Annotated in this window: 86 protein-coding genes and 1 riboswitch (1 of these 87 only partly in view); of the genes, 35 read left to right on the forward strand and 51 right to left on the reverse strand. The window is 71.7% G+C overall.

The window, feature by feature from the left end:
- From ACYU8V_RS10175 to ACYU8V_RS10195, 5 genes are all read right to left on the reverse strand, one after another.
- Positions 1–274, reverse strand: the 5' portion of a protein-coding gene (locus ACYU8V_RS10175) for a DUF3040 domain-containing protein (RefSeq protein ID WP_460847102.1). Its footprint begins 173 nt before the window's first position; only the first 274 of its 447 coding nucleotides appear in the window; the start codon lies at positions 272–274; its stop codon lies beyond the left edge, outside the window.
- 134 nt (positions 275–408) lie between these two features.
- The gene (gene dinB, locus ACYU8V_RS10180; protein ID WP_460847103.1) at positions 409–1,632 is read right to left on the reverse strand and encodes a DNA polymerase IV; all 1,224 of its coding nucleotides are present in this window, start codon (positions 1,630–1,632) and stop codon (positions 409–411) included.
- A gap of 15 nt (positions 1,633–1,647) precedes the next feature.
- A complete protein-coding gene (locus ACYU8V_RS10185) occupies positions 1,648–2,361 on the reverse strand; it encodes a methyltransferase domain-containing protein (RefSeq protein ID WP_460847105.1) in 714 nt (237 codons plus the stop codon).
- 37 nt (positions 2,362–2,398) lie between these two features.
- The gene (locus tag ACYU8V_RS10190; protein WP_460847106.1) at positions 2,399–2,821 is read right to left on the reverse strand and encodes an SAV_6107 family HEPN domain-containing protein; all 423 of its coding nucleotides are present in this window, start codon (positions 2,819–2,821) and stop codon (positions 2,399–2,401) included.
- A 95-nt stretch (positions 2,822–2,916) separates the two neighbouring features.
- Positions 2,917–3,405 carry a hypothetical protein gene (locus ACYU8V_RS10195; RefSeq protein ID WP_460847108.1) on the reverse strand — a complete coding sequence of 163 codons (489 nt, stop codon included), beginning with the start codon at positions 3,403–3,405 and terminating at the stop codon, positions 2,917–2,919.
- Between the two features lie 100 nt (positions 3,406–3,505).
- On the opposite strand from ACYU8V_RS10195, the gene ACYU8V_RS10200 reads away from it, so the two are divergent.
- Positions 3,506–4,825 carry a phytoene desaturase family protein gene (locus ACYU8V_RS10200; RefSeq protein WP_460847109.1) on the forward strand — a complete coding sequence of 440 codons (1,320 nt, stop codon included), beginning with the start codon at positions 3,506–3,508 and terminating at the stop codon, positions 4,823–4,825.
- 12 nt (positions 4,826–4,837) lie between these two features.
- On the opposite strand, the gene metF is transcribed toward ACYU8V_RS10200, so the two are convergent.
- The gene (gene metF, locus ACYU8V_RS10205; RefSeq protein ID WP_460847110.1) at positions 4,838–5,731 is read right to left on the reverse strand and encodes a methylenetetrahydrofolate reductase [NAD(P)H]; all 894 of its coding nucleotides are present in this window, start codon (positions 5,729–5,731) and stop codon (positions 4,838–4,840) included.
- A 106-nt stretch (positions 5,732–5,837) separates the two neighbouring features.
- Here metF and ACYU8V_RS10210 point away from each other — a divergent pair, with 106 nt between their 5' ends.
- Positions 5,838–6,923, forward strand: coding sequence for a polyprenyl synthetase family protein (locus ACYU8V_RS10210; protein ID WP_460847112.1), 1,086 nt, complete (start codon positions 5,838–5,840; stop codon positions 6,921–6,923).
- A 5-nt stretch (positions 6,924–6,928) separates the two neighbouring features.
- Here the strand turns inward: ACYU8V_RS10210 and ACYU8V_RS10215 are convergent, their stop codons facing one another.
- The 3 genes from ACYU8V_RS10215 to ACYU8V_RS10225 are packed head-to-tail and all read right to left on the reverse strand — an operon-like array spanning position 6,929 to position 8,173.
- The gene (locus ACYU8V_RS10215; protein WP_460847114.1) at positions 6,929–7,342 is read right to left on the reverse strand and encodes a barstar family protein; all 414 of its coding nucleotides are present in this window, start codon (positions 7,340–7,342) and stop codon (positions 6,929–6,931) included.
- Positions 7,339–7,794, reverse strand: coding sequence for a guanyl-specific ribonuclease (locus ACYU8V_RS10220; protein WP_460847115.1), 456 nt, complete (start codon positions 7,792–7,794; stop codon positions 7,339–7,341). The genes ACYU8V_RS10215 and ACYU8V_RS10220 overlap by 4 nt, the downstream gene beginning before the upstream one ends.
- Before the next feature lies 1 nt (position 7,795).
- A complete protein-coding gene (locus ACYU8V_RS10225) occupies positions 7,796–8,173 on the reverse strand; it encodes an Rv2175c family DNA-binding protein (RefSeq protein ID WP_460847116.1) in 378 nt (125 codons plus the stop codon).
- Between the two features lie 110 nt (positions 8,174–8,283).
- On the opposite strand from ACYU8V_RS10225, the gene pknB reads away from it, so the two are divergent.
- From pknB to ACYU8V_RS10240, 3 genes are read left to right on the forward strand one after another with little or no spacing between them, the layout of a single operon-like run.
- Complete coding sequence (gene pknB, locus ACYU8V_RS10230; protein WP_460847117.1) at positions 8,284–10,332, forward strand: Stk1 family PASTA domain-containing Ser/Thr kinase; 2,049 nt, start codon at positions 8,284–8,286, stop codon at positions 10,330–10,332.
- Positions 10,333–10,389: 57 nt separating this feature from the next.
- Positions 10,390–10,872 carry an SRPBCC family protein gene (locus ACYU8V_RS10235; protein ID WP_460847118.1) on the forward strand — a complete coding sequence of 161 codons (483 nt, stop codon included), beginning with the start codon at positions 10,390–10,392 and terminating at the stop codon, positions 10,870–10,872.
- A gap of 52 nt (positions 10,873–10,924) precedes the next feature.
- Entirely contained in the window at positions 10,925–11,803 is an 879-nt protein-coding gene (locus tag ACYU8V_RS10240) for a discoidin domain-containing protein (RefSeq protein WP_460847119.1), read from the forward strand.
- Between the two features lie 10 nt (positions 11,804–11,813).
- On the opposite strand, the gene ACYU8V_RS10245 is transcribed toward ACYU8V_RS10240, so the two are convergent.
- Positions 11,814–13,145: a class II 3-deoxy-7-phosphoheptulonate synthase gene (locus ACYU8V_RS10245; RefSeq protein ID WP_460847120.1), complete on the reverse strand. Its 1,332-nt coding sequence runs from the start codon at positions 13,143–13,145 to the stop codon at positions 11,814–11,816.
- 22 nt (positions 13,146–13,167) lie between these two features.
- Between ACYU8V_RS10245 and ACYU8V_RS10250 the strand changes: the two genes are divergently transcribed.
- On the forward strand, positions 13,168–13,989 hold the full coding sequence (locus ACYU8V_RS10250; protein ID WP_460847121.1) for a DUF1028 domain-containing protein: 822 nt from the start codon (positions 13,168–13,170) through the stop codon (positions 13,987–13,989).
- Between the two features lie 5 nt (positions 13,990–13,994).
- Here ACYU8V_RS10250 and ACYU8V_RS10255 read toward each other — a convergent pair whose 3' ends face one another.
- The 7 genes from ACYU8V_RS10255 to ACYU8V_RS10285 all read right to left on the reverse strand — a co-directional run bounded on the left by ACYU8V_RS10255 (position 13,995) and on the right by ACYU8V_RS10285 (position 19,532).
- Entirely contained in the window at positions 13,995–14,882 is an 888-nt protein-coding gene (locus ACYU8V_RS10255) for a hypothetical protein (protein WP_460847122.1), read from the reverse strand.
- Positions 14,879–15,508: a TetR/AcrR family transcriptional regulator gene (locus ACYU8V_RS10260; RefSeq protein WP_460847123.1), complete on the reverse strand. Its 630-nt coding sequence runs from the start codon at positions 15,506–15,508 to the stop codon at positions 14,879–14,881. The genes ACYU8V_RS10255 and ACYU8V_RS10260 overlap by 4 nt, the downstream gene beginning before the upstream one ends.
- A 3-nt stretch (positions 15,509–15,511) precedes the next feature.
- Positions 15,512–16,162, reverse strand: coding sequence for a response regulator (locus tag ACYU8V_RS10265; protein ID WP_460847124.1), 651 nt, complete (start codon positions 16,160–16,162; stop codon positions 15,512–15,514).
- A 14-nt stretch (positions 16,163–16,176) separates the two neighbouring features.
- Entirely contained in the window at positions 16,177–17,043 is an 867-nt protein-coding gene (locus ACYU8V_RS10270) for a patatin-like phospholipase family protein (protein ID WP_460847125.1), read from the reverse strand.
- Between the two features lie 133 nt (positions 17,044–17,176).
- Positions 17,177–17,677: a flavin reductase family protein gene (locus ACYU8V_RS10275; RefSeq protein WP_460847126.1), complete on the reverse strand. Its 501-nt coding sequence runs from the start codon at positions 17,675–17,677 to the stop codon at positions 17,177–17,179.
- The gene (macS, locus tag ACYU8V_RS10280) at positions 17,674–18,753 is read right to left on the reverse strand and encodes a MacS family sensor histidine kinase (protein WP_460847127.1); all 1,080 of its coding nucleotides are present in this window, start codon (positions 18,751–18,753) and stop codon (positions 17,674–17,676) included. Before macS ends, ACYU8V_RS10275 begins: the two co-directional genes overlap by 4 nt.
- A gap of 56 nt (positions 18,754–18,809) precedes the next feature.
- Positions 18,810–19,532, reverse strand: a complete 723-nt coding sequence (locus tag ACYU8V_RS10285) for a lysophospholipid acyltransferase family protein (RefSeq protein ID WP_460847128.1) — start codon at positions 19,530–19,532, stop codon at positions 18,810–18,812.
- A gap of 56 nt (positions 19,533–19,588) precedes the next feature.
- On the opposite strand from ACYU8V_RS10285, the gene ACYU8V_RS10290 reads away from it, so the two are divergent.
- Positions 19,589–20,371 (forward strand): alpha/beta hydrolase, encoded by a 783-nt coding sequence (locus ACYU8V_RS10290; RefSeq protein WP_460847129.1) that lies wholly within the window; start codon positions 19,589–19,591, stop codon positions 20,369–20,371.
- A 302-nt stretch (positions 20,372–20,673) separates the two neighbouring features.
- Here the strand turns inward: ACYU8V_RS10290 and ACYU8V_RS10295 are convergent, their stop codons facing one another.
- The 6 genes from ACYU8V_RS10295 to ACYU8V_RS10320 are packed head-to-tail and all read right to left on the reverse strand — an operon-like array spanning position 20,674 to position 26,040.
- The gene (locus ACYU8V_RS10295) at positions 20,674–22,059 is read right to left on the reverse strand and encodes a glycosyltransferase 87 family protein (protein ID WP_460847130.1); all 1,386 of its coding nucleotides are present in this window, start codon (positions 22,057–22,059) and stop codon (positions 20,674–20,676) included.
- Complete coding sequence (locus ACYU8V_RS10300; RefSeq protein ID WP_460847131.1) at positions 22,056–22,982, reverse strand: ROK family protein; 927 nt, start codon at positions 22,980–22,982, stop codon at positions 22,056–22,058. Before ACYU8V_RS10300 ends, ACYU8V_RS10295 begins: the two co-directional genes overlap by 4 nt.
- 3 nt (positions 22,983–22,985) lie before the next feature.
- Positions 22,986–23,951: an ROK family glucokinase gene (locus ACYU8V_RS10305; RefSeq protein WP_460847132.1), complete on the reverse strand. Its 966-nt coding sequence runs from the start codon at positions 23,949–23,951 to the stop codon at positions 22,986–22,988.
- On the reverse strand, positions 23,948–24,376 hold the full coding sequence (locus ACYU8V_RS10310; RefSeq protein ID WP_460847133.1) for a hypothetical protein: 429 nt from the start codon (positions 24,374–24,376) through the stop codon (positions 23,948–23,950). Before ACYU8V_RS10310 ends, ACYU8V_RS10305 begins: the two co-directional genes overlap by 4 nt.
- Complete coding sequence (locus tag ACYU8V_RS10315; protein WP_460847135.1) at positions 24,373–25,587, reverse strand: ArsA family ATPase; 1,215 nt, start codon at positions 25,585–25,587, stop codon at positions 24,373–24,375. Before ACYU8V_RS10315 ends, ACYU8V_RS10310 begins: the two co-directional genes overlap by 4 nt.
- A gap of 3 nt (positions 25,588–25,590) precedes the next feature.
- A complete protein-coding gene (locus ACYU8V_RS10320) occupies positions 25,591–26,040 on the reverse strand; it encodes an SRPBCC family protein (RefSeq protein WP_460847136.1) in 450 nt (149 codons plus the stop codon).
- Between the two features lie 54 nt (positions 26,041–26,094).
- On the opposite strand from ACYU8V_RS10320, the gene ACYU8V_RS10325 reads away from it, so the two are divergent.
- The 10 genes from ACYU8V_RS10325 to ACYU8V_RS10370 all read left to right on the forward strand — a co-directional run bounded on the left by ACYU8V_RS10325 (position 26,095) and on the right by ACYU8V_RS10370 (position 37,175).
- Positions 26,095–27,885 (forward strand): AMP-dependent synthetase/ligase, encoded by a 1,791-nt coding sequence (locus tag ACYU8V_RS10325; protein ID WP_460847137.1) that lies wholly within the window; start codon positions 26,095–26,097, stop codon positions 27,883–27,885.
- A gap of 223 nt (positions 27,886–28,108) precedes the next feature.
- A complete protein-coding gene (gene cpaB / locus ACYU8V_RS10330) occupies positions 28,109–28,849 on the forward strand; it encodes a Flp pilus assembly protein CpaB (RefSeq protein ID WP_460847139.1) in 741 nt (246 codons plus the stop codon).
- Between the two features lie 6 nt (positions 28,850–28,855).
- On the forward strand, positions 28,856–30,046 hold the full coding sequence (locus ACYU8V_RS10335) for an AAA family ATPase (protein WP_460847141.1): 1,191 nt from the start codon (positions 28,856–28,858) through the stop codon (positions 30,044–30,046).
- Between the two features lie 2 nt (positions 30,047–30,048).
- The gene (locus ACYU8V_RS10340) at positions 30,049–31,530 is read left to right on the forward strand and encodes a CpaF family protein (RefSeq protein WP_460847142.1); all 1,482 of its coding nucleotides are present in this window, start codon (positions 30,049–30,051) and stop codon (positions 31,528–31,530) included.
- A complete protein-coding gene (locus ACYU8V_RS10345; protein ID WP_460847143.1) occupies positions 31,530–33,449 on the forward strand; it encodes a type II secretion system F family protein in 1,920 nt (639 codons plus the stop codon). Before ACYU8V_RS10340 ends, ACYU8V_RS10345 begins: the two co-directional genes overlap by 1 nt.
- A complete protein-coding gene (locus ACYU8V_RS10350) occupies positions 33,449–34,375 on the forward strand; it encodes a type II secretion system F family protein (protein ID WP_460847144.1) in 927 nt (308 codons plus the stop codon). Before ACYU8V_RS10345 ends, ACYU8V_RS10350 begins: the two co-directional genes overlap by 1 nt.
- A 3-nt stretch (positions 34,376–34,378) precedes the next feature.
- Positions 34,379–35,905 carry a sensor histidine kinase gene (locus tag ACYU8V_RS10355; RefSeq protein ID WP_460847146.1) on the forward strand — a complete coding sequence of 509 codons (1,527 nt, stop codon included), beginning with the start codon at positions 34,379–34,381 and terminating at the stop codon, positions 35,903–35,905.
- Between the two features lie 32 nt (positions 35,906–35,937).
- Positions 35,938–36,591, forward strand: coding sequence for a response regulator (locus ACYU8V_RS10360; protein WP_460847148.1), 654 nt, complete (start codon positions 35,938–35,940; stop codon positions 36,589–36,591).
- Positions 36,592–36,750: 159 nt separating this feature from the next.
- A complete protein-coding gene (locus ACYU8V_RS10365) occupies positions 36,751–36,930 on the forward strand; it encodes a Flp family type IVb pilin (RefSeq protein ID WP_460847149.1) in 180 nt (59 codons plus the stop codon).
- Between the two features lie 41 nt (positions 36,931–36,971).
- Positions 36,972–37,175, forward strand: coding sequence for a Flp family type IVb pilin (locus tag ACYU8V_RS10370; protein ID WP_460847151.1), 204 nt, complete (start codon positions 36,972–36,974; stop codon positions 37,173–37,175).
- On the opposite strand, the gene ACYU8V_RS10375 is transcribed toward ACYU8V_RS10370, so the two are convergent.
- The 5 genes from ACYU8V_RS10375 to ACYU8V_RS10395 form a co-directional block, all read right to left on the reverse strand.
- Positions 37,172–38,422 carry a M48 family metallopeptidase gene (locus ACYU8V_RS10375; RefSeq protein WP_460847152.1) on the reverse strand — a complete coding sequence of 417 codons (1,251 nt, stop codon included), beginning with the start codon at positions 38,420–38,422 and terminating at the stop codon, positions 37,172–37,174. The two genes, ACYU8V_RS10370 and ACYU8V_RS10375, sit on opposite strands and share 4 nt — an antisense overlap.
- Before the next feature lie 6 nt (positions 38,423–38,428).
- Positions 38,429–39,637, reverse strand: a complete 1,209-nt coding sequence (locus ACYU8V_RS10380) for a hypothetical protein (RefSeq protein ID WP_460847153.1) — start codon at positions 39,635–39,637, stop codon at positions 38,429–38,431.
- Positions 39,638–39,653: 16 nt separating this feature from the next.
- Entirely contained in the window at positions 39,654–40,643 is a 990-nt protein-coding gene (locus ACYU8V_RS10385; protein ID WP_460847154.1) for a C40 family peptidase, read from the reverse strand.
- Positions 40,644–40,669: 26 nt separating this feature from the next.
- A riboswitch (cyclic di-AMP (ydaO/yuaA leader) is annotated at positions 40,670–40,824 on the reverse strand.
- A 167-nt stretch (positions 40,825–40,991) separates the two neighbouring features.
- Positions 40,992–41,198, reverse strand: a complete 207-nt coding sequence (locus ACYU8V_RS10390; protein WP_460847156.1) for a hypothetical protein — start codon at positions 41,196–41,198, stop codon at positions 40,992–40,994.
- A 28-nt stretch (positions 41,199–41,226) separates the two neighbouring features.
- Complete coding sequence (locus ACYU8V_RS10395) at positions 41,227–42,105, reverse strand: glycosyltransferase family 87 protein (protein ID WP_460847216.1); 879 nt, start codon at positions 42,103–42,105, stop codon at positions 41,227–41,229.
- A gap of 66 nt (positions 42,106–42,171) precedes the next feature.
- Here ACYU8V_RS10395 and ACYU8V_RS10400 point away from each other — a divergent pair, with 66 nt between their 5' ends.
- From ACYU8V_RS10400 to ACYU8V_RS10415, 4 genes are all read left to right on the forward strand, one after another.
- Positions 42,172–43,911, forward strand: coding sequence for a DEDD exonuclease domain-containing protein (locus tag ACYU8V_RS10400; protein WP_460847157.1), 1,740 nt, complete (start codon positions 42,172–42,174; stop codon positions 43,909–43,911).
- A gap of 9 nt (positions 43,912–43,920) precedes the next feature.
- A complete protein-coding gene (locus tag ACYU8V_RS10405; RefSeq protein WP_460847158.1) occupies positions 43,921–45,150 on the forward strand; it encodes a glycosyltransferase family 87 protein in 1,230 nt (409 codons plus the stop codon).
- Positions 45,147–45,425, forward strand: coding sequence for an Lrp/AsnC family transcriptional regulator (locus ACYU8V_RS10410; protein ID WP_460788660.1), 279 nt, complete (start codon positions 45,147–45,149; stop codon positions 45,423–45,425). The genes ACYU8V_RS10405 and ACYU8V_RS10410 overlap by 4 nt, the downstream gene beginning before the upstream one ends.
- Before the next feature lie 170 nt (positions 45,426–45,595).
- Positions 45,596–49,447 (forward strand): DUF4962 domain-containing protein, encoded by a 3,852-nt coding sequence (locus tag ACYU8V_RS10415; protein ID WP_460847160.1) that lies wholly within the window; start codon positions 45,596–45,598, stop codon positions 49,445–49,447.
- 10 nt (positions 49,448–49,457) lie between these two features.
- On the opposite strand, the gene trpD is transcribed toward ACYU8V_RS10415, so the two are convergent.
- Genes trpD through ACYU8V_RS10430 form a run of 3 tightly spaced genes read right to left on the reverse strand, consistent with a single transcriptional unit; the run spans position 49,458 to position 51,899 of the window.
- On the reverse strand, positions 49,458–50,513 hold the full coding sequence (gene trpD / locus ACYU8V_RS10420; RefSeq protein ID WP_460847162.1) for an anthranilate phosphoribosyltransferase: 1,056 nt from the start codon (positions 50,511–50,513) through the stop codon (positions 49,458–49,460).
- Complete coding sequence (locus tag ACYU8V_RS10425) at positions 50,510–50,920, reverse strand: Rv3143 family two-component system response regulator (protein WP_460847163.1); 411 nt, start codon at positions 50,918–50,920, stop codon at positions 50,510–50,512. Before ACYU8V_RS10425 ends, trpD begins: the two co-directional genes overlap by 4 nt.
- A 10-nt stretch (positions 50,921–50,930) precedes the next feature.
- Positions 50,931–51,899, reverse strand: a complete 969-nt coding sequence (locus tag ACYU8V_RS10430; protein ID WP_460847165.1) for a cytochrome c oxidase assembly protein — start codon at positions 51,897–51,899, stop codon at positions 50,931–50,933.
- A gap of 76 nt (positions 51,900–51,975) precedes the next feature.
- On the opposite strand from ACYU8V_RS10430, the gene ctaE reads away from it, so the two are divergent.
- Genes ctaE through qcrB form a run of 4 tightly spaced genes read left to right on the forward strand, consistent with a single transcriptional unit; the run spans position 51,976 to position 56,350 of the window.
- Positions 51,976–52,629: an aa3-type cytochrome oxidase subunit III gene (gene ctaE, locus ACYU8V_RS10435; protein WP_460847167.1), complete on the forward strand. Its 654-nt coding sequence runs from the start codon at positions 51,976–51,978 to the stop codon at positions 52,627–52,629.
- 40 nt (positions 52,630–52,669) lie between these two features.
- Positions 52,670–53,551: a cytochrome bc1 complex diheme cytochrome c subunit gene (qcrC, locus tag ACYU8V_RS10440; RefSeq protein ID WP_460847168.1), complete on the forward strand. Its 882-nt coding sequence runs from the start codon at positions 52,670–52,672 to the stop codon at positions 53,549–53,551.
- Positions 53,548–54,651, forward strand: coding sequence for a cytochrome bc1 complex Rieske iron-sulfur subunit (gene qcrA, locus ACYU8V_RS10445; protein ID WP_460847169.1), 1,104 nt, complete (start codon positions 53,548–53,550; stop codon positions 54,649–54,651). The genes qcrC and qcrA overlap by 4 nt, the downstream gene beginning before the upstream one ends.
- Before the next feature lie 4 nt (positions 54,652–54,655).
- Positions 54,656–56,350, forward strand: a complete 1,695-nt coding sequence (gene qcrB, locus ACYU8V_RS10450; RefSeq protein ID WP_460847171.1) for a cytochrome bc1 complex cytochrome b subunit — start codon at positions 54,656–54,658, stop codon at positions 56,348–56,350.
- 98 nt (positions 56,351–56,448) lie between these two features.
- Here qcrB and ACYU8V_RS10455 read toward each other — a convergent pair whose 3' ends face one another.
- From ACYU8V_RS10455 to ctaC, 4 genes are all read right to left on the reverse strand, one after another.
- The gene (locus tag ACYU8V_RS10455; protein WP_460847173.1) at positions 56,449–57,651 is read right to left on the reverse strand and encodes a L,D-transpeptidase; all 1,203 of its coding nucleotides are present in this window, start codon (positions 57,649–57,651) and stop codon (positions 56,449–56,451) included.
- 136 nt (positions 57,652–57,787) lie between these two features.
- Positions 57,788–58,240 (reverse strand): cytochrome c oxidase subunit 4, encoded by a 453-nt coding sequence (locus ACYU8V_RS10460; protein WP_460847174.1) that lies wholly within the window; start codon positions 58,238–58,240, stop codon positions 57,788–57,790.
- Positions 58,240–59,949 carry an aa3-type cytochrome oxidase subunit I gene (gene ctaD, locus ACYU8V_RS10465; RefSeq protein WP_460847175.1) on the reverse strand — a complete coding sequence of 570 codons (1,710 nt, stop codon included), beginning with the start codon at positions 59,947–59,949 and terminating at the stop codon, positions 58,240–58,242. Before ctaD ends, ACYU8V_RS10460 begins: the two co-directional genes overlap by 1 nt.
- On the reverse strand, positions 59,946–60,821 hold the full coding sequence (gene ctaC / locus ACYU8V_RS10470; RefSeq protein WP_460847176.1) for an aa3-type cytochrome oxidase subunit II: 876 nt from the start codon (positions 60,819–60,821) through the stop codon (positions 59,946–59,948). Before ctaC ends, ctaD begins: the two co-directional genes overlap by 4 nt.
- 127 nt (positions 60,822–60,948) lie before the next feature.
- Between ctaC and ACYU8V_RS10475 the strand changes: the two genes are divergently transcribed.
- A complete protein-coding gene (locus tag ACYU8V_RS10475; RefSeq protein ID WP_460847177.1) occupies positions 60,949–62,055 on the forward strand; it encodes a cysteine desulfurase family protein in 1,107 nt (368 codons plus the stop codon).
- Positions 62,052–62,282 (forward strand): sulfurtransferase TusA family protein, encoded by a 231-nt coding sequence (locus ACYU8V_RS10480; RefSeq protein WP_460847179.1) that lies wholly within the window; start codon positions 62,052–62,054, stop codon positions 62,280–62,282. Before ACYU8V_RS10475 ends, ACYU8V_RS10480 begins: the two co-directional genes overlap by 4 nt.
- Positions 62,283–62,295: 13 nt before the next feature.
- On the opposite strand, the gene ACYU8V_RS10485 is transcribed toward ACYU8V_RS10480, so the two are convergent.
- Positions 62,296–63,228 carry a carbohydrate kinase family protein gene (locus ACYU8V_RS10485; protein ID WP_460847218.1) on the reverse strand — a complete coding sequence of 311 codons (933 nt, stop codon included), beginning with the start codon at positions 63,226–63,228 and terminating at the stop codon, positions 62,296–62,298.
- Between the two features lie 172 nt (positions 63,229–63,400).
- On the opposite strand from ACYU8V_RS10485, the gene ACYU8V_RS10490 reads away from it, so the two are divergent.
- The gene (locus tag ACYU8V_RS10490) at positions 63,401–63,604 is read left to right on the forward strand and encodes a hypothetical protein (protein ID WP_460847180.1); all 204 of its coding nucleotides are present in this window, start codon (positions 63,401–63,403) and stop codon (positions 63,602–63,604) included.
- An 84-nt stretch (positions 63,605–63,688) separates the two neighbouring features.
- Here ACYU8V_RS10490 and erpA read toward each other — a convergent pair whose 3' ends face one another.
- The 4 genes from erpA to ACYU8V_RS10510 form a co-directional block, all read right to left on the reverse strand.
- The gene (gene erpA, locus ACYU8V_RS10495; RefSeq protein WP_460847181.1) at positions 63,689–64,135 is read right to left on the reverse strand and encodes an iron-sulfur cluster insertion protein ErpA; all 447 of its coding nucleotides are present in this window, start codon (positions 64,133–64,135) and stop codon (positions 63,689–63,691) included.
- A 66-nt stretch (positions 64,136–64,201) separates the two neighbouring features.
- On the reverse strand, positions 64,202–65,311 hold the full coding sequence (locus tag ACYU8V_RS10500; RefSeq protein WP_460847183.1) for an NAD(P)-dependent alcohol dehydrogenase: 1,110 nt from the start codon (positions 65,309–65,311) through the stop codon (positions 64,202–64,204).
- The gene (locus ACYU8V_RS10505; protein WP_460847184.1) at positions 65,308–65,778 is read right to left on the reverse strand and encodes a DUF4334 domain-containing protein; all 471 of its coding nucleotides are present in this window, start codon (positions 65,776–65,778) and stop codon (positions 65,308–65,310) included. Before ACYU8V_RS10505 ends, ACYU8V_RS10500 begins: the two co-directional genes overlap by 4 nt.
- A gap of 32 nt (positions 65,779–65,810) precedes the next feature.
- A complete protein-coding gene (locus ACYU8V_RS10510; protein ID WP_460847186.1) occupies positions 65,811–66,914 on the reverse strand; it encodes a glycerate kinase family protein in 1,104 nt (367 codons plus the stop codon).
- A gap of 24 nt (positions 66,915–66,938) precedes the next feature.
- Here ACYU8V_RS10510 and ACYU8V_RS10515 point away from each other — a divergent pair, with 24 nt between their 5' ends.
- Genes ACYU8V_RS10515 through ACYU8V_RS10530 form a run of 4 tightly spaced genes read left to right on the forward strand, consistent with a single transcriptional unit; the run spans position 66,939 to position 69,958 of the window.
- The gene (locus tag ACYU8V_RS10515; RefSeq protein ID WP_460847187.1) at positions 66,939–67,802 is read left to right on the forward strand and encodes a GNAT family N-acetyltransferase; all 864 of its coding nucleotides are present in this window, start codon (positions 66,939–66,941) and stop codon (positions 67,800–67,802) included.
- A 24-nt stretch (positions 67,803–67,826) separates the two neighbouring features.
- Positions 67,827–69,002, forward strand: coding sequence for a quinolinate synthase NadA (gene nadA / locus ACYU8V_RS10520; protein WP_460847188.1), 1,176 nt, complete (start codon positions 67,827–67,829; stop codon positions 69,000–69,002).
- Positions 68,995–69,363: a zinc ribbon domain-containing protein YjdM gene (locus tag ACYU8V_RS10525; RefSeq protein ID WP_460847189.1), complete on the forward strand. Its 369-nt coding sequence runs from the start codon at positions 68,995–68,997 to the stop codon at positions 69,361–69,363. Before nadA ends, ACYU8V_RS10525 begins: the two co-directional genes overlap by 8 nt.
- 1 nt (position 69,364) lies before the next feature.
- On the forward strand, positions 69,365–69,958 hold the full coding sequence (locus ACYU8V_RS10530) for a DUF3043 domain-containing protein (RefSeq protein ID WP_460847190.1): 594 nt from the start codon (positions 69,365–69,367) through the stop codon (positions 69,956–69,958).
- Positions 69,959–69,962: 4 nt separating this feature from the next.
- On the opposite strand, the gene ACYU8V_RS10535 is transcribed toward ACYU8V_RS10530, so the two are convergent.
- Together ACYU8V_RS10535 and ACYU8V_RS10540 are read right to left on the reverse strand one after the other, a co-directional pair.
- On the reverse strand, positions 69,963–71,291 hold the full coding sequence (locus ACYU8V_RS10535; protein WP_460847192.1) for a GGDEF domain-containing protein: 1,329 nt from the start codon (positions 71,289–71,291) through the stop codon (positions 69,963–69,965).
- A 118-nt stretch (positions 71,292–71,409) separates the two neighbouring features.
- Positions 71,410–72,417 (reverse strand): aldo/keto reductase family protein, encoded by a 1,008-nt coding sequence (locus ACYU8V_RS10540; RefSeq protein WP_460847193.1) that lies wholly within the window; start codon positions 72,415–72,417, stop codon positions 71,410–71,412.
- A 67-nt stretch (positions 72,418–72,484) separates the two neighbouring features.
- On the opposite strand from ACYU8V_RS10540, the gene ACYU8V_RS10545 reads away from it, so the two are divergent.
- Positions 72,485–73,015 carry a GNAT family N-acetyltransferase gene (locus ACYU8V_RS10545; protein ID WP_460847195.1) on the forward strand — a complete coding sequence of 177 codons (531 nt, stop codon included), beginning with the start codon at positions 72,485–72,487 and terminating at the stop codon, positions 73,013–73,015.
- 6 nt (positions 73,016–73,021) lie between these two features.
- Here the strand turns inward: ACYU8V_RS10545 and dapB are convergent, their stop codons facing one another.
- Positions 73,022–73,810: a 4-hydroxy-tetrahydrodipicolinate reductase gene (gene dapB, locus ACYU8V_RS10550; protein WP_460847196.1), complete on the reverse strand. Its 789-nt coding sequence runs from the start codon at positions 73,808–73,810 to the stop codon at positions 73,022–73,024.
- A 65-nt stretch (positions 73,811–73,875) separates the two neighbouring features.
- Between dapB and ACYU8V_RS10555 the strand changes: the two genes are divergently transcribed.
- The gene (locus ACYU8V_RS10555) at positions 73,876–74,394 is read left to right on the forward strand and encodes a class I SAM-dependent methyltransferase (protein ID WP_460847197.1); all 519 of its coding nucleotides are present in this window, start codon (positions 73,876–73,878) and stop codon (positions 74,392–74,394) included.
- A 97-nt stretch (positions 74,395–74,491) separates the two neighbouring features.
- Here the strand turns inward: ACYU8V_RS10555 and ACYU8V_RS10560 are convergent, their stop codons facing one another.
- The 3 genes from ACYU8V_RS10560 to rpsO all read right to left on the reverse strand — a co-directional run bounded on the left by ACYU8V_RS10560 (position 74,492) and on the right by rpsO (position 78,538).
- Positions 74,492–75,862: a M16 family metallopeptidase gene (locus ACYU8V_RS10560; RefSeq protein WP_460847198.1), complete on the reverse strand. Its 1,371-nt coding sequence runs from the start codon at positions 75,860–75,862 to the stop codon at positions 74,492–74,494.
- On the reverse strand, positions 75,859–78,114 hold the full coding sequence (locus ACYU8V_RS10565; RefSeq protein WP_460847199.1) for a polyribonucleotide nucleotidyltransferase: 2,256 nt from the start codon (positions 78,112–78,114) through the stop codon (positions 75,859–75,861). The genes ACYU8V_RS10560 and ACYU8V_RS10565 overlap by 4 nt, the downstream gene beginning before the upstream one ends.
- Before the next feature lie 148 nt (positions 78,115–78,262).
- Positions 78,263–78,538, reverse strand: coding sequence for a 30S ribosomal protein S15 (gene rpsO, locus ACYU8V_RS10570; RefSeq protein ID WP_460847200.1), 276 nt, complete (start codon positions 78,536–78,538; stop codon positions 78,263–78,265).
- A gap of 240 nt (positions 78,539–78,778) precedes the next feature.
- Here rpsO and ACYU8V_RS10575 point away from each other — a divergent pair, with 240 nt between their 5' ends.
- Entirely contained in the window at positions 78,779–79,489 is a 711-nt protein-coding gene (locus ACYU8V_RS10575) for a DUF998 domain-containing protein (protein ID WP_460847202.1), read from the forward strand.
- On the opposite strand, the gene ACYU8V_RS10580 is transcribed toward ACYU8V_RS10575, so the two are convergent.
- The 5 genes from ACYU8V_RS10580 to infB form a co-directional block, all read right to left on the reverse strand.
- Positions 79,486–80,709: a molybdopterin-dependent oxidoreductase gene (locus tag ACYU8V_RS10580; protein WP_460847203.1), complete on the reverse strand. Its 1,224-nt coding sequence runs from the start codon at positions 80,707–80,709 to the stop codon at positions 79,486–79,488. The two genes, ACYU8V_RS10575 and ACYU8V_RS10580, sit on opposite strands and share 4 nt — an antisense overlap.
- Before the next feature lie 50 nt (positions 80,710–80,759).
- Entirely contained in the window at positions 80,760–81,719 is a 960-nt protein-coding gene (locus ACYU8V_RS10585; RefSeq protein ID WP_460847204.1) for a bifunctional riboflavin kinase/FAD synthetase, read from the reverse strand.
- On the reverse strand, positions 81,716–82,582 hold the full coding sequence (gene truB, locus ACYU8V_RS10590; RefSeq protein WP_460847206.1) for a tRNA pseudouridine(55) synthase TruB: 867 nt from the start codon (positions 82,580–82,582) through the stop codon (positions 81,716–81,718). The genes ACYU8V_RS10585 and truB overlap by 4 nt, the downstream gene beginning before the upstream one ends.
- Entirely contained in the window at positions 82,579–83,046 is a 468-nt protein-coding gene (gene rbfA, locus ACYU8V_RS10595) for a 30S ribosome-binding factor RbfA (RefSeq protein ID WP_460847207.1), read from the reverse strand. The genes truB and rbfA overlap by 4 nt, the downstream gene beginning before the upstream one ends.
- A 76-nt stretch (positions 83,047–83,122) precedes the next feature.
- A partial coding sequence (infB, locus tag ACYU8V_RS10600; RefSeq protein ID WP_460847208.1) for a translation initiation factor IF-2 occupies positions 83,123–85,530 on the reverse strand: 2,408 nt, incomplete at its 5' end.

An 85,530-nucleotide genomic window follows, 5' to 3' on the forward strand; every position in this document is an offset into this window, starting at 1 on the left:
CGACGCGCTGGCCACGCAGGGCGGTCAGGCCGAGCGTGGCCGCACCGAGCATGATCACGAACCCGGCGATGCCGATCTGCCAGTAGTGGGTGATCACGCCGGCCATCAGGACCGCGATGCCGACCACCAGACCGAGGGCGGCGATGAACGCGTTGCGACGCGCGGCGTTGCGCAGGGTGGTGCCGCGCAGGGTGGAGGCGAACTTGGGATCCTCCTCGGAGAGGGCGCGCTCCATCTGCTCAAGCAGTCGCAACTCCTCTTCCGAGAGTGGCACTGGATCCTCCGCACTCCGATGAAACCCGCCGCACCACGTGCTGTGCGGTCGGTCTTCGTCCAAGTGTAGGCAGCCGCGCGGGAGACTGGTAGGGAAGCCCTGACATTTTGTGATCGCGCTCGCACGGGGGGCGCTCAGAGCAGGCTCGCGGGACGCACCGCGCCGGACCCGAACCGGCCCGAGGCCCGGTCGACCGCGCGGTCGAGCTCGGGCCAGCCGGGGTCCCGCTCGCCGAAGGCGAGCTGCCGCCCGAGCTCGGGCCGGGCGAGCTGCAGCCGCTCGAGTCGTACGCCGAGCAGGCGGATCGCGCGGCGGCAGGCGGCCGGTCCCTGCTGCTCGAGCAGCACGTCGAGGAGGGCGAGCGCGGCGGCGTACACGTCCTGGGTGACGTCGGTGGGTTCGCGCAGGGTGCGCGAGCGGGAGACGGTGACGAAGTCACTGAACCGCACCGTGATCGCAACGACCCGCCCCACCTTGCCCGCGCCGCGGGCGCGGGCGGTGATGCGAGCGGCCAGCCGGAGCAGCTCGCGGGCCATCAGCGGACGGTCGCGGATGTCGACGGCGAGGGTGTGCTGGGACCCCATGCTTCCCTCGGGCTCGCCCTCGCCGAAGCCGAAGGTGCCCGCGCCGCCGGAGGTGAGGTAGTCGCGGTCGTCGCCCCAGGCCAGGTGGTGCAGGACCCGGCCGAGGTGGTTGCCGACCCTGCGCTGCAGGTCCTCGACGGGCACCCGGGCCAGCTCGCCGACGGTCGTGATCCCGAGCCGGTGCAGGCGCAGCCGGGTGGCGTCGCCGACGCCGTACAGGACGCCCACGTCGAGAGGGTGCACCTCGGCGACGAACCGCTCCGGCGACAGGACGAGGACCCCGTCGGGCTTGGCGCGGCGACTGGCGAGCTTGGCCACCGACACCGCGGCGGCGATGCCGACCGAGCAGGTGATGCCGTGCTCGGCGCGGACGCGGGAGCGGATCCGCTCCGCGATCAGCTCGGGCGGACCGAACAGCCGCACCGCGCCGCGCACGTCGAGGAACGCCTCGTCGAGCGAGACGACCTCGACGACCGGCGTGACGGAGCGGAAGGTCTCCATGATCGAGCGCGACACCGGCCGGAGCAGGTCGAAGTCGGGAGGCATGAAGAGCGCCTGCGGGCACAGCCGGGTGGCCTCGGTGCCGGACATGCCGGAGCGGACGCCGTACGCGCGGGCGGGGTAGTTGGCCGACAGCACCACGCCGCGGTGCCCTCCCCCGATCACCACCGGCCGGTCGTGCAGCTCGGGTCGGTCGCGGATCATCACCGACGCGTAGAACGCGTCCATGTCCACGTGCAGCAGGTGCAGGAACGGCGGATCGGTCGGCGGCATCAGGCCGCCGGCGGGTCAGCGCGCCAGGACGTGCACCTGCGCGGCGAGGGGAAGGTACTCGGGGCGGGCTGCGACGGCGCGCTCGAGCTCGGCGAGGGCGGCGGGGCCGCCGGACTCCTGGTCGATGAGGGCGCCGGGCACCAGGTCGGTGAAGACACGGACCGCGTGCACCGACTCCACCGTGAAGCCGGCATCGGCCAGCAGGGCGTCGACCTCGTCGCGGGTGAAGCGGCGGCGGCCGCGCACCGAGTCACCGGCGCCGAGGTCGTCGAGGATCGCGCGCGCCTGACCGAACTGCCCGGACATGGCGCGCGCGACGACCGCGGCGTGGGTCTGGGCGACCAGCAGGCTGAGCAGGCCCCCGGGCCGCAGGACCGCGCGGATCGAGGCGAGGGCCCGGGCGGGGTCCACGACCTCGAGCACGCCGTGGCACAGGACCACGTCGGCGCTGGCCGTGCCGACGATGCCGGCGAGCTCCTCGACATCACCCTGGTGACCGACGACGTTGACGCCCGCCTCGCGGGCGCGGCGGCCGAGGGCAGCGAGCGCGTCAGGGCTGGGGTCGACCACGGAGACGCGGTGCCCCATGGCCGCGATCCGTACGGCGGAGCCGCCGGTGCCGCCGCCGATGTCGACCACCTCGACCGGGGACGAGCCGAGGGCCTGCTCGAGCCCGTCCCAGACGACGACGGTGCGCGGGGAGACTGCCGCGGGCTGTGGCGATGCCATGTGCCGAACACTACGGGGCCTCCGCGCCGTCGGGCCCTCAGCCCGCCGCACGACCCGCGAGCCGCTCACCGACCGAGGCGTGCGGCGTCAGGCCGAGGGCGTGCTCGACGACCGCGAGGAACCGGTCGGCGTCGCGCACCAGGTCGTCGGCCTCGCGCTCGGTCACCGCTCGCGACGAGCCGGCCTCGGCGGCCGCCCGCTTGGCGGCACCCGCCGCGAAGAAGCGGGCCCACTCCTCCATCTCGGGCGCGATCTCGGCGAGCAGCACCCACGCGTTGCGCTGCTGGCGCCGCTTGGCCGGCTCGGGGCGCGCGCGGGCGGCCAGCAGCGCGGCGGCGGCCCGCAGCGCGGAGACGTGGGCGCAGGCGTAGCGCGTCGCGATGTCGCGCGCCCCGACCGCCTCGCTCAAGGATTCTGCCGACCTCATCAGGTAGGAATGGGTCGTCGCCGGCAGCATCATGGCCGCCCCCTTCCGCGGTGATCGTGCCGCCGCCGTTGATCGTGTTCGAACGTCTGTTCGATACGACCAAGGTACCGCGCCCGACCGACACAACGTCAAGAGTCCGCGTCGACCATCTCCCCGACGCTCGCCTGCGCCGGTCCTCCCGGCTCGGGGCGGCGCAGGAAGCCGCCCACGCTCGGGTGCCACAGCAGCAGCAGCGCCACCGCGCTGAGCACGGCCGCGACGGTGAGGGCGCACTCGACGGCGAGCGGCGGCGCGGTCCGCATCACCGCGAAGGACCCCAGGAAGACGCCCGCGCCGACGATGCTCAGCGCCCACCGGCTCCACTCCTGGGCCTGCCGCAGCAGCGCGACCAGGAGCAGGACCGTCACCGCGATGAAGCCGTAGAGCACCAGCACCACCGGCACGAAGGACACCGGCCGGATCGTGCTGTCCGTGGGGTGCAGCGGGGCCCAGTCGTCGGCGATCTGGTGGCGGCGTACGACGACGAGGACCGACACGACCAGGCCACCGGCGACGAGCGCCCAGAACAGCCGGCTGACCAGCACGACGGCGTGCGGCCGATCCGCCTCGGTCTGCATCGTTCCTCCTCGATCGGCAGCAGGGCACGGCCGATAGGGTCTGGCCCATGCCCGCCGGACCGTCATTGTGCCGCAGCCACGATCCGAGGGAGCTCCGCACATGGACGTGGTGATCGTCGGCGGCGGACTCGGGGGCATCGCCACGGCCGCCCGGCTCGCGAAGCTCGGCCACGCGGTCACCCTGCTGGAGGCGGCCACCGGGATCGGGGGTGCGCTGCGGCCGGTCGAGCAGGAGGGCTTCCGCTGGGACGGAGGCCCGACCTCGACCCTGCTGCCCGCCGCCCTGCGCGACCTCTTCCGCAAGAGCGGACGCCCGCTGGAGGCCGAGCTCGGCGGCGAGCTCGAGCCCCTCGAGACGCTGCGCGAGCACCGCTTCGCCGACCGGACCTCGATCGCCCTGCCGGCCGGATCCCGGTCGGCCCAGGCGGCGGCCTTCGACGCGCTCGCCCCGGGCCTCGGCGATCGCTGGAACCGGCACGTCGACCTCTACGAGCCGGTGTGGGACCTCCTGCGCAAGGAGTACGTCGAGAAGCCGTGGGACCCCTCCGGCAAGGACACCGTGCCGCGGGACCTGGCCAAGCTGTTCGACATCCGCGACACCATGCACCGCCGGCTCCGGGCCGACTTCCGCGACGAGCGGCAGGCGCTGGTCGCCGGGCACCCGCTCGTGGCGGCCGGTCACGAGCTGCGCAACGTGCCGCCGTGGATGGGCGTCGGCGTCTACCTGGAGCAGTCCTTCGGCGGCTGGCGCGTGCCCGGCGGGTTCGCCCGGCTGCTGGAGCTGCTCGAGTCGCGGCTGGTCAAGCGCGAGGTGACGGTGCGCACCAGCACCGAGGCCGCCGACCTGGTGCTGCGCGACGGCCGGGTCGTCGCGGTGGCCCTGACCGACGGCAGCGAGGTGCCGGCCGACGCGGTGGTCGTGGCCGTCGACCCGCGCCGGCTGCCGACCCTGGCGCCCCTGGTGGAGCGCACGATGCCCGCGATCCCGCCGGTGATCGCCCACATCGGCGTCGAGGGCGAGATCGACCTGCCGCACGAGCTGGTGCTGCACGCCGACCCGCTGCTCGTCGTACGCCGTGGCCTGGCCGCCCCCGAGGGCCACTCGGCACTGACGATCCACGCCCGCGGCAAGATCGCCGAGGACGTCGTGACCGCGCTGTCGCGGCACGGCATCGACCTGCGCGAGCGGATCGTCACGCGGGTCGACCTCAGCCCGCGGGACCTCGTCCAGCAGTGGCGCGGCTCGCCGTACGGCGTGCTGTGGCAGGGCCGTCGCACCGTCCGCGATCGGCTCGGCCCGCGCACCCCGATCCCCGGCCTGTACGTCGCCGGCGCCCACACCGCGCCGGGAGCGGGCGTCCCGTTCGTCGCCCAGTCCGCCGCACTCGTGGCCCAGCTGGTCAGCGGGGACGCCGGCTGAACGGGTCCCCGGTCAGGCCGCGGTGATCTGGAGCTTCTCGAAGATCTCCAGCGTCGCCTTCGAGCGGTTCAGCGTGTAGAAGTGCAGGCCCGGGGCTCCCCCGGCAAGCAGGTCGTCGCACAGCTGCGCAGCGAGCTCGATGCCGGCGGCGCGCACCTGGGCCGGGTCGTCGCCGGCGGAGGTGATCGTCTCGATGACGTCGGCCGGCACCGAGGTGCCGATCAGCTCGCCCTGGCGCTGGATGGCGCCCAGGTTGAGGATCGGCATGATGCCGGGGAGGACCGGGATGTCGACGCCGCGGGCGCGGACGCGCTCGACGAGGTCGAAGTAGTCCTGGGCGCGGAAGAACATCTGCGTCACCGCGAACTCGGCGCCCGCCCGGGCCTTCGCGACCAGCACGTCGGCGTCCGCGTCGAGCGACTCCGCGCTCGGGTGCCCCTCGGGGAACGCCGCCACACCGACCCGGAAGTCGCCGCGCGAGCGCGCCAGCTCGACGAGCTCGACCGCGTAGTTCAGGCCGCCCTCGGTGGGCGTCCAGTCGGCGCGGGGGCCCGCCTGCGGGTCGCCGCGCAGCGCCATGACGTGGAAGACGCCTGCGGCGGCGTACGCGTCGAGGATGCCCTGGAGCTCCTCGCGGGTGTGGCCCACGCAGGTCAGGTGCGCCATCGGCGTCAGCGACGTCTCGTGCGCGATCCGGCCGGTGATGGCCACGGTCTTGTCCCGGGTGCTGCCGCCGGCGCCGTACGTCACGGAGACGAAGGTCGGCCGGTAGGGCTCCAGGGCGCGGATCGCGTCCCACAGCTGCGCCTCGCCCGCCTCGTCCTTGGGCGGGAAGAACTCGAACGAGAAGGACCGCTCGCCGCTCCCGATGAGCTCACCCAGTGAGCGTCCACGTCCTTCAGTCATGGGCCGGAGTTTAGGTGGTCGGCGACCGGAGACCGCCGTTCGGGCCGCCAGTACTGAGATCCGGGGCCGCCGACAGGCCCGAGCGGAGCGGGCATAGGGTCGGTGCGTGGCTGATGTGGCGTGGGATCCCGCTGACTTCCGCGCCCGGGTGCAGGCCGAGCTGGACACGTTCCTGGCCGAGCAGGCCGAGCGTCTCGTGCCGCTCGGGCCGGACGCCGACCGGCTGCTGGCCGAGGCCCGCGCGGTCGTGTCCGGCGGCAAGCGCTTCCGGGCCGCCTTCTGCTTCTGGGGGTACGCCGCCGTGGCGGGCCGCCCCAGCGGCGACACCGAGCGGGCCGTGCTGCGCGCGGCCGCGGCCCTCGAGCTGCTGCACGCCAGCGCGCTCGCCCACGACGACCTGATGGACGCCTCCGACACCCGGCGCGGCCGCCCGGCCACGCACCGGGGCTTCGAGGCCGAGCACCGCGGCGTCGGCTGGCGCGGCGACCCGGAGCAGTACGGCGCTGCCGCCGCGATCCTGCTGGGCGACCTGCTGCTGTCCTGGGCCGACGAGCTCGTACGCCGCTGCGGCCTGGGCTGGGACGTCGTCGGACCCGCCCTCGACGTCTTCGACCTGTGCCGCTCCGAGGTGATCGCCGGGCAGTTCCTCGACGTGTCGGTGCAGGCCCGGGGGCACGCCTCGACCGACGAGGCGATGACGGTCCTGCGCTACAAGTCGGCCAAGTACTCCATCGAGCGACCGCTCCACATCGGCGCCGCCCTGGCCGGTGCCGCCCCGGTCACGCTGGACGCCCTCACCCACTTCGGGCTCCCGCTCGGCGAGGCCTTCCAGCTGCGCGACGACCTGCTGGGCGTGTTCGGCGACCCGGCCACCACCGGCAAGCCGGCCGGCGACGACCTGGTCGAGGGCAAGCGCACGCTGCTGGTCGCCCACGCCCTCGCCGCCGCCGCTCCCGCCGAGGCCGCGGCGCTCGACGCGGCGCTGGGCACCGACCTCTCCCCCACCCGGGTCGACGAGCTGCGCCGGGTCATCGACGGCTCGGGCGCGCGGGCGCGGGTGGAGTCCACCATCGCCGAGCTCGCCGACCAGTCCCTTGCCGCGCTCGCGGCCGGCCGTGCCACCGGGTGGGACGCGACCGCCTGTGACGCCCTGGCCCAGCTCGCCTCGGCGGCGACCCAGCGCGCCTTCTGATTCGGCTAGGAGAGCGGCGGGGCGGCGTCGGGCGGGCCGTCGCCGAGCAGCACGACCTCGAACCCCGGCTCCTCGGCCGCGCGGTCGGCGAGGACCAGCAGCAGCCGGCGCAGGTCGGGCGGGTGGGAGCCGGCCAGGGTGCCCCAGCCCTGCCACACCAGGACGGTGGGCCCGGCCAGGTCGAGCAGGCAGTCGTGCAGCCCGTCCAGGCTCCGCCCGGTGAAGTACGCCGGGAACTCCAGCGCCTCGCCGATCGCACGCAGCACCGCGTGGCGGGTGTCGAGGGCCGACCCGTCGACGTACGCGATGCTCCAGCCGGCCTCGGCCGCCTGGATCCGCGTGGTGTCGAGGTCGAGCGCGGCGGTGCGGTGCAGGCCGGCGGGGGCACGGCCGGCCAGGATCTCGCCCAGCCCGCTCATCGCGCGATCACCGCGAAGTGCTCGTAGTGGTCGCCGGTCCAGTAGAGCGTGCCGTCGTGGCCGGCGATGATGCGACGGGCGCCGCGGTCGGACTCCCCGGGTGTCGGCACGGTGTACTCCTGGTAGTAGCCCTTGCCCTGTGCGGGCAGCAGGCCCTCGTAGTTGCCGAACGTCCCGCCGTCGTGGTCGGGATAGGGGAACGGGCCGCACCGCTGGATCAGCGCGACCGTCTGCGCGGCCTCGGGCGGCAGGGTCGAGAGCTCGACGGTGGGCAGGCCGTCGACCTGGCTCCGTCCGTGGGCTATCGAGGGGCAGGTGGACGAGAAGGAACCGGATGGCGCGGACGCCGAGGGGTCGTGGTGGGCCGACCACCACCACGTGCCGAGCGCGATGAGCGCGGCGACTGCCGCCGACAGCGCGCTGTTGCGACCCCCGAGACGCGTGCGCGACACCTCACAGGCCCCCGAGGACCTGGGCCCTGCGCTTGACCTCGGCGCCGCGGTTCTCCCGCAGCGCGTCGATCGGACGGCCGGGCAGGTCGTCGTCGAGGAAGATCCACGCGATGCACTCGCGGTCGTCGAGGCCGTTGTCGTGCATCAGGGTCAGCAGCCCCGGCAGGCCCTTGACCGGCAGGCCCTCGTCGTCGAGGAAGAGGGCGGGGACGCGCGGGCCACGGCCGGGGACGGGCACCGCGGCGGCGAGCTCGTGCGCCTGCACCATGGTGCGCACCTTGGCCGGGGTGACGCCGATCAGTTCCGCGGCCTCGTCCCAGGTCAGCCAGTCGGCGACGAGCTCGGCGAGGTCCAGATCCGCGAGACGGGGTTCACTCATGCGGCCATCCTGCCGCACGGCGCGGCATGTCAGGGCGTCGGGCGGGCCGCCGTACCATGGCGTCTCCGGCCACTTCCCCGGCCAGAACAAGTGAGCACAGGAGGGTCGCTGTGCGCGAACAGCCTGCCCGCGGCGATGCCGCCGGTGTCAGCGACCCCAACTCCGGCCGGATCCTCGACGGCCGCTACCGGATCGGTGGGCGGATCGCGCGCGGCGGCATGGCCAGCGTCTACGAGGCCACCGACCTGCGGCTGGACCGCACCATCGCGGTCAAGATCATGCACGCCGGCCTCGGCGACAGCACCAACGGCGAGCACGACTTCGCGGACCGGTTCGTGCGCGAGGCGCGCGCCGCGGCCAAGCTCTCGCACCCCAACATCGTCGCCGTCTACGACCAGGGCACCGACGACACCGGTGCGGCGCCGACGGTCTACCTCGCGATGGAGTACGTCCCCGGCCACACCCTGCGCGACACGATCGCGAAGGAGGCACCGATGGCGCCGGAGAGGGCGCTCGCCCTCCTCGAGCCGGTCCTCTCCGCCCTCGCCGTCGCCCACCGGGCCGGCATCGTGCACCGCGACGTCAAGCCGGAGAACGTGCTGATCGCGACCGACCCCCACTCCGGAGCCAGCCGGATCAAGGTCGCCGACTTCGGCCTGGCGAAGGCGGTCAGCGCCGACACCCAGCACACCGTCACCCAGGGCGTGCTGATCGGCACCGTCTCCTACCTGGCCCCCGAGCTGGTCGTCGAGGGCATCGCCGACGCGCGCGTCGACGTCTACTCCGCCGGCGTCATCCTGTTCGAGCTGCTGACCGGCACCAAGCCGCACACCGGCGACAGCCCCATCCAGGTCGCCTACGCGCACGCGCACACCGACGTACCCGCCCCGTCGTCGCGGGTCCCCGGCATCCCGGCGTACGTCGATGCGCTGGTCGCCCGGGCCACGACCCGCGACCGCTCGCTGCGGCCCGCGGACGCGGGCGTCCTGCTCCACCATGTGCGCCGGGTGCAGTCCGCGCTGCGGCAGGGACTCGCGGTCGACGACGAGCTGGTCGACGACCTGCTCCCGCACTCCCGCTCCGACCTCGGCTCCGCGAGCGAGCGCGTGGACACCACGCCGGAGCCGCTGGAGCAGCTGCGGGACGCGGCCGACGACCACCGCACGCAGGTGATCGAGGTCCCCCCGCCGCCCGCCCCGCCGGCTCCCCCGCGCCGCCTGCCCCCGCCCGCCCCCGTCGCGCAGCAGCCTGCCGAGCGACGCCGCAGCCGGCGCCGGCCGCTCGTGCTGCTCCTGGTCGCCCTGCTCCTCGCCGGCCTCGGCGGCGGTGGCTACTGGTTCGGCTGGGCCCGCTACACGACCACGCCCGGCGTCCTGTCCGACACCCGTGCACAGGCGACGGCGGCCCTGGACCGGGCCGGGCTGCAGGCGGAGTTCGCCGACGCCGTCTACTCCGACTCCGTCGAGGCCGGGCACGTGGTCAGCACCGACCCCTCACCCGGCAGTCGCATCCTCCCCCACCACACCGTCGTCGTGACGCTGTCGAAGGGGCCCGAGGTCCACGACCTGCCCGCCCTGCGCGGCCAGACCGTCGCCCAGGCGTCGGCCACGCTGGCCGCCGTCAAGATGGTGGTCGGTCGCGAGACCGACGTCTGGTCCGAGACGGTTCCGGCCGGGCAGATCATCCGCACCGACCCGGCGTACGGCTCGAAGGCGGCGAGGAGCCTCCCCGTCGACACCGCGGTGCGGATCTGGGTGAGCAAGGGCCGCAAGCCGATCAAGGTCACCGACCACACCGGCGACCCCGCAGCGCCGGTGATCGCCCGGTGGCGCAAGCAGCACCTCAAGGTCGTGGTGCACCGCGAGTACAGCGACACCGTGGCGTTGGGCGACGTCATCAGCCAGGATCCGCAGACCGCGACCCTCTACAAGGGCGACACCGTGACGGTGACCGTGTCGCAGGGCCGGCCCTTCGTCACCGTGCCGTCGGTGTGGGGCATGTCGACCTCCGCGGCGGTCGCGAAGCTGACGGCGCTGGGACTCCACGTCACCACGGCCCACTCGGCGTTCTACGTCGGCGCCGACCGCGCCGTGAACACCGATCCGCGGTCCGGGCAGTCGGTCCGCAAGGGCACCTCGATCACCGTCTACGTGGTGTAGAAATTCGCCGGAGGCGGGAGCACCATGGAGTCCTGGGGGTCACCCTGAGGAGTCAGCATGGCCGGTCACATCATCTACGCACACAGCACCATCCCCGCTCCGCCCGAGGCGGTCTGGGACGTGATCACCGACGTCGCCCACGCCGACAGCGTGCTGCGCAGCGTCACCGCCACCGAGGGCACCGATGACGGCGTCTACGACGTCGGCACGTCGTGGCGCGAGAAGCGCAACGTCTTCGGCCACCACGAGATGGAGCAGATGCACGTCATCGAGTGCGAGGCGCCCCGCAAGGTCGTGGTCGAGGCCGAGGCCGGCGTCGACACGATCCGGACGGCGTACCGGCTCACGCCCGCGGACGCCTCCAACACCTCGACCCGTCTCGCCATGACCACCACCATCGAGATGCACGACCGCAGCGCCGTCTCGCGGGCCATGTGGAAGATGTTCGGGAACCACTCCTTCGAGCACACCCGCAAGGTCCTGGAGCACGACCTCGAGGACATCGAGGCAGAGGCGGTACGCCGCAGCACCCGCGTCTGACGCCACGCGGATCTCGCGCCCGGACCCGGCGTCGGGCACACTGGCCCGCGTCATGGACTTCTGCGCGAACTGCGGCCACGAGCTGGGGGTGGGCCGCTTCTGCACCAACTGCGGCCGGCCGGTCGCCGGCCGGCACCCCGGCACGCCCGCCGCGCCGACCACGCCCGCGCCGACGGCGCCTCGACCCGTCGTGGGCACCATCCCGCCGCCGCCCCGGTTCCCCTTGTACGCCGAGCCCGCCCCCGCGCCGGCCCCCTCGCGCCGGCGCAGCCTGCTCCCGTGGCTGGTCGCGGCGCTCGCGGTGATCGTGCTCGCCACCGGGGTCGCGGCCGTGGCGCTGCTCCGCTCGGGCGACGACCACGCGGCGGTCGACACCACCCGGCCCGGCAGCGGACCCTCGACGGCGCCGGGCTCGACGGGGTCCTCGGGCTCCCCGGGCTCGCCCACGACCACGCCTGCCGGCACCGACCTGACCTCCGACATCAGCCACCTCGGCGTACCCGGCACGGCGCCGGCCAGCACCGACCTCGCCGGCCGCCCGGTCACGTTCGCGAGCAGCCACCTGATCGACGGCGACACCCAGACCGCCTGGCGGGTGGCCGGGGACGCGTCGGGCGAGGCCATCACCATCACCTTCGACCGGCCGGTCACCCTGACCTCGGTCGGCCTGGTCAACGGCTACGCCAAGGCCTATCCCGGCTACGACGGCTACCGCCTCAACCGCCGCATCACCGAGGTCCGCTGGACCTTCGAGGACGGCACCTCGGTCACCCAGCACCTACGGCAGCGCCGGTCGATGCAGTCGGTCCCGGTCTCCGCCGGGCCGACCTCGAGCCTGCGGCTGGAGATCGTGTCGACGGTCGCCGGCCCGAAGCGCGACTGGCGCGACTTCACCGCGATCAGCGAGCTGTCCCTGCGCGGCTCGCGATAGTCGCTGACGGTCAGCGCAGCAGCTCGGCGACCTGGAAGGCCATCTCCAGGGACTGCACCCGGTTCAGCCGCGGGTCGACGACCGACTCGTAGCGGTGGGCCAGGCTGTGCTCGTCGAGCTCCTCGCCGCCGCCGATGACCTCGGTGACGTCGTCGCCGGTGTTCTCGACCAGGATGCCGCCGGGGACGGTGCCGAGCGCGCGGTGCACCTCGAAGAAGCCCTTGACCTCGTCCAGGACATCCTCGAAGCGACGGGTCTTGTAGCCGGTGGAGGCCTCGAAGGTGTTGCCGTGCATCGGGTCGCAGATCCAGGCGACGTCGACACCCTCGGCGGTCACCTTCTCGACCAGCGCCGGCAGCCCCTCGCGGACCTTGCCCGCACCGAAGCGGGTGATGAAGGTCAGCCGGCCCGGCTCGTTGGTCGGGTTGAGCTTGGCCGCGAGGTCGAGCGCGTCGTCCGCGGAGGCGTTCGGCCCGAGCTTGCAGCCGATCGGGTTGCGGATGGAGCGGAAGTACTCGACGTGTGCACCGTCGAGGTTGCGGGTGCGCTCCCCGATCCAGACGAAGTGCCCGGAGACGTTGTACGGCGTGTCGGTGCGCGAGTCGATCCGCGTCATCGCGTGCTCGTACTCCAGGATCAGCGCCTCGTGGCTGGAGTAGAAGTCGACGCGGTGGAACTCGTCGGGGTCGGCGCCGATGGCCTGCATGAACGTCAGCGCGCGCTCGATCTCGCTCGCCATCGCCTCGTAGCGGGCGCCGGCGGGGCTGTTGCGGACGAACTCGGAGTTCCAGGAGTGGACCTGGCGGAGGTCGGCGTACCCACCGGTGGTGAAGGCCCGGACCAGGTTCAGCGTCGAGGCGCTGTGGTGGTAGACCTCGAGCAGTCGCTGGGGGTCGGGGATCCGCGACTCGGGGGTGAAGTCGTAGCCGTTGACCGCGTCGCCCCGGTACGCCGGCAGGGTGACCCCGCCGCGCGTCTCCATGTCGCTGCTGCGGGGCTTGGCGTACTGCCCGGCGAGCCGGCCGACCTTGACCACCGGCACGGAGGCGGCGTACGTCAGCACGACCGCCATCTGCAGCAGGACCCGCAGCTTGTTGCGGGTGTTGTCGGCCGTCGCGTCGGCGAAGGTCTCGGCGCAGTCGCCGCCCTGGAGCAGGAACGCCTCGCCGCGGCTGACCGCCGCGATCTTGTCCTTGAGCTCGTCGCACTCGCCCGCGAAGACGAGCGGCGGCAGGGTCCGGAGCCGCTCGACGACGGCCGCGAGGGCGGCCGGGTCGCCGTAGGTCGGCTGCTGGAGCGCGCCGATGGCGTGCAGCTGCTCGAGGGAGGGGACGGTGCTCACCCCCCAAGGCTACCGTCGGACCATGACCTTCTCGATCGTTGCCCGGTCCGCAGATGGCAGCACCTGGGGAGTGGCCGTCGCGTCCAAATTCCTCGCCGTCGGATCCGCGGTGCCGGCGGCCGTCGCGGGGGTCGGCGCGATCGCCACCCAGGCGCTCGCCAACGTCGCCTACAAGGGCGTCGCGCTGTCCCTCCTCGACGAGGGCGCCACCGCGTCGGTCGCGCTGCAACGGCTGCTCGAGGAGGACCCGGAGCGCGATCACCGGCAAGTCGGGATCGTCGACGTCGCGGGCGGCGCGGCCAGCCACACCGGCCACGCGTGCCTGGAGTGGGCGGGCAGCGTGACCGGCGACGGCTACGCGATCCAGGGCAACATCCTCGCCGGACCCGAGGTCGTCGACGAGATGGAGGCGGCATTCCTGGGCTCCGACCCCGAGGCGCCGCTGCAGGACCGGCTGCTGGCCGCACTGACGGCCGGCGACGAGGCCGGCGGTGACAGCCGCGGCCGCCAGTCGGCGGCGATGCTGGTGGTGCGCGACGGCGCGGGCTACGGCGGCCACGACGACGTCGCTGTCGACCTGCGCGTCGACGACCATCCCGATCCGCTCGGCGAGCTCGCCCGGCTGCTGGAGCTCCACGAGACCTACCTGGTGGCGTCCACGCCCGAGGAGCAGGTGTCGGTCGACGCCGACCTGCGGGCCGAGCTCGACGCCTTCGCGCGCGAGCAGGGCCGGGCCGACTTCCTGGCCTGGGTCGGCGCGGAGAACTACGAGATGCGCGTCGCCGAGGACCTCTCGTGGATCGACCGGCGAGTGCTGGCGATCGTCCGGTCCGTTCGGCGGTAGCGCCGTCAGAGCCGGTCGAGCGCCGCCTGCGCGGCGTCCCGGTCGGCCGCCGCCGTGCGCAGCGAGGCGGCCGCCTCGTCACGCTCCTCCTCCGCGTCGCCGAGCTCCTCCTCGACGGCGTCGGACTCCTCCTCGAGCTCGGCCAGCCGGCGGCGCAGCTCGTCCAGCTCGCCCTGCAGCTGGAGGGACCGCGCGCTGAGCCGGTCCACCTCGCCGGCGGCGGTCGCGTGCGTCTCCGCCGCCTCCTCGTACGCCGACGTGGCGGCCGCGAGGCGCTCCTCGGCCGCCGCCCGGGCCTTCGCCGCCTTGTCCGGGTCGGGCACCAGGTGCAGCTCGGGCCGCTGCGGCTCGGGGGCCTCGCGCGGCGCCGCCTGGAAGCCGAGCGCCTCGGGCAGCGCCACCGCCGCCGCGACCGTCTCGGGCGGCAGCGGCTCGAGCCCGGTGGTGCGCAGCGCGGTCACCAGCAGCCCGCTGCGGACCGCGCGGCCGCACTCGGCGTCGACCATCGCCGCCGTCAGCGTCTCCTCGACCTGCAGGGCGACGGCCTCGGTGATGCGGTGGCCCTCGGCCAGGGCCAGCTGGCGCAGGTGCTGGACGACCGCGGCGGTCACCTGACGCCGCTGCTTGGTCAGCGTCCGCAGCTCACCGGCCGACATCGCCTGCTGTGCCTCGCGCAGGGCCGCGCCGACGGCGAGCAGCTGGTCGACCTGGGCCGGCTCCCGGCGTACCAGGAGATCGACCAGCCAGGCCGCGGTCGACGGCTTGCGCAACGCCTTGACGCGCGCCGCCTCCGGGGTGCCCTTGAGCTCCTTCGCCCGGGCGTCGCGCTCGGGAGTGAAGGCGGCGAGGGGAACGGCGTACAGCTCGTCGGCGATCTCGAGCAGGTCCGTCATGGGGCGAGTCTGTCAGCCCGGGGCGTGGTGAGACCGGTGGCCACCATGGCGACGGTGAGGTCGATGAGCTGCTCGCGCTCCACCCCGGTCGGGCGCTGCAGGGCGATCCGCAGGCACATCGAGACCAGCACTCCCATCAGCATGAACACCACGCCCTCGAGCTCGTCGGGCGGCAGGTCGCGGCGGTGCCGCCGCGGCAGCAGCGACGCGAGCTGGTGCAGGTTCGCCTCGATCTCCGGCATCAGGTTCGCGTCCGTGCCCGACGGGGCCTGGCTCACCATCGCCGCCATCACGCCGTGGTGGCGCTCGAGACCGTCGACGAGCGTGGTCACGACCTGGCGCAGGGCCGGCTCGAGCTCGGAGTCGAGCACGTCCACGACACTGACCATGAGGTCGTCGTTGATCGCACGCACGGCCTCGTCGCGCAGGACGATGAACAGCTCGTCCTTGTCGTTGAAGTACCGGTAGAAGGTGCCGGGGCTGAGGTGGGCGGCCCGGGTGACGGCGCTGGCGGTCAGCGCCGCGATTCCCTTCTGGTCGAGGATCCGCACCCCGACGTCGAGCAGCAGGCGCCGCGTCTGGACGGCCCGCTCCTGGTGCGGTCGGGCGCGCTGTCGCTGAGCCACGGCTCAGTCGTCCAGGCCCTGCTCGATGGCATAGCGGGTGAGCTCGACCCGGTTGCGCAGCTGGAGCTTGCGCAGCACGTTCTGGGTGTGGTTCTGGACCGTGCGGTGGGACAGGACCAGGAGCTCGGCGATCTGGTGGGAGCCCATCCCCTTCGCCACCATCTTCAGGATCTCGATCTCGCGCGGTGTCAGCTTCTCCCCCGGCGGCGTCTCCGGACCGTCACGGTCCAGCCGGCGGAACTCGCCCAGCACCAGCGCGGCGAGGCCGGGGGTGAAGACGCTGTCGCCCGCGGCCACCCGCCGGACCGCGTCGACGAGCTCGGCGCCCGAGGCCGACTTCACCAGGTAGCCGGTGGCACCGGCCTTCACGGCCTCGAGCACGTCGTCCTGCTCCCCCGACGCCGACAGGATCAGCACCCGCGCCGACGGGTCCTCGCCGAGCACCGTCGCGGTCACCTCGACGCCGGTGGGCGCCGGGATCTGGAGGTCCAGCACGACCACGTGCGGGCGGGCCGCCGGGAAGCGACTGACCGCCTCGCTGCCGGTGGCGGCGGTCGCCACGACCTCGAACCCGGCCGCGGTGAGGTCCCGCTCCACCGCGTCGCGCCACATCGGGTGGTCGTCGACCACCATCACCCGGATCGGATCGGTCATGGACCGACCCTAGATCAGGCCGCGGCGACCCGGCCGTTGCCGGCGAGCTCGTCGAGCCGCTCGTGGGTGACGAGCCGCCCCAGGGCGATGTGCTCCTCGGTCTTGGAGAAGTCGAGCAGCCGTACTCCGAGGTCGGGGCAGGTCAGCCGGTGCACCTCCACACCGGGGCCCAGGGTCTCCTGGCCGTGCGAGCGCGTCGCGGCGCCGAGGCTGGCGACCAGGACCTCGAGCGGGTTGCGCATCCGCCCGACCCGCACCGGCACCGTGGCGTCCAGGACGAACACCCGGGTCGGTCGCAGCGCCGCCGCGGCCGCCAGCGGCACCATGGCGGCGACGCCCCCGTCGACGTGCGGGTGGGTGGCGTCGTCGCCATCGGGCAGCCACACCGGCGGGAAGATCGCCGGCAGGGCGGCGGACGCCAGCAGCAGCGGCTCGAGCGGCCCGCTGCCGTGCTCGACGGTGTCGCCGGTGTCCAGGCGGGTCGTGACGACCCGCAGCGGGATGGGCAGGTCCTCGAGCAGCTCGGCGGGCGCCCAGCGCGCGATCATCGAGCGCAGGCCGTCGGGCGAGTGCAGGAACGCCCGCCGGCGTACCAGGTTGCGCAGGCGGGTCAGGTTGCCGCCGGGGAAGACGTCCTCGGTGCGCAGCGAGCGCCAGTACTCGCCGAGCTCGGCGGTCCGGTCGATGCTGGTCCCCGACGCCATGAACGCCGCGTTGAGGGCACCGACCGAGCAGCCGACGTACCCCACGGGCTGGATGTTGCGCTCGATGAGGACCTGGAGCATCCCCACCTGCACCGCGCCGCGGTTGCCGCCGGCGGAGAGGACCACCACGTCACGGGGGCTGAGCGGCGGGTCCGTGCGGCGTCGCCAGGTTCGCATGGCACACCTCCCGCCTCTCGTCGTCGGTTCGATGATCTCGATGATGAGGGACTCATCGGCACTTCGGGGGCGAAGACAAGAAGTCACCACGACACACCAAGTTCTGCACAAGGTCGTCGCGGTGGTGGCGAGGTCAGAGCCGGTGGAACCGGCCCCGGTGGTGCAGCAGCAGATCGGACTCCTCGCCGATCTCCACCTGCGCCAGGCGAGCCCGCACCTCGACGGACCAGCCGATCTCGCGCTCGTCGACAAGCTCGACGCCGGCCCACGTGTCGGCGGTCGCGAGCCGCGGGCCGAAGGGCGTCTGCTCCCAGGTCGCCTGCCGGAACGGACCGCCCGGTGCGGGCGCGGTGCCGGCGAACGCCTCGGCGAGGCCGCGGTCCTCCCAGCGCAGCGGTACGACGACCGCCCGGCCGGTCTCGCGCAGCAGCTCCAGCAGGTCGGAGTCGGGGTCGAGCAGCGCCAGCAGGCACGACTCCTCGCCGAGCGCGACCATGAGCGAGGTGACGCTCAGGCCCGCCCGGTCCCCCTCGCCGCCGGCGGTCCAGAGCGTGACTCCCCCGCCCAGGCGGCCGCGGAAGCGCCGGGCCGGGTCCGACGGCGTCGGGAACGGGTGTCCGGAGTGGATCGTCACGGCTGCTCCTTCGGTACGACGAGCTCCCACTCGGTCCCGTGCGGGCCGGTGCGCAGCCGGGCCTCGCCGCCGAGATCCTCGATGCGGCCTCGGATCGAGCCGGAGACGCCCATCCGGCCGTCGGCCTCCGCGGACGCCAGGCGGCCCTCGGGGATCCCGTCGCCCTCATCGCGCACCGAGACCTCCACCTCGTCGCCGAGGTCCTGCAGGAACACCCAGGCCGACGCGCCCCGGCCGACGTGGCGCTCGACGTTGTCCAGGCAGGCCGTCACCGCGGCCACCGTGTTCCCCACCCGGGCCGCCGGCATCAGGACGGCGCCCGCCGGCAGCGCGACCTCGACGCCCGGCCGACCGGCCAGCGCGCCGAGCGCGGCCACGAGGTCGGCGTCGCCGACCACGGCCGGGGCCGGGCTCTGCACCCGGATCAGCGCCCGCAGCGACTCCTCCTGCTCACCGGCGAGCCGGCCGAGCTCGGCCGCCTCGCCGCCGAGCTCGGCGCCGCGGCGCTGCACCAGGGCGAGCACCTGCAGCACCCCGTCGTGCACGGCCCGCGCCAGTCGCGCGCGCTCGGAGGCGACGGCCAGCTCGTGCTGGGCCTGCTCCCGCTCGGCCGCCATCTGCTGCAGCGAGGCGCACAGGAAGCCGACGATCGCACCGGTGAGCATCAGCAGGAAGAGGTTGCCCCAGTCGGTGCCGGTGCGGACCTGACGACACAGCAGGTCGGTCACCCCGAGGAGGGTGCCCGCGCCCAGCCCGCCGACCCAGCCGTAGCGCACCGCCCAGGCGATCAGCGCCGCGATAATCCAGTAGCCGGGGACCGTGGCGTGGAACCAGGGGCCCTTCACGATCGGGGTGGCCAGCAGGGCGGCCAGCGCGAACCCCAGGTCGGCGACCAGGAGGACGGCGGTGCGGCGTGCGGGGGCGGCGTACAGCCAGATCGAGGCGAGGGTCCAGGCGACCATCAGCGCGACGCAGACCCAGGCGGCGGCGGGGTGGTCGTAGTGGTTGCGTACGCCGGCGCGCACGACCGCCCAGACCGTGACCGCGACGCGCAGGATCGCGAGGGCGCGGAACATCCGGCTCTCGATCTCGAGAGCCGCCGGCCCGCGCCGGTCGGCGTGGATGCGCTGGATCAGGAGGCGATCCTGGAGGCGTCGCCGTCGCCCTTGTCCTTGCGCTCGGCCCGGGCGGCCGCCTTGGCGTCGGCGGCGTAGGTGTCGACGTACTCCTGGCCGGAGAGGGCCATGATCTCGTACATGATCTCGTCGGTGATGGCCCGCAGGATCTGCCGGTCGTTCTCCATGCCGGCGTAGCGGGAGAAGTCCATCGGCGCGCCGAACCTGATCGTGGGGCGCACGACCTTGCCGAACTTCTTGCCCGGGGGCGCGATCCGGTCGGTACCGATGACGGCCACAGGGACGACCGGGACGCCGGTCTCCAGCGCGAGCCGGGCGACCCCGGTCTTGCCGCGGTAGAGGCGGCCGTCGTGCGAGCGGGTGCCCTCGGGGTAGATGCCGAAGATCCCGCCCCCGTCGAGCACGCCCTTCGCCGAGATCATCGCGCCCTCGGCCGCCGTCGCACCCGAGCGGTCGATCGGGATGTTGCCGGTGCTGGTGAAGAAGAAGCGCTGCGCCCAGCCCTTGGGACCGGTCCCGGTGAAGTACTCGGACTTCGCCACGAAGCGGACCATCCGGGGCAGTGCCAGGGGCACGAACAGCCAGTCCATGTAGGACAGGTGGTTGCCCGCGAGGATCACCGGCCCGCGCCTCGGCACGTTCCGTCGACCGTCCACCTTGGGGCGGAAGACGACCTTGAGCAGGGGGCCGATCGCGACGAACTTCAAGAACCAGTACACGCGGACAAGAGTAGTGCCTCCCCACGTCCGCGACGTGACGCGGCAGAATCGTCGACGTGAACGAACCCGAGGTCCTCGAGAGTGCTGCACCGCTGCGGGTCGAGGCCCGCCCCGAGCTGACCGGCGGGCGTCGCATCGGCGTCCTGCTCAGCCACGGCTTCACCGGATCGCCCGCCTCCATGCGGCCGTGGGGCGAGTACCTCGCCGAGCTGGGATACGGCGTCGTCGTACCCCGCCTGCCGGGGCACGGCACCACCTGGCAGGACATGAACACCCGCACCTGGGCGGACTGGAGCGGGCACCTCACCGCGACCTTCGACGAGTTCCGCGCCGAGCACGACTCCGTCGTCGTCGGCGGGCTGTCGATGGGCGGCGCGCTCGCACTCCGGCTCGCGGCGGATCGCGCCGACCGGGTCGCCGGGGTCATGGTGGTCAACCCCGCCGTCGCCACCAAGCGGCTCGACGTGAAGCTGCTGCCGGTGCTCAAGCACGTCATCCCGTCCTTCCCCGGGATCACGAACGACATCGCCAAGCCCGGCGTGAGCGAGTACGGCTACACCCGTACGCCGCTGCGGGCCGCCCACTCGATGATGCGCGCATGGCCGGGCCTCATCGCCGACCTGCCGCGGGTGACCGCTCCCCTGCTCTACTTCCGCTCCGACGTCGACAACGTCGTCGACGCGACCTCCGAGCCGATCATCTGGAACGCCGTGGGCTCGACCGACAAGACCCGCGTCGCGCTGCCGGACTCGCTGCACGTGGCCACCCTGGACAACGATGCGCCGCTGATCTTCGACGAGTCCGCGAAGTTCGTGGGTCGCGTAGCCTGGGTGGCGTGAGCGAGGCCGACGACGACACCGAGGACGCCACCGAGGCCCTGTGGCGCGAGATCGTCGAGAACTACGGCGACCGCGCGCTGGTCGAGCCCGCCGACGAGCCGGCCACCGAGGTGCCGCACGTGCCGGTCGAGGACGTCTTCGGCCATGACGACGGGGACGACGGGGACGACGCCTTCTTCGGCTACGAGGACCCGGACGAGGACCGCTTCGTCCCGCCGGTGCCCGCGCCACTGCCCCGGGCACGGCCCGACCGGCTGGCGGCGTGGATCGGCGTGCTGGGCTCCCCCGCGGTGGTGCTGGTCCTACTGCTGAGCGGTCTCTCCGTGGACCCCGTGATCGGCTGGCTGCTGGTCGCGGCGTTCATCGGCGGCTTCGGCTACCTGGTCGCCACCATGCCCGCGGAGCCCCGGGATCCCTGGGACGACGGCGCTCAGCTCTGAGTCGACCACGAGGCGCGGCAGCGGCTTCGTCGTACGGAACCCCTCGGCGAACGCCATCCCGGCGAGCACCATCAGCAGCAGGTTCCGGACGCCGAGGACGGCCGTGATGATCGGCGTACCCCAGCTGTAGTGGACCAGCGGGGTGTAGGCATAGGGGTACACCACATGGGTGATCGCACAGGTGACGATCAGCATGATCGCCCAGCGGCGCAGGTGCCGGCGCTCCTCGCCGGCCAGCAGCGCCACCCCGATGATCGCCGCGGGCAGCAGCCACGCGAGGTACTGCGGGCTGAGCACCTTGCCGCTGACGATGAACGCCATCACGCCGCTCAAGGAGAGCCAGACCAGCCGGTTGGTCGCGGGGGTCCCGGCGCGCCAGGCGCGGACCCAGAGCCACACCAGCAGCGCGATCATCGCGACGGTGGCGACCTTGGTGACGAACAGCGAGGTCCCCACGCCGGGGCCGGCGATCTCGACCGAGTGCGACGGCGCCTGGCCGACCGAGTAGCGGCCGTTGTACACCGAGCGGACCAGCATCACCACGGTCGCCCACACGGACTCGATCTGGAGTCCGCGGTCGTTCTGGTAGCGCAAGGGTGACATGACCCGATCGGTGCCGCCCAGGACCCAGGTGAGGCCCATCAGGAGGCCTCCGACGACGGCCACGGTGATCAGCACCTGCTTGCGGCTCCACCGCGCGGCGGCGAGGGCCGGCACGATCAGCACCGGCGAGTACTTCAGCGCGGTGGCGATGGAGGCGTACACGCCGGCTCGCTTCCCGCTCCGCTCCGACGCCATGATGGCCAGGCCCACAAAGAGCCCCGGCAACAGGTCGAAGCGGCAGTACACCAACGGTCCGAGCGCGGGGATGGCGATCAGCCAGAGCACCGGCGCGCTCTCCGACCCGGAGCGCCGCAGGATCCGCATCACCAGGGCGTCGGTGCCCAGCATGATCGCGATCCAGACGTACAGCGTCGCGCCGCCGAGACCGAGAAGGGACAGGACCGCGAACGGCGCGATCAGGATCAGGACCGCCGGGACCGGGTACTCCGAGAGGCTCCCCTGCCAGCCGAGGTCGCCGAAGTGCCGGAACGTCCTGAGGTAGTACTGCAGGTCGCCGAGGACGCCGTGGTCGGTGAGCGGGAGCATCACGGCCACCATGACCAGGCGGGTGAGGCACCACGTCCGCCAGCCCGAGTCGAAGAGCCTGGCCGGGTAGTGGCGATGGTCGAGCAGGCGATCGATCACGGGCGACGTCCAGTCTGCAGAGTGTCACGAGCAAGAAGGGCGGCACCGACGGCGCCGGCCTGGGCGCCGAGTCCGGCCGGGACCAGCGAGGGTACGACGCGGCGGTCGGTGCCCTGCAGGGAGTCGAGGAGCGCGCTGCGGGCCGGGTCGAGCAACAGGTCGCCGACGTCGGCCACACCGCCCCCGATGACGACCAGCTCCGGGTCGAAGGCAGAGACCAGGCCGGCCGCCCCGACGCCGAGCCAGGTGCCGATCGTGGCGATCGCCTGCCGCGCCGTACCGTCGCCGGAGCGGGCCATCCGGGCGACCTCGCGGCCCTCCAGGTGGCGGCCGACGGCGACGCGCACGACGCGCTCGAGCGCGCGACCGCTGCAGTACTGCTCCCAGCAGCCCTTCAGGCCGCACTCACAGCTCAGCCCGTCGGGGACGACCTGCATGTGGCCGAACTCGCCGGCCATCCCCTGGCTGCCGCGGTACAGCCGGCCGCCGAGGATCAGCGCGCCGCCGATGCCGGTGCCGATGGTGATCAGCAGCGCGTCCTGAGCGCCACGGGCGGCGCCGAGGACGAGCTCGGCGTACGCGGCACAGTTGGCGTCGTTGTCCAGCACGGTGGGTACGCCGAGGCGGTCGGCCAGGCTGCGGCGTACGGGAGCGTCCCGCCAGGGCAGGTGGGCGGCGAACCGCACGTGCTCCCCCGTCGCGTCGACCAGGCCCGCGGCGGCGACGCCGACCGCGTCCGGGGTGGCTCCCCCGGCGGCCTCCCGGATCGCCTCGCACAGCGCGCGCTCGACCTCCTCGCCCGGGACGTCCCGGCCGGGCATGGGCCTCGTGGCGGTGGCGACGGGGCCGCCGTCCTCGTCGATCGCGACCGCGAGCACCTTCGTGCCACCCACGTCGACACCGACGTAGGTCGTGCTCCGCATGGCTCAGAACCTTACTAGGTCGGCGGCGCCGATCACGCCGGCGTCGTTGCCGAGTCGGGCCACCCTGATCTCCGCCTCGGGGCGGTATCCGCGGCCGGTCAGCTCGCGTCCGAACGCCTCCCGGATCGGGTCCAGCAGCAGGTCCCCGGCCGCGCTGACGCCTCCACCGACGACGATGGCAGCCGGGTCCAGGACCGCGGTCAGCGACGCGATGCCGTGGCCCAGCCAGCGACCGATCTCGGCGAGCTGCTCGATCGCGAACCGGTCGCCGTCGGCGGCCGTCGCGGTGATCATCGGGCCGGTGATCGCGGCCAGGTCCCCGCCCGCGCGGGCCAGCACCTCGGCGGCGAAGGGCGAGCCGCCACGGGCGGCCTCACGGGTGTTGCGGACCAGGGCGGAGCCGCTGGCGTACTGCTCCAGGCAACCGCGGTTGCCGCAGCCGCACTGCCGCCCGTCCGGTACGACGCACAGGTGGCCGATCTCGGCGGCGACCCCGTAGGCACCGCGCAGCAGCCGCCCGTCGAGGATGACCCCGCCACCGACGCCGGTGCCGACGGTCACCATCAGCTGGTCGTCGATGTCGTGGCCGGCACCGAAGCGGAACTCGCCCCAGGCCGCGGCGTTGGCGTCGTTCTCGACGACGACCGGCAGACCGGTCAGCGCCGACAGCTCCGGCCCGAGCCGCTCGTTGCGCCAGGCGATGTTGGGGGCGAACCGGACCGTCGCGCGGGCCTCGTCGATGTAGCCCGCGGCCCCGACGCCCACCGCCTCGACGGGGTGCTCGGCTGCCAGGGTGCGGACCAGGTCGGCCGCCGCCTGCTCCATCGCGGCAGGGTCGGTGGCCGGCGACTCCACCCGGTGGGTGGCGAGGATGGCGCCGTCGGCCGACACGACGGCCCCGGCGATCTTGGTGCCGCCGATGTCGATGCCGCACGTCAGTGCGTCGGGTGCCAGGTCCAGGGCGCTCATCGCTCCACGTCCCCGTCGTCGGTGTTGGTGTCGAGGTCGAGGTCGAGGTCGATCCGCTCGACCTCGGGCCCCCGGCGGTGCTGGTCGCCAGCCGGCGGCGGGACCGTCTCCATCATCCCCGCGGCGGCCTGCAGCAGCGACGTCGCCGCGGTCATCAGGTGGGCACGCACCTCGGGAGTGGTCTGGCGCGCCAGGTGCACCACTCGGCAGACGGGGCAGTACCGGCACTCGGCGCTGCCGGTGGCGAGGTGCTCGTCGATCTCGTGCGCGAAGCCCGCGGCCTGGCCGGCCATCGCGCCGAGCCCGCCCACGGTGTCGCCGGTGTGCTGGCGGGCGAGGTCGGCGAGCGCGCCGAACAGCTTGATCGCCTCGTCACCGACGCTGCCGACGTCCGGGCGGTCGCCGGCCGGACTGTCCTCGCTCATCGGGTCACCTCGTGCACGGGTCCACTCTCGGGCTCCCGGAACCGGACCCGCAACTCGCCGTCGGTCACACCGGCACCCGTGATCCGCAGTCGCGCGAGCCCTGCAGGCAGGGTGAGCAGGCGCCGTGACGATCCGACTGTGACGACCAACTCATCGCCGTTGCGGGCCAGATCCACCTCGGACCGGGTCACGAACGGCAACGACAGCCGCAGCTCGGCGCCGCCGTCCCCGGACCGGCTCACGCGCAGCGGTCCCGCCTCGGTCGGGGGCGCGACCGGGTCGGTGCCGGCGTACAGCTCGGTGGCGAAGGCCGCCAGCTGCGCCACCCCGACCGGCTCGGCCGGCTGGTAGAGACCGCGTCCCAGGGGCAGCCCCGGGAACGACTCCTCGGCCGCCGCGAGCACCTTCGCCTGGGCCGCGACCCAGCCGGCGCGCCACTCGTCCTCAGCGCCCTCGGGGAAGACGCGGTTGGCGATGACGCCGTCGACGCGGTAGCCGAACAGGCACAGGCTGGTGTAGGCGCGACGCGCCTCGGCGAGCACGACGCTCTCGGGGGTCATCACGATCCGCACCGACGAGTCCGGGCCGGCCAGCAGCTCGTGGACCTCGTCCAGCTCCGCGTGCAGGCGGGTGATCGCGTCGAAGACCGTGTCCCCGGGCATGGGGACGCCGGCGGCCCGGTTCAGCACCGGGCGCAGCGCCTTGACCAGGCGGCGCTGGATGGGCAGCAGGCGCTCGATGTACCAGCCGAGTGCCTCGGGAAGGGCCAGCAGCCGCAGCGTCTCGGCGGTCGGCGCGCAGTCGATGACGATCACGTCCCACGCGCCGGAGCGCGCGTGCTCGCGCAGCTCCAGCAGCGCGAGGACCTCCTCGGCGCCCGGGATCACGGTCATCTCCTCGGCGGCGACGGGCTCCATCCCGGCGGCGTCGAGGACCGAGAGCAGGTAGCGCTGGATGTCGGCCCAGGACTGCTCGAAGCGCTTCTGGGCGTCGACCTGGAGCAGGTGGAGGTACGGCGCCAGCTCGGTCGGCTCGCTCGCGACGACACCGTCGGGCCCGGCGTCGACGCCGTACGCGTCGGCCAGCGAGTGCGCGGCGTCGGTCGAGATGACCAGGGTGCGCAGCCCCCGGGCCGCCGCGAGCGCGGCCGTCCCGGCCGCGACGGTGGACTTGCCGACGCCGCCCTTACCCGTGAACAGCAGGATCCGCACGCCTCAGGCGCCCGTCTCCACGCGCTTCTTCAGGCCCTTGAGGGCGGTGTCGATGAGGATCTTCTCGCCGCGGCGCTTGAGCATGCCGATCAGCGGGATCGCGAGGTCCAGCGCCAGGCGATAGGTCACCTCGGTCGCACCGGAGCCGGTCTCGCGCAGCACGTAGGCGCCGTCGAGCGAGCGCAGCATCTTGCCCTCGACCAGGGTCCAGGTGACCTCGGCGTCGCCGTCCCAGACGTAGGCGAGGGTGTACTCGTCCTTGATCGGCGGGACGTCCAGCGCGAAGAAGACCTCGCGGGCGCGACCGCCCTGCGCCTCGTCGTACGACGAGCGCACCTCGGCACGGATCACGCCCTTGGCCCAGCGGGGGTACGCCGCGAAGTCCGCGATCACCGCCATCACCTGGGCCGCCGGGGCGTCGACGACGATCGACGAGGACGTCTGTTCGGCCATGCCCGCAGGCTACCGGACAGCACGGGCCGGTCCGCCGCGAGTAGCGTGCGGGTCGTGCGCGAGTACTCCACCCCGCAGACCGTGACGCTCCCCACCACGGGCAATCTCACCGACGACGTGGTCCGCAACGCCGCCGAGGCCCCCGCGGCGGTGGCGTTCCGGCGGCTCGCCGGCGACGGGTCCTGGGAGGACGTCACCACGGTCGGGTTCCTCGCCGAGGTCCGCGCGGTGGCCAAGGGTCTGGTGGCGGCCGGGATCGAGCCCGGCGACCGCGTCGGCCTGCTCTCCCGCACCCGCTACGAGTGGACCCTGGTGGACTACGCGATCTGGTTCGCCGGCGCGATCACGGTGCCCATCTACGAGTCGTCCTCGGCCGAGCAGGTCGAGTGGATCCTCGGCGACTCCGGCGCGCGGGCCGTGGTGGTCGAGGACAGCGCGCACATCGCGAAGGTGAGCGCGGTGCGCGAGCGGCTGGAGCAGCTGCACCACCTGTGGGCGTTCGAGGACAACGCGGTCGAGGTCCTCACCAGCCTCGGCGCCGACGTCGAGGACACGGTCGTCGAGCAGCGCCGTACGACGGCGGGACCGGGCGACACCGCCACCCTCATCTACACCTCGGGCACGACCGGGCGGCCGAAGGGCTGCATGGTCAGCCACGGCAACTTCATGACCGAGCTGGGCGTGGCGGTGTCCGAGCTGGAGCAGCTCTTCGACGGCGAGGACGCGCGGACGCTGCTGTTCCTGCCGCTGGCCCACGTCTTCGCACGGATCATCCAGGTCGGCTGCGTGCGGTCGCGTACGACGATGGCGCACACCTCCGACATCAAGAGCCTGCTGCCGCAGCTGTCCAGCTACCGCCCGACCTTCATCCTGGCGGTGCCGCGGATCTTCGAGAAGGTGTTCAACACCGCCTCGCAGCGCGCCGCCGCCGACGGCAAGGGGCGGGTGTTCGACCGGGCCGCGGAGGTCGCGATCACCTACTCGCGCGCCCTGGACGCCGGCCGGGTGCCGCTGCGGATCCGCACCGAGCACGCCCTGTTCTCGCGCCTGGTCTACGGCAAGCTGCAGCAGGCCCTCGGCGGCGCCTGCGAGTTCGCCATCTCCGGCGGCGCGCCGCTCGGGGACCGGCTCGGCCACTTCTACCGGGGCATCGGGGTCACCGTGCTCGAGGGCTACGGCCTGACCGAGACGACGGGTGCGCTCACCGTCAACCTCCCGGACGCGCAGAAGGTCGGCACCGTCGGCCGGCCACTGGCCGGGACCACCGTGCGGGTCAGCGACGACGGCGAGCTGCTGTTCCGCGGCGGCCAGGTGTTCCGCGGCTACTGGAACAACCCGGAGGCCACCGCCGAGGCGCTCGGCGACGGCGGCTGGCTGCACACCGGCGACGTGGGCGAGGTCGACGACGAGGGCTTCGTGCGGATCACCGGGCGCAAGAAGGAGATCCTGGTGACCGCCGGCGGCAAGAACGTCGCCCCGGCCGTGCTCGAGGACCGCGTCCGCGCCCATCCCCTGGTCAGCCAGTGCCTCGTCGTCGGCGACGGCCAGCCCTTCATCGCCGCCCTGATCACCCTCGACGCGGAGGCGCTCCCCGCCTGGGCGGAGGCCCACGGCACCAGCGCCGACCCGGCCGACCTGGTCGACGACCCGCAGCTGCTGGCCGAGATCCAGTCGGCCGTCGACGAGGCCAACCAGGCGGTGTCGAAGGCCGAGTCGATCCGGAAGTTCGCCGTACTCCCCGACGACTGGACCGAGGAGGCCGGGCAGGTCACCCCGAGCCTGAAGCTGAAGCGCAACGTGGTGATGCGGGAGTGCCGCGACGACATCGCCGCGCTGTACTCCTGAGCCTCCGATCGCCCGCTCTGAAGGGCGATAGTCCTTTCGGGCTATCCCGGATCGCGAACGACCACAAAAGCGACCGACGTCACCCATTGGGCCCTTGGTCCCGATAATCTCGCCGATGCGCCCGGTGGCCATCCGGCCGGGGCGTGCACATCGGGAGATTTTGTTCGAGGCCGGCCTCTTTCGGGAGGGTCGTCGGTCCGACAACGGGAGCGGAGGGCTCTTCATGGACCGTCGCAGACTGCTGCTGGTCGTCGCCGCAGTGATCGCAGTACTGGGGGTTTTGCTGGTCTTCGTCTACGCGCACGGCGCGGACGCACGTGCGGCGAAGAAGTACTCCGCCACGCAGGTCCTGGTCGCCAAGTCCGAGATCGAACCGGGCGAGAGCTTCGAGGACGCCTTCAAGGCAGGCAAGTTCGAGCTCGAGTCGGTCGCCGCCAGCCAGGAGCTGCCGGGCGCCACGTCGGACTCGGCCGGCTTCGACGGCAAGGTCGCGCTCACCACGATCTACGCCCACGAGCAGCTCATCCCCGCCAAGTTCGGCAGCGTCGACGACGTCCAGGCCGCGACGACCCTGCCGATCCCGGCCGGCAAGCTCGCCATCTCGGTCCTCATCAAGGACGACGGCCGGGTGGGCGCGTTCCTGCGCGCCGGGGCCCAGGTCTCGGTCATCTTCACCAAGCTCGACCTGACGGGGAAGCCGGTCTTCACCCGCACCCTGATCGGCCGGGTCAGCGTGATCGCGGTCGGTACGACGACCACAGTGCCGGCGGACAACGCCACCGACTCCACCGACTCCACCGACACCTCGATCCAGCAGCTGCTGACCCTCGCGGTCACCCAGAAGCAGGCCGAGAGCGTCCGGTTCGCGGAGAAGGACGGCGAGCTGACGGCCGCTCTGCTCAACACCCAGAGCAAGGTCGATCAGAACTCCAAGCCCGTCACCGAGCCCGACGTCGCGAGGTGATCCGCCGTGCCGATCCTCGTTGAGTCCGACCAGGCCAACCTCGCACTCCTCCAGCCCGGCATGCCGGCCGGCGCGCACGCGGTCTCCGGCCTGGACCGGATGTTCGCGTGGCTCGACCAGCACTCCGACGAGTACGTCGTGGCGCTGGGCCCGTCGCTCCCCCTCGAGCACACCCTCGCGGTCGCCGAGGAGCTGCGGATCAAGCGGCCGACGGTCAGCGTCGTGCTGGTGCGCGACCACCTCGACACCGAGGTGCTCACCAGCGCCATGCAGGCGGGCATCCGCGACGTCGTCACCACCACCGACGACAAGGCCCTGACCAAGGCCGTCGAGCGCGCCCACCAGCTGTACGCCGCCCTGCGCGGCCCCGGTGGGGCACGTCAGATGGGCCGCATCGTCACGGTCTTCTCCCCCAAGGGCGGCGTCGGCAAGACCACGTCCTCGGTGAACCTGGCCCTCGCGCTGTCCGACAAGGGCGCACGCAAGGTGTGCCTGGTCGACCTCGACCTCGCCTTCGGCGACGTCGCGATCACCATGCAGATCTTCCCGACGCACTCGATCGAGCAGGCCGTGGGCTCCGAGGACTCCGTCGACCTGGCGATGCTGGAGGGCCTGCTGACCCGCCACGAGAGCTCGCTCAGCATCCTCGCGGCACCGGCCCACCCCGACGTACGCGAACGGGTGACGCCGCTGCTCATCTCCCGCATCCTGCGTGCGCTGCGCGACGGCTTCGACTACATCGTGGTCGACACCTCGCCCTCCTTCGACGACGCGACCCTGACCGCGCTCGACGAGACCGACGAGTGCGTGATCATCGCGACCCTGGACGTCCCGACGCTGAAGAACGTCAAGGTCGCCCTGGAGACGATGGACATGCTCAACATCGCCCGCGGCCACCGGCACCTGCTGCTGAACCGTGCCGACGACGCCGTCGGCATCAGCGTCGAGAAGGTGGAGGCGATCCTCGGCATGCCGGTGTCGGCCCAGGTCGCCACCGCGGTCGAGATCGCCGCGTCGACCAACGCCGGCAACCCGATCATCTCCGAGAAGCCCGCCCACGCAGCGAGCCTCGCCTACGCCGAGCTCGCGTCGACGGTCACCGGTGAGCCCATCGGCATGACGACGGCGGCGTACGGCGCTCCCGTCGACGTGCACCACGACCGGTCGCGCGGCCTGTTCCGCCGCGGGAGGAGCTGACCATGTCGAGCCTGTCCGAACGCCTGGAGGCAGCCCGCCGCGAAGCCGCGGGCAAGCACGCCGCCGAGCCGCCCGCCGAGGAGCCCGCCCCGTCCACCGTCCTCGAGTCCGCGCCGGCCCCCGCTGCCGCCGGTCCGCTCGCCGCTCGCGCCGCTGCAGCCGGAGCGGACAACCGCTCGGCCCAGCGCCGCGCGATGGCGAGCCACGAGGCCGACCGCATCGAGGACCTCAAGGCCAGCGTGCACTCCGAGCTGATCAAGCAGCTCGGCCCGCACCTGTACGACGCCGAGATGGACCAGTCCGAGCTGGACCAGAAGGTCCGCACCATCCTGTCCGAGGTCCTCGGATCGCAGGACCGGCCCTTGAGCAACGCCGACCGGGCCCGCGTGACCAGCGAGATCAGCGACGACATCCTCGGCTACGGCCCGATCGACCCCTTCCTGCGCGACCCGGAGGTCTCCGAGGTCATGGTCAACGGGCACGACAGCGTCTGGCTGGAGCGCAGCGGCCGACTGGTCAAGGCCGAGGCCCACTTCGCCGACGAGGCGCACCTGCGGCGCACGATCGACAAGATCGTGTCCCGCATCGGGCGCCGTGTCGACGAGGCGAGCCCGATGGTCGACGCCCGTCTTCCCGACGGCAGCCGCGTCAACGCGATCGTGCCGCCGCTCTCCATCGACGGCTCCGCGCTGACGATCCGGAAGTTCTCGGCCGACCCGCTGACGGTGCAGGACCTGATCAACTTCGGGTCGCTGTCCCCGGTGACGTCGGACTTCCTGTCGGCGTGCGTGCGCGGGCGGCTCAACGTCATCGTGTCCGGCGGCACCGGCGCCGGGAAGACCACCACCCTCAACGTGCTGTCGTCGTTCATCCCCGGGGACGAGCGCATCGTCACCATCGAGGACGCGGCGGAGCTGCAGCTCAAGCAGGACCACGTGGTCCGCCTGGAGTCGCGGCCGGCGAACATCGAGGGCAAGGGCGCGGTCACCATCCGCGACCTGGTCAAGAACAGCCTGCGCATGCGGCCCGACCGCATCGTCGTCGGTGAGGTCCGCGACGCCTCCGCCCTCGACATGCTGCAGGCCATGAACACCGGTCACGACGGCTCCATCACGACCGTCCACTCCAACGGCCCGCGCGACACCCTGGCCCGCATCGAGACGATGGTGATGATGGCCGGCATGGAGCTGCCCATCAAGGCGATCCGCGAGCAGGTCGCCTCGGCGATCGACCTCATCGTGCACCAGACGCGGTTCAAGGACGGCTCGCGGCGGATCACGCACATCACCGAGGTGGAGCGGATGGAGGGCGACGTGATCACCCTCCAGGACATCTTCGTCTTCGACCACAGCGCCGGCTTCGACGAGAACGGCCGGGTCCTCGGACGCCTCCGCTCGACGGGGCTGCGCCCGAAGTTCCTCGACAAGATGGGCAACGCGAACGTCGCCGTCGATCCGACGCTGTTCCGGCTGGACCGGTTCTGATGCGCCGCGCCGCTGCCGTTCTCGCCGGCGCGCTGGGTCTGCTCCTCAGCGTGCTGCTCGGCGCGCCGTCGTACGCCGCCGGGGACGCCACCATCGCCCACGTGCAGACCGACGGGGGCAACCTCCAGGTCCTGGTCGACGTGCCGCCCGGCGCCACCGTGACGCTGGGTGGCGTCACCGCGACACTCGACGGCACCGCCCTGCACGCGACCGCGACGTCGGCCGGCAACGGCTCCACCGTCGAGCGGACCGCGATCCTGGCGATGGACACCAGCGACTCGATGGCCGCCCAGGGCCGGTTCACCGCGGCCAAGCAGGCGGCCCTCACCTACCTGCAGACGGTCCCCGCCGACGTCAGGGTCGGGGTCGTGACCTTCGACAGCCAGGTGAGCGTGGCCCTCGCGCCCACGACCAACCGCGACCAGGCCCGCTTCGTGGTCAACGGCCTGCAGCTGAGCAAGGGGACACTGCTGTACGACGGCCTGCAGACCGCCGTCCAGACCGCCGGCACCTCGGGCCAGCGCTCGGTCCTGCTGCTGTCCGACGGCGCCGACACCGGCTCGTCCGCCACGCTGAGCGAGGTCGCCGACGCGATCAGCTCGACGGACACGCTGCTCGACGCGGTCTCGCTCGGGCAGCAGGGCGGCGACCTGACGGCGCTGCGCAACATCGCGAAGGCGGGCAACGGCGACCTGGTCCAGTCCACCGGGTCGGCGCTGTCCGAGGCGTTCCGCCGCGAGGCGGACGTGCTCGCGGGCCAGATCCTGGTGACGGCGGCGCTGCCCCCCGGCTTCACGCGCACCCAGGCGACCGTCGCGGTCACACTGCCGTCCAGCCAGGGTCAGCTCGTGGCGAGCGCGCTCGCACCGATCGACGTGGCGGCGACGTCGCCGACCACCACCAGCGACCTGCCGGCGGCGCCCAGCGCGGAGGGCTCCGGCACACCCGCTTGGCTGCTGTACGCCGGCGTCGGGGTGTTCGGCGTCGGGCTCATCGCCGCGGCCGTCCTCCTGGTTCCCGGGAAGCCGGCGCCGATGAGCATCGCCGACCGGCTGACGGCGTACACCGCGCGGACCGGAGGGACCGCGGTCGTCTCGCAGCGGCCGACCACCGAGCCCGTGCTCGACCAGGCGAAGGCAGCTGCCGCGAGCATCCTGGAGCGCAACCAGAACCTGGACCGGCGCCTCGCGCTGCGGCTGTCGGCCGCCGGCAGCGGCTTCAAGCCCTCCGAGTGGCTGCTGCTGCACATCGGTGTCGTCGTCGGCGCGGCGCTCCTCGGCGCGCTCGTCGGCGTCGGCAACATCTGGATCGCCATCGCGTTCGCGGTCGTCGCGGCCTTCGTGCCGCCGCTCTACCTGCGCTGGCGCGCCAAGCGCCGCCGCCGGGCCTTCGACAACGCCCTGCCCGAGGTGCTCCAGCTGCTCGCCGGCGCCCTCTCGGCGGGCCTGTCGCTGGCCCAGGCCGTCGACACGGTCGTGCGCGAGGGTCCCGACCCGATCGCGGACGAGTTCAAGCGGGTCCTGGTCGAGTCGCGGATCGGCGTACCGATCGAGGACGCGTTCGAGGGTGTCGCCGCCCGGTTCGACAGCAAGGACTTCGCCTGGGCGGTCATGGCCATCCGGATCCAGCGGCAGGTCGGCGGCAACCTGGCCGAGCTGCTCACGACGGTGGCGAGCACCATGCGCGAGCGTGCGTTCCTCCGCCGGCAGGTGAACGCCCTCGCCGCGGAGGGCAAGCTCTCGGCCGTCATCCTCAGCGTCCTCCCCCCGGGCGTGGGCGGGTTCGTGCTGCTCACCAACCCGGGCTACCTGCAGCCGATGTTCACGACGCTCCTCGGGTGGGCGATGCTGATCGGCGCCGTGGTGTGGCTGTGCGTCGGGGTCTTCTGGATGAGTCGTCTGGTGAAGGTGGAGATCTGATGGCACTCTTCCTCGCACTGCTCCTGATCCTCGGATCCATCGCCGTGGTCGGTGTGGCGCTCGTGAAGCACGAGCGCCCGGTCGGCCTCGCCCGCTCGCTGCAGGCGCTCGAGCAGATGGGCAGCTCGGGGGCGGACCAGCTGGCATCCGAGGCCGATCTGCCCTTCGCGGACCGCGTCCTCGCGCCCGTCCAGGAGCGCACCCTCAAGATCGGGCGCCGTCTCACCGGCGCGGACCAGGCCGAGCGGCTGCGCCACAAGCTCGACCTCGCCGGCAACCCGCGCGAGTGGTCGGTCGACCGGGTCATCTCGCTCAAGGTGTTCGCGGCGGTCGTGCTCCCCCTCGCGGGGGTCGCCTGGTGCGCGCTGCTCGGCTTCGGCGTCGGCCTGATCATCCTCGCGGGCGTCGGCGGCGCGGCCCTCGGCTTCTTCGGTCCTGACCTGTACCTCTACCAGCGCGCCTACGACCGGTCCGAGGAGATCCGCCGGACCCTCGCCGACGCCGTCGACCTGCTCACCATCAGCGTCGAGGCCGGTCTCGGCTTCGACGCGGCCCTGCAGCAGGTGGCGCGCAACACGACCGGCGCCCTGGCCGAGGAGTTCTCGCGCGTCCTGCGCGAGATGCAGCTCGGCATGGGCCGGGCGGACGCGCTGAAGGCACTGGGCGACCGGACGAACGTGGACGACCTGAAGTCCTTCATCGGCTCGATGGTGCAGGCCGATGCGTTCGGAATCTCGATCGCGCAGGTGCTGAGGGTGCAGACTCAGGAGATGCGCACGAAGAGGCGGCAGTACGCCGAGGCCAAGGCCCAGCAGGTTCCGGTCAAGATCATGGTCCCTCTGGTGCTGTGCGTGCTCCCCTGCCTCTTCGTCGTGATCATGGGCCCCGCCGCCATCAACATGATGCAACAGTTCTCGCAGCACTGAGCGATGCCCACCAACCAGGCCTACGGAGTCCTAGCCGCGGCGCGGCTCTTCGCACTCCTGGCCATCGCCGGTCCCGCCCTCTGGTTCCGCGACACGCACGCGATGCTCGTCATGTGCGCGATCGGGCTGCTGTGGGCCTACCAGAGCATCACCGCGATCCGGCGCGACCTGGAGCTGTCGCTGTCACCTGCGGTCGAGGCCGGTGCGATCGGGGTGCTCTGCGCTCTCGGCATGCACTACTCCTCGGCGACGCTGGCCGCGCTGGTCGTCCCCCCGCTGTACGCCACGCTGGCCGTGGGCACCCGCACCATGTACCGGGTCACCGCGATCCAGGCCGTCGCCACGGTGAGCATCGGACTGATGTGGTGGCAGAAGATCTCCTCGGATCTCGGCGTGTCCATCTTCACCTGGTCGATGGCGGGCGTCGGGCTCAGCCTCGTCGCCGGCGTCACCTTCGCCGCGGACCGGATGAGCGCCGATGCACTGCGCCCCTACCGCGACGCCCAGCACCTGATCCGGCAGCTGATCGACCTGTCCAGCAACCTCAGCGCCGGCCTCGACGTGACCGCGCTCGGCGGTGAGCTGCTGAGCACGGTCGGGGACCACCACCCCTGCCGTGTGCTGTACGCCTTCGTCCCCCGCGGCGAGAGCCTCACACCCATCGCGTCCACCATCGAGGACCCGGACGCCGCGATGGAGTGCGAGCAGCTCGCGGTCCAGGCGTGGGCCCGCGACTCACCGGTCCTGGACGGCAACGGGTTCGCCTTCCTCGCCGGCGACTACGCGGTGGTCGCGGGACAGAGCAGCGCGGATCCGGGGACCCTCGAGGAGCTCGACCTGGAGGCCCTGTCCAAGGAGCTGACCCCGAGCGCGGTCCGCCTCGACACCGCGCTGCTCTTCGCGCACTTCCGGGACGCGGCGACCGCGGACGAGCGGCAACGGCTCGCCCGAGAGATGCACGACGGCGTCGCCCAGGACATCGCCTCGTTGGGCTACCTCATCGACGCCATCGCCGGGCGGGCGACCGACGAGACCCAGGCCCAGCAGCTGCAGATGCTGCGCGACCGGGTCACCAAGGTCGTGGCGGAGGTACGCCGCTCGGTGATGAACCTGCGCACCAGCATCGGTGAGAGCGAGAGCCTGGGCGCCGCCATCGGCGCGATCGCCCGGCACCTCTCCGAGGCCTCCGGCATCCCCATCCGGATCCGGCTCGACGAGCAGCCCGCGCGGCTCCGCCCCGAGGTCGAGGCCGAGCTGTTCCGGATCGCCCAGGAGGCGATGAACAACGCCGTCAAGCACGCCCGCGCCAACTCGATCGACGTCATGTGCCAGGTCTACCCACCCCAGGCACGCATCACCATCACCGACGACGGCGTCGGCCTGCAGCAGGGCCGCGACGACTCGCATGGAATGAAGATCATGAGGGAACGGGCGAAACTGATCGGCGCCGACCTCACCGTGCGCGACAATGCCAGCAGAGGGCTCACCGTCTCGGTCGCGTTGCGCTCACCGATCTACGCCGACCACTGAGCGTGACCCCACCCCTCGAGAAGGAGCCTCCCATGAGCGACACGAACATCAAGGTCCTCCTGATCGACGACCACGAGCTGATCCGCAACGGGCTCGGAGCGGTCATCGACCTGGAGCCCGACATGGACGTGGTCGGTACCGCGGCCACCGTCGCCGAGGGCCTGGTGGCCTACGACCGACTGCGTCCCGACGTCGTCGTGACCGATCTGCAGCTGCAGGACGGCACCGGCCTGGACATCGTGCGCACGCTGCGGAAGAAGAGCGACCAGCTCGGCCTGATCGTGCTCACCATGCACTCCGGCGACGAGCAGATCTTCGCGGCGATGCAGGCGGGCGCCTCGGGCTTCGTCGGCAAGGACGCTCCCTCGACCGAGGTCATCAAGGCCGCGCGGCATGCGTCGGTCTCCCCCAAGGCGTTCGTGTGCGCCGGCCTCGTGGGCGCGATGATGCGCAGGGCGTCCGGGGAGTCGACCGCTCTGACCGAGCGTGAGCACGACGTGCTGCTCCTGCTCGCCGAGGGACTCAACGCCGCCCAGATCGGCGCGAAGCTGTACCTCTCGGAGTCGACGACCAAGTCGCACATCGCCCGGATCTACCAGAAGCTCGGTGCCGTGAACCGCGCTCAGGCACTGGTGACGGCGATGCGGATCGGGCTGCTCTCGACCGTGGCACCGGCCGCCCGCTAGCCCCGGGAATTCGGCCTCCGAACGGTAGTCCGTTGGGACTACGACAGAGCGGCCGAACTCCCGATACTGGCGGGACGTCTCCTCAGGCAGAGTTCTCGTCATCGGGGAAGCATCTCCCCGGGGACACCCACAGAACCACCTCAATCAAGGAGACCTCCGATGGTCCAGTACCTGCAGATCCTGCTCAACGCCCGCTTCGCCAAGTCCGAGGAGCGCGGCGCGTCGGCCGTGGAGTACGGCCTGCTGGTCGCCCTCATCGCCGCCGTCATCATCACCGCGGTCACCCTGCTCGGCACCAACCTGAGCGGCCTGTTCAACACGATCGCCGGCCAGGTCTGATCGACCGACCACCCGATCGCGACGTAGGCGGCCGCAGCCCGATGGGCGCGGCCGCCTACGTGCATCTGGGAAGGGACTACGCCATGCACGGCATGCTCTCGGGGACCCGCCTCTCCCAGCGAGGGGCATCGGCGGTCGAGTATGCGCTGATCGCGGCGCTGATCGCCGTGGTCATCATCGGCGGGGTCGCCGCGTTCGGCGGTGCCGTCGCCAATCTGTTCAACCTCTCCTGGCCCGCGCCCTAGCCGAGCTGCCGGGCGATCGCGACCCGCTCCAGCACCGTCGGGTGCGAGCCGAACCACCACTGTGACAACCCCGGTGGCGTGGGATCGGACAGGGAGCGCAGTGCCAGCTCCCGCTGCATCGTGATGAAGGGCTGCGGGGCCCGCGTCACCTCCAGCGCCGTCACGTCGGCGCGGGTCTCGATCTTGCGGCTGATGGCGTTCTGGATCGGCAGCGCCAGGAACGTCCCGGCCGCCACCATCGCCAGGATCAGCGGTACGCCGGCGGGCGAGCCCACCGCGGCCCACCCCCGCCGCTCCAGCGCCAGCGCCAGCGCGCCCAGCAGGCCCACCGCGAACAGCGCCCCGGCCGCGCCGAGCGCCGTGCCGGTGCCGACGTCGTCGTGCTTCGCGTGGCCCAGCTCGTGCGCCACGATCGACAGGATCTGATCGCGCGGCAGGGAGTCGACCACGGTGTCGTAGAGGACGACCCGCCGCGTGGACCCGAACCCCGACACGTAGGCGTTCAGCTCGGTCGTGCGGCGCGAGGCGTCCGAGACCAGCACGTCGTCGACGTGCACGCCCTCCTCGTCGGCCAGCCGCAGGATCGAGGTGCGCAGGGCCCCGTCCGGCAGCGGGTGGAACTGGTTGAACATCGGCTCGATGAGCACCGGGTAGACGAACGAGCCGACGACGACCAGAGCCGCGAGCCCTCCCCCGGCGATCGCCGGCCAGGTCCGCGTCCAGCGGCGCGCGCAGCCGAGCACGAAGAGCGCGCCCAGCGAGGTCGTCACGATCGTGACCCCGGCCGACTTCACCAGGTCGGCGGCCCAGGCGCTCCACGCGTCGGTCGCCAGGCCGTGGGCGAGGTAGAGACGCTGCAGCCCGATCGCCGACGGCAGCGCGGCCAGCTGGCCCAGCACCGTGACGGCCGCGACCAGGCCGACGGCCTGCAGCCACCATGGACCCCGCCAGCGCGCGGCCCACTCCCGGGCGCGCGTGCTGAAGCCGAGCCAGAGCGTGACGACCAGCGTGATCGCGAGGCCGGACCAGCTCCAGACCCGCGCCCACAGCGCGAAGCTCTCGGCGCGGTCGATCTGTGCGGACGTGAAGACCGAGCCCGCGGCAACCGGCGGCGGCGTACCTCCGGGGACCGGGTGCCAGGGCACCAGCCACCCCGCGAGCAGCACGAACAGGGCTCCGCCGACCATCGCCGTCGCCACCGCGACCCGGGTCGTCCCTCCGGTCTGCCGGGGCCGCTTCCTCGCCACGAGGCCCTAGCGTGCCACGGCGGCCACAGCGGTCAGCTTGGACCGCCACGCCGCCGTCAGCGACGCCACGGTGAGCCCGGTGTCGCGCGGCAGCGCGGTGGCGAGCGGAGCGCCGACGAGCACGTCGCGATAGAGCCGGACGAGGGCCGCCTGACCGGCGCGCTCGGAGATCGTGACGCACACGAGCCACGCCGCCTCGTAGGTCGGGCCGAGGTTGCTGTCCGCCGTCCCGAAGTCGGCGTCGGTGGGCAGCTGCCGCGGGGCACCCCGGCGGCGTACCTGCTTCGAGATGCCGGCCGCCGTCCTGGACAGCGGGAGGCTCACGTCGCCGAGCGCCACGTAGTCGGCGAAGCCCTCGACGAGCCACAGCGGGGCGCTGCTGGACAACGGGGCGTTCGTCACGGCGTGCACGCTCTCGTGGGTCACCACGACCTGAGCGGCCACGGGGCCCATCCGCCGGTAGACCACCGGGTTGACGAACACGTGGACCGGCGCGCCCGGGAGCCGGTTGCCGTCCACCGGCGCCGTCACGGCGGCGATGTCGTCGTACGTCGGAGGCTGCACCCCCAGCGCCCGCTGCATCCCGGCTACCGTGGCCGGCGCCTCGAGCACCACCGTGTGCCGGCCGCCGAGCACCTGCCGGTCGCGTCGCAGGCCCACCTCGGCCGCGGCGCGCAGCGCGTCGGCCTCCTTCGCGGGGGCGGTGGCGATCACCAGGACGTCGGCGGACCGCCGGACGATGACCGGCCCGCTCAGCCACAGCGGCGTGGCGTCCCGCCCGCCGCCGATCCGGCTGATCGTCCGGCCACCGTCGGCGAAGGAGAACTCGACGTCGCGCTGGGCAACGCCCCTGTCGAAGCCCTTGACCCGCCACGACACCTGCACCGTGGCGCCCCAGGCCCCCTGGAACGACCCGCCCCCGTTCTCGGTGAGGTAGGTGAGGGTGAGGTTGTCGAGACCGATCCGGCGCACGTTGCCCGCGACGGCGGCGAGCAGGCGCTGTGCGGCGGGATCGGAGCCGAGACGCCGCGCGGCGGCGGCGTCACCACGGCGTACGACGGCCTGCAGCTCCTGCAGCGTGGTGGTGGCGGCTCCGGGGTCGATGGTCGCGACCGCGGTCGGCGTCGGGACGACGTAGGTCCCGCTGCCCCCGCAGCCGGCGAGCAGGCCGGAAAGCGCGAGGAGCGCTGCCGTCAGGACGACGGCAGCGCTCACACGTGACGGCTGTGGCTCATCCAGGGCGGACGGCACCGACGTACGGCATGGCGTGCAGGCTGGTCACCTTGACACCCACGCTGGGGTTCTCCGCGTTCACGATCAGGCCGTTGCCGATGTACATGCCGACGTGGCTGATCGGGCTGTAGTAGAAGACGAGGTCGCCGGGCTGCAGGTCGCTCTCGGCGATGTGCGGACCCATGGAGTACTGCGCGGACGAGGAGTGCGGCAGGCTCACGCCGGCCTGGGCCCACGCCATCATGGTGAGGCCCGAGCAGTCGAACGCGCTCGGCCCCGCGGCACCCCAGACGTAGGCCTTGCCGACCTGCGCCATGGCGTAGTGCACGGCGGCGGCGGCACGGCCGCTGACCGAGATGTCGCCGGGACGGACGTCGGCCCCCCGCGACAGGATGGCCTCGCGCTCCTTGGCCTCGAGGCCGTCGAGGATCGACTTGGCCGAGGCGTACTGGCTGTCCGCGGTCTTCTTGTCCTGGGCGAGCTCGACCTTGAGCGCGGCGATCTTGGTGATCCGCTGCTGGGTCTGGGCCCGGCGGATCTCGAAGGCGCTGGCCTGCGCGCCGTAGTCGGCGAGGCGGTTGTCCTGGAGGTCGTTGACCGTCGACAGGGTGGACACGTCGCCGAGGAACTGATCGGGGTTCGACTCCAGCAGACCGCCGGCGCCGCCGAGGGCGTCGCTCTGGTACTGCGAGATCACGGCGTCGCGCACGTCGGAGCGCACGCCCTGCAGCTTCGCCCCCTCGCGGGCCTCGGACACCTTGAGCGACTTCAGCTCGCCCTGGAGGGACTTGAGCTGGATCCGGGCGCTGTTGTAGTCCTCGGCGGCCTGCTCGGCCTGGTGCATCAAGGTGTTGACGCGCTCGCGGACCTTGGTGATCTTCTGGTCGGCGCTGGCCGGGCTCTGCGAGGCGGTCAGCGCGACGCTGACGGTGCCGGTGAGAGCCAGGGCGGCGAGGCTGGCGGTGATGCGGTTGCGGCCGTTCAGCATGTGCTGTCGGGTCCCCTCTGGTGTCGTACGCCTACCGGGTGAGCTGACGGATTCGGGCACGACTCGCCCTACCCGCACTCCTCGCTCCGACCCGCCCGATCGCGTCGTCGCGCCTTGTACGGGATTCACCCCAGAGTTGGTGGTTCCCCGGCTCCGGACCGCACGCGGTCCAGACTCAGCGCGGTGCCCGCGCGGACCTCTTTGGCCCACTTCCACGGACACCTGGGTCATGAGGGTAGTACCGGTTCGCGAGGCCCGCCAAAACTCCGGGAGCGTGTTGGGGAGAACCTGGTGAGGCGCACCTCACACCCGCCCCAGGGGCTCCTCGGGTCACCGCAGTCGCACCGGTCACGCCGACTCCACGGTCGGCGCCGACACCGGGGTCACCAGGCGCAGCGGCGGCACCAGGCCCCCGCCGGCGAGCACGTCGAGGGCGCGCATCTCGTCGTCGTCGAAGGTCAGCTCGGGAGGGGGACCCAGCAGCACGGTCACCACGCAGTCGTGGCAGGCGAGCCCCCGCACCACGCAGGTGTCACAGTCGATCCTGGTCGTCATGGGACGAGAGTGACAGGGGGTGCCGACACTATCGGGCCGCGACGACCTCGGCCCGGGCCTCGGCGCGACGCTGGTCGCGGGCGAGGCGCACCATCGGCGGGATCATCGCCAGGATCTGGCCGGCCGAGTAGCCGAAGACCGGGACCGTGACGATCAGGGCCAGGGGCAGCGGCCACCGGAGGTTCCGCCGGGCCAGGACCGCCGTGGCGATGCACGCGAGGGTCAGCCGGATCCCGACGTCGAGCCGCTGGTCCTTCAGGTGCCAGGCCCCCCGCGGGAGGGTGTCGCCGGAGTGCGAGGTCAGGTAGTGGAGCCAGTCCGACCACAGGCCCGGATCGATCAGGTAGGAGATGCCGACCAGGACCAGGGTCGCCAGTGCCATGCGGACGACGGCGGCCCACTCGCCCCGCACCAGGAACCACACCGCCCCGACGCTCGTCGGGGTGATCTTGGTCAGGGCGGGGAACGCCCACAGCTCGGGTCGCGCGAACCCGAACACGAGGACCAGGCCGAGGAAGGCGTTGATGTTGCCGAGGGCGAGCTCGGGTATGCACGCCAGCAGGACCGGCACCCGCCAGCGCCAGGCGAGGTCGCTGGTCATCCACCAGAAGATCCCCAGCTCGACGACGGACCATCCGACCGCGAAGACGACGAACGGGAGATGCGTGAACGGCCGGACCACCTGGAGGAACACCGGCGAGTACTCGAAGGCGTCGAGGTGACCGGGGGCGGCCAGCTGGTACGGCGTCGCCGATCGGCCCGCCAGCCAGTAGGCGTGCGTGTCGGCGCCCATCCAGTGACGGTCGACGAAGGACTGGACGACCGTCGCCGCGAAGAAGGCCGCGAGCACCCACAGCACCATGAAGCCCGACGTCCGCGCGAGCCTGCGCCAGTCCTCCCCGGTCATCGTCACGCCGCACACGCTAGCCGCGCCTCCGGATCACTGTCGGCGATTCGCCGTACCGTCACAGTCATGACCGCCGCCGCTGACCTCCTGCGTGTGGGCGAGCAGCTCAGCTTCGACCAGATGGGCCGCCCGCTGCACGGCGTGACGTTCTGCGTGGTCGACCTCGAGACCACCGGCGGGTCGTACGCCGACGGCGACCGGATCACCGAGATCGGCGCCGTGCTGGTGCGCGGCGGCGAGGTGCTCGGCGAGTTCCAGACGCTGGTCAACCCGCACACGGCGATCCCGGCGTTCATCGCGGTCCTGACCGGCATCACCAACCGGATGGTCGCCGACGCGCCACCGATCACCTCGGCGCTGCCCGCCTTCCTCGAGTTCGCCCGCGGGGCGGTGCTCGTCGCCCACAACGCCCGCTTCGACGTCGGGTTCCTCAAGCACTTCTCGGCCGAGCAGGGTCTGGCCTGGCCCGACTTCGAGGTCCTCGACACGGTGAAGCTGGCCCGGCACGTCGTGCCCCGCGACGAGACGCCCGACCACAAGCTCTCCTCGCTCGCGCGCGTCTTCCGCGCCGGCACCACCCCCAACCACCGCGCCCTCGCCGACGCCCGGGCGACCGTCGACGTGCTGCACGGCTGCATGGAGCGACTCGGCTCGCTCGGGGTGCACACCCTCGAGGAGCTCCAGGGCTACTCCTCCAAGGTCGTCTCCGCGCAGCGCCGCAAGCGGCACCTGGCCGACCACCTTCCCCATGCCCCGGGGGTCTACCTGTTCCGCGACGAGCGCGGGCGGGTGCTCTACGTCGGCACCTCCAAGGACCTCCGCAAGCGCGTCCGCAGCTACTTCACGGCCTCCGAGACCCGGTCGCGGATGGGCGAGATGGTCGGGCTGGCAGCGACCGTGCAGGGCATCGAGTGCGCCACGCCGCTCGAGGCGGAGGTCCGCGAGCTGCGGCTGATCGCCGAGCACAAGCCGAGCTACAACCGCCGGTCGCGCTTCCCCGAGAAGGTCACCTTCCTCAAGCTCACCCGCGAGGTCTGGCCGCGGCTCTCGATCGTCAAGCAGGTCCTCGACGACGACGCCGACTACCTCGGCCCGTTCTCCTCCCGCGCGTCGGCGGAGAGCTGCCTGGTCGCGCTGCACGAGGTCTTCCCCATCCGCCAGTGCACCGATCGGTTCGGCCGCGAGCCGAAGCGGTCGTCCTGCGTCCTGGCGGAGATGGCCCGTTGCCTCGCGCCGTGCGACGGCAGCGTCGACCTGATGACGTACGCCGCCGTGGTCCGCCAGCTGCGCGACGCCGTCCTCGAGGCGCCCGACGACGTCGTCGAGCTGATCAACGCGAAGATGGCCGCGCTCGCCGACGAGGAGCGCTTCGAGGAGGCCAAGGTGCACCGCGACCGCCTCGCCTCGTTCGTGCGTGCCGCGGCCCGCACCCAGCGACTCACGTCGCTGACCCGCTGCCCCGAGGTCATCGCCACGCGGCGCGACGAGCAGGGCCGCTGGGCGGTGCACGTGGTCCGCTACGGCCGGCTCGCCGCGGCCGGCGTCATCCCGCCGCTGGCCGACGCCCCGGCGTACGTCGACGGGTTGCGGGCCTCGGCCGACACCGTCCTCACCGCCGCCGGACCGATCCCCGCCGCCTCGGCCGAGGAGTCCGAGCGGATCCTCCGCTGGCTGGAGCAGCCCGGGATCCGGCTGATCGAGGTCGACGGCGAGTGGACCTGTCCGCTGGCCGGCGCGGGTCGGCACGTGGAGAGGTTCGGCGACGTGGTCCGGTCGGACGCCCGGAGCCTCCCGACCCGGCACTAGGTTGGGCCCATGTCGAGTCCGCCTGCCGGTGTGTTCACTCGACAGCGACTGATCATCTACCCGTCGGTGGTGCTGGCCCTCTCCCTCGTCGTCTGGCTGGCCTCGATCGCCCTGGGCCACCCTCCGGCGGTCGCGGGCGGTGGCCCGGTGCTTCCCGACTTCCTCGCCTACTGGACCGGCGGTCATGTCGTCGCCACAGGGCAGTCCGGGCACCTCTACGACCCCGCGGTCCAGAGCTCGGTGCAGCAGGCGGCGGTGCCGACCATGCACACGTTCGCGTGGTTCGTCGCACCGCCGTTCGTCGCCTATGCGTACGCCGTGCTGGGCACCCTCCCCTACGGCGTCGCGTGCGTGATCGTCGTGGCGCTCAGCATCGGCGCGCTGGTCCTGTCCGCTCGCCTCATGCTGCCCCTGCTCAGGGCGAACCCGACCCTGCCCCGGCGCCTGCTCCTGCTCGGCGCGGCGGCGGCACCGCCGGTCTTCGAGTCGATCGGATCCGGTCAGAACAGCCCGTTCGTCCTCCTCCTGTGGGTGGTGGCCCTCCGATCGCTCCTGGTGGGAAGGGATGCGACCGCCGGCGGGCTCCTCGCGCTCGCCGCGTTCAAGCCGCACCTCCTCCTCTTCGTCCCCGTCCTGCTCGTGCTGCGCCGCCGCTGGTGGGCGCTCGCGGGCTTCTCGGCGGTCCTCGCGGCACTCGGTGCCTCCTGCCTGGCGGCAGGAGCGACCACGACCGCCTGGCTGCGGACGCTGGGCGGACACTCCTTCGGCGAGGCGGTCGAGAAGGCCCAGTCCTGGAAGATGGAGTCGCTCAGCTCCTTCGCCACGACCGTGACGGGGGTGGCCCGCCTCGATGTCCTCCTCCTCGCGATCGGGGTCGCCGCCCTGGTCGTCTGGACCCGGCGCACCGAGCAGGATCCGTTCTCCGACATCGCCGTCCTGGCAGCCGTCACCGTCACGTTCGCGCCCCACGTGATGCTGTACGACGCCGTGCTGCTCCTCATCCCGGTCTTCTGGATCGCTGCGGCGGGCCGCCTCCACGAGCTCCGGTGGGTCCTCCTGACGATCGGGCTGCTGCAGTTCCTGACCGCCCCGCGCTACCTGGCCGGTCGGGGGGTGGAGGCGCTGCACTGGCTCGCGTGGCCGTGGCCCGCGATCCCGATCGCCGCCCTGACCCTGCTGATGATCCGAGGACGAGGGGCCTTCCCAGATCCGGCGGCACCTCTAGGGTTGGCACCGTGATCACTGCCATCGTCTTCGTGCAAGCCGAGACCGCCCGGATCCCCGAGGTCGCGGAGGCCATCGCGGCCCTCGACGGCGTGAGCGAGGTGTATTCCGTGACGGGCCAGATCGACCTGATCGCCCTGGTGCGGGTCCGCCGACACGAGGACATCGCGGACGTGGTCTCCGACCAGCTCAACAAGGTGCCCGGTGTGGTCGACACCGAGACCCACATCGCCTACCGCGCCTACTCGCGCCACGATCTCGAGTCCGCCTTCGCCATCGGCGTCGACTGAGCCCACCGGGTGTCCCACCTAGTCCGTCGGGACTAGCCAAGCCGGGACCAACGTCGGATTCGCCCCGCAATTCGGGCACCTAGGGTCGTTGCCGGGGGCAACATCTGCCCTGGGAGCAGTCGGGTGTCGGCGGGGAGCGTGTGGTGTTTTTCGGGCGAGTGGTGCGTCTGGTGTGCGTTGCGGCGATCGGGGCGAGCCTCGCCGTGGCGAGCGTGGGCGACGCCCACGCCTCCGTGCTGGCAGCGCCGGGAGGGCTGACGGCCACCGGGTCCAACCCGCCGGTGCTCTCGTGGTCACCCGTGCCCGGTGCCGTGCGCTACGAGGTGCAGGCCGACACCGAGGACGGCTTCTCCACGCCCCCGGTCAAGCAGACCACGGTCGCGACGACGTACGTGCCGACCGCTCTGCTCTCGGCGGGTGACTACTTCTGGCACGTCCGCGCGATCGACGCCGACAACATCGACTCGGACTGGGCCAGTGGCACGAACTTCACGATCAGCCCGGTCGGCGCGCCCACCGGGCTCTCCCCCGACGGCGGCGCGACCCCTTCGGATGCGACGCTGCAGCAGCCCGGCCAGCCGGTGACGCTGAGCTGGCAGCCCGTCGCCGGCGCGAAGTCGTACACGATCGAGGTCGCGCACGACCAGGGCTTCGCCGGCTCGAAGACGTACTCGACGCAGGCGCCGAGCCTCGTGGTGCCCGACGCGCTGCAGCCGCAGGACTACTACTGGCACGTCAAGGCGCTGCTCGACACCGGCATCGAGTCGGCCTTCTCGACGAGCGCGTCGTTCGTGGTGGGGAGCCTCGCGTCTCCCGACAACCTCCGGGTGATCGGCGATGACGGCGCCACGATCGCCGACCCGCAGGACGTCCAGGACGTGATCCTCGCCTGGGACCCCGTGGCGGGCGCGAAGACCTACGACCTGCAGGTCTCCACCGACGACACCTTCCCCGCCTCCAGCCTGGTGGACACCAAGACGGGCCTGCTCTCGAGCCGCTACTCGCCGACCACGACCTACCCCAACAGCGCCTACTTCTGGCGCGTCCGCGCCGTCGACCTGAGCGGCAACCCCACGGGCTGGACCACCACCAGCTTCGTGCGGAAGTGGCTCACGGCGCCCACCGTTGTCGAGCCGGCCCCGTCCGCCGACCCCGCGAACGTCTCCGATCCCCTCGTCCTGCAGTGGACCCCGGTCCGCCACGCGAGCCACTACGAGATCGAGATGGGACCGGACCGCAACTTCTCGCCGGGGACCTACAACTCCTGCCGGGTGGCCGGTACGACGTACACGCCGAGCCAGTTCACGATCAACGTCAGCAGCGCCCAGACGTCGATCCCGGCCGACGACAGGTGCACACCCGTGCCCGGCAACGTCACCTACTGGCAGGTGCGTCCGCTCGACCGCCCGTACTCGAGCGTGAACAACGACGGCGTCGCCGGCCAGTGGTCGGACCTGCAGTCCCTCGTCTACGACCCCGACCTGCAGCGCCTCACGGGCGTGACGCCGGCCGACGGCGCCAGCATCGACGTACCGACGCTCGCCTGGTCCCCTGCCCGTGGTGCCGAGACCTACGCGATCACGGTGAAGAAGGGCACGGCGATCGTCGCGACGGCGACCACGCACAGCACGTCGTACGTCGTGCAGCCCAGCGCTCCTCTCACCGCGGGGACCTACACCTGGTCGATCACGGCCAAGGACGCCGCCGGCCGGGTGGTGTCGATGACCGAGACCAGGTCCTTCGACCTGTCCGGCACGATCCCCGCGGGCTCGGGCGCACCGCTGACGGCCCAGACCGGGACCGCGGCCGACCCCGCGTCGGCGCACGCCCCGCTGCTCAGCTGGACCCCTCTGTCCGTCGGCGGCGCACAGGTGACCTACCAGATCGACGCCAAGGCCCACGGCGCCACCGGGTGGATCGCGCCGTCGTCCACACCGGCCGGCAACATCATCGAGAAGTCCCTGGTGTACCCGGCCGTGACCGACCCGAGCACGTTGTTCTCGGCGCCCGGCACCTACGACTGGGTGGTGTCGGCGTGGGCCAACGGCGAGCTGCAGGCCACCAGCGCGATCAACACCTTCCAGATCTCCTCGCTGTCGGTGCCCGGTGCCACCCAGCGGATCGCCCTGACCGGGGCGGACGTCGACGCCGGCCACACCTGCGCGGCGCCCGTCACCGCATCGCTCCCCGCGTGCGCCACCGTGCCGTCCACGCCGGTGGTCGACTGGGACCCGGTCCCCGGAGCCTCCTTCTACATCGTCTACGTCGCCAAGGACGCAGGCTTCACCAACCTCGTGGAGACCGCGACCGCGATGCCGGCCACGGCCAGCACCCGGTGGGCCCCGACCTTCGCCCAGGCGAAGTCCGCCCTTCCCGACAGCAAGGTTGGCGAGTCGTACTTCGTGCACATCCGTGCCTGCGCCTCGGTGTCGTCCTGCGGCCTCGACCCGGTCTCGACCACGGGCAACGCGACGATGCAGTTCCGGAAGAGCTCGCCGGCCGTCGTCCTGCAGACCCCTGCCGACGGCACCACCGTGAACTCGCCGGTCGTCTCCCTGGACTGGCAGGACTACCGGGACACGAACGCTGCCACGAGCTGGAGCGGGGTCGCCGGCGCTGCCGCGCCCGACCAGTCGGCGATGCAGTACCGGGTCCAGGTGGCCACCGACTCCAGCTTCGGCACGCCGCTGGAGACCGCGGTCGTCGACCAGAGCACCTACACCTCGCCGTCCCGGCTGTATCCCCAGGGCAAGTACTACTGGAGGGTCCAGGCCATCGACGTCGAGAGCAACGACCTGACCTGGTCGCCGACCTACAGCTTCACCAAGTCGACGACCGCACCCCAGCTCCTCGCGCCCCTCGACGGCACCACCGTCGGCGAGACGCCGGCCCTGTCCTGGCAGCCGCAGGCGTTCGCGGCGGGCTACCGCGTCGAGATCTACCGCAACGGGGACACCGCGCTCTCCAGCGGCAACCTGGTGACCGCCGCGAACCTGACCGTCAAGCAGACGTCGTACGTGTACGACAAGCCGCTGCCGCCGGGCGGCTCGCCGTACCTGTGGCGGGTCCGCACCGTGGACCAGAGCGGCAACACCGGACCGTGGACGAGCGTCACCAACCCGGGCACCAGCTTCACGGTGGCCGGCGCGACGCCGACCCTGACCTCGCCCGCCGCGGGTGCGACCGTCCCCGCGAACCAGCTGGTCCTGCGCTGGTCGCCGGTGCCCGGTGCGGTCAGCTACCAGGTCGAGGTGCAGAAGGCCGCCGGCTCGACGGCCATCGACACCGCGGCGACCCGTGCGACGGCGTACGCCCCCTCCCCCACGCAGCAGCTCGCCGCCGGCTCCGACAACTGGCGGGTCATCGCCAAGGACAGCAACAACAACGAGCTCGGTCACTCGGCCTGGCGCGGTGTCGTCGTCACGGCGAGCAACCCGCCGCTGCAGGCGAGCGTCGCACCGTCGATCAGCGGCAACCCGGTCGTCGGCGCCACGCTCACGGCCAACCCCGGCACCTGGCTGGCGAACTCGCCCCGCTTCACCTACCAGTGGCTGCGCAACGGCCAGCCGATCTCCGGTGCGGTCGGCTCGGTCCACCAGGTGGCCTACGCCGACGCCGTCACGAGCATCAGCGTGCGCGTCACCGCGAGCAAGACGGGCTGGGCCGACGGGACGGCCAGCAGCGCCCCGCTGAGCATCCGCAAGGCACCGACCACCACGTCGCTGACGGCGAGCCCGACCCGGCTGCGCCAGGGAACGCGCGCGACCGCGTTCGTGAACGTCTCGGTGCCCGGCTCCCCGACCTCGGCGACCGGCTCCATCAGGATCTACGACCGGCTCGGGACGGGTACGCCGCGGCTGATCAGGACCGTGACGCTCGGCGCGTCCGCCCACGGCCACCTGAACGTGTCCGTGACGATCAAGGGCGTCGGCACCCACCGCCTGCGGGCGACCTACGTGGGCTCGACCCGCAACGCCGCGTCGAGCTCGCCCTGGGTCAAGGTCGTCGCGACCCGCACCTGAGCCGGAGCGGTCAGGCCGAGGCGGCGGCGACCCAGCGGTCGAGCGTCGCCGCGGCCGCACCGGAGTCGATCGCGTCCGCAGCACGGGCCATCCCGGCGCGCAGCGCGTCGAGGGGCGGCTCGCCGGGAGCGTCGTACACCGCCAGCGCGGCTCCCGCGTTGAGGAGTACGGCGTCCCGCACGGCTCCGGTCTCCCCCGCGAGCAGCGCGCGCACCACCGAGGCGTTGTACGCCGCGTCGCCGCCCCGCAGGTCCTCGGCGGTCACCAGCGGCAGGCCGAGCTCGGCCGGATCGACGGTGAACGAGCTGACCGCGCCGTCATGCGCGGCCCATACCTGCGAGGTCGTCGTCGTGGTCAGCTCGTCGAGCCCGTCGTCGCCACGGAAGACCCACGCGTCGACGCCGCGCCGGGCGAACACGCCGGCCATGATCGGGGCCTTGCCGACGAAGGCGCAGCCGATGGCCTGCGCACCCGGCTGAACCGGGTTCGCGAGCGGGCCGAGCAGGTTGAAGAGCGTCCCGATGCCCAGCTCGCGCCGCGGGACCGCCGCGTGCCGCAGGGCCGGGTGGAAGGCGGCCGCGAAGCAGAACGTGATGCCGGCCTCCTCGGCGAGGGCTGCGACCCGGTCGACCGGCAGGTCGAGCCGGACGCCGAGCTCCTCGAGGACGTCGGCCGTGCCAGCCTTGGAGGAGGCGGAGCGGTTGCCGTGCTTGACCACGCGCGCGCCCGCCCCTGCCGCCACGATCGCGGACATCGTCGAGACGTTGACCGAGAACGACCGGTCGCCGCCGGTGCCGACGACGTCGAGGGTCCGGCCGGGCACGCTGATCGGCGTCGCCACCTCGTACATGGCGGCCACGAGGCCGGTCAGCTCGTCGCTGGTCTCCCCCTTGGCCCGCATCGCGACCGCGAAGCCCGCGATCTGCACGGGCGTGGCGTCGCCGGACAGGATCTCGCCCATCGCCCAGCGCGCCTGCGGGAGCGTCAGGTCGTGCCCGGACACGAGCGCGTCGAGGACCTCCGGCCACGAGGTGTCGACCTCGGCCGGGGACGGGGCCGCGGTCACGACGCGGTCGCGGGAACGCGATCGCGCAGCAGCGCGGTCACGACCTCGGCGAGGTGCAGCGGGTCGATCGGGTGCGGCACCGCGGCGTCGGCGCGCGACCAGGTGGCGAGCCATGCGTCCTGCGGCCGGCCGGTCAGCACCAGCAGCGGCGGGCAGTCGCGCAGCTCGTCCTTGAGCTGCTTGGCGATGCCCATGCCTCCCGCTGGCACGGCCTCGCCGTCGAGGACCGCCAGCGCGATGTGGCCGGCGTCCATGTTCTGGATGACGACCGGCTCGGTCGCCACCTCGACGTACTCCAGCTCGGGCAGGTCGGGGTGCGGACGGCGTCCCAGCGCCAGGATGACCTGCTCGCGGGTGTGCACGTCATCGCTGTAGACGAGCACCTTCAGCGGCTTGGGGCTGCTCACGCGGCGCAGCCTACTCGGTCCGCTCCCGGGCGGCCTGCTGCTGCAGCGCCGCGTTCATGGCGAGCCGTGCCTTCTCCTGCGCCTCGAGCCGGTCCAGGCGGTCCAGGCGGCGGTCCTCCCGCTTGGCCTCCTTCATCGACGACTGCACCCACTGCACGAACAGCACGACGAAGAGGACCAGCCCGACGAGGTCTCCCGAGCCCCACAGCAGCCCGCCGGCCAGATGCTGGTCCGACATCGGGGCGGGCAGCCACGGGTCGATCCGGTGCAGGTCGGGGTACCAGGAGCCGCCGAGCAGCTTGTCCTGGCTCATGATCGTGATCCCCAGGAACGCGTGGAACGGCAGCGTGAGCACGGCCAGCAGCACCCGGAACGGGTGGTCCACACGTCCCGGGATCGGGTCGACGCCGACGAGCGGCCAGAAGAACAGGCTGCCGACGAGTACCAGGTGGACGTGCATCAGCTCGTGCACGTAGGCGCTGTGCAGGGAGGCGGAGTACCAGCCGGAGAAGTACAGCGCCCACGGCGAGAGCACGTAGAGCAGGAACGCGAGCGGCGGGAAGGACAGCACCCTCACCACCGGCGAGTGGACCACGGCCAGCAGCCAGCCCCGCGGCCTCGCGGGCAGCGTCCGCAGGGCGAGCGTGACCGGCGCGCCCAGCGCCAGCGCGAGCGGCACCACCATCGCGAGCACCATGTGCTGGGCCATGTGCACGCTGAGCAGGGTCAGGTCGTACGTCGCGAAGCCCGAGCAGGTCGCCACGTAGAACGCCAGCCAGCCCACGGCCCAGGCGATGCTCCGGCCGACCGGCCAGGCGTCCCCGCGCCGTCGCAGCGTCATCACGCCGACGGCGTACAGGCCCACCGCCCAGACCGTCAGGACGGTCGCCAAGGGGTCCATCGACCACAGGCTGACCGACGTGTGCCAGGACAGCGGGGGAAGCGGCTCGATGGTGGCCGGGAGCAGGACGCTCGACACCCGTTGAGCGTAGGACCCGAATCAAGTACGCCGTTTCCAGGGGGTCGGGATGCCAAGGTGCTCGGGTCAGGCAATAATGACGCCCGTGGCGACTTCTGCATCGGCAACCCTTCCTGCCTCGCGCCTGCATGGCCAGCACGACCGACCCAGCATGGTCGCCGTCGGAACGATCATCTGGCTGTCCAGCGAGCTGATGTTCTTCGCGGCCCTGTTCGCGTCGTACTTCACGATCCGAGCGGTCTCCGGCGACATGTGGGCGGAGAACACCTCCCACCTCGCGGTGCCGTTTGCGTCGGTCAACACCACGATCCTGGTGCTGTCCTCGCTGACCTGCCAGATGGGCGTCTTCGCGGCCGAGCGCGGGCAGGTCTCGCGCCAGGGCTCGATCTTCGACGTCATGAAGTGGGGCCTGCGCGAGTGGTTCATCCTCACCTACATCATGGGTGCGGCCTTCATCGGCGGTCAGGCCAAGGAGTACGCCGCGCTGATCCACGAGGGCATCACCATCCCGCACGACGGCTACGGGACGATGTTCTACCTGACCACGGGCTTCCACGGGCTGCACGTCACGGGAGGTCTGATCGCGTTCCTCTTCGTGCTCGGTCGCACCTACGTCGCCAAGCGGTTCACGCACGAGCAGGCGGTCAGCGCCATCGTCGTGTCCTACTACTGGCACTTCGTCGACGTGGTGTGGATCGGGCTGTTCGCGACGATCTACCTCGTCAAGTGACCCCTGAACTGACCAGCTCCCACCGGACCAAGGACTGAATGTGCGCCTCCTGAACCGCTCCGCCGGTCGCCTGTCGCGGTACCGTCGCGGCCCGATCGCCGGCATCGTGGTGCTGCTGCTCGGCCTCCTCCTCACCGGAGGCCTGTACGCCGCCTTCTCGCCGGCCCAGGCCAGCTCCGACTCGGCGGCCGTCAAGCAGGCACAGGTCGAGAAGGGCCGTCAGCTCTTCCTCGTCAGCTGCGCCTTCTGCCACGGGCAGAACGGCGAGGGCGTGCTGACCCAGGGCGGCAGCCAGTACGGCCCGGCCCTGACCGACGTCGGCGGCGCGGCCGTCGACTTCCAGGTCGGCACCGGCCGCATGCCGATGGCCCAGCCCGGCGTCCAGGCCGTCCGCAAGGAGCCGGTCTTCAGCGACACCGAGATCGCCGACCTCGCGGCGTACGTCGAGTCGCTCGGCACCGGCCCGGCCGTGCCCGACGCGGACATGTACTCCACCGAGGGCATGTCGCAGAGCCAGGTCGACGAGCTCGTCCAGCGCGGCGGCCAGATCTTCCTGGCCAACTGCACCGCGTGCCACAACTTCGAGGGTTCCGGCGGCGCCATGCCGCGCGGCGGCTTCGCGCCCCGGATCCGCGGCGTCGACTCCAAGTACATCTACGAGGCGATGCTGACCGGTCCGCAGTCGATGGACACCTTCTCCGACGGCAACATCCCGCCCGAGGACAAGAAGGCCGTCATCGCCTACCTCAACAACCTCAACGAGACCCCGAGCTACAGCGGCCTGACCCTCGGCGGTCTGGGCCCGGTGAGCGAAGGCCTCATCGCATGGGTGGTCGGCCTCGGCTTCCTGGTCGGCTTCGCCGTCTGGATCGCGGCCCACACCACGCGGACGACCAAGAAGAAGGACGGTGCTTCGGCGTGACCGACCACACCCCTCCCGTCGACGGCCACGGAGGCGAGCTGGTCCCCGCGGGGCCGATCGCGGACCCGGGCCTGCCTGAGCACGTCTGGCGTCCCACCGACGTCGACCCGCATGCCGAGAAGCGTGCCGAGCGCCAGGTGGCGGGGCTGTTCGGCCTGTCCGCCGTGTGCACGATCCTGTTCGTCGTCTCCTACTTCGTCTTCCACGTGGGCGACCACTGGACGGTGTGGATGGGCCACGGCGTCTCGACCATCGCGCTCGGCCTGACCCTCGGCCTGGCCCTGCTGTTCATCGGCATCGGCATCATCCAGTGGGCCCGCAAGCTCATGGGTGACCACGAGATCAGCGAGCTGCGCCACCCGGCCCGCTCCGACGACGAGTCCCGCGAGGGCACGCTCGCCGCGCTGGCCCAGGGCCTGGAGGAGGCCGGCATCGCCCGCCGTCCCCTGATCCGCAACTCGCTGCTCGGCGCGGTCGGCCTGGTCGGCGTACCGGCCATCCTGGTGCTGCGCGACCTCGGCCCGCTGCCGGGCGACAAGCTGTACCACACGATCTGGGGCATGGGTACGCCGGACAAGCCGATGCGCATCGTCCGCGACGCCATCTGGACCCCGATCCTGGCCTCCGACCTGGAGATCGGCGACCTGGTCAACTGCCAGCCCGACGCCTACAAGAACCCGGAGCGCTACGGCATCGACCCCGCGCTCGTCGAGGGCACCGAGCTGCAGGTCCAGAAGTCCAAGGCCTCCCTGATCCTGCTCCGCATGGACCCGGCCGACATCAAGCCGGGCAAGGACTCGCAGGGCAACTCGACCGCGAACTGGAGCTACCAGGGCATCGTCGCCTACTCCAAGATCTGCACCCACGTCGGCTGCCCGATCTCGCTGAACGAGCGGACGACCCACCACCTGCTGTGCCCGTGCCACCAGTCGACCTTCGACCTGTCCAACTCGGGCAAGGTCGTCTTCGGCCCGGCCGGGCGCCCCCTCCCCCAGCTGCCGATCACGGTCGACAGCGACGGATACCTCGTGGCACAGCGTGACTTCGACGAACCGGTCGGACCTAGCTTCTGGGAGCGTGATTACTATCAGCACGTCTGAGACCGTGGCTAAGACCAACGGTACGAAGCCCGCGACGGTCACCGGCGGCGGCAAGACCGCCGGCGTGGTCGCGAACTGGGCCGACGAGCGGCTGGGCCTGGCCAGCCTGGCGAAGAAGAACCTGCGCAAGGTCTTCCCGGATCACTGGTCCTTCATGCTCGGCGAGATCGCGCTGTGGAGCTTCGTCGTACTGCTCCTCACCGGCGTCTTCCTGACCCTGTGGTTCGACCCGAGCATGTCCGAGGTGACCTACAACGGGTCGTACGCGCCGCTGCGCGGCGTCGAGGTCTCCTCGGCGTACGCCTCGGCGATGAACATCTCCTTCGACGTCCGCGGCGGTCTCCTGCTCCGGCAGATGCACCACTGGGCGGCGATGATCTTCATCGCCTCGATGATGATCCACCTGATGCGGGTCTACTTCACCGGCGCGTTCCGCAAGCCGCGTGAGGTCAACTGGGTCATCGGCTGCCTGCTGCTGCTCCTGGGCACCCTGGAGGGCTTCACCGGCTACTCGCTGCCCGACGACCTGCTCTCCGGCACCGGCGTCCGCGCGGCCGACGGCTTCATGAAGGCCTCGCCGATCGTCGGCACCTACCTGTCGTTCTTCCTCTTCGGCGGCGAGTTCCCGGGCAACGCGATCATCCCGCGGCTCTACTCGATCCACATCCTGCTGATCCCGGGCATCCTGCTGGGCCTGATCGCCGCCCACATGATGCTGCTCGTCTACCACAAGCACACGCAGTGGGCCGGCCCCGGACGCACCGAGGAGAACGTCGTCGGCTACCCGATGCTCCCCGTGTACGCCGCCAAGGCCGGTGGCTTCTTCTTCATCGTGTTCGGCACCATCGCCCTGCTGGGCGGCCTGTTCTCGCTGAACCCGGTCTGGAAGTTCGGCCCCTACGACCCGTCCAAGGTCACCGCGGGCTCGCAGCCCGACTGGTACATGGGCTGGCCCGACGGCCTGCTGCGCATCATGCCCGCCTGGGAGACGCACCTGCTGGGGCACACGATCTCCTGGAACATCATGGTTCCGATCCTGATCGCTCCCCCGACGTTGCTGGTCGTGCTGATCCTGCTCCCGTTCATCGAGAACTGGGTGTCGGGTGACAAGCGCGAGCACCACCTGCTGCAGCGTCCGCGGAACGCTCCGACCCGGACCGCGCTCATGGTCTCGCTGATGACCTTCTACGGCCTGGCCTGGACCGCGGGCGGCAACGACATCATCGCGATCAAGTTCCACCTGAGCATCAACGAGATCACCTACTTCCTGCGGGGAGCGGTGTTCATCGGGCCGGCGATCGCCTTCATCATCACCCGCCGGTGGTGCATCTCGCTGCAGCGTCACGACCACGAGAAGCTGCTGCACGGCTACGAGTCGGGCGTCCTGGTCCGCACCGCAGCCGGTGGGTACGCCGAGAAGCACCTGCCGCTCGGCGAGGCCAAGGCGTTCGCGCTCACCGCGCGGACGACCGACACCTACCTCGACGAGGAGCAGCTGGCTGCCGAGGAGGCCGCCTACATGGGCAAGTTCCCGAAGCTGCGGGCGCGTCTCCAGCGGCTGTACTTCGCGGACAACATCCCGAACGTGACCCCGGAGGAGCTGCACGAGGCGCAGCACCACGCCGAGCACGAGCTCCACGAGCTCGAGGAGCAGATCGCGATCGGCCCCAACCGGCACGGTCCGACCGTCGGTCACTGATCGCCTGAACCACGAAGGCCCGCTCCCCCACGGGGAGCGGGCCTTCGTGCGTGTCGTGCCTATCGGCCGAGCGCGTCTCCGGCGATCGCCGGCCGCGCCTAGAGGGCTGAGTCGGCCTTGTACTGCTTGAACGGGATGTTCCAGTCGCCGTACCCGTTGGTGGGCTCCATGGGCCGGGAGGTGCCGGTGTACTCGACGACGTCGCCACGGCGGCTCATGGCGAACAGCCACGCGGCGTTCTCCGTGCTCATGCCGGTGCAGCCGTGCGAGACGTTCGAGTGGCCCTGGTAGGCGACCGACCATGGCGCGGCGTGGATGAACTCCCCGGAGTAGGTGAGCCGCATGGCCCACCGGACGCCCTTGATGTTGTACGCGTCGGCTCCGGTGATGCCGACGGTCTCGGAGTTCATGTCCTTGGAGGAGAACTTCTCGATGATGACCTTGGTGCCCGAACGGGTCGTGTACGCCGGCTGCTGGCCGGTCGTGATCGGGATCGTCCGCAGCAGCTTGCCGTTGGAGAACACCCGCATCCGGTCGGTCTTGGTGTCGACCTTGTAGATGTGCGCCGCACCGACGTCGAAGCTGATGCTCTTGTCGAGCTGGCCGTAGATGCCGTCGCCCGCGTCGACCCCGTTGACGTCGGCGGAGACCGACACGTGGGTGCCCGCCTTCCAGTAGCTCTTCGGGCGCCAGCGCACCTCGTTGCTGCTCAGCCAGTGCCAGCTGCCCGGCTGGGCCGGCGAGGACGTGACGTGGAGGTTCTCCTCGATCGCCCGACGGTTCTTGACCGGTACGTCGAAGGTGACGATGACCGGCATGCCGATGCCGACCGTCTCGCCCTGCAGCGGCGCGATCGAGGGGTAGGTCTGCTGCGCCAGCGTGAGCGCCTGCGTGGTGAAGCGGGTGGTCTTCGTGACCGGCTGCCCCGCCTCGTCGGTGCCCGTCGAGGTCAGCGTGTACGCGGTCGCGGGCTCGAGCCGATCCCCCGCGGTCCAGGAGCTGCCGTCCTTCGCCAGCTCGCCGGTGACCTTGCCCTTGGCGGACGTGAGCCGGACCGACGACAGCGTGGCGTGCTCGGCCGTGACGGCCACCAGCGTCGACACGGGGACGTGACGGGCGCCCTTATGGACGTTCACCGACACGACGGCGGTGCTGTCCGCCGCGGCCGCGGTCGTGCCACTGGAGGCCGCTCCGGGCCCTCCGGCGGCCTTCTCCCCTGCTCCGCAGCCGGCGAGCACCAGCGCGGCCGCGCCGATCACGGCGACGGTCTGCAGGCGGGGGAAATCCAGAGTCTTGCGCACCGGATGAGGATAACGGGGGGCACCTACAGAACCCGAAAGGTCGCGGAAGCCACTCGAAAAACGGCGGAGCCGCCCCGAGGGGCGGCTCCGCGGTGAGGCCGGCAGCGTGGCGGGAGCCACGCTCGGCCCATGGGGGTCAGTGGGCGTGCTCTCCGCGGTAGTACTCGAAGACCATCCCGCTCAGCGCGAGGGCCCCGAGCACGAACCCGATGATGAGCAGCCAGTAGGCCAGCATCGCGACGGCGACGACGATCACGCCGAGCGCCAGGCCGCACCACATCGGCCACCAGGAGTACGGCGGGAAGAAGCCGAGCTCGCCGGCGCCCTCCGCGATCTCGCCGTCCTTGCGGTCCTCCGGGCGGGCGTCCATGCGCTTGGCGTGGAAGCCCAGGTAGAGGGTGATCATCGAGCACAGCAGCGTGGTCATGATCAGCGCCGAGGTGCCGGTCCAGTCACCGCAGTGGTAGCTGCCGCTGGCGTCGGCGACGTGGCCGCAGTGCGTCCCGGCGTCCGTGACCAGCCAGTAGGCGGGCGTCACCAGGACGAGGAAGACCGTGGTGAGACCGAAGATCCAGCTCTCGATCTTCATCAGGCGTGACCGTCCTTCTTGATCGTGTCGCCGGTGGTGTCGACGAGCTCGGTCAGGTCGTCGTCCATCTCGATGGCGGCGATCTCCGGGTGGTGCAGGTCGAAGGCCGGGGACTCCGACCGGATCCGCGGGAGGCTGTCGAAGTTGTGGCGCGGCGGCGGGCAGCTCGTCGCCCACTCCAGCGACCGTCCCCAGCCCCACGGGTCGTCGGTGTTGACCATCGGCGCCCGCTTGTTGGTGATGTAGACGTTGTAGAAGAACGGGATGAACGAGGTCGCCAGGATGAACGAGCCCAGCGTCGAGATCTCGTTGAGCGTCGTGAACCCGTCACGCGGCAGGTAGTCGGCGTACCGCCGCGGCATGCCCTCGATGCCCAGCCAGTGCTGGACGAGGAAGGTGGTGTGGAAGCCGATGAACAGCAGCCAGAAGTGGATCTTGCCGAGCCGCTCGTCGAGCATCTTGCCGGTGAGCTTGGGCCACCAGAAGTAGTAGCCCGCGAACATCGCGAACACCACGGTGCCGAAGACCACGTAGTGGAAGTGGGCGACCACGAAGTAGGAGTCGGACACGTGGAAGTCCAGCGGCGGGCTGGCCAGGATGACGCCGGTCAGACCACCGAAGAGGAAGGTCGTCAGGAAGCCCATCGCCCACAGCATCGGGGTGTCGAACCTGATCGACCCGCCCCACATGGTGCCGATCCAGTTGAAGAACTTCACGCCTGTCGGGACCGCGATGAGGAACGTCATGCCGGAGAAGAACGGCAGGTTCACGGCACCGGTCACGAACATGTGGTGCGCCCAGACCGCGACCGAGAGGATCGCGATGCCGAGCGTGGCGGCCACGAGGCCGACGTACCCGAAGATCGGCTTGCGGCTGAAGACCGGCAGCACCTCGGAGATGATGCCGAAGAACGGCAGCGCGATGATGTACACCTCGGGGTGCCCGAAGAACCAGAACAGGTGCTGCCACAGGATGGCGCCACCGTGCGAGGTGTCGAAGACGTGCGCGCCGATCTGACGGTCGGCCTCGAGCGAGAGCAGCGCACCGGCCAGGATCGGGAAGGCGATGAGGACCAAGATCGCGGTGATCAGCACGGTCCACACGAAGATCGGCATCCGGAACATGGTCATGCCGGGGGCACGCATGCAGATGATGGTCGTGATGAAGTTGACCGCGCCGAGGATCGTGCCCAGACCGGCCATCCACAGACCCATGATCCACAGGTCACCGCCGGCGCCGGGGCTGTTCACCGAGTCGGACAGCGGCGTGTAGGCGAACCACCCGAACGACGCCGCCCCCTGCGGGGTGAAGAAGCCGGCTCCGGCGATCAGGCCGCCGAGCAGGTACAGCCAGTAGCTGAACATGTTCAGGCGCGGGAACGCCACGTCGGGCGCGCCGATCTGCAGCGGCATGACCGCGTTGCCGAAGCCGAAGAACAGCGGCGTCGCGAACAGCAGCAGCATGATCGTGCCGTGCATCGTGAAGAGCTGGTTGTACAGCTCCTCGTTGACGATCTGCTGGCCCGGGTAGGCGAGCTCGGCACGCATGATCAGCGCCATGATGCCGGCCGCGATGAACCAGAACATCGCGGTGACGAAGTACAGGTTGCCGATCAGCTTGTGGTCGGTCGTGGTGAGTGCGCGGACGAGCAGCAGACCCAGGGGCTTGCGCTGCGTCGTCTCGGCGGAGCGAGCGGCGGTGGCAGTCACTCGGAGCCCTCCTCGAGGTCGTTGCCGTTCAGGTACGGCGTGCTCGCGTACGACCCGCCCAGCACCGGCTGGTCGGAGGTGTGCGCAGGGTTGTTGGCCAGGGCGGCCATGTCCTTCTGGTACTGCTCCCAGCTCACGACGTGGACGTTGAACAGCATCCGCGAGTGGTAGGTGCCGCACAGCTCGTAGCACTTGCCGGCGTACGTGCCCTCGGTGATCGGGGTGATCTGGTACTGGTTGTGCTCACCCGGGACCACGTCCATCCGCATGCCGAAGGCGGGAATGCCGAAGTCGTGGATGACGTCGGGGCTGTAGAGCTTGAACAGGACCGTCTTGTTGACGGGGATCTCCAGGGTCGGGATGTCCTCACCGGTGCCGGAGACGAAGACGTTCTTGCCGTTCGGGGCGGTCTGGTTGAACGTCCACTCCCACTTCTGGCCGACCACGTTGACGGTGACGTCGGGGTGGGGGCTGACCTCGAGCGCGAAGTTCTGGACGCGCACGGTGTGGGCGAAGAACGCGACGACCATGATGATCGGGAAGATCGTGTAGAAGATCTCGATCGGCAGGTTGTAGCGGGTCTGGACGGGGACCTCGTCGTCGCTGCGACGACGGAACCACCACGCCGATCCGAGGATCAGCGCCCAGGTGACCACGCCGGTCGCCAGCGCGGCGATCCAGGCGCCCTGCCACAGGGCGAGGATGTGCTGCCCGGTGGTGCTGGCCTGGACCGGCATGCCGAAGCGTTCCCACTGGTTGTCGGTCGCGCAGCCGCTCAGGCTCAGGGCCAGGACGACGAAGCCGGCGAGCAGGACCGGTCGGCGAAGCCGCCGACGGGGCACCCGCGTGCGCTCGGGGAGCTTGAAGCCCACGAACGAGCCTTCCTCTCGAGGGTCAGAACATCCGAAGAGTATCGGAATCTGCGGGCCCGGTGCCCGGAGGGTCGGGTTTGGATTCGGGGCGCGTCGCGGCGCCGCCGGGATGTCCTAATCTCGACGTGTGGAACCAGTTTCGAGGCGCTATCTCGACACCGCCTCGACCGAGCCCCTGCACCCCGCCGCACGCGATGTCCTCCAGGCGGCCCTGGAGCGCGGGTACGCCGATCCGCGGCGGCTCCACCACGAGGGCCGCGACGCCCGCCTGCTGCTCGACAACGCCCGGGCCGTCGTGGCCGACTGCCTCGGCGCCCACCCCGACGAGGTCGGATTCGTCGCGTCGGGGACCGACGCGGTGCACCGCGGGCTGCTCGGCCTGGTGCCTGAGGGCGGCACGATCGTGCACTCGGCGATCGAGCACTCCGCGGTCCTCCATGCGGCGCAGTGGCGGGGAGGAACGCACCACAGCGTGCCGGTCGACGCCCAGGGACGGGTCGACCCGTCGGCCGTCGGCGAGGCCGCGGCGGCTCCCGGCGTCGCAGCCGTGGCACTGCAGCACGCCAACCAGGAGGTCGGGACGCTGCAGGCCGTCGACGACCTCGAGCTGCCCGCCGGCGTACCGCTGCTGGTCGACGCGGCCGCCTCCGCTGGCCGCACCCCGCTCCCCCGCCGCTGGGACGTCCTCACCGCCTCCGCGCACAAGTGGGGCGGCCCGGCCGGCGTCGGTGTCCTCGTCGTACGCCGCGGCACCCGGTGGTCCTCTCCGTTCCCCGGCGACGACGGCCTCGACGCTCCAGGCTTCGCGAACGTCCCGGGCGCGCTGGCGTCCGCGGCCGCGCTCCAGGCGGTGATCGCCGAGCAGGAGACCGTCGCCGACCGCCAGTTCCGTCAGGTGCAGCGGATCCGCGAGGCGCTCGAGCGGCTCCCGGACACCGAGGTGCTCGGCGACCCGGTCCGCCGGCTGCCGCACCTGGTCACCTTCTCCTGCCTGTACGTCGCCGGGGACGAGCTCGTCGCCGGCCTGGACCGGCAGGGGTTCGCCGTCGCGAGCGGCTCCGCGTGCACGGCCTCCACGTTGGAGCCCAGCCACGTGCTCGCCGCGATGGGCGCGCTCACCCACGGCAACGTGCGGGTGTCCGTGGGTCGCGAGACCACCGACGAGGACGTCGACGCGTTCTGCGCGGCCGTCACCGAGGTGGTCACCGGGATCCGGCGGGGAGCCGGCCTGTGAGTCGCATCGAGATCGACTGCCGCGACCAGCCGTGCCCACGCCCGATCATCGAGCTGGCGAAGGCGATCGGACAGGTGGCGATCGGCGAGGAGCTCGCGGTGGTCGCGCGCGACCCGGCCGCGCGCTACGACGTACCGGCCTGGTGCCGCATGCGCGGTCAGGAGTACGTCGGCGCGGAGACCACCGATGCCGGCGACCCCGTCTACGTGGTGCGCCGGCTCGGCTAGCTGCTCCTTGCTGCTATTCGACGTGCTGGGCGATCTCGGTCGCCGCGTCGTCGCCGTAGGACTCGCGGATCCGGGCGACGAACTGGTCGGAGGTGAAGTCGTACTCCTGGGTGCCGACCGTCTCCACGACGTACGCCGCCAGGACGCAGCCGACCTGGCAGGCGCGCTCCAGCGACAGCCCCCAGTTGATGGCGGCGAGGAAGCCGGAGCGGAACGCGTCGCCGACACCGGTGGGCTCGATCGCGGTGACGTTCGCGGCGGCCGGGACCTCGAGCTTGAGGCCCTCCTTGTCGGTGACCCGGACGCCGTCCTTGCCCAGGGTGGTGACCTGCAGGCCGACCCGGTCGAGCACCTCGTCGGCGGTCCAGCCGGTCTTCTTCTCGATGACGTGCGACTCGTACTCGTTGGAGAACAGGATCGCGGCGCCCTCGATGAGGTCGCGGATCAGGTCGCCCTCGGCGAACGCGAGCTGCTGGGAGCAGTCGGCGATGAACGCGTAGCCGCGCTGGCGGCACTCGTGGGTGTGCCGGCGCATGCCCTCGGGGTCGTCCGCTCCGACCAGGACGTACGACGGGGTGCCGACCCGCTCGACGATGGGGAGCAGCTCGATCTGGCTCGCCTCGCTCATCGCGCCAGGGTAGAACGACGCGAACTGGGCCATCGAGCTGTCGGTGGTGCACACGAAGCGCGCGGTGTGCTTGCTGTCGGAGATGTGGACCGAGTCGCAGTCGACGCCGTTGCGCTCCAGCCAGGAGCGGTAGTCGGCGAAGTCCTCACCGGCAGCGCCGACCAGGACCGGGCGCAGGCCCAGCTTGGCCAGGCCGAAGCACATGTTCGGGGCTACGCCGCCCCGGCGTACCTCCAGGTCGTCGACGAGGAAGGACACCGAGAGCTTGTCGAGCTGGTCGGGAACCAGCGAGTCGGCGAACCTGCCGCCGAAGGTCATCAGGTGGTCGGTCGCGATCGATCCGGCGATGAGCAGGGGGCCGTTGGGAGCAGTCACGGGCCGAAACCCTACGCGGACGCCCGGCGGACCGTTTGTCACCGGGTGGAAAACTTCGTGTTGCTACTCGTCGGTACCCCTGGGTCTACCCCTCGGTAACCCCTAGCGTCGAAGCATGACGCCGTACGAGGAGCTCGCCCCGCTCGCCGAGATGAAGACCGACTGCGAGGCGGTCAACCGCCGGCTGGAGGGCGCCGCCGCGAAGGCCGTCCGTCCCGCTCCGAGCATCCACTTCGACGAGTTCGTCCAGGACCTGCCCAAGAAGGGCATCGAGGTCTCCGAGGCCGCCCAGCGCCTCGCCGCGGCGATCTTTGACTGAGCTCCACCAGAACGCAGGAAACGCCGACGGCCTCCGGGAGATCCCGGAGGCCGTCGGCGTTGTCAGGCGATGCTCAGGCGGTGCTCAGTGGAAAGAGTCTCCACAGGCGCACGAGCCGGTCGCGTTCGGGTTGTCGATCGTGAAGCCCTGCTTCTCGATCGTGTCCACGAAGTCGATGACCGCGCCGTTGAGGTAGGGGACGCTCATCCGGTCGACCACGACGGACACGCCGTCGAAGTCGGTGACGACGTCACCGTCGAGGGTGCGCTCGTCGAAGAACAGCTGGTAGCGCAGGCCGCTGCAGCCGCCGGGCTGCACGGAGATCCGCAGCTGCAGGTCGTCGCGACCCTCCTGCTCCAGCAGGCTCTTGACCTTCGCAGCCGCAACCGGGCTGACGTTGATCTGGTCCTCACGGCGGTCGGTCAGCACCGGAGCGGTGACCGTCTGGGTCCCGCCCGCGCCGGCCGCAGTCGTCGCCGGGGTCTCGGTGGTCGCGCCGTGGCTGTGGCCGCAGCCGCATCCGTCGCTCATGGTGACTCCATCTCGTCGAGCAGAACTATCAACAGGTCCAATGGTCGCACAGCGCCGGTTATTCCCTCACTCCCAGACGAGAACCGGCTTGACCACCTTGCCCGACGCGCTGTCGGCGACCGCCTGCGCGATCTGGTCGAAGGGGTAGGTCGTGATCAGCCCGTCGACGTCGAACCGGCCGTCGCCGCGGCGCGCGACCAGGTCCGGGATGGCCGTCAGGGGGTCGCACTCCCCCTCCAGCGAGGAGCGCACGATCTTGCCCGACTGGAGCAGGTCGATGGCGTCGATGGTGTACTCCGCGGCCCCCAGCCCGAGCGCGATCAGCACGCCCTTGGGGCGCAGCGAGTGCTGGGCCTGGAGCACCACGGCCGGGATCGCCGTGCTGTCGATGGCGTACGCCGCTCCGCCACCGGTCGCCGCCCTGACCCGCTCCTCGACGGGGGAGCTGTCGTCGAGGGGGTCGAGCGCGATGGCGCCGTACCCCTCGGCGATGGCGCGCCGCGAGGCGACCGGGTCGACGGCGACGACGGTCTCCATGCCGGCCCCGCGCGCGGCGGCGACGGCGGCGAGGCCGACCGCGCCGGCGCCGAAGACCACCAGGCTCTCCCCCGGCCTCGGGTCCGTGCCGCCGAGCACCAGGTTGAGCACCGTCCCGGCACCGGTCTGGAAGCCGCAGCCGAACGGTGCGAGCCGGGTGAGGTCGAGTGACCTGTCGACCACGACGCAGTTGTCGGCGTACGCGAGGGCGTGCCGGGCGAAGCTGGACTGGCCGAAGAAGCTGCCGAGCACGTTCTGCTCGCCCCGGCGCATGGTCGTCGAGCCGTCGGCCCGCATCCCCATGTAGTTGAGCAGCAGCGACTGCTCGCAGTAGCCGACGTCGCCCGCGTTGCAGGGCCCGCAGGCACGGCAGGAGCGGAAGCTGAGCACGACGTGGTCCCCCACCTCGATGCCGGTCACGTCGGCGCCCACCGCCTCGACCACGCCGGTGCCCTCGTGGCCGGCGACCATGGGGAACATCTCGGCCGGCAGCATCGTCGGCACGGTCAGGTCGGTGTGGCACAGCCCGGTGGCGACGATGCGCACGAGTACCTCGTCGGCACGGGGCTCGTCGAGCTCGACCTCGGAGAGCACGAAGGGGCCGCCGGGCTCCTCGACCAGGGCGACGGTGGTCCTCACGCCTCACGCTCCAGCCAGAAGTAGTAGAGGTCGGCGATGCCGAAGGCGCTGGCGAGCTTGCCGTTCATGATGCCCATCAGGGTGGTGTCGTCGACCTTCTTGAAGTGGTCGAAGACCGGCTGCTTGTCGTAGACCATGGTCGCGGTGACCTCGCCGCGGAAGCCGACCATCCACAGCGACGCCTCGCCCAGGGCGCCACCCTCGAGGTTGGAGTAGAGCTCGCCGTCCTCGTCGCGGCAGATCAGCGGCTTGGCGTCCAGCGGCCCCTCGAAGCGCTTGCCGTGCCAGCGGGAGCGCTCGAGCACCTTGCTGATGACGTGCCCGGTCGCGAAGTCGCCGCCGCGCCAGGCGCCGAGGATCTCCTCCACGGTCACGGTGTCGAGATCGGCCCAGAGGGCATCCAGGTCGGCGGGGTCCACCCGATCGGCGTCCCGGAACGCCTCGAAGCGGCTGCGGAGGTCGGTCATGGGACCAAACTAGAACACGTTCCAGCCTGGCGCTATCGGGACCACGTCCTGGCGACCCGCTCGGCGACCTCGGCCAGGACCGTGGCCGGCTCGGCGAGGGCGCGGTCGGCGCCGGCGCTCTCGACCAGCGAGTACGCCGCATCCATGCCCAGCGCCCGCATCTCCCGCGCGCCCACGTCCACGCGCCCCGCGATGACCACGCACGGACGCAGCGCCTCGGCCGCGACCGCCGCGACGCCGGCCGGCACCTTGCCCGCACGGCTGCTGAAGTCGAAGGCGCCCTCGCCGGTGATCACGACGTCGGCCCGGCGGGCCCGGCCGGCCAGGTCGGTGAGGTCGGCGACCAGCTCGATGCCGGAGACCCGACGGGCGCCCAGGAGCATCAGCCCGAACCCGATCCCGCCGCCCGCGCCCGCCCCCGGCTCCAGCGCCAGCCGCTTGTCGGTCAGGTCCGCGAAGCGCTGCAGCGTCGCGTCGACCCAGGGCAGGTCGGCCTCGGCCAGGCCCTTCTGCGGCCCGAAGGTCTTGGCGGCACCGAACAGGCCGGCGAGCGGGCTGTCGACGTCGCTGGCCAGCACCAGCTCGATCCCCTGGAACAGGGCCTGGGGGCCGGTCAGGTCGACCGCCTCGATCGTGCGCAGGCCGTGCGGCCCGTCGTCGAGGTCTCCCCCGTCGGCGTACGCCCCGAGGGCGGCCAGCAGGCCCGCTCCCCCGTCGGTCGTCGCCGTGCCGCCGACGCCGACCACGATCCGCCGCGCCCCGGCCTCGAGCGCATGGGCGAGCAGTACGCCGACGGCGTGGCTGCTGCGGCGCAACGGGTCGGAGTCGCCGGCCACCGCCAGGCCGACCGCCTGGGCGCACTCGAGGTAGACGGTGTCACCGTCGCGCAGCAGCGTCGCCGGGAGCGCGTCGTACTGGACGTCCTGGTCGGGCAGGCCGGTCACGGCGGTGGCCAGGAGCTCGCCGCCGACGGCCGCCTGGACGACGTCGACGAAGCCCGGCCCGCCGTCGGACATCGGGGCCAGGTCGACCTCGTCGCCGGGGGCATGGCGACGCCAGCCGTCCGCGATCGCGTCGGCCGCCTCGACGGCGCTCAGCGTGCCGGCGTACTTGTCGGGTGCCACGAGGACGCGCATGGGCCCAACCCTAGGGTTGGCGCCATGCGGATCCGGCCGATGACCGTCGCCGACGTGCCGGTCTGCGCCGCGATCAGCGACGACGCGTTCCTCGCGGTCGACCTCGCGACGCACCGGCCGGGGCTGCCGCCACCGCAGCGGCGGACCGCGGCGCACACCGCGCGCTGGATCGCGCGGACCTCGGTCACCGTCACGACCGACCCCGATGGCTGCGTGGTCGCCGAGGACGGCGGCGAGGTCGTCGGCTTCGCGACCGGCTTCCGGCGCGAGCAGGTCTGGTGCCTGGCGACGTACGCCGTCCGGCCGGCCCTGCAGGGCCGCGGCATCGGCCGGGAGCTGCTCGACGCCGCGCTCGCCCATGCCGCCCTGTGCCCGCGCTGGCTGCTGTCGGCCTCGGCAGATCCGGCCGCGTGCCACCGCTACCGGCTCGCGGGGTTCACCCTCGTGCCGCAGTCGTCGTTCTTCGGGCCCGTGGACCCCGCAGCGCTGCCGGCCGACCACGGCGTCCGGATGGGCGTCCCCACCGACCACGCCTGGATCGACGACCTGGACCGCGCGATCCGGGGCGGCTCGCACGCACCGGACCGGGCGGCGCTCGAGGCGTCCGGCGGGCTACTGGTGTGCGACGACCGGAGCGGCTATGCCTACGCCGGCCCCGGCGGAGTGGCGCTGCTCGCAGCCGACCGTGTGGCGAGCGCCGAGCGACTGCTCGTCCGGGCGCTGCGCGACGCGGGGCCCGGCTTCGCCCTGCACCACGTCACCGAGGCCAACCCCTGGGCGCGCGACCTCGCCCTCGCGGCGGGGATGACCCAGGCCCCGCGAGGACACCTCGGGGTGCGCGGGATGGCGGCGCCGCCGGCGTACGTCCACCACGGCTCACTGCTCTGAGCGACCCCGCCCTAGGATCGGGGCATGAGCACCGTGGACCTTCCGCTGCTTCCGCTCGGCCGGGGCACCGACCCGCTCTCCGAGCGTGGCGTCGACTGCCCGGGCGACCTGCCGGAGGCCTCCGACCCCGACCTGGTCGCCCGCGCCAAGGCGGCCAAGGAGGCGCTCGGCGAGCGGCTCTTCGTGCTCGGCCACCACTACCAGCGCGACGAGGTCATCCAGTTCGCCGACGTCACCGGCGACTCCTTCAAGCTCGCGCGTGACGCGGCGGCCCGCCCCGAGGCTGAGTACATCGTCTTCTGCGGCGTGCACTTCATGGCCGAGTCCGCCGACATCCTCACGACGGCCGACCAGCAGGTGATCCTGCCCGACCTGGCCGCCGGCTGCTCGATGGCCGACATGGCCCGGATCTTCCAGGTGGAGAAGGCCTGGGAAGCGCTCGCCGCGGCAGGCGTCCAGGACCTCGTCGTACCGGTCACCTACATGAACTCCAGCGCCGCGATCAAGGCGTTCTGCGGCCGCAACGGCGGCGTCGTCTGCACCTCGTCCAACGCCGAGGTCGCCCTGGACTGGGCCTTCCAGCAGAAGGGCGAGGACACCAAGGTCCTCTTCCTGCCCGACCAGCACCTGGGCCGCAACACCGCCGTGCTCAAGCTCGGCTACCGCCTCGAGGACTGCGTGGTGTGGAACCCGCTCAAGCCCAACGGCGGGCTCACCCTCGAGCAGATCCGGGACGCCAAGGTCATCCTGTGGCAGGGCCACTGCTCGGTCCACGGCCGCTTCTCCGGCGACGTCATCGACGAGCTGCGGGCCAAGATCGACGGCCTCAACGTGATCGTGCACCCCGAGTGCCAGCACGAGGTCGTGCTGAAGGCCGACCTGGTCGGATCGACCGAGTTCATCATCAAGACGATCGAGGAGGCGCCGGCCGGCTCCAGCTGGGCCATCGGCACCGAGCTCAACCTCGTCCAGCGCCTGAAGAACGCGCACCCGGACAAGAACATCGTCTTCCTCGACCGCAACGTCTGCTACTGCTCGACGATGAACCGGATCGACCTGCCCCACTTCGTGTGGGCGCTGGAGAACCTCGTCGCCGGCAACGTGGTCAACGTCATCGAGGTCGACCCGCAGACCGAGGCGGACGCCCTGGTCGCGCTGCAGCGGATGCTCGACCTGCCCGGGAAGACCCACCGTGACTGATGCGCTGCCGCCGTGCCCGGCCTGCGGCAGCGAGTACACCTATCCCCTCGGCGACCTGATGGTCTGCCCGGAGTGCGCCCACGAGTGGTCGCCCTCCGAGGCGGCCGCCGAAGCCGACGCCGCCGCGGCGGCCGCGATCGTCAAGGACGCGAACGGCAACCCGCTCGCCGACGGTGACGACGTGGTGGTCATCAAGGACCTGCCCGTCAAGGGCGCTCCGAGGGCCATCAAGGCCGGCACGAAGGTCCGCGGCATCCGCCTGGTCGACCCCGAGGCCGTCGTGGGCGGCCACGACATCGACTGCAAGGTCGACGGCTTCGGATCGATGCAGCTCAAGTCCAGCGTGGTCAGGAAGGCCTGAAGTGTTCAAGCGGAACAAGCCCGAGGAGATCTCGGCCGATGCCCTGAAGGCGCCGGCCAAGGAGTCCGGGAAGGGCCGTCCCACGCCCACCCGCAAGGAGGCCGAGGCCGCGGCCAAGGAGCGCGCGAAGGTGCCGCGCACCCGCAAGGAGATGGCCACCGCCGAGCGGCAGCGCCGGATGAGCGCCCAGCAGAAGGCGCGCGAGGCGATGAAGACCGGCGACGACCGCTACCTCCCGGCGCGCGACAAGGGTCCCGTACGCCGCTTCGTGCGCGACTTCGTCGACTCCCGCTTCTCCATCGTGGAGATGCTGATCCCGCTGCTGATCGTCTCGCTCTTCCTCGGCTGGAGCGGCAACCAGAACCTCCGCACGGCGAGCTCGCTGGTGCTGATGGTGACCTTCCTCTTCGTCATCATCGACATCCTGCTGCTCAGCGTCCGGCTGCGTCGCCACCTCAAGCTGCGCTTCCCCGACCAGTCCACCAAGGGCGCCAGCTTCTACGCCGCTACCCGGTCGATGCAGATGAAGTTCCTGCGGATGCCCAAGGCGCGGGTCAAGGTCGGCCAGCAGCTGCCCGAGGACTACGACCGGTAGCGGCTCAGAGCGCCGTCGGCAGCTTCGCGCCGACCCGCTCGGGAAGGGCCGCGACGCGCGCGCACGTGCCGTTGCGGCCACTGCTCTTGGCCTCGTAGAGCGCGCGGTCCGCCGTCAGCAGGGCCACGTCGAGGTCGACGTCACGGGCCGGCGGCGACGCGGACGCGACGCCGGCGCTGATCGTCAGGGTCTGCTCGCCCGGCAGGTCGGCCGCCTCGATGGAGAGGCGGATGCGCTCGGCGATCCGGCGCGCCTCGTCGAGATCCGCGCGCGGCAGGAAGACGCAGAACTCCTCACCGCCGAACCGGGCGACGATGTCGCTCGCCCGCACCTCGCGCCGGATCGTGTCGGCGACCGTCACCAGGGCCAGGTCGCCGGCGAGGTGGCCCCAGGTGTCGTTGAACCGCTTGAAGTGGTCGAGGTCCACGAACAGCACGCTCCAGGCGTCGCTCTTGGCGTTGCACTGGGCGGCACCGGCGCGGGCCATGCGGTGCCAGGACTCGAAGCGCAGCAGGCCCGTCTTGTCGTCGTGGTCGGCGCGTTCCCGCAGCGGCTCGTGCAGGGCCGCGCGCTGCGCGAGGACGAAGACGGGGAGCAGCAGCACCAGGAACCACGCACCGCCGTTCCAGACGGCCGCCGCGAGACCGCCGACCAGGATGACGCCGGTCTCGGTCAGGTAGAAGGACCCGCTCGACAGCGTCTGGCGCAGCCAGACCTCGTCCTCGGGCGAGTTGAGGTAGGCACTGCCGTGGAAGAGGACCGTCTCGGTGCCGAGGAAGGCCGCAGCGCTCGCGAGCACGGCGAGCATGCCGCGCAGGCCGTCGCCGTGCGTCAGGCTCCCCTGCCCGCCGATCACCAGCTCAGCCGTGATCGCGGCGACGACACCCGCCAGTACGACGTACGCCGCCGAGCCGACCCACTTCCACAGCGGCACCCGCATGCCGCGCCAGCGCCCGTGGGCGTAGCAGAGCGCGACGACCGGGAGCAGCCAGCCGATCGAGAGCACGAGCGCCGAGGCGAAGGACCACGTGGACAGCGCCTTGTGCGGGCGCTGGTCATCGCACTTGCCGCCCTCGAGCAGGCGGCCGATCTCGATGTTCAGCACCGACATGACGACGATGACCAGCGCGGTGAGCGCCTCGTGGGGGGTGTGACCGTGCCCGATCCGGTGGTCGAGCAGCAGCGGGACGGTGAGCGCCGTCAGGACGGCGGTCGTGATCCAGCCCTGGCACACGAGCGGGGTGCGGAGGAACGGCCAGCGCGCCGGGCCCGTCGGGGCTCCGGGGTCGGCCGGCAGGGTCGGGACGTCGCCGCCCTGCGTCGTACCTCTCATCACCACCTCCGCACTCGGGTGCGGCAGTCAGTCGCGGTCGGGACCCGATGCAGTGACCATCGGCCCGCGCGAGGTCGACCGGAGAGGAACCGGCGGCGAATATGCGGGGGTCAGATCCTCACAACCACTCCGAGCGACGGGGCGACTCGGTGAGCGCCGGGTCGGTCACGACCACGTCGCCGAGGACCTCGTCGATGGCGGCGAGCACCTCGGGATCCAGCTTCACCCCCGCGGCCTTGACGTTCTCGGTGACCTGCTCGGGGCGGCTGGCCCCGATCAGCGCGGCGGAGACGTTGTCGTTCTGGAGCACCCAGGCGACCGCGAGCTGGGCCAGGGTCAGGCCCGAGTCGGCGGCGAGCGGCAGCAGCCGCTGCACCCGCTCCAGCACGTCGTCGCGCAGGAAGCGGGCGACGAAGGTGGACCCACCCTTGTCGTCGGTCGCGCGCGAGCCCTCCGGAGGCGGCTGCCCGGGCAGGTACTTCCCGGTGAGCACCCCCTGCGCGACCGGCGACCAGACGAGCTGGCCCAGGCCGAGCTCCCGGCAGGCCGGCACGACCTCGGCCTCGATGACCCGGTAGAGCATGGAGTACTGAGGCTGGTTGGAGACGAGCGGCACGTGCAGCTCGCGCGCGAGCGAGGCCGCCTCCCGGATCTGGGCCGCCTTCCACTCCGAGACGCCGATGTAGAGCGCCTTGCCCGCTCGTACGACGTCGGCGAACGCCAGCATCGTCTCCTCCAGCGGCGTGTCGTAGTCGTAGCGATGCGCCTGGTACAGGTCGACGTAGTCGGTGCCCAGCCGCTTCAGCGAGCCGTTGATGGACTCCAGGATATGCTTGCGGGAGAGGCCGTGGTCGTTGTGCTTGCCCGGGCCGGTCGGCCAGTAGACCTTGGTGAAGATCTCGAGGCCCTCGCGCCGCTCGCCGGCGAGTGCACGTCCGAGGACGCTCTCGGCGGCGGTGTTGGCATAGACGTCGGCCGTGTCGAAGGTGGTGATGCCCTCGTCGAGGGCCCGGCGCACGCAGGCCGCTGCGGCGTCCTCCTCCACCTGGGAGCCGTGGGTCAGCCAGTTGCCGTAGGCGATGGCCGAGATCTTCAGGCCACTCGCGCCGAGGTTGCGGATCTCCATGTCCTCGACCCTAGTGAGCGCGGCAACCCCGCGGTCAGGGTTCTGCGCGGGCTGGTTGGATGGACGGGTGGATGCAGATGTCTCGGTCCGGATCGCCTGGCCGGCCGACGCCGACGGCATCGCCGATCTCCAGCTGTCGAGCTGGTACGCCGAGGAGCTGGCCAGCCGGCTGAGCGAGCTCGGTCTCGGGCGCGACGACCTCGTGGACGCCGTACGCCGCGGCCTCGCGCAGCCGCCCGAGGCGCGCCGGCGCTGTCTCGTGGCCCTCGCCGGCGCCACCGTCGTGGGGGTGGCACACACCGGCCCCGCCACCGACCCCGACGCCGACCCGGCGACCGACGGGGAGATCACCGAGCTGCTGATCTCCCCCGGCGCCACCGGCGCGGGGCACGGGTCGCGTCTGCTCCAGGCGTGCGCCGACGCCTTGGCCGCGGATCGCTTCACCCGCGCGGTGACCTGGCTGCCGACGACCGACGACGCCACCCGGGCGTTCCTGGAGTCGGCCGGTTGGGCCGCGGACGGCGCGACCCGCGAGCTGCTCGACGAGCACACCGGCCACCCACTGCGTCAGGTCCGGCTGCACACGGCGCTGGCCTGACCTCCGTCAGCCGAGATCGAGGAAGTGCTCCAGGCCCACGGTGAGTCCCGGGTGCGCGGCGATGTTGCGCAGCCCGGTGAGGACCCCCGGCGTGAACGAGACGCGGTCCAGCGAGTCGTGGCGGATCGTCAGCGTCTCGCCGAGGCCGCCCAGGATGACCTCCTGGTGGGCGATCAGGCCGCGGGCCCGGACGCTGTGCACCCGCACGCCCTCGACATCGGCGCCGCGCGCGCCGTCCAGGCCGGTGGAGGTCGCGTCGGGCATCGGCGGGCTGCCGGCCTCGCGGCGGGCGGCCGCGATCAGCTCGGCGGTGCGGGAGGCCGTGCCGCTGGGCGCGTCGGCCTTGGTCGGGTGGTGCAGCTCGACCACCTCGACGGACTCGAACAGCGGCGCGGCCAGAGCGGCGAACCGCATCATCAGGATCGCGCCGATCGAGAAGTTCGGCGCGATCAGGACGCCGACGCCCGGGCTGTCGGCCAGCCAGCCGCGCAGCGTGTCGAGGCGTGCGTCGTCGAAACCGGTGGTGCCGACGACGGCGTGGATGCCGTTGCGGATGCAGAACTCCAGGTTGCCCATCACCACGTCCGGGTGGGTGAAGTCCACGATCGCCTGGGTGTCGCTCTCGACCAGCGACTCGATCGGATCATCCTGGTCGACCCCCACGGTGAAGGTGAGGTCGTCGGCGGACTCGACCGCCCGGACCACCTCGGAGCCGACCTTCCCGCGGGCGCCGATCACCCCGACCCGTCGTACCTCGGAGCGTGCGGAGGCCGTCGTGCTGGCGTTCGTCGTCACGACACCAGATCCTATGGTTGCCGCCCTGCGCGCCGGTCGGTGCCCATTTCTGGCAGGCTGGGCCCATGGCGGTTCAGAGCATCCCGGCGCGCCTGCGCTGGGCGGTCGACTTCATGGACGTTCAGCACAACGACCACGTGCTCGAGATCGGGTGCGGGTCGGGTGCGGCCGCCGACCTGATCTGCCGCCGTCTCGAGGGCAAGGGCAAGATGTTCGCGATCGACCGGTCCGAGGCCGGCGTCGACCGCACCAAGCAGCGCTGCGCCCAGCACATCGAGGCCGGGCGGCTCACCGTGCGCCAGATCGACCTCGCCACGCTGCGGGTCCCGGTCAAGCGGCTGACCAAGGTCTTCGCCTTCGACGTCAACCTGTTCTGGGTGCGCGACTGCAAGGAGGAGGTCGCGCTGCTGCACGAGCGCGTCCTGCCCGGGGGCTCGGTCAACCTGTTCTACAACACCGCGCGCGAGGAGGACGTCCCCGAGATCCTCGCGAAGACCTCCGCCGCCCTCACCGAGGGTGGGTTCCGGGTCTACATCGTCGACAGCAAGAACCCACCCGTCATCGGCATCATCGGGCGCAGGTAGCCGCCGCTGACCGCGAGTTCTGACTGGTGGTCAGCCGAAGCTCGAGCTTGGGCTGACCACAAGCCAGAACTCGGTCGACCAGAAGTCCGGATTCGCGTCAGGCGGGGCCGACGACCGCCAGCACCTCGGGCCGCGCGAAGACGTCCGCGGCGACCGCCGCACACTCCTCCAGCGTGACCGCCTCGATCTTCGCGATGACCTCGTCGATGCCGTAGAGCTGGGAGTGGGTGAGCTCTCCCTTGCCCAGGCGCATCATCCGCGCGCCGGAGTCCTCCAGGCCGAGCACGAGACCGCCGACCAGCTGCCCCTTGCCCCGGCGCAGCTCGTCGGCGTCGATGCCGTCGGCGGCCAGCCGGGCCAGCTCGTCGCGCACCACCGCGAGCGCGTGGTCGGCGCGGTCCGGCAGGCAGCCGAGCGCGACCCCGACCAGACCGGAGTCGGCGTAGTGGCTGGCGAAGGAGTAGACCGAGTAGGCCAGGCCCCGGCGCTCCCGGATCTCCTGGAACAGCCGGCTCGACGTACCTCCGCCGAGCGCGGTCGACACCACCCCGAGCGCGAAGCGGCTCTCGTCGTCGCGGGCGGGGCCCTCGGATCCGACCACCAGGTTGACCTGCTCGAAGGGCCGCTCGACCCGCGCCTGCCCGGGCGCGACCTTCGGGCGCCGGCCGCCGTGGCGGGGCGGGGCGGGCTCGGCCTCGCCGGAGAGGAAGTCGTTGCGCGCGAACGCCTCCTTCACCAGTCGTACGACGGTGGCGTGGTCGACCGCGCCCGCGGCGGCGACCACCATCGTGGCCGGTGTGTAGTGCCGCTTCCAGAACCGCCGGATCGTCGCCCGTGGCATCTGCTCGATCGACTCGGTGCTGCCGGCGATCGAGCGGCCCAGCGGGCTGTCGCTGCCCCAGGCGATCTCGGCGAACAGGTTGTGGACCACGTCATCGGGATCGTCGTCGTGCATGGCGATCTCGTCGAGGATGACGTCGCGCTCGGCGTCCACGTCGTGGGTGGTGATCAGCGAGTCGGTGATCATGTCGCCGAGGACGTCGACGGCCAGCGGCAGGTCCTCGGCGAGGACCCGCGCGTGGAAGCAGGTGTACTCCTTGGCGGTGAACGCATTGAACTCGCCACCGACCGCGTCGAGCGCGATCGAGATGTCCAGCGCCGTGCGCGACCGGGTGCCCTTGAACAGCACGTGCTCGAGGAAGTGCGAGGCGCCGTGGGTGGTCGCCCGCTCGTCGCGCGAGCCGACCCCGACCCAGACGCCGATCGAGGCCGACCGGGCCCCGGCCATCTGCTCGGTGATGATCCGCAGGCCCGAGGGGAGCTGCGTGCGGCGTACCTGCGAGGTGACCTGGCCGGCGGCGTCGCGCACCGTCTCCAGCGTCCGCGTGGTCGCACGCGCCGCCGGGGGGAAGGCCGACGGCCGGCCAGCGAATCGCTGGCCGGCCGTCGGGAGGTGGAGCTTGGTCACTCCTCCTCGGAGCCCTCGACCTCGGCGGCCTCGTCGGCCGCACCCTCGGCGTCCTCGACCACCGGGATCAGCGACAGCTTGCCGCGGTCGTCGATCTCGGCGATCTCGACCTGGAGCTTCTGGCCGACCGAGACGACGTCCTCGACGTTGTCGACGCGCTTGCCGCCGGCGAGGCCACGCAGCTTGCTGATGTGCAGCAGGCCGTCCTTGCCGGGCATGAGCGCCACGAACGCACCGAAGTTGGTCGTCTTCACGACCGTGCCGATGTAGCGCTCGCCGACCTCGGGCATCGTCGGGTTGGCGATTGCGTTGACGGCCTGGCGGGCGGCCTCGGCGGCCTCGCCGTTGGTCGCACCGATGTACACCGTGCCGTCGTCCTCGATCGACAGGGTCGCGCCCGTGTCGTCCTGGATCTGGTTGATGACCTTGCCCTTCGGGCCGATGACCTCGCCGATCTTGTCCACGGGGACCTTCACGGTGATGATCCGCGGCGCGTGGATCGACATCTCCTGCGGAGCGTCGATCGCCTCGGCCATGACCTCCAGGATGCTCAGGCGGGCGTCGCGCGCCTGCTTGAGCGCGGCACCGAGGACCTCGGCGGGGATGCCGTCGAGCTTGGTGTCGAGCTGGAGGGCGGTCACGAACTCCTTGGTGCCGGCGACCTTGAAGTCCATGTCGCCGAACGCGTCCTCGGCGCCGAGGATGTCGGTCAGCGCGACGTACTCGGTCTTGCCGTCGACCTCGCCCGAGATCAGGCCCATGGCGATGCCGGCGACCGACGCCTTCAGCGGGACACCCGCGGCGAGCATGGCCAGCGTCGAGGCGCAGACCGAGCCCATCGAGGTGGAGCCGTTGGAGCCCATGGCCTCGGAGAGCTGGCGGATCGCGTAGGGGAACTCCTCGCGGCTCGGGAGCACCGGCAGGAGCGCGCGGCGGGCGAGCGCACCGTGACCGATCTCGCGACGCTTCGGCGAGCCGACGCGGCCGGTCTCACCGGTGGAGAACGGCGGGAAGATGTACTTGTGCATGTAGCGCCGGTGCTTCTCCGGCGACAGCGTGTCGAGCTGCTGCTCCATCTTGAGCATGTCCAGGGTGGTGACGCCCAGGATCTGGGTCTCGCCACGCTCGAACAGCGCCGAGCCGTGCACCCGCGGGATTACGCCGACCTCGGCGTGCAGCGGACGGATGTCGGCCAGGCCGCGACCGTCGATGCGGACCTTGTCGCGCAGGACCTGGGTGCGGATGGCCTTCTTGGTGACGGCCTTGTACGCCGCACCGATCTCGCCCTCGCGGCCCTCGAACTGGGCACCGATCTTGTCGAGCAGCGCGGCCTTGATCCGGTCGCCCTCCTCCTCGCGCTCCTGCTTGGACAGGACCTTCTCGCGCTTGCCACCGACGGTGTAGAGGTCGTGCACGTCGGCGCCGACAGCGGCCTCGACGGCCTCGTAGACGTCATCCTGGTACTCCAGGAAGATCGGGAACTCCTGGACCGGCTTGGCGGCCACGTTGGCGAGCTCGGACTGCGCCTCGCAGAGCTGCTTGATGAACGGCTTCGCGGCGTCGAGGCCACCGGCCACGATCTCCTCGGTCGGCGCCTGGGCGCCGCCCTGGAGCAGCTCGAGGGTGGCCTCGGGGGCCTCGGCCTCGACCATCATGATCGCGACGTCACCGGTCTCGGTGACCCGGCCGGCGACGACCATGTCGAAGGTCGCCTTCTCGAGCTGGCTGTGGGTCGGGAACGCGACCCATTGGCCCTCGATGAGCGCCACGCGGGTGGCACCGACCGGACCGGAGAACGGCAGGCCGGAGAGCTGGGTGGACAGCGACGCGGCGTTGATCGCGAGCACGTCGTAGGGGGTGTCCGGGTTGAGCGCCATCACGGTGATGACGACCTGGACCTCGTTGCGCAGACCCTTCTTGAAGGTCGGGCGCAGCGGGCGGTCGATCAGGCGGCAGGCGAGGATCGCGTCCTCGCCAGGGCGCCCCTCGGACCGGAAGAACGAGCCGGGGATCTTGCCCGCGGCGTACATCCGCTCCTCGACGTCGATGGTCAGCGGGAAGAAGTCGAAGTGGTCCTTCGGGTGCTTGCCGGCCGTGGTGGCCGACAGCAGCATCGTGTCGTCGTCGAGGTAGGCGCTCACCGAACCGGCGGCCTGGCGGGCCAGGAGCCCGGTCTCGAACTTGACGGTGCGGGTGCCGAACTTGCCGTTGTCAATGACGGTCTCGACGGCGGAGATGACGGGTTCAGTCAAGATGTTCTCTTATTCGTACGTCGTGGAGCACGCTGCCCCACAGGATTTCGGACTTGTTGTCCTGCTCACCCTATCGGGCGGGCAGGGAAATGCAGAACGGACAGCCCCGAGCCGGGGCTGTCCGTTCTTCATGCTGAGGGGGTCGCGATCAACGACGCAGCCCCAGGCGCTCGACGATCGAGCGGTACCGCTCGATCTCGGTCTTCTTCAGGTAGTTGAGGAGACGGCGGCGCTGACCGACCAGCAGAAGCAGGCCACGACGGCTGTGGTGGTCGTGCTTGTGCTGCTTGAGGTGCTCGGTCAGGTGCGAGATGCGGTGGCTGAGCAGCGCGATCTGGACCTCCGGCGAACCGGTGTCACCCTCGGTGGTGGCGTACTCGGCGATGATGCTCGCCTTGGTCGCAGCGTCGGTTCCGACTGCCATGTGGATTCCTTCTTCCGGTTCGTTGCGCGGTGCCCCAGCCTGAATTCCTGGAGCGCTCTCGGTCCGCGGCCGTCTGACGGCGTACGTCGCCCTGTGGGCAACCTGGAAAGGCTATCAACGCGGGCGGGGGCCGGCCGAATCGGCGTACGACTGCCGGGGGTGCGGGAGTGACGCGCGCCGCTCGCACATTTTTCCGAAAACCGTTGGCGGCCCCAACCAAGGTGCTGGACAATGGTGCGCGTGGCTCCCCACTCGCCCGCTGCACGCTCCACAGCCCGGTTGCTGGGCCTGCTCAGCGTGCTCACCTACAACTGGTGGGTCGGCGCGGTTGCGACGGGGCTGATCGCCAGCCCGGACGGGATGTTCAGCGACCTCGAGGCGACCGGCGTCCCCCATGCGTCTGTCTTCGAGCGACTCGACATCGCGTCCGGGCTGCTCATCTGCGTGGGCCTCATGGTCCTCGGCCCTCCCCTGGCCGACGAGCGCGTGCGCGAGTGGAAGCTGCTGATGGGCTTCGGCCTGGCCGGCGTGGTCGGCGGGGTCTACCCCTATGCATGCCCCGAGGGTCGCGACGACGCCTGTCGGGCCGCCGAGTGGAGCTTCCAACTGCCGCTCCACCACTACCTGCACATGGCCTCCGGCATCGCCGAGTTCGGCTTCGCCACGGCCGCCATCGTGCTGATGTGGCGCCGACTGCGCGACCGGAGGGCAGGGGTCTGGTCGGTCTCCGCATCCGCGCTGGCCGTCGGGCTGCTGCTGGGCTACCCAGCCCTCGCCCTGTCCTACCTGATCGACCGCTGGGACGCGCCGGTCGAGGCGTTCTTCTTCGTGCTGTTCGCCGGAGCGGTGGCGATGGTGTTCCTGGAGCCGCACGGCGACGAGGTCCCGCAGGAGACCGCCGCGTCGAACACCCGCAGTGCCCCGGCCACCCCCTGCCAGGACTGCTCCTAGACCAACGTGACCGGGTGCCGGACCACGGCGTCGAAGAAGTACCCGTTGGGGTTGTACGCCGCCACGTCGGGCTGGGTGCGACCCGCCTGGTCGGTCGCCCGGGCCATCAGCGTGCGCGCACCCTTGGCCGGCCGGCGCAGGGTGAAGGACCACTGGGTCCACCCGAAGCCCCCGTCGCCGGACCCGGTGGGGCGGCCGGAGCCACGGTGTGGCTCGCCGCGGCCGACGTAGGTGCGGCCGAGGTCCGCGTGCGTCCAGGTCGCGCCCCCGTCCAGGCTGATCTCGACGGCCGCGATCGGCGCGAGACCGCTCCACGAGCGCCCGGTCACCGTGACGGACGACGCCGCGGGGATCTGGGCGTTCCACGCCAGCTCGAAGGCCGATCGGACCGGGTTGACAGTCAGCGGGCCGTCGATGTTGTACCAGGTCGTGCTCCAGGGCGACGTCTGCTCGCTGGTCGACACCTCGAGCGAGCCCAGCCACTTGGTCGAGGCGACACCGATCCAGCCGGGCAGCACCAGGCGCAGCGGGTAGCCGTGGTCGGGGAGCAGTGGTGCACCATCGATCCCCCACGCCAGGAGGGCGTCGTCGAAGGCCTTCTCGACCGGGAACGGGCGACGCACCGGCCCGTAGTCCACGCCGCCGCTGACGTAGTGCGGGTCGAGCCCGCTGGACATGATCGAGACCGCGTCGGGCCGGATCCCGACGGCCCGGAGCACGTCGCCCAGCCGCACGCCGTCCCAGCGCACCGTGGCGACCGCACCGAGGGTCCACCTGGTGCCGGCCACCGACTGCCCCTGCTGGGAGGCGAAGAGGCTGCGGCCGTTGCCGGTGCACTCGTGCACCGAGGTGTGCTGCACGTTCGGGAACGCCTTGACCTGGTCCAGGGTGAGCGTCACGCCCGCCGGATCCTCGAGGCCGTCCCCGAAGATCCGCAGCGCGTACGCCGAGGCGTCGATCGTCGGCGTCGAGACGTGGTCGCGCACGAAGAGGCGCTCCTGGGTCGTCGCGTAGACCGCGGGATCCACCGAGTCCCAGCGCATCTCCGCGTTGGTGCCGTAGTCGATGAACCAGGCGGCCGGCAGGGCCTTGAGGATCGCAGGAGCGCCAGCGACGGCCCGCTCCGCGAGACCGGGCAGCAGGTCGGCGACGGAGAGGGCGACGGCGCCGCCGAAGGCGGAGCCGAGCAGGGATCGACGGGAGAGACGCGCGCCTGACATGCGCCGACGTTAATACGATCGACTTACTCCGGTTGAGAGCCGGAGCGAGTTCAGCTCACGCCGAGCAGATCCCTCGCGCGCGCCACGTCGTCGGCCATCGCCACGAGCAGGTCCTCGACCGAGTCGAAGCGCACCATCCCGCGCAGCCGCTCCGCGAAGGACACCTCGACCTCGCGGCCGTAGAGGTCCAGGTCGGTGCGGTCGAGGACGTAGGACTCCACGCGTCGCTCCCGCTCCCCGTCGAAGGTCGGGTTGGTGCCGACCGAGATCGCGGCCGGGTACGACGTGGCGGCGTCCGGGCCGTCGAGCACGGTGAGTCGGCCGGCGTACACACCATCGGCGGGAGCCGCCGCCCCGGCCCGCAGCGGGACGTTGGCGGTCGGATAGCCCAGCTCCCGACCGCGCTGGTCCCCCCGGACGACCTCGCCGCGGACGCTGAACGGCCGTCCGAGCGCCTCCGCGGCGCCGGTGACGTCGCCGGCGGCGAGGCAGGTGCGGACGTAGGTGGAGGACCAGACCTGCGGGCCGCCGTCGAGGGACACCTCGTCGACGACGAAGTCGTGCTCGAGACCGGCCTCGCGCAGCAGGTTGCAGTCGCCCGCGGCGCGGTTGCCGAACCGGAAGTTCGCGCCGACCACGACCGCCTTGGCGTGCAGGGCGCCGACGATGATCCGGTCGACGAACTCCTGCGGGCTCCAGCCCGCGATCTCGCGGCTGAACGGGATGACCAGCACGTCGTCGACGCCGGCCGCGGCCAGCAGCTGCAGCCGCACCGCCATCGTCGTCAGCGTGGGCGGCGCGTGCTCCGGGCGCAGCACCGCGATCGGGTGCGGGTCGAAGGTGACGGCGACGACCGCGTCGGCGCCGACCTGCGCGGCCATCTCGCGCGCCCGGCGTACGACGTGCTGGTGGCCCAGGTGCATGCCGTCGAAGTTGCCGATGGTGACGACGGTGCGGCCCAGATCGGCCGGTACCTCATCGAAGTCGCGCCACGCTCGCACGTCGCTCATCCTACGAACACCGCCTCGGGCCGCGCGTGGGCCCCGTCGGGTCGGTACAGCGCGAGGAAGGTGCCGTCGGGGGCGAAGACCGCGGTCAGCGCGTCGATGGCGAGCTCCAGCCGGCGGCCGTAGCGGACCTCCTGCTCCTGGGCGCCGTCGAGGTCGACCGACGGGAACGCCGCACGGGCCGCGGCCGCGATGGGCAGGAGCCGGAAGTCCTCCCCCAGCTCGTCGAGGGTGTGCGCGCTGTCGAGGCCGTACGGCCCGACAGTGGTACGCCGCAGCGCGGTCAGGTGGCCACCGACGCCGAGCGCGGCGCCGACGTCGCGGGCGATCGCGCGGATGTAGGTGCCCGAGGAGCAGCGGACCGAGAGGTCGACGTCGACGAAGCCGTCGGTCCGGCGTACGTCGTGCACGGTGAGCTCGTGCACCGTCACCGGACGCGCCTTGAGCTCGACGTCCTCGCCGTCGCGGACCCGCTGGTAGGCGCGCTTGCCGTCGACCTTGATGGCGCTGACGGCCGTGGGGACCTGGGAGATGTCACCGACCTGCGTGGCGAACGCCGCGCGGATCGCCTCCTCGGCCAGGTGGCCGGTCGCGACAGCCGGGTTGAGCTCGCCCTCGGCATCGTCGGTGGTGCTGGTGCAGCCGAGGCGGACCGTGGCGTCGTACGCCTTCTCGGTGAGCATCAGGTGGCCCAGCAGCCGGGTCGCCCGCTCGACGCCGACGACCAGGACACCGGTCGCCATCGGGTCGAGGGTGCCGGCGTGACCGACCTTGCGGGTGCCGGCCAGTCGCCGGACCCGCGAGACGACCGTGTGGGAGGTGATCCCGGCGGGCTTGTCGACGATGACCAGCCCGGACTCGGTCATACCTCGTCGTCCTCGTCCCCGAGCTCGTCGTCCTCGTCGTCCTGGTCGGCCTCGTCGTGCGGCTTCTTGTACGGGTCCTCGCCGGCGGCGTACGTCGCTCCGGCACGCTGCGCCGCGACCTCGGCGTCGGCCTGGCGGGCCTTCTCCAGGACCTCGTCGAGGTGCCGCGCGGTCTCGGGGAGCGCGTCGTGGAAGAACGTCAGGGTCGGCACGATCCGCATGCCGAGCTGCTTGGAGACCTCCGAGCGGATGACGCCCTTGGCCGACTCCAGCGCCTTCGCGGACTCGGCAGGGTCGTCGCCGAGCACGGTGTAGAAGATCGACGCCTGCTGGCCGTCGCCGGTCAGCCGTACGTCGGTGATGGTGACGAACCCGAGCCTCGGATCCTTGATCCGCCGCTCCAGCATCTCGGCCACGATGACCTTGATCCGGTCGGCGATCCTGCGCACGCGCGGGCTACTCATGTTCATTTCCTATCAGTCGGCAGAGCCGGTGGCATCTCACGATGCCACCGGCTCCGACCGGTTCGATGACCCGCGGTCAGGACCGCGGGATCTCCTTCATCTCGAAGGCCTCGACGATGTCGCCCTCCTTGATGTCCTGGAAGTTCCGGAGCACCAGACCGCACTCGAAGCCCTCGCGGACCTCGGAGGCGTCGTCCTTCTCCCGCTTGAGCGAGGCCAGGTCGAGGTTGTCGGCGATGACCGCACCGTCGCGGAGCACGCGCACCTTGGCGTTGCGTCGCAGCAGGCCGCTGGTGACCATGCAACCGGCGATGTTGCCGATCTTGCTGGAGCGGAAGATGGCACGGATCTCGGCCTGACCGAGGGTGACCTCCTCGTACTCCGGCTTGAGCATGCCCTTGAGCGCGGCCTCGATCTCCTCGATCGCCTGGTAGATGACCGAGTAGTACTTGACCTCGACACCTTCCTTGTCGGCGAGCTCGGCGGCCTTGCCCTGCGCACGGACGTTGAAGCCGATGATGATCGCGTCGGAGGCAGCCGCCAGGTTGACGTTGGCCTCGGTGATCGCACCGACACCACGGTCGATGACCCGCAGCGAGACCTCGTCGCCGACCTCGATCGCCGCGAGGGCGTCCTCGAGGGCCTCGACCGAACCGGACACGTCGCCCTTGAGGATGAGGTTGAGCTCCTGGCTCTCCCCGCTCTCCATGGAGGCCATGAAGTCCTCGAGGGTACGACGGACGCGGCGCTTGGCCTGCAGGGCGGCCCGCTCGCGAGCCTCCCGCTTCTCCGCGATCTGGCGGGCGACGCGGTCGTCCTCCACCACGATGAAGTTCTGGCCCGCACCCGGCACCGCCGAGAGACCGAGGACCATCGCCGGCTGACCGGGATCGGCCTGCGCCATCTCCTTGCCGAACTCGTCGAGCATCGCGCGGACGCGGCCGTAGGCCGGACCGGCGACGATCGAGTCGCCGACGCGGAGCGTGCCGCGCTGGACCAGCACCGTGGCGACCGGACCGCGACCGCGGTCCAGGTGCGCCTCGACGACCAGACCCTGGGCGTCCTGGGTCGGGTTGGCCCGCAGGTCGAGCGAGGCGTCCGCGGTGAGGACGACGGCCTCGAGCAGCTTGTCGAGGTTGAGCCCCGCCTTGGCCGAGACGTCGACGAACATCGCGTCGCCGCCGTACTCCTCGGGGATCAGGCCGTACTCGGTGAGCTGGCCACGGACCTTGGTCGGGTCCGCCTCGGGCTTGTCGATCTTGTTGACCGCGACCACGATCGGCACACCGGCGGCCTTAGCGTGGTTGAGCGCCTCGACCGTCTGCGGCATCACGCCGTCGTCCGCCGCGACCACGAGGATCGCGATGTCCGAGGACTGCGAGCCGCGGGCACGCATGGCGGTGAACGCCTCGTGACCGGGGGTGTCGATGAAGGTGATGCGTCGGTCGTTGCCGTCGACGTCGGTGTGCACCTGGTAGGCACCGATGTGCTGGGTGATGCCACCGGCCTCGCCCGCGACCACGTTGGCGCCACGGAGGGCGTCGAGAAGCTTGGTCTTTCCGTGGTCGACGTGGCCCATGACCGTGACGACCGGCGGGCGGACGACCAGGTCGGACTCGTCGCCCTCGTCGGCACCGAACTCGAGGTCGAAGCTCTCCAGGAGCTCGCGGTCCTCGTCCTCCGGGGAGACGATCTCGACGACGTAGTTCAGCTCGTCACCGAGCAGCTCCAGCGTCTCGTCGCCCACCGACTGGGTGGACGTGACCATCTCGCCGAGGTGGAACAGCATCTGCACCAGGGCAGCGGCGTCCAGGCCGATCTTCTCGGCGAAGTCGGTCAGCGAGGACCCACGGGCGAGACGCACGGTCTCGCCGTTGCCCTTGCGGACGCGCATGCCGCCCAGGGTCGGGGCCTCCATGGCCTCGAACTCCTGGCGACGTGCCCGCTTCGACTTGCGACCGCGACGCGCCGGACCACCGGGGCGACCGAAGGCACCCTGGGTCTGGCCACGCTGGCCGGGACGGTTGCCACCGCCACCGGGGCGACCGGCGAAGCCGCCGGGCGCGCCACCGGGACGACCCGGAGCACCGGCACCGGCGCCACCTCCCGGGCCACCACGGCCCGGAGCACCGGGACGGCCGGGGCCAGCACCGGGACGGCCGGGGCCGCCACCGGGACCACCGGGGCCACGACGGCCCGCGGGACCCGCGGCGAAGGCGGCAGGGGACTTCGGCATCATCGCCGGGTTCGGGCGCGGCATGCCCGGGCGACCGCCCGGAGCCGGGGGACGCGGCGGACGGTTGTCGTCCGGCGCCTCGCCGTCACGCGGCGCGGGGGCGGGCCGACGGCCCATGCCCTGGCTGGGCGCGAACGGGTTGTTGCCGGGACGCGTGCCACCGGGCTTGCCGACCGGACGCGGGGCGGGTGCCCGCGGGGTGGGCGGCTTCGGGGCGGCGGTGCCGCCCTCGGGGGCGGCCGGAGCGG

It is taken from the genome of Nocardioides ultimimeridianus, assembly GCF_054777895.1.

What these genes read in the sequence shown, in the direction of transcription:
- ACYU8V_RS10350 (WP_460847144.1), top strand. Translation starts at nt 33,449, where the DNA reads ATGGCACTCTTCCTCGCACTGCTCCTGATCCTCGGATCCATCGCCGTG.
- ACYU8V_RS10240 (WP_460847119.1), top strand. Translation starts at nt 10,925, where the DNA reads ATGGACTTCTGCGCGAACTGCGGCCACGAGCTGGGGGTGGGCCGCTTC.
- ACYU8V_RS10305 (WP_460847132.1), bottom strand. Translation starts at nt 23,951, where the DNA reads ATGAGCGCCCTGGACCTGGCACCCGACGCACTGACGTGCGGCATCGAC.
- ACYU8V_RS10370 (WP_460847151.1), top strand. Translation starts at nt 36,972, where the DNA reads ATGGGCGCGGCCGCCTACGTGCATCTGGGAAGGGACTACGCCATGCAC.
- ACYU8V_RS10265 (WP_460847124.1), bottom strand. Translation starts at nt 16,162, where the DNA reads ATGACCGATCCGATCCGGGTGATGGTGGTCGACGACCACCCGATGTGG.
- cpaB (WP_460847139.1), top strand. Translation starts at nt 28,109, where the DNA reads ATGGACCGTCGCAGACTGCTGCTGGTCGTCGCCGCAGTGATCGCAGTA.
- ACYU8V_RS10460 (WP_460847174.1), bottom strand. Translation starts at nt 58,240, where the DNA reads ATGAAGATCGAGAGCTGGATCTTCGGTCTCACCACGGTCTTCCTCGTC.
- ACYU8V_RS10360 (WP_460847148.1), top strand. Translation starts at nt 35,938, where the DNA reads ATGAGCGACACGAACATCAAGGTCCTCCTGATCGACGACCACGAGCTG.
- ACYU8V_RS10390 (WP_460847156.1), bottom strand. Translation starts at nt 41,198, where the DNA reads ATGACGACCAGGATCGACTGTGACACCTGCGTGGTGCGGGGGCTCGCC.
- ACYU8V_RS10270 (WP_460847125.1), bottom strand. Translation starts at nt 17,043, where the DNA reads ATGCGAACCTGGCGACGCCGCACGGACCCGCCGCTCAGCCCCCGTGAC.
- erpA (WP_460847181.1), bottom strand. Translation starts at nt 64,135, where the DNA reads ATGAGCGACGGATGCGGCTGCGGCCACAGCCACGGCGCGACCACCGAG.
- ACYU8V_RS10310 (WP_460847133.1), bottom strand. Translation starts at nt 24,376, where the DNA reads ATGAGCGAGGACAGTCCGGCCGGCGACCGCCCGGACGTCGGCAGCGTC.
- ctaE (WP_460847167.1), top strand. Translation starts at nt 51,976, where the DNA reads ATGACGCCCGTGGCGACTTCTGCATCGGCAACCCTTCCTGCCTCGCGC.
- ACYU8V_RS10355 (WP_460847146.1), top strand. Translation starts at nt 34,379, where the DNA reads ATGCCCACCAACCAGGCCTACGGAGTCCTAGCCGCGGCGCGGCTCTTC.
- ACYU8V_RS10505 (WP_460847184.1), bottom strand. Translation starts at nt 65,778, where the DNA reads ATGACCGACCTCCGCAGCCGCTTCGAGGCGTTCCGGGACGCCGATCGG.
- ACYU8V_RS10225 (WP_460847116.1), bottom strand. Translation starts at nt 8,173, where the DNA reads ATGAGTGAACCCCGTCTCGCGGATCTGGACCTCGCCGAGCTCGTCGCC.
- ACYU8V_RS10540 (WP_460847193.1), bottom strand. Translation starts at nt 72,417, where the DNA reads ATGGAGATCCGCAACCTCGGCGCGAGTGGCCTGAAGATCTCGGCCATC.
- ACYU8V_RS10255 (WP_460847122.1), bottom strand. Translation starts at nt 14,882, where the DNA reads ATGACGGACCTGCTCGAGATCGCCGACGAGCTGTACGCCGTTCCCCTC.
- ACYU8V_RS10405 (WP_460847158.1), top strand. Translation starts at nt 43,921, where the DNA reads ATGTCGAGTCCGCCTGCCGGTGTGTTCACTCGACAGCGACTGATCATC.
- ACYU8V_RS10400 (WP_460847157.1), top strand. Translation starts at nt 42,172, where the DNA reads ATGACCGCCGCCGCTGACCTCCTGCGTGTGGGCGAGCAGCTCAGCTTC.
- ACYU8V_RS10580 (WP_460847203.1), bottom strand. Translation starts at nt 80,709, where the DNA reads ATGTCAGGCGCGCGTCTCTCCCGTCGATCCCTGCTCGGCTCCGCCTTC.
- nadA (WP_460847188.1), top strand. Translation starts at nt 67,827, where the DNA reads ATGAGCACCGTGGACCTTCCGCTGCTTCCGCTCGGCCGGGGCACCGAC.
- ACYU8V_RS10490 (WP_460847180.1), top strand. Translation starts at nt 63,401, where the DNA reads ATGACGCCGTACGAGGAGCTCGCCCCGCTCGCCGAGATGAAGACCGAC.
- ACYU8V_RS10340 (WP_460847142.1), top strand. Translation starts at nt 30,049, where the DNA reads ATGTCGAGCCTGTCCGAACGCCTGGAGGCAGCCCGCCGCGAAGCCGCG.
- rbfA (WP_460847207.1), bottom strand. Translation starts at nt 83,046, where the DNA reads ATGAGTAGCCCGCGCGTGCGCAGGATCGCCGACCGGATCAAGGTCATC.
- ACYU8V_RS10535 (WP_460847192.1), bottom strand. Translation starts at nt 71,291, where the DNA reads ATGAGAGGTACGACGCAGGGCGGCGACGTCCCGACCCTGCCGGCCGAC.
- metF (WP_460847110.1), bottom strand. Translation starts at nt 5,731, where the DNA reads ATGACTGAAGGACGTGGACGCTCACTGGGTGAGCTCATCGGGAGCGGC.
- rpsO (WP_460847200.1), bottom strand. Translation starts at nt 78,538, where the DNA reads ATGGCAGTCGGAACCGACGCTGCGACCAAGGCGAGCATCATCGCCGAG.
- ACYU8V_RS10215 (WP_460847114.1), bottom strand. Translation starts at nt 7,342, where the DNA reads ATGAGCGGGCTGGGCGAGATCCTGGCCGGCCGTGCCCCCGCCGGCCTG.
- ACYU8V_RS10195 (WP_460847108.1), bottom strand. Translation starts at nt 3,405, where the DNA reads ATGCAGACCGAGGCGGATCGGCCGCACGCCGTCGTGCTGGTCAGCCGG.
- ACYU8V_RS10200 (WP_460847109.1), top strand. Translation starts at nt 3,506, where the DNA reads ATGGACGTGGTGATCGTCGGCGGCGGACTCGGGGGCATCGCCACGGCC.
- ACYU8V_RS10515 (WP_460847187.1), top strand. Translation starts at nt 66,939, where the DNA reads ATGCGGATCCGGCCGATGACCGTCGCCGACGTGCCGGTCTGCGCCGCG.
- ACYU8V_RS10345 (WP_460847143.1), top strand. Translation starts at nt 31,530, where the DNA reads ATGCGCCGCGCCGCTGCCGTTCTCGCCGGCGCGCTGGGTCTGCTCCTC.
- ACYU8V_RS10395 (WP_460847216.1), bottom strand. Translation starts at nt 42,105, where the DNA reads ATGACCGGGGAGGACTGGCGCAGGCTCGCGCGGACGTCGGGCTTCATG.
- ACYU8V_RS10235 (WP_460847118.1), top strand. Translation starts at nt 10,390, where the DNA reads ATGGCCGGTCACATCATCTACGCACACAGCACCATCCCCGCTCCGCCC.
- ACYU8V_RS10190 (WP_460847106.1), bottom strand. Translation starts at nt 2,821, where the DNA reads ATGATGCTGCCGGCGACGACCCATTCCTACCTGATGAGGTCGGCAGAA.
- ACYU8V_RS10300 (WP_460847131.1), bottom strand. Translation starts at nt 22,982, where the DNA reads ATGCGGAGCACGACCTACGTCGGTGTCGACGTGGGTGGCACGAAGGTG.
- ACYU8V_RS10485 (WP_460847218.1), bottom strand. Translation starts at nt 63,228, where the DNA reads ATGACCTTCGGCGGCAGGTTCGCCGACTCGCTGGTTCCCGACCAGCTC.
- ACYU8V_RS10250 (WP_460847121.1), top strand. Translation starts at nt 13,168, where the DNA reads ATGACCTTCTCGATCGTTGCCCGGTCCGCAGATGGCAGCACCTGGGGA.
- ACYU8V_RS10320 (WP_460847136.1), bottom strand. Translation starts at nt 26,040, where the DNA reads ATGGCCGAACAGACGTCCTCGTCGATCGTCGTCGACGCCCCGGCGGCC.
- dinB (WP_460847103.1), bottom strand. Translation starts at nt 1,632, where the DNA reads ATGCCGCCGACCGATCCGCCGTTCCTGCACCTGCTGCACGTGGACATG.
- ACYU8V_RS10555 (WP_460847197.1), top strand. Translation starts at nt 73,876, where the DNA reads ATGGCGGTTCAGAGCATCCCGGCGCGCCTGCGCTGGGCGGTCGACTTC.
- ACYU8V_RS10585 (WP_460847204.1), bottom strand. Translation starts at nt 81,719, where the DNA reads ATGAGCGACGTGCGAGCGTGGCGCGACTTCGATGAGGTACCGGCCGAT.
- macS (WP_460847127.1), bottom strand. Translation starts at nt 18,753, where the DNA reads ATGTTCCGCGCCCTCGCGATCCTGCGCGTCGCGGTCACGGTCTGGGCG.
- truB (WP_460847206.1), bottom strand. Translation starts at nt 82,582, where the DNA reads ATGACCGAGTCCGGGCTGGTCATCGTCGACAAGCCCGCCGGGATCACC.
- ACYU8V_RS10385 (WP_460847154.1), bottom strand. Translation starts at nt 40,643, where the DNA reads ATGCTGAACGGCCGCAACCGCATCACCGCCAGCCTCGCCGCCCTGGCT.
- ACYU8V_RS10185 (WP_460847105.1), bottom strand. Translation starts at nt 2,361, where the DNA reads ATGGCATCGCCACAGCCCGCGGCAGTCTCCCCGCGCACCGTCGTCGTC.
- ACYU8V_RS10365 (WP_460847149.1), top strand. Translation starts at nt 36,751, where the DNA reads ATGGTCCAGTACCTGCAGATCCTGCTCAACGCCCGCTTCGCCAAGTCC.
- ACYU8V_RS10510 (WP_460847186.1), bottom strand. Translation starts at nt 66,914, where the DNA reads ATGCGCGTCCTCGTGGCACCCGACAAGTACGCCGGCACGCTGAGCGCC.